Source organism: Saccharospirillum alexandrii (genome assembly GCF_043641555.1).
GTDB classification, from domain to species: domain Bacteria; phylum Pseudomonadota; class Gammaproteobacteria; order Pseudomonadales; family Natronospirillaceae; genus Saccharospirillum; species Saccharospirillum alexandrii_A.
Genome location: NZ_JBHZRJ010000003.1, coordinates 115,344 through 230,686, shown reverse-complemented (window position 1 = coordinate 230,686; position 115,343 = coordinate 115,344). Strand labels below are relative to the sequence as shown.

Sequence of the window (115,343 nt, the reverse complement as noted above, 5' to 3'; positions counted from 1 at the left end):
CGCTCGACCGATTCAGGGACATGCTGATAATGAATCCAGCGGTAACCGTGGGAGGCAATTTCCCAGTCGGCTTTGAGCATGGCTTCCACAGCCTCTGGGTTACGCTGCATGGCCATGGCCACGCCAAACACCGTCACCGGAATGTTTCGCTCGGTGAACAAACGATGCAGCCGCCAGAACCCGGCCCGGCTGCCGTATTCGTACAGGCTTTCCATGCTCAGGTGCCGGTCTGCGTAAGACTCGGCCCCAACGATTTCAGACAGGAACCGTTCGGACTCGCTGTCACCATGCAAAATGCACTGCTCACCTCCTTCCTCATAATTAATCACAAACTGTACCGCCACACGGGCGTTACCGGGCCAGTTTGCTTTCGGCGGGTGGGCGCCATACCCAATCAGGTCTCTGGGGTAGGAGGGATCAAAGGTCGGGTGATTCACACACATCTCCTGTATTTCTTGAGTCAGACGCAACCAGCATGCAAATATTTAGGCACGAATTACAACGCTAGACAATTTTTAACTCATTGCACGGGGAGCTTATTCGCAATGTTCAGCTTATCCGGACTTGGAGATCGCTCTCCCTTACTCGTGGTATGCACACCACACAGGCCCCCGGGTATTCAGTCGGATCGTTCAAAGGGGGTTCTGCCTCTGGTACGGAACCAGCTAGAACAGCTAACTCAAGCCGGCGGCAATCACTGGCGCAAGATATTCAATCTCTACGCTAAACTACTGCACGGCCTGACCCCGCTGGAACCCGACTGGCAAACCTGCCGCGAACAGCGCCTTCTGCAAACAGACTCGGCTTGTGCATTGGTGTTTGAACAAAAGTGGATACCCGAGCCCGGTCAGCTTTGCATCGTGATGGGCCAAACTTACGGGCGCTCCCTGGGCTGGATGGCAAATGACCAGGTGCTGCCCGCTGAGCATCCCTTTGTTCAACACCCGGAACAGGCGGTGATTGTGACGCCCTATTTCGACTACCGGCAGCTTTCAAATGCACGCCTGACATCACTTGTACAACTCATAGCAGGCGAGCATCCGCACTGGCTGACGGCGTTTTCTAAGCGATCGCACCAATTTAGTGCAGATAATTAGTACCCAGTGACCAAAGCTCACTTAGTAACTCAAGTTTTGGAGTTTCCCAGAGAGACTAGCGTTGGATGCCGGGCTTGCCTCTGTGGGGGAGTCCGCAGCAGGGATGCTGCGGCCTAGGCTCCATGGATGGATTCACGCCGACCCCACAGGGGCCAGCCCGGTGTCCGACGCGGGCCAATACCCCTCGGGTGATCTGAACTCCGAAACTTGAGTTAGTAAGTTGCTGGACAGCGCCAGCTAACCAGGGCTTTACCTTTCCTGACCAGTCGGTCATATTATGGCCTTGAACTTGCTATGAGTTTGGCCATAACAAGCGTTACATAATGAGCAGGCCATGCTCTCAGAAGCAATAATCGACATCACAACGAAGAGCGCCCGGATTATGCCGCCGGGTTGTCTTTGCGAGGCGCTATGACCGACTTTCTTTTAAATCGCCAGCCCGTGACTCTGGCCAAGACCGACCCCGACCTCACGGTCCTGGACTACCTGCGTGAGCAGGCGCATCTGACCGGTACCAAAGAAGGCTGTGCCTCCGGTGACTGTGGCGCCTGTACAGTGGTGGTTGGCGAACTGACCGATCAGGGCATGCGCTACCGCAGCCTGAACAGCTGCATAACCTTCGTGCACAGCCTCCATGGCAAGCAGTTACTCACTGTTGAACATCTGGAACAGGCAGGTGCCCTGCACCCGGTACAGCAGGCGTTGGTGGAGCACCATGGTTCCCAGTGCGGGTTCTGTACGCCGGGCTTTGTGATGAGCCTGTTTGCGCTCTATCACAGCGATGTGGCACCCAGCCGGGAGGCGGTCTTAACGGCCCTGTCGGGTAACCTCTGCCGCTGCACCGGTTACCGCCCAATTATCGATGCGGGCATGGCCTTGCTTGAACAGCGTCATGGCGATGCCTTCAGCGCTCAGATCGCCGACATTGAAGCTGAATTGAGAAGTCTGGAAACGCCCGTGTTACCGGAAGAAACAAAAACTGACCATGTGGTCGGCTTCTGGCAACCCAGGACCCGTCAGGATCTGGCCAAAGCCCGGGCGCAGGCACCGGACGCCCGATACAGTGCTGGCAGTACCGACCTGGCGCTGGAAAAGACCCAGCGTCTGGCCAACCTGAACGCTCTGATCGATCTGAGCCAGGTGGCTGAGTTGAACCACATCAGCGTTGACGACAAAGGCCTGCACATCGGCGCTGCCGTCAGCTACACCGATCTCGAACCGGCACTGCTGGCAGACTACCCCGAAGCTCGCGAATGGCTCGAGCGCCTCGGGTCGCGGCCAATCCGGAACCGGGGCACCCTGGGTGGCAACCTGGGCAATGCGTCGCCGATTGGCGACACGCCACCACTACTGATAGCCCTGGGGGCAACCGTCACCCTGAGCAACGGCCAGACCGAACGAACCCTGCCGGTCAGCGAGCTGATTACCGGCTACCGCAAGACTGTTCTGGCCGACGATGAATGGATCGACACCATTCACCTGCCCCGCCGCCAGCCTGGCAGCCAGATGCGAGCCTATAAGATATCGAAACGCTTCGAAGACGATATCTCAACCGTTTGCGTGGTGTTTTACCTTGAGACCGACTCGAACGACACCGTCACCTGCCTGCGCGCTGGCTTCGGTGGCCTGGCGGCGACGCCTCTGGTGCTGGCCGACTGGCAAGACCAGTTGATCGGGCAGCACTGGCCAACCGTCGCTGTTGACGCCATCAGCCGGACGCTCGCTGACGCCCTGGCCCCTATTGACGATGTTCGCGCCAGCGCCCGTTACCGGATTCAGGTTACCGCCAATCTGTTCAGGCGGTTTCATCTCGAAACGACCCAGCCAGATACCCGCACCCGGGTGCACACTCATGGAGGGTTAGACCATGCGTAAGCTGACTGAATCCCGTTTGCCGGAAGCCGTGTCACAGGGCCATCGCGGTGCCGCCGTCGCCCATGAAAGTGCCGCCCGCCAGGTCAGTGGCCAGGCTCGCTATGTGGACGACCTGCCAGAACCGGCCAACCTGCTGCACGCGGCAGTGGCGCTGTCGGATATTGCGGCCGGCACCCTAAACTCGCTCGACATCAATAACGTCGCCACTGCACCCGGAGTCGTCGCGACACTGACGCTGGCCGACGTGCCCGGCCACACCGACATTGGTGCCGTTTACCCGGGCGACCCCGTTCTGGCTGATGGCCAAATCCTGTTTCACGGGCAGCCACTTTTTGCCGTCGCCGCTGAAAACATCGAACAGGCGCGCCAGGCCACCCTGCTGGCCGAGTGGGACATCACGCCGGGTGACGCCATTCTAACGGTCGATCAGGCACGGGCCGCTGAAACCTATGTCGGCGATACCGTTCAATTTCGTCGCGGCGATGCGCTGGCGGGTCTGGCCAGTGCTACCCACACCACCAGTGGCGAGATCCACATCGGCGGGCAGGAGCATTTTTACCTAGAAGGCCAGGTGAGCCTGGTGATTCCCGAAGAAGACGGCGGCATGCTGGTGTACACCTCCAGCCAGCACCCGAGTGAAGTGCAAAAACTGGTGGCCGAGGTACTCGGCATTCCGTTCAGCCAGGTTACCGTTGATGTCCGTCGTATGGGCGGTGGTTTTGGTGGCAAGGAGACTCAGGCGGCGCAATGGGCCTGTATCGCGGCGCTGCTGGCCCGCAAGACCGGGCGTGCGGTCAAACTGCGTCTGCCACGCAGCCAGGACATGACCACCACCGGCAAGCGCCACCCCTTTGTTAACCGCTGGACGCTCGGCTATGACGATTCGGGCCGCATTCAGGCGGCCGATATCGAGGTTAACGGCCTGTGCGGCTTCTCTCCCGATCTGTCGAACGCCATTGTCGACCGGGCCATGTTTCATGCCGACAACGGCTACTTTCTGAATGACGCCCATATCACCGGTTACCGGTGTCGCACCAACACCGCATCCAACACCGCCTTTCGGGGTTTTGGCGGCCCCCAGGGCATGATGACCATTGAAGCGGCGATGGATGGGATCGCCCGTAACCTGGGTGAAGACCCGCTGACCATTCGCAAGCGCAATCTATACGGTGACGAAGGCCGCAACGTCACGCCCTATCACATGACGGTGACCGACAACATCTTGCCGGAGCTGATAGACCGGCTCGAACGCAGTGCCGACTACTGGGCGCGCCGCGACGCCATTCGCGACTTCAATGCTCACAGCCCCATCATCAAAAAAGGGCTGGCACTGACGCCAGTCAAATTCGGCATTTCCTTCACCGCCAAACACCTGAACCAGGCCGGCGCGCTGATTCATCTGTACACCGACGGCAGCATTTATCTGAACCACGGTGGCACCGAAATGGGCCAGGGTCTGTTTACCAAGGTGGCGCAAATTGTCGCCACTGAATTCTCGGTGCCGCTGGCCACGGTTCAATCGTCGGCCACCCGCACCGACAAGGTACCCAACACCTCGCCTACGGCGGCGTCGAGCGGCACCGACCTAAACGGTGCAGCAGCCCAGAATGCGGCCCGCACCATCAAGCAGCGGCTGGTCGAATTCGCGACAGACCATTACAAGGTGCGCCCGGATCAGATCGAATTTGATCACGGGCAGGTTCAGATTGGCGAACACCGACTGACCTTCGCCGACCTGGTGCAAACGGCCTATATGAACCGGATTTCATTGTCTGCGACTGGCTATTACCGCACCCCGAAACTGCACTGGGATGCCGAGACCGGCAAAGGTCGTCCGTTCCTGTATTTCGCCTATGGCGCCTCTTGCTCGGAAGTCACCATCGATACGCTGACCGGCGAATACGCCGTCGACCGGGTCGATATCCTGCACGACGTCGGCGACAGTTTGAATCCGGCTATCGACATCGGCCAGATTGAGGGCGGCTTCATTCAGGGCATGGGCTGGCTGACCACCGAAGAACTGAAGTGGAACGACGAAGGCCGTTTGTTGTCGAACAGCCCGGCGACCTACAAGATTCCGTCGATCGGCGATACGCCGCCGATCTTCAACGTCGATCTCTTTGACCAGCCGAACCGGGAAGACACCGTCTTCAAATCGAAGGCCGTGGGCGAACCGCCGCTGATGCTGCCAATCTCGGTCTGGTGTGCGCTGCGCGATGCCATCGCCAGCACCGCTGACTATCGCATCAACCCGGCACTCAACACCCCGGCCACGCCCGAGCAGGTTCTGTTCGCGCTGGAACAGCTGGCCGACCAGGCACGAGAGGCATCATGAGACACCATCATCGCTGGTACGACGCCTTGCACCAGGGCCAGCACAACCGCGAGCCACTGGTACTGCTTACCGTTCTGAGCACGGCCGGTTCCACGCCGCGCGACGCCGCTGCCAAAATGGTCGTTACCGCCGCTGAGCATTTCGACACCATCGGTGGTGGCCATCTTGAATTCAAAGCCATAGAACGGGCTCGCGAACTGCTCAAAGCGGGTAAAAACGCCACCGAAGTCGAAAGCATCAGCCTCGGCGCCAGCCTCGGCCAATGTTGTGGCGGTGCCACCCAATTGTTGTATGAAGTGCTGGTACCCGTCGGTCAGCCGCTGCTGGTGTTCGGTGCCGGTCATGTTGCCCAGCACCTGATGCCGATTCTGGCACCGCTCGATCTCAATCTGCACTGGGTTGACCCGCGACCGGACTGGCTGGCACAAAACTCCGACGCACGCATCCAGCGCGAGGCGCTGGAACACCCGGCAGACGCCATTGCCGACGCCCCTCAAAACGCCTGGGTGCTGATCATCACCCACAATCACCAACTGGACTTCGAGCTGGTGCAGGCCGCCCTGAAACGGCCAGACTTTGGCTACATCGGGTTGATCGGTTCCGACACCAAAGCCCGTCGTTTTCAGCAACGCCTGGCGCACCGGGGCTGGAGCGACAGTGATATCAAACGAGTCATCTGTCCTGTGGGTTTAAGTGCCGTACCTGGCAAGCAACCGGCTGAAGTGGCGATTTCCATCGCAGCGCAACTGCTGAATCGCTTGCACGCAGAGCGCCCGGCAGACTCTGGCAAGAAAACCACCGGACTGAACTGGAAAACCGGTCAGGCACTGGGCAGCCGGGACCAGAGAGCAAACACAGACCCGGCCATCGAGACAGCCAAAAAGGGACAGGACGCATGACATTGGATGACCTGAACAACGCCAGCAGCCAGGAACGGGCCGACTTCTTCCACAGCCAGTGCGCTGCCCAGCGCTGGGTGGAACGGATGACACAGAGCGCCCCGTTTGCCAGCAAAGCCGCCGTTCTGAGCGCCGCCAGAGACCACTGGGCTACCATGAACGAGCGCGACTGGCGGGAAGCCTTCGACGGTCACCCGATGATTGGCAATATGGATACCTTGCGTGCCAAATACCAAAGCAGCCGCGGCCATTCCAGCCAGGAACAGTCGGGCGTTGACGGCGCCAGCAATGAGACCTTGCAGGCGCTCGCCGACGAAAACCATGCCTACCTGGACCGGCACGGTTTCATTTTTATTGTCTTTGCCAGCGGCAAAAGTGCCGATCAGATGCTCGATCAGCTGCGCGCCCGCATCAATAACTCGACCGAACAGGAACTGAAACTGGCCGCCGCCCAACAACTGAAAATCACCTTGCTCAGGCTGGATACCCAGCTTACTGACGCCTAACAACAAGGAGCACAGCATGAGTCATACCCTCTCGACCCATGTACTGGATACAACACTCGGGCAACCCGCACAGGGCCTTAAGCTGACACTGAAAGACGACCAGGGCCAGATCATTGCCGAAGGTCTCACCAACGAGGACGGCCGCTTCAAAGACTGGCCTGGTGAGGGCTTTGCAAGCGGTGTCTACGAGCTGACCTTTCACACCGGCGACTACCTGATTCGCCAGCACGGCCAGGCCTTTTACCCCAGAGCCAGCATCTGTTTCGAACTGGCCGGGGCCGATGCGCATTTCCACGTGCCCTTACTGGTCAGCCCCTTCAGCTACTCAACCTATCGCGGGAGTTAATCGATGGATGTCTTTTTTGCCGACTGGGTCAGCCTGCTGTTGCGCTGGTTTCACGTCATCGCTGGCATCGCCTGGATCGGTGCGTCGTTCTATTTCATCTGGCTCGACAACCACCTGACCGACCCACCCCAGTGGAAAAAAGAAAAGGGCATCGGCGGCGACCTCTGGGCCATACATGGCGGCGGGTTCTACGAAGTTGCCAAGTACAAGGTCGGGCCCACGGCAATGCCCAAAGAGCTGCACTGGTTCAAATGGGAAGCCTACACCACCTGGATCACTGGCATGCTGCTACTGACCTGGGTGTATTATTTTGGCGCCCAGGCCTATCTGATCGACCCCGGTGTCCGGGAACTCAGCACCGGCGCGGCGGTTGGCCTGGGCCTGCTGTACACCGCAATAGGCTGGCTGATTTATGAAGGCCTGTGCCGCACTCCCCTGGTGGAACACAAGGCCTTTGGCGTCGTGTTGTTCATCCTCGGTACCGGCATGGCCTGGCTGATGACCGAGACCTTCTCAGGCCGCGGCGCCTACATTCACATGGGTGCGTTAATCGGCACCATCATGGCCGCCAACGTCTTTGTTAAAATCATTCCCGGTCAGAAGAAAATGGTCGCCGCCGTCGCCCGGGGCGAGCAGCCCGACAGCAAACCCGGTCTGGTCGGCAAGCAGCGCAGCGTTCACAACAACTACCTGACGCTGCCGGTTATCTTCATCATGATCAGCAACCACTACCCGATGACCTATCAGCACAGCCTGAACTGGCTGATTCTGATGGCGCTGATTCTGATCACCGTGGTCGTGCGCCACTACTTCAACCTGGCTCATCGGGGCATCCGCAAACCCCTGATCCTGGTCGTCGCCGGCCTGGCCTTTGTAGCGGTGGCGGGCGCCCTCTCATGGCCGGGCACACCCCAGCAATCCAGCGCTGACAGCAGCGATAACGCAGCACCGGTACTCAGCGACGACGAAGGCCTGGCCCTGGTCATGGAAAAATGCGCCACCTGCCACAGCCGGGAACCCTCAGACAGTATGTTTCCGACCGCGCCCTCAGGCGTTGTATTCAGCAACCTCAATGACGTTGAACGCTGGGCCAGCCGCATCCATGCCCGCAGCGTGGTCACCAGGGACATGCCGTTCATGAACCGCACGGAAATGACGGATGAACAACGTAAGGCGCTGGGCGACTGGTTAAATAGCCGGTTTTAAGTCAGAATCGGGGGGTTACAGGATCTGCATTGCCAGTTAAGGCAATGCAGGCCAACATTCACTGGCAACCCCAAGGTTTTGCTCACGCATCGCATGAACCCACAAGATCCATGGCTGGAACGCATTAAGGCGGTAACCCTACCGGCCTTGTTGCCACAAACCTCCTTACCCGGACCTTCCGCCCCCCTGATGGACTGGATCAAGGTGGTGAGCGAGGATCCGTTGCTGGCGATGCTGATTTTTCGCTACGCCAATCGCATGATGTCGAACCGGCAGGTACTGGTGCGCACGCTGGAACATGCCGTCGCCCTGATCGGCTCACAGCGGCTGATCAAGCTGACCGAAAGCATCCCACGGCTCGACCCGGGCAGCACTGCCTTCTCCGGCTTACAAAGCACCGTGGGCGACAGCCTGGTTGCCGCCAGTCTGATGCGGCAATGGTTCGAAATGCGGCAAATCCCCTGGACCGAAGCCGACTACTGGATGACCCTGTTTTACGACGTCGGGCTCTGGGCACTCTGGCTGCTCGAACCGCAAATGATGGACGGCTTTGAGTTCCGCGCCGAGCGCGGCGAAAACCGCAACAAGCTGATCGAAGGGATGATTGGGATGTCGGTCCGCGACTGGAACGATGAGCTGTGTCGCCATTTCCAGCTGCCTGCCATACCGGAAACCAATACCAACGAAGAAAATGAACACATTGAAAACCGCATACAGCCGCACAAACTGTCAGCGTTGAAGTTCTTTCTGCCATTTAGCCATGAGCTGGCGTACCAGGTTCGCCAGAACTGGGAATCCGAACAACTCGATACTCTGTTCCGCACTGGCGAGATCGCTCTCGGCCTGACGGAATTCCGGCCCATGCTGAAAACCTGGATCACCTCAGCCGCACGAGACTACCAGTTGCCCCAGGCGGCCACAGCCGCACGGCGCCTGCTGGCGCATCAGCCGCCGGTGAGCACTCAGGGCGCTGCCCAGCGGGAAGGCTTCAGCGAGGCTGACCGGGCCTGGGCTGAAGAAATCAGCAAGACCTACGCCACACCACACACCCGTAAAGAGGCCCCTGCAAAGCCTTCAACCAAGTCAGCCGCCGTTAAGCAACCGGCAAAAAACACCCGCCCGGAACCGGACAACAAAGCCTCGGGCGAGACCACCTATCGGCACAGCGTCAACCTGAACAGCCTACGCGAAGTGCGTCGGCAGTTTCGCAACCAGAAAACCTGGCATTCCCCGGTCGAGATACAGGAAAGCGCTCTGTTTTGCCTGCAACAAAGCCTTGGCCTGCACCGCATCGTCGTTATGGAGCAAACCAAAGGGCAATGGCAGGCCTTTGACCACGAAGGCTGCGATCATTATCTGCTGCTCAAGCACCTTAAACTGCCGATTACCGGCAGCAGCGCCCTGCAGGAGTTCAGCCGCCGGGTCACCGCCGCCTGGTTGCGCAAAGACAACCGCGCCAGAGCCAGAAAGCAACTGCCGGACGCCCTGTTCAAAGCCGCAGACGACCAGGACTTTTTTCTGCGTTCGTTCAGCATAGGCCGAGAGGTTACGATGATGATCTACGCCGATGCCAAAGGTGACCCCGAACCACTGGGCGAGTCCGATTACCGCCTGTTTCGCGAATTCTGTGCCGACTGGAACACCGCCCTGAACCGGATACGTCAATGACCTTAAGCTTGAAAGACCGCCTGTTTGTAGCCAGCCAGTACCTGGCCCCCCACCACGCCCTGTCGCGCCTGGTCGGAGCCTTGGCCGAATCGGAATGGGGCCCGCTGAAGCGGCGTTTTATCAGCACCTTCGCCAAACACTATCAGGTGAACATGGAGGAAGCAGAGCGCCCCAGCCTGGACGACTACCGCAACTTCAACGACTTTTTCACGCGTGCACTCACAGCAGAAGCGCGCACCTTTCCGGCCGACACCCGCGCCCTCTGTTCACCGGTGGACGGCAGTGTGAGCCAGGCGGGCGCCATCACCGACGGCCGCATCATCCAGGCCAAACAGCAGAGTTTTACCGTCACTGAATTGCTCGGCGGCGATGCCGAACAGGCTCGTCGCTACAAAGACGGCGAATTCGCCACCCTCTACCTGTCTCCAAAAGACTATCACCGCATCCACATGCCCTGCGACGGCACCCTGGTGCGCACAACGTTCGTTCCGGGCCGCCTGTTCAGTGTCAACGGCACCACAGCCGAGGCCGTCCCCCGCCTCTTCGCCCGCAACGAGCGCCTGGTTTGCGAATTTGACACCGAGCGGGGCCGCATGGTGATGGTACTGGTGGGCGCCATGATCGTGGCTAGCATTGAAACCACCTGGGCGGGCGTCGTCGCCCCAATGCGACGCCAGATCCAGCATTTGAACTACAACAACCCAAAGCTCAGTTTCAAACGCGGCGAAGAAATGGGGCGGTTCAGGCTCGGTAGCACGGTCGTCATGCTGCTTGAACCCAACTCCCTGACCTGGTCAGAATCAGTCGCTCCGGGAGAGCCGATTACACTGGGGCAGCCACTGGAATAAGTCTGTGGCTCAATTATCACAGTCAAGGCTGGCTTTTGCGCCATTACCCGTGCAGGACACCGGGTAGGCCTGTCCGGGGTCGGCGTTAACCCATCCATGGGGCCTAGACCGCAGCATCCATGCTGCGGACTTCCCCGGACAGGCCTACCCGGCATCCTGCACTGGCCGCGTTGCAAACGGTTAATCATTCGTAAACACGACACTTTGGTACCAAAACGAGCCCAAATCCGGGTTTTCAAAACCGGTTTAACGGGGTATCCTGCGCCGCTCAACGAATTTGCCGGATCCATAATGACCGAACAGAACGCGACAGACACCGAAGCAGCTCAGGCGCCGGCCAAACGCAAAACCGATGCCCAGCGCAAGAAAGAATTCGACGCAAACCGGAAGGCCATGGATGAGCTCTGCGAGCTGTATCCTGACGCGTTTAATCCACGCAAGCCCAAGCCGCTGAAAATTGGTATTCATGAAGCCCTGGCTGAAGACGGCAAGCTGTCGAAGACCCGCATTCGCCGGGCTTTGAATGTCTATGTTCGGTTACGCAGTTATTACGCCTGCATGCAGGAAGGGGTCGACCGCGTCACCATCGACGGTACGCCGGCCGGCCAGGTGAGCGCCGAAGACGCTGCCCACGCCAAGGAAAAGTTCGACGCCATTGAAAAGCGCCGGGCCGAACGGGCCAAACAACGGCCGCCCGCCGCGAACCGCAAACCCCGTGCCGACGGCGAAAAGCCTGAGACGGCCCGCAAGCCCCGTGGCGCGCGCCCGAACAAGCCACGCAAAGATAATCGCTCTGCACCGGCCAAGGCGCAAGCCGCTCCGGAAGCAGCCAAGCCAGAAGATTCTCTGCCGCCCGAAGACCGCATGAAGCGGAAACTGGAAATGCTGGTCAACAAAACCAAAAACTGAGGTCGGCTTCCGACCCAACTCCGGCCACCGGGCTCAGGCCCGGTCGGCATCAAACGGCAACACCTGCCGAATATGGGTTTTCCCCAGCACTACCATCAACAACCGATCCACACCGAGTGCCACGCCCGCGCATTCCGGCAAACCGGCCAGCATCGCCGCCAGCAAGCGCTCATCGACTCCGGGTTCAGGCAAGCCCTGAGACTGCCTCAGTAGCGCATCCTGCTCAAAACGCCGTCGTTGCTCTTTCGGATCCGTCAGCTCCCAATAGCCATTCGCCAATTCCATGCCCTGCCAGTACAGTTCAAACCGATGACCCAGTTCAACCCCTTCACGGGTATGCGTACGTGCCAGCGCTGCCTGACTGGCCGGGTAATCGGTAACAAAGGTTAATTGCTCAGGCGGCAAACCTGGCTCGACCACCAGAGCCATCAAGGCATCCAGACAGGCATCGCGATCCCAGTCTGCCGTATCGGCACTCAGCTTAAGAGCGGTTACTTGCTGTAACGCCTGCAGAGACGCCCGATGCGGGTCCGGTAGCCCGGCATCCACAAATGCGTCCTGGTAACTCAGTACCGTCGACACCAGGGAGCCTGAGCCTCCAGCTGCCCGGTGCACCCACTCGCACAAGGCCGCTACCTCTTGCATCAACTGATGGTGATCCCACCCCAGCCGATACCATTCCAGCAGCGTGAATTCCCGGTTGTGGCGCGCACCACTCTCGTCGGCCCGAAATGCATGGCCCAACTGATAACAGTCGCCCATGCCCGCAGCTAACAAACGTTTCATCGGGTACTCGGGAGACGTCAGCAAGAAACCGCCGTCCGCCGTGCGCAGATTGTGAACGTGCACGTCCGTCACACCCACGGCAGACAATACCGGCGTATCCACCTCCAGCATCTGGCGGTCAGCGAAAAACTGTCGAATAGCAGCCATCAACATGGCACGACGATGCAGGGTGTCGATATCCGCTGTTGGAGCCCAGTCAATCATTAGTTCACCTTTGAAACACGCTTTCTGTCTGCGCTAAAACCAAAAAACCGCCCATATAAGGCGGTTTAACGAACTCAAATGTTGCAGTTCGCCCAGGAGACTAGCGGCGGGTGTCGGTTGTACCCCTGTGGGGTAGTCCGCAGCAGGGATGCTGCGGCCTAGGCTCCAAGGACGGATTCACGCCGACCCCACAGGGGTACAACCGGTATCCGATGCGGACCAGAGCCACCCGCCCCGGTTACTGCTTGGCGCGGCTAATGTACTCGCGGGTCCGCGTGTCCACCCGGATGATCTCACCCTGGTTGATGAACAAAGGCACCTTCACGACTGCACCGGTTGCCAAAGTAGCGGGTTTGGAGCCGCCTGTAGCGGTATCGCCCTTGAGGCCCGGGTCGGTTTCGACGATTTCCAGCTCAATGTGATTCGGTGGTGATACCGAAATGGGCGTGCCGTTGAACAGGCAGACAACATACTGTTCCTGCTCTTTCAGCCAGTCTTTGGTGTCGCCAACCGCCGCTTCATCGGCTGGAAGTTGCTCAAAGGAACCATCGGTCTTCATGAAGTGCCAGAACTCGCCATCGCTGTAGAGGTACTCCATATCGATGTCCATGACATCTGCAGCCTCGATGGATTCGCCGGACTTGAACGTACGCTCCCAGACCCGGCCGGTCTTCAGGTTTTTCAAACGGACCCGACTAAAGGCCTGACCTTTACCGGGTTTAACGAATTCATTCTCAACAATCGCGCAAGGGTCGCCTTCAAGAAGAACCTTCAGACCGCTTTTGAATTCACTGGTAGAATATGTGGCCATTAACCTTTTCCTGCTAAGTGCACTGTTCAAAGAGGCGCTATGTTAACTGAGTTTAGCTCCGGTGTGGACTCCCCCCTGATCATTTCCAGCTCCGACCACTCCGAACCAGGGTCAACAAACTGGCAACAACAACTGAAAGCAGCGGTGCGTTCAGTGCCGGAGTTGCTGCAACTGCTGGATCTGACCGATCATCCCATCGCTGGCCGGGTCGATACCGAACCGCACTTCCCGCTGAGAGTACCGCTGTCTTACGTCCGCCGCATGACACCGGGTGACCCTAACGACCCCCTGCTGTTGCAGGTGCTGCCGCTGGGCATTGAGCGCCAACCGAGCCCCGGCTTTATCGACGACCCCCTGCAGGAGCAAGACCAAAACCCGGTACCCGGGCTGGTGCATAAATACCAGGGCCGGGCCTTGCTCATTACAACGCAAGCCTGTGCTGTTCATTGCCGTTATTGCTTCCGGCAACACTTCCCCTATGCGGATAACCGGCTCACCGCCCGGCAATGGCAACCAGCGCTCGACTATGTGCGCGAACGACCCGACATTCACGAGATCATTCTCAGCGGAGGCGACCCACTCAGCCTCGACAACAAAGCGCTGGCCGAGCTGATCGCTGCGCTTGAGCAGATCCCCCACCTGAGGACGCTGCGGCTTCACAGTCGCACGCCCATCGTGCTGCCTGCCCGCATTGATGCCGGACTGCTCGACCTTCTGGCAACGACCCGGCTGAACACGGTTCTGGTGCTACACGCCAATCATGCCCGGGAACTGAACGAGGAACTGCATCCGGCCCTGGCTGCCTTGCGTATCACTGGAACGGTACTGCTGAATCAGACGGTCCTGCTGAAAGGCATCAACGACCAGGTCGACACGCTGGTTGAACTCAGCCACGCCTTGTTTGGCCAGGGAGTGCTGCCTTATTACCTGCACGTGCTGGATCCAGTCGCCGGTGCGGCGCATTTTGATACAGCGGACGAAGATGCCCGGCAGCTGTGGCAGCAGATACAAGCCCAACTGCCAGGCTATCTGGTACCCCGACTGGTACGGGAGGTACCCGGCGATGACCACAAACGGTGGATAAACGAGGCTTGAGCGGTCAGTCAGACCCAAAAATGTGAGACCCATCACAGAATTAACTGTCATAAAAAGGGCGTAAATTGCCGTTTTTCTGCTAGCTACTGGTTCCCATAGGCGCCATAGGTCGTTAATCTAGCGTTACATCGGGTCTGAAACACTGGACGACACAAGGTGCGCCAGCCCGCACCAGACAGGCCAACAAGTACCGTGGCAGCATCAAATGACATTGACACCGCAGCAACACGACTATACTTCGGCAAGACACTGGGTAGAGCACTGAATGGATTACAGGCCGAAACACTATCTCAATATTCCGCAGCAGACCCTGACGACCCTGTCATTCTGTGAACCCAACGCCCGCCAGCTCAAAGCGTGGGTCACGGGCTTGCCGATGGCCAACATTGGGGAAACGTCGCGTCAGCTCTACCATGCTGTCATCGAATTCAATCAGTTACGTATCAGCGATGCCTCGCGCCTGGAACTGATGGATATGGTGCGCGAACCAATACATTACGTATGCAGCTCGCTGAACCAGAAATACCTGAACCAGGGCGTTGCGCTCGATGACCAGCAACGCAAGGTTGCCAACCTGGCCCAGGCGCTGCAAACCCACCTGGCCACCGGCTACAAGATCATTGTTCAGCATATGCTGGCGCAGGGCACCATCAAGCAAAAAGCACTGATGGCCAAGGCCGTTCATCGAACGCTGAGCGATCTGATCCCCAGCCTGCTGCGTTCCTACCAGCTGTATATCCCCACGCCAACCGGGTTGTGGCGCGAAATTCACCAGCTGTACCAGATCGCATCGGCATTCAACCTGCACACCACGCCAATCGAAGAAAACGAACAGGGCAAGCGCTCCAATATTCAGGAGGTGTACCTCAGAGCCGTGCTGCTCGGTACCAGCCAGCCCAACCAGTTGCTGCAGCGTGAACTGACCGATGTTTTCGCGGCCCTGCCCCGCTGGACGCCGCTGCTCGACATCGATGATGTGGCCGATGAAAAATCCGTTCTGGTGATCAACCCGGAAACCGACCAGCCACCCCAGTACAGCTACCTGATCAAGCAAGCCAATTTCTCGGAATACCTGGGCATCAATACCCTGCCCCTGGTGAGGCCCCTGCACGATGAACTGAAACGCGCTGAGGCCTCCGCGGGGGGCGAAGACAAAGCCCCCAGCCGCATTCTGCCCAAGGAATTCAATCAGGCCTTGCTCGAGCACCTGGTCCAGTCCTGGGGTGGCATGAAACAGCGTGCGTTTTCGCGCACCCAGTCCAGCGGCAAGGTATCCCTCACCGTCGGCCTGACCGGGACTCACTTTCACATGTCCGGTGGCGTAGGCTTCTACTCCCAGCTTTACGGGCAGTCTGCGAATGCCGAAAACCCGTTTATTGGCGCCGTAAGCTCACGCTTTGCGGCGTTTGAAACCCAGGCCGTACAATCCCAGAAAGACGTATGGGAAGATTCGTTCGATGCTGGCCAGCGACGCATGCCCGGCAGCGAAGAGGATGCCATCGACTTCCCTCAGGACGCTCAGGAAGATCACCCCAGCTACTCCGGCTTGCTGGTCAACGTCAGCCCGCGCGGCTATTGCATACAGTGGACCGACAAAGCCGCCAGCAACCTTAAAACCGGTGAAGTCGTTGCCGTCAAAGAAGAGAAACTGCAGCACTGGAACCTGGGTGTTGTGCGCTGGCTGCGCCAGAGCAAGGACAGCGGCACCCAAATGGGTGTTGAACTGATAGCACCGAACAGTCAGCCATGCGGCATACGCCAACTGCACAAGACCGGCGCACACGGCGATTACCTGCGCGGCCTGTTCATACCGGAAATCCGGGCGATCGGGCAGGATGCCTCCGTGCTGACACCGCGACTGCCGTTTCAGGTGGGCAACAAGGTCACCATTAATATCTCGGGCAATGAAGGCAAGTACCAGCTCACCAAACGCATTCTGAGCACCGGCATTCTCAGCCAGTTTCAGGTACGCAAGGTGGCGCACAAACCGGCCGAGCCTGAAAGAAACCAGGCCATTGGTGCCGACGACAGCTTCGAAAGCCTCTGGCGGCAACTCTGACCGCCGCTGCTGAACCTGGGCAACGGTCTGCGACCGAGCACTGTTTGTGCCACAAAGCGAGACGGTGCTCTCAGCCTGAGCCCGCCAATCCCAAAAAAACAGCGGTGTGGCTGTCAAGATCGACCGTTCGTCACTATACTCAGACCCCTAATCTAAAAACTTTGTCGCGACAGTTGATTTATGTCTGAAAGTAACGCAAGCGCCATCCGACTTCTGGTAATCCATGACACCCAAAGTGAGGCAGAACCGCTGCTCAGCAGCCTGCGCAACGCTGGTCAGGCCGTGCGCTCCCACTTTATTGCCAGCCTGAGTGAACTGGAAACCGTTCTGTCAGACCAGCATTGGGATATGTTACTGGTCAAGCTGGATACCCAGACTGTTGACCCGACAGCCGCTGTGGCCACCATTCAACGGGCCGGCAAAGACCTGCCCATCCTGGCGCTGATAGAAACTTACGATGCCGAGCGCATTGGCGAGGCTCTTGCTACCGGCCTGACCGACGTGTTGGTTGAAGGTGAAGAGCAACATCTGGTCAGCGCGGTTAAACGGGAAAAAGCAGCGCTGAAAGCCCGCCGTGAACTGCGCGAGACACGAGCCAGCCTGCAGGAAACCGAGAAACGCTGCCAGTTACTGCTCGACAGCTCTGTCGATGCCATTGCCTATGTTCATGAAGGCATGCACATCTACGCGAACGAAGCCTACCAGACCCTGTTCGGCTACGACGATCTCGAAGAACTGCAAAGCACCCCGATCATGGATCTGATCGCCCGCAAAGACCTCGACAAACTCAAAAGCTCGCTGAAGACCTATCGCGACGGGTCAACCGGTGAACTGACGTGCGTCGCAGAACACGTCAATGGTGAGACGTTCAACATTCGCATGACGCTGTCGGGGGCGAGCTATGAAGGTGAGCCCTGTACCCAGCTGGTCATACGACGCAACGATGCCGACAACGAAGAACTGCAGGCCAAAATCAAGGAAATCAGCTCACAGGATCTGGTGACCGGGCTCTATAACCGCCAGCATTTCACCGATGCGTTGAAAACAGCCTATCAGCAAGTTCTGAAGTCAAACACCAGCCAAATAGTGCTGCACATTGGTGTCGCCAACTTCAGTGACCTGAAAACCAAAGCCGGCATTGCCGGTACCGACGTTATTCTGAAAGAGCTGGCCGAGGTGTATGCCAAGTACCAGCCTGCCGACTCATTGCTGGCGCGCTACGGAGACGACAGCTTTGCGTTGCTGCTGGCCCAGGGCAATATCGACAACATCAAAGCCGACGCCCTCAAAGTGCGCAAGGAAATCGCCGATCATTTGTTTGAGGTCGATGGTCGCACGCTGCCGGTTGACGTGGCCTTTGGCATCGCACACATCGACGAGCGCTGCCAGAGTGGCCAGGAGGCGCTGAGCCATGCGCATCAGGCCTACACACGCGCCGTTCATGAAAAGACCGGGGTGCAATATTACGACAAATCCGACATCGCCAATCTGTCGGACGACAACCTGGCCGGCAAAGTCGACCACGCCCTTGAGAACGACGGTTTCCGCATTCTGTTCCAGCCGATCATCAGCCTCAGAGGCGACAGCCGGGAACATTACGATGTATTGCTGCGCCTGGTCGACAAAGACGGTACCGATGTCCTGCCGGAAGAGTTTCTGCCGCTGATCGAAGCGCGGGACCTGGGCGCAAAACTCGACCGCTGGGTGGTGCTGAACACCATCAAGACGCTGGCCGAGCATCGCAAGCGCGGCCACAACACCCAGGTTTTCATTCATCTGACACCCAGCTCAATCCAGGACCCGACCTTTCTGCCCTGGGTAAACAGCGCACTGAAGGCCTCCAAGCTCCCCGGCGATGCATTGACCTTCCAGGTCACCGAAGAACAAGCCCAAAGCTACCTGAAAGTCGCCAAGGCCTTCAGCAAGGGCCTGGCACTGCTCAAATGCAAGCTGGCTCTTACCCACTTCGGTCTGATTGAAAGCGGCCTGTCGGTGACACGTCACCTCGACATCGACTACATTCGCGTCGATGGCAGTTTTATTGAAGCGCTGACGTCGGACGACAAAGCCATGGCCCCGCTGGAAACCCTGGTCAATGCCATCCACAAGCAGGACATCAACTCCATTGTTCCGCAAATCGAAAGCGCGGAAGTCCTCGCCTCGCTGTGGGAGCTGGGTGTCAATTACATTCAGGGTTACTACGTTCAGGCACCGCTGACCGGCATGGACTACGAGTTCGATGCCAACGATGAAGAAGAGGCGGTCTGACTGCCACTACGTAATTAACCCAAATACCGGGGTTCAAGTCGACTGAGAGGTGTTAGCCCGCGCCGGGTACCGGATATGCCCCTGTGGGGTCGGCGTGGATCCATCCATGGAGCCTAGACCGCAGCATCCCTGCTGCGGACTCCCCCACAGAGGCACACCCGGCATCCGTCGCTTAACTCCTAGGCAAAACCCTAAACTTAAGTAAATAACCATCAGCCAGCATAAGGTATGGTTTTAATTCAGTGTATGTCCTGATCCCGAAATCCAAGCAGATACAACACCGCATCCAGCCCCAGAGTAGAAATCGCATGTCGCGCGCTTTCCCGCACGATGGGTTTAGCGCGAAAGGCAATGCCGAGGCCAGCCTGGCTGAGCATCGGTAGATCGTTGGCACCATCACCCACGGCGATGGTTTGTTCCAGTTGAATACCTTCCCGTTGCGCCAGTTCGTGCAGCAGCTCAGCCTTGCGGGCACCGTCTACAATAACGCCTTTCACTTCGCCGGTTACCCGGCCATCGGCAATTTCGAGTTCGTTGGCGTACACATAGTCGATGCCGAGACGCTGCTGCAGATAGTGACCAAAATAGGTAAAACCGCCCGACAGAATCGCGGTTTTGAAGCCATAGGCCCGCAACGTCCGAATCAGCCGCTCGGCGCCCTCGGTAATCGGCAATTTTGCTGCAATGCCGGCCAGCACCGATTCATCCAGCCCTTTCAACAACGCCATGCGCTGCCGGAAACTTTGCTGAAAATCGAGCTCGCCGGACATCGCCCGTTCAGTAATGGCCGCTACTTGCTCGCCTACCCCGGCCGCACGGGCAAGTTCGTCAATCACTTCGGTTTCGATCAGCGTTGAATCCATATCGAAGCACACCAGGCGGCGGTTGCGCCGGTAGACGGTGTCTTGCTGAAAGGCGACGTCGATGTCGAGCTGGCTGCTGATGTCCAGAAACGCCAGACGCAGGGCATCCGGATTGCTCGGTTGCCCGCGCAGTGTCAGTTCTATGCAGGCTTTGCCACTGTCTGCCGGTGCATCCAGCGGGATTCGACCGGTCAGACGGGTAATGTCCTGAATGTTCAGTCCCTGCTCACTGACCACGGTAGATACCCGGGCCAGCTGCTCGGCAGTGATGCGCCGCGCCAGCAAGGTGAGCACATAACGGTCTTTGCCCTGCTGGCCAACCCAGTCGGTGTAGGCGGGTTCTTCGACCGGGGTGAAACGGGCATGAATGCCCAGCTCGTGGGCCTTGAACAGTATTTCCTTGAGCACGCCCGACGTGTCGGCGCCCTCGGGCAATTGCAGCAACATGCCCAGGGAGACCTGGTCGTGAATGACCGACTGGCCCATGTCGAGGAGGATGACGCCGAATTCAGCCAGCGTTGTGGTGAGCTCTGCGGTCAGACCCATGCGGTCGTGACCACTCACCTTTAACATTAAAATGGAACTCACCAGGCACGGCTCCGGTCGGTGGAATTACTCGCTCTTCAGATTGGCCAGTTCAGCCAGCGCCTGGTCGGTAACGGTTTGCAACTCAACGATCAGGTCTTCCGTCTCGTGGGTGGACATGGCGCGAACCCGGTCCGGACCCATCATAAACAGGCCCTTCTTGATCTGACTCAGTTGGGCGTGCAACTGCTCTACCGAATTACTCATGCTGTTTCCTCATTGATTGGGACAGGGTGTGGACTGTGCGGATTCACTGAACCGCGGGTTCTTTATAGCCCGAAATACCGCTACCATAGCCGCCTTGAGCACGGCAGGCGCTCCCCACAGGCAAACAGGGGCTCAGCTGACCGGGCTGCGGCTGCCACCATGGTGACAGGCCGCGGTATTGTATCGACTGGGACGCCGCGGAACAATTAAGGAAGTTCCGAACACCGGGCCCGGACTTATTTCACCACCAGAGCAACCCGACACCCAGTATGACGGCAGACACGCGCACTCCCCAGACACAACCAGACGCCCGCCACGCGGCCAAAGGCCTGTTGTCCCAACACTGGCTACGCTGGCTGTGGCAACCGCTAACCGGCTTTACGCTGGCGCTGTTGGTCATGGTGAATCTGATGCTCTGGCTGTTCTGGTATCAGCCGGCCAGCGATGCTCTGACGCAGGCTGGCCAGCGCCTCGGCGAGAGCCTGGCCCGCACTCTAGCGTTCGACATTGCCGCGCCCCTGCAACGCGGCGACCGGCTGGCCATCAGCCTGCTACTGAATCGCACCGCTGAAGAACCACTGGTGTTCAATGCCAGCCTGAACTCAACCAGCCAGGACATAACACTGACGTCGCGTCCCGGTGGCCGCAACCCCGATGCCATCGACCGGTTCAGCCATCCGGTCTATTTTGAGTCCGATTTGCTTGGCAACGTTGAAATACAACTCGATGACCAGCCCCTGCGTTCCTGGCAGGAACGCGCTTACCGCGCCTGGTTTCTATTCAACCTGCTGGCCCTGGCCTTGGCGGCGGGTCTGATTGGCTGGCGGACCCGCCTGCAGGATCAGGCGACCCAGAAGCTCGCCACCCAACTGAGTGAGCAGATACCCGAGTGGCGCGATGCGTTCAGCGGCCCGCCCGAACACCAGATCCGCATGCTGGTGCAACGCCTGAGCAATTCGCTGGATCGCAACGCCCAGGTGCTGCGCACCCTGGCCACCTCAACCGATTCCGCCGAGGCAGAACGCCTGCTTGAGCAGACCCATCTGGTGGGTGAAAAAGGGGCTTACTGCGATGTTGCTCTGCTCAATGTGCAATGCCACAACTGGGATGCCCTGACCCGCCATTACGATGCTCACCAGTTGCAGGGGCTTTGGGCACGGTATGAACACCTGATCACCCAGGTGGGTGAGCTTTATGGAGGCGTGCTGCTGCCCGAAGGCTTCACCCTGGTCTTTGGCCTAAGCGACGAAGACCATTACGCCATGAACGCCGTCTGCGCGGCCCGGGTACTGCAAATGGCCGCCGAGCAGTTGCACCAGCAATCGCACCGGCAGCAGCCCAGTTTTGGCTATTCGCTAAGCGCAGGCCCAGCCTTTGTTTCCAGAACCACCAAGCACGGCATCCCCCTGCCTCTGGTTGCTGGCGATGCCTCCCAGTGGTTGCAACAGGTCAGCGCCCTGCAGCCCCGCGATACGCTCTACTTGGCCGAACCCATGTTGCAGGATGCTGAGCTGAACCGCAGCATCGAGGTATCACTGGTGCGCGATGTCACCCTGTCTGACGGTTCCCGGCTGGAAGTGTGGGAACTCGATGCCATCAGCGGCAACCAGGATCAATTGCTGCGCTCGCAGGCACGCACGCTGCTGGAGGCGCAATGAAGCAATTGCCCGCAGCCTGGCTGTGGGCTGGGCTGCTCGGGGTGTTCGCGGTCACGCTGCTTGCCAGTCTGGCGACCGGCCCCACGCATCTGCCCTGGTCCGCTCTGTTGAAACACCTCTTTACCGGCCCTGGCGACGATTTACAGGGGCTGATTCTCTGGCAAATCCGCATTCCCAGAACCCTGCTGGCACTCTGTGTGGGCGCGCTGCTGGCGGTCTGCGGTGTTCTGATTCAGGGGCTGTTTCGCAACCCCCTGGCCGAGCCCGGTTTAATGGGGGTATCCAGCGGCGCTACGCTGATGGTCGTCGTTGTTCTGGTTCTGGCCAGTAACCTGCCCAATGCCCTGCCCGCTGCTTTGCGACCCTTTCTGCTACCCCTGGTCGCTTTTGGCGGTGGCCTGGCCGCGACACGGCTGGTCATGCTGATTGGGCAAAGCAGCCATTACTCACCTCTGCGGCTGATTCTCGCGGGCGTTGCCTTCAATATGGTGGCCGCCGCCGGCATTGGTCTCTGCGCCTATCTGGCCACCAATGAGCAATTGCGCACCCTGACGTTCTGGAGCCTGGGCAGCTTTGCGGCGGCCAGCTGGTCGGGCGTGGCGATCACCGCAGCGGTGCTGGCCATCATCGCCCCGCTCGCTTACCGGCTATGGCGACCGCTTAACGCCCTGTTACTGGGTGAATCCGAATGTCGCCACCTGGGCTTTGATGTGCCAGTGCTGAAACGACGCATTGTCTATCTCAGCGCTGCCGGGGTGGGTGCCGCCGTTGCCTTTACCGGCATCATCGGTTTCATTGGCCTGGTCGTGCCGCACATCGTGCGCATGCTGACCGGTGCCGACCACCGTCGGTTGCTACCACTCAGCCTGGCACTGGGTGCCCTGCTCACCCTGTGGGCCGACTGGCTGGCCCGCTCCGTCTTGAGCCCGGCTGAACTGCCGGTGGGTATCATTACCTCCTTGCTCGGCGGACCGTTTTTCATCTATTTAATCCATCGCCAGCGGGGCCGGTTGTCATGACGTTGCGCGCCGATCAGCTGACGCTGAGCCTGATTCCGGGCCAGCCCGTACTCACGGATGTTTCGATTAGGGTAGCGCCGGGCAAGATCACCGCCCTGATCGGGCAAAACGGCGCTGGCAAGAGCACCTTGCTAAAAGCCCTGAGCGGCGAACTCACGCCAGAGCAGGGCACGGTTACCCTCCATGACAAACCAATCCACGACTGGGAGGGGCAGGACAGAGCCCGTTTGCTCTCTGTCCTGCCGCAGCAGCATGCACTGAATTTCGAATTTCGGGTCGAAGAAGTGGTCACACTCGGCCGTTACCCCCATGGCACCGGTCATCAGCGAGATAGCCAGATCGTGCAGGAGGCGCTGGCGCTGTGTGACCTGAGCCAGTTCAGCAAACGCAGCATCGATGACATCAGCGGCGGCGAACGACAGCGCGTTCACCTGGCCCGGGTGCTGGCCCAAATCTGGGAAACCCAGCCGGAAGGCCCCTGTTTCCTGCTGCTCGACGAGCCCACTACCGGGCTGGACCTGAGCCATCAACAGGCTCTGTTCAAAGCCGTGCAACACTTTGCCCGGCGCGAGGTGGGGATTCTCTTGGTGGTACACGACCTCAACCTGGCGGCCCGTTACGCCGATCAAGTGGTGCTGATGCATCAGGGGCATATTGTTGAGCAGGGCACGCCCGACCAGGCTTTCCAAACCGATACACTTCAGCGATATTTCGATCTGGCGGTCACCGTGCAACGCCACCCGCGTCACGATTGCCCGCTGATCATTCCGGATTAACCCATGAGCCATTTTGAACCAGGAGTCTCAATGATCGAACTTTGCTCTGTTCACGACCTGAACGAAGGCGAGTCACTCGGCTTCAACATCACCGACAAACCGGTATTCGCGGTGCGCAAGGACGGGGACATTTTCGTCTACCACAATGAATGCCCGCATCTGAGCGTTGAGCTGGAATTTCAGGAAAACGATTTTCTGGATCTCGACGGCGCCCTGATCCAGTGCTCCACCCACGGTGCTCTGTTTGAAATAGAAACGGGCCATTGTTTGTCTGGCCCTTGCCAGGGGGACTATTTGAAGCCGGCTGAATTTACTGTACGGGATGAGGTTTTATATCTGGTTCCTGAAAAAGAAATTAGCACTTGATCGAAATTTGGAATTGACCTGCACACCAAGTGTCGGTCACCCGGTGGCCGACACGACTTACTGGCACCTGAGCTGGAACAACCTCTGAACTCTGGCACTCAGCGACCTCGTGCCAGATAAGGATGCCGCGCCAGAAAGTCTCCGATTCGACTAACTGCTTCTTCCAGGCGAGATATCGAAACGGTGTAAGCAATACGCACCGCACTGTGCTCAGTAACCCCACCAAAATCCAGCCCCGGGGCGATTGCCACGCCGGTCTCTTCCAGCAACTGCTGGCACCAGTCCTTGGCATCGTCACAAACCGATGACACATCCACATAGAGGTAAAAAGCACCATCCGGTTGAGCCAACAGCGGTAATCCCAGCGCTTCAATGGCCGGTGCCAGTGTATCCCGACGTGCCTTGAGTTCGGCAGCGCGGGCGAAACATTCTTTCTCTACTTCGGGGGTAAAAGCGGTCAATGCAGCTTGTTGGGCCATCGCAGGGGCCGACAGAAACAGGTTTTGCGCCAGGCGTTCTGCAGCGTCAACTGCGTAGTCCGGTACAACGACCCAACCCAGTCGCCAGCCCGTCATGCCATAGAATTTCGAGAAGCTTTGGGTGACCCAGGCATCGTCGTTCACTGCCAGTGCGGTCGGCGGCAATGCCTCGGTAAAGGTCAGACCGTGATAGATTTCGTCGGCAAACAAAGACAGATCGTGACGGCGGGCAAAGTTTGAAGCAGCGGTCCACTCTTCGCGGGATAATACCTGACCTGTCGGGTTGCAGGGCGACGCCAGCAGCAGACCGGTGGTGTCTTCAGTCACAGCGGCTTCGAGGGCATCAATATCCAGTCGCAAGCCATCGCTCGACAGCGGCACCGAAACACCCTGACCATTGAGCACCTGCAGAAAATGCCGGTTACAGGGATAGCCCGGTTCCGGCAGCAACACCCTCTTGCCCGGGTCGATGGTGGCCGCAAATGCCAGTAACAAAGCGCTGGAACCGCCCGGGGTTACCGCGATACGTGCCGGATCGACGGTAATGCCGTGCCAGCGCTGGTAGCGTTCGGCAATGGCGGCACGCAGTGCGGGTATGCCCATGGCCGCGGTATAGCCAGTGTGCCCGTCCGCCAATGCTTGCTGGCCCGCCTTTATGATAGCCTCGGGCGTTCCAAAATCCGGCTCACCAACGAACAGGCTTATCACGGAACGCCCTTCGGCTTCCATGGCCCGGGCTTTGGCGAGCACGCCCATAACGTGAAAGGGTGCGATGTGTCGGGTACGATCGGCAAGCCGGTTGGCGGACATAACTGCTACCTGCAAAGACTGAAAACCGTGGGCATAATGCAGAATCGGTAACGTCCAGTCCAATACCAGCGCGCTATTCACTGTCTTTAATGGAGAACCTGGCCAGCATGACGGCTCAGCCATCACACTATCGCGGGCGTTTCGCCCCCTCGCCCACCGGGCCATTGCACCTTGGCTCTTTGCTGGCGGCGCTGGTCAGCTACCTCGAGGCCCGGCGCCAAGGCGGTGAATGGTGGGTACGCATTGAGGATCTGGACCCGCCGCGAACCCAGCCGGGTGCCAGCGATGCCATTCTGCGTAGTCTGGAGGCTCATGGCCTGGTGTGGGATTCGTCGGTGATGCACCAGAGCCAGCGCGATGATGCCTATCAAAACGCCATTGAGGTTTTGGCTGACCGGGATAAGCTGTTCTGGTGCCGCTGCAGCCGCAAGCAGCTGGCCGGGCATGCGGTTTATCCGGGCACATGCCGCGCCTGTCGCCAGCCCCGGGCCGATGCCGCCATCCGCTTTCAGGCACCCGACATCGACGATGACTTTATCGACCTGTTTCAGGGGCCGCAGCGAACGGCACTGGCGAGCGACTACGGCGATGTCGTGATTCGCCGGCGCGACGGTCTGTTTGCCTACCAGCTGGCCGTGGTGGTGGACGACGCCGACCAGGGTATGACCGATATCGTGCGCGGCATCGATTTGCTCAGCTCTACCTTCTGGCAGCGGGCACTGTATAGGGCACTGGGTCATGAGTGCCCGAGCCATGCACATTTTCCGGTGTTGGTTCATGCCGGGCAAAAGCTCAGCAAACAGAACTTTGCGCCGGCTCTGAACAACAACCAGGCCACGGCCAACCTGATGCAACTCTGGCCCTGGCTCGGTCTTGATGTTCAGGCCGACACACCCGAGCGCATGCTTGCCGAGGCGCTCGGGCAATGGTCTCCCACTTACCTGCATGGGCTGGGTGAGATTTCCCTCGAAACCAAACCCGACAATTTTAACCCGGATAAAAAGTAGTCATTGATTCGTTCCTCGCCTGTTTGCTGGCGCGAACCTGAATGCGGGTTTACGCTAAGTAGACTTTGCTTCTGGATTGCACTGTTTCATGACTGTAAACGCTTCACTGGCGCGCCGTCTGCTGCTTTACATCACGCTTGGGGTGGCCATCGCCATTCTGGTGACCATTTTGATGCAATACTCCGCGCTCAACCGGACCATGGAGGGATTGCGTAATCAGAACGTGGACGCCTCACTCGACAATATGCTGCCCATTATTCAGGAATCGATGTGGGCCTTTGACGATAGCGGCGTCACCCGCGCCGCCAACGCCCTGCTGCGCGATCCTTATATCTCGGGCGTAGCCGTTCGCAGCGCCGAGGGTGAGATCAGCCTGAACCTTGGCGACCTGAACAACATGTCGTTCACCGACCTGCCTCCGGGAGGTGACCGTACCGAATGGAATGACGCCAACAGCCTGTTTATCAGCACACCCGTCGTGCATGAATTTAATAATTCTGAGTCTGTCATTGGCTGGATCTATCTGCGCAGTGACGATGGTCTGATCGATAATCAGGTTCGACTGGTGCTCGGTGGTGTCATCATTTCCGCGGTGCTGGCCATCGTTCTGTTGCTGATTGGACTCTATGCCCTGGTTGACCGCATCGTCGCGGTTCCGATCAAGGCGTTTACCGATTTTGTCGAACGCACCTCCAAGGGTGACGTCTCCACCTGGGTCGTGCAGCGCGAACCATCCCTCGAAGCCCGGTCGGATGAAATCGGTCGCTTGTATCAGTCGTTCAATGATCAACGCGACCGCCTGATCGAGCACGAGAAAGAACTGCTGGAATACCGAACTGAGCTTGAGGCAACCGTAAGCGAGCGCACCGAGGCGCTGCAACGCAGCAACACCGAGTTAAGCGAGTCGCTCGAAAAACTCCAGATCGCCCAGGATGAGCTGTTGCAAAGTGAGAAGCTGGCCTCGCTGGGTAATCTGGTCAGCGGCGTCGCCCATGAAGTCAACACGCCACTGGGTGTCTCCATTACCGCTGCCAGCCACCTGACCTCAGAGGCTCGCCAGACGCAACGGGATCTGGAGAACGAAACGCTCACCAAGTCGGATCTCGAACGGTTCTTTCATGAGTGCCTGGAAACCGGCACGCTGCTGTCGAGCAACCTGGATCGGGCGGCGCAACTGATTCGATCGTTCAAGCAAGTGGCTGTGGATCAGACCAGCGATGAACAGCGCGACATTAATCTGCAGGTTTATGTCGATGAAATTCTGGCCAGTCTGAAACCAAAATACAAAAACACCCCGATTACGGTCGTGAATGACATCGACCCCGATATTGCCCTGCAACTGACACCGGGGGCACTGGCACAAATCATCACCAACCTGATCATCAATTCGTTGCTTCATGGGTTCGACGACAGCACCCGCCCGGGTCAGATCCGTCTGTACAACCGCGTACAGAAAAAGACGCTGGAGCTGATTTATGAAGACGACGGAGAGGGCATGGGCCCCGATACCCAGAAACGCATGTTCGATCCGTTTTTTACGACCCGCCGGTCCAGTGGTGGCAGTGGCCTGGGCATGAATATCGTTTTTAATCTGGTCACCGGTAAGCTGAACGGAAAAATACGGCTCGACAGTCCGCCACATAAGGGTTGCCGACTGATCATCACCATCCCCTATTCACCGGCAGACGCCACGCCGGAACCAACACCACCCCCGGACACCGCATCATGAACGAGAAACTGACCTTTGCGAGCGAACGCACCACCTCAGACCCGGAGCACCTGCAGCCGTGGAAGGTTCTGATCGTTGACGACGACGAAGAAGTGCACGCCATCACTACCCTGGCGCTGCGCAACTTCCGGTTCGATGGCCGACCGCTGGCCTTCCTGCACAGCCACAGCGGCGTCGAAGGCGAAGCGATGATGAGAGACAACCCGGATACAGCCCTGTGCCTGCTCGATGTGGTCATGGAAACCGACCACGCCGGACTGGATCTGGCCGAAACCATTCGCACCCAACTGAACAATACCTTTACCCGAATCGTGTTGCGCACCGGCCAGCCAGGCCAGGCACCGGAAGAAACCATCATTGCCGACTACGACATCAACGACTACAAGGAAAAGACCGAACTCACACGCAGCAAACTGCACACCTTGCTGTACTCCTGTTTGCGCAGCTACCGCGACATCCTGGCGCTCGACCGCAGTCGGCAGGGCCTGGAACGCATTCTCAGCGCCTCCATTCACTTGCAGCAAAAAACCTTCCTCACTGACTTTGCCCTGGGCATTCTCGAACAGATTTCCGCGATACTATCGCCCGACGAAGATGCGCTCTACGCTCAGTGCGAGGGCATCGCCGCCCATGAACAGGCCGGCAAACTGACTGTCGTCGCCGGGACGGGGGCCTATCACAACAAAGTAGGCGTCCCGGTTACCCAGTTGCTTCCAGACAGCGTTCGCACCTTCATAGACAGCACCAAACTCGGGTATCACTCGCATTACATGGACAATGGCTATCTGTGCCTTTACCGGTCCAACGAACTGCATCTAAGCATGTTGTTCCTCAAGGGCCTGACGCCCCAGAGCCCCATTGAACGTCATCTGTTGGAAGTTTTTTGCCAGAACGCCCTGACCGCTTTTGAAAATCTCTCCCTACGCACCGAACTCGAAGACAGCCAGCGCGAAATCGTTTTTATTCTGGGCGATGCGGTAGAGCATCGATCCCGGGAGACCGGCCAGCACTTGCGGAGGGTGTCGCACATCAGTGAACTGATCGCACTGAAAGCCGGGTTGGGCGAACAACAGGCGCAGTTAATCCGGGAGGCAGCGCCCCTGCACGATCTGGGCAAAATAGGCATACCCGACCAGGTACTGAACAAGCCAGGCCCCCTGGACGCCGAGGAATGGGAGATCATGAAAACCCACTCGCAGATCGGTTACGACTTGCTGCACCAGTCGGAAAAATCCATTCTCAGAGTCGGTGCACTGATCGCTCTGGACCACCACGAACGCTGGGATGGTACCGGCTACCCCCATGGCAAACAGGGTGACTCAATCAGCATTGAAGGCCGCATAACGGCCCTGGCGGATGTGTTCGATGCGCTCACCAGCGCTCGCTGCTACAAGAACCCCTGGTCCTACGAGGAGACCCGGGCCCTGATTGAACGAGAACGTGGCCAGCAGTTCGACCCGGCCCTGACCGACATTGTACTGGCTCATTTTGATGACCTCATTGCCATTAAAAACACCTACCCCGACTGATGCCCGACCGCGCACGGGCGGGAATTCTTCAGTCGCTGCTTAAATTCTGGCCGCTGTAAGGGTAGGATAACGCCCGCATTCACGGGCGGGCGACCCATGTCACTGTCGTTATTACTCAAGCTGTTCATTTTACCCTTCTACCTCTTGTTGCCGTTCTCGCTGGATGGCTCCGGGACGGTGCAACTGTGGTATTTGCCCTTCCTGATCTGGACAGGCCTGATTGCGGTCAATGCACTGGCTGAATACCTGCGGAGTCGGCGCTGATGGGCTTTAGCTGGCAACTCCTGATCAGTGTCACTCTCAGTTACCTGCTGCTGCTGTTTCTGGCAGCTTACTGCGCAGAGCGCGGCTGGATCCCGCAAAACCTGGCCAGGCACCCGCTGGTCTACTTGCTGGCACTGGGCGTGTACTGCAGCGCCTTTGCCTACTATGGCAGTGTCGGCCTGGCCTACCATCTGGGTTACGGTTACCTCGCCCTGTATCTGGGCCTCGCCATTGCCCTGGTGTTTTCGGCCATCATATTGCGGCCCATTCATGATCTGTCGCGCAGCTATCAGTTGGCCTCCCTGGCCGACCTGTTCGCCTTTCGCTACCGCAGCCGCTGGGTCGGGTTTCTGACCACGCTGGGCGTGGTGCTGGCCATGCTGCCCATGCTGGCGCTGCAGATTCAGGCCATTACCGACACTATTACTCTGCTCGACCCGAACACCATGGCCTGGCCACTGGCGCTGCTGATCTGTCTGATTCTGCTGGCGTTTTCCATTCTGTTTGGTGCCCGCGACATCGCCCCAACCGAGAAGCACCGGGGGCTGATGTTCGCGCTGGCGTTTGAGTCGCTGTTCAAACTGGTCGCGTTTCTGGTGATTGGCGGCGTTGCTGCACTGGAAGTGTTCGGCAGTTGGCCAGGCATTACCCGATGGTCGCAGATTGCGCTCGAACCCCAATTTCAAACGCCTCCCTTGCAACCGGTGCAGTGGTTCTCCCTGTTACTGATGTTCGTTTCCGCGCCGCTGGTGTTACCGCATTTGTTCCAGCTTTTATTCCGGGAAACCACCAATCTGTCTCGGTTACGCATGGCCAGTTGGGCGATGCCCATTTACCTGCTGCTGATGGCGCTGCCGGTGATGCCCATTCTCTGGGCCGGTCAGTCACTCGGCTCGACCGCCAGCCCGGAATACTTTTCCCTGTCCATTGGGCTGCTGCTCGACAAACCCTGGGTGACCTGGCTGGCCTACCTGGGTGGATTGTCGGCCGCCGCTGGCATCACGGTGCTGGCGTCGATCTCCATGGCCAGCATGGCGATGAACCATCTGGTCTTGCCGTTTTACAAGCCGAGCTTCAGTGCCGATGTGTACCGCTGGCTGCTGTGGGTGCGGCGACTGCTTATCGGCGTGGTCATCGGTCTGTCCTACGCGCTCTATCTGTTGCTCAACCAGGTGCAGAATCTCACCTCCCTGGGTATTACTGCCTTTACCGGACTGCTGCAGTTATTGCCTGGCATTCTTGGTCTGCTGTTCTGGGCCGGAGCCAACCGCCAGGGGTTTGTCAGTGGTTTAACACTGGGCTTGCTGGTCTGGGCTGCCAGTCTGGCCGTACCCATGCTTGCCGAGAGCCTGTCGCTTGGCACCCAGCTGCGCATGGGCTTTGCTCTGGAGGCTGATCACTGGTCGCTGACCACTCTGGTCTCGCTGGGCATCAATACGCTGACCTTTGTGCTGGTCTCGCTGCTCACCCGCACCAGCAAGGAAGAGAAAGATGCCGCCCAAACCTGCGTCATCACTTCTGTCGACCGGCGTCATCGTCTACCGCTGAAAGCGCGCAATGTTACCGAATTCATCGATACGCTGAGTCGCCCGCTGGGGCGCATCATGGCGGAACGTGAAGTTAAGCGAGCACTGAAAACACTGGGTTTTCCGCTCGGCGAATACCGACCCTACGCCCTGCGCCGCCTGCGCGACACCATTGAGGCCAACTTATCGGGGTTGATGGGCCCGAGTGTCGCCCAGGCACTGGTCGCCCGCTACCTGCCATACGAGCAAGGCGGTCTTGCCGAACGGGACGACATCTACTTTTTCGAGCAACGGCTCGATGGCTACCACCATCAGCTAACCGGCATGGCCGCCGAGCTCGACCGGCTGCGCCGGCACCACCGTGAAACACTCTATAACCTGCCGATCGGCGTCTGCTCACTGGCCAGTGACGGCGAAATACTGCTGTGGAACCGGGTCATGGCTGACATGACCGGCATCAGTGAGGCCGAAGCCATTGGCGCCCGTCTCGATTCATTGCCCGCCAACTGGTACGACCTGCTCGACAGCTTTCTCAAGGGCCAGTCCAACAAGCTCACGGTAGAACAGCCCAATGCCGATGGCCGGGGCAAACGCTGGTTCAGCTTGCATCGCAGCGCCCAGATACAACGCCGCGACGAGCCGCTCGAAGGCACCGTCATTCTGCTTGAAGACGAAACCGAGCATAAGCTGCTGGAATCGGAACTGGTGCATTCCGAGCGCCTGGCGTCCATTGGTCGCCTGGCCGCCGGCGTGGCCCATGAAATTGGCAACCCCATCACCGGCATCGACTGCCTGGCTCAGGATCTCAAATACGTGACCGACCCGGCCGAGCAACAGGTGATTGCCGATCAGATTCGGGAACAGGCTGGCCGGGTGACCAAAATTGTACGCTCGCTGGTCAACTTCGCGCATGCCGGCCAGGGGGATGGCAAGGCCGACCATCAACCTTATCCGTTACGCCAGGTGGTGCAGGACGCCATCGACCTGCTATCCCTGTCGCGTGATGCGCAGCGGGTGATCTTTGTGAATGAGGTCGCCGACGACCTGACCGTACTGTGTGAGGCCCAGCGCCTGAGCCAGGTATTCATCAACCTGCTCGGCAACGCGCGGGATGCCAGCCCGGATGGCGAGGTGATCCGGGTGCGGGCCGAAGCCGAAGTAGAGAGTGCCGTGGTCGAAGTCATCGACCGGGGAACCGGCATTGCGGCCGAGGTTGTCGATCACATTTTCGACCCCTTCTTCACCACCAAGGAGGTCGGCAAAGGCACGGGGCTCGGCCTGTTTCTGGCCTATACCATTGTCGAAGAACACTACGGCCATATGGCCGTGGACAGCCCGGCGTTTGCTGCCGAGGGCATTGGCACTCGGTTCACAATTCGGTTACCCTTACATCGGCTGTTACCTCAGGTAACACCCTGAACACAGCGTACCACGGCTTGAATGCCTGCCCATGTCGACTTCAGGGCAATGATCAGGCCTGGGGCGACGGGATCGACGGCACATCGCGGTCAATCCGGCACACAACGCAGTACGACACATTCCATGGCCCGGGTAACAGTCCGGGCCGTGACGGAGGTCAGACATGAGTGACATTCTGGTAGTTGAAGATGAGAGCATTATCCGCTCAGCCCTGAAACGACTGTTGGAACGTCATCAATACCAGGTCATAGAAGCCGAATCGGTCACCGAAGCCAGTCAGCACGACCTGGGACGGTTCGACCTGATCATCACCGATTTGCGACTGCCCGGTGCACCGGGTACCGACCTGATCGATATGGCCGGCGATGTGCCAGTCCTGATCATGACCAGCTATGCCAGCATGCGCTCCGCCGTCGATGCGATGAAAATGGGCGCGGTCGATTACATCGCCAAGCCGTTTGATCACGAAGAAATGGTGCGTACCGTCGGGCGCATTGTCAGCACCCACCGACAGCAGCGGGTGCAGCATGAATCGGGCGACAGCCAACCTGAAGCCAGCCACCACCAGCCCCACAGTACTCTGGGCGACCTGGTCGGCAGCTGCGACTCAATGCAACGTCTTTACCATCGAATTCGCCGCGTCGCACCGGCCGATATCACCGTTCTGATTCACGGTGAGTCCGGTACCGGTAAAGAACTGGCCGCACGTGCCATCCACCAGCACAGCCCCCGCCACGACCAGCCGATGATCAGCGTCAACTGCGCAGCCATTCCCGAAAGCCTGATCGAGTCGGAGCTTTTTGGTCACGAGAAAGGGGCATTCACCGGCGCAACGGCCGCACGCCAGGGCCTGGTTGAAGCCGCCGAGGGGGGTTCCCTGTTTCTGGACGAGATTGGTGAGTTGCCAATGGAAGCCCAGGCACGGCTGCTGCGAGTGATTCAGGAAAGCGAAGTGCGCCGGGTTGGCTCGGTGAATTCGCGCACCGTCGATGTCCGGCTGATTGCGGCCACCCACCGCAATCTCAAGCAACTGGTCAAGGAAGGCCGGTTCCGGGAAGACTTGTATTACCGGCTGCAAGTCATTGAAGTAACGTTGCCGCCGCTGCGCGAGCGCGGACAGGATGTCGTTGAAATTGCCGAACACCTCATTGCCAAGCACGCACGCCGGCTCAAACTCGACGGGCCCGTGCTGCTGTCGAAAGACGCCCGCGATGCCATGTTGCACTACGACTGGCCCGGCAACGTGCGCGAACTGGAAAACGCCATACAACGCTCCCTTATTCTCAGTGAAGGCGGCGAGATCACCCTCGATGAAATGGGCTTAGACCAGGAAGACTGGAAAATACCAGACACGCTGGTCAGCGAAGAAGCCCCCACCGCTTCATCCGGCATTAACAGCCACTCACAGGACGTAGACGATTTGTCACTGGAAGACTATTTCCAGCATTTCGTGCTCGAACACCAGGAAGGCATGTCGGAAACCGAGCTGGCGCAAAAGCTCGGCATTAGCCGCAAGTGCCTGTGGGAGCGTCGCCAGCGTCTGGGCATCCCCCGCCCCAAGAAAGGCAGTACCGCCTCTTCTGCCAGCACGACCACCCAGTAACACTCCGCCAATCCGCCAGTAACCTGGCTTTCGAGCATCAGCGTTGTTACATGGCCTTACGCACGTAACAACTCTGACACTTACGGTAACAAACAACGCTGACGGGCCACTGACAAATTGCTTACATTTTGATCAGTATTTTTTAACTCATTGTTTTATAACAATTTTTTAAAGCTGGCACAGCACCTGCAATATCTAAGGGGCAAGAGAAGACCGGCCCATCAACAAAAACAACAACGGGCCAACCACAAGCAACCCCCACCCAAAAACAACAACAAGGGGGTAGCATTAACAAACGGGCAAACACCATTGTCAGCTGCTAACAACAAAAACAATAAACGACACTAATAATAAGAAAACAAATGACAGTGTAAGGTCATGGGGGCATCAAGATCCCCAGACATCAAGAATAATAAGCCCCACTCACCTGTTTCAGTATGCAGGTTCAGATCGTGATGCTTCATCACGCTGCTAGAGCCGGCCTCGAGCCGGCCGCTCGTAGTTACATCCATCTTCACATGATTCCTCTTATCCGTTACGCCGACGCTGCTGCCCCGGGTGCAATTCATTGCCATCGCACCTCCGTAACGTGCTTACTATGAGACATTTCGCGCCATCAGGCCGATTTTAGCCATCAAATGGACATATTGACGGGCGCAAGGCATAGAGAATGATGGCTGCTTCCGCTAAACTGCGCGCTCTTTGAACAATGCGAGATCATGTGCAAACCATGGTAGTGGACTGGATCAAACGCTGGTTACCGCAAAAAACGAACAGCATCGAGTTGAATACAATTCCGAGAGACGAGCACCGCGTGTCCCGGAAAGACATCAACCATACCGCTTTGAAAGTGCTGTATCGCCTGCAAAATGCCGGTTACGAAGGGTACCTGGTCGGCGGTTGCGTGCGCGACCTGCAACTCGGCCTGAAACCCAAGGATTTCGACGTCGCCACCGACGCCACGCCCGAACAGGTGCGCAAGCTGTTCAGCAATTCCCGCCTGATTGGCCGTCGCTTCCGCATTGTCCACGTTACCTTTGGTCGCGAAATCATCGAAGTGACCACCTTTCGTGGGCGCACCGACGACAACAACGACAACCATCTGCAGAAACAGTCCGACGAAGGCCTGTTGCTGCGCGATAACGTCTACGGCTCACTCGAAGAAGACGCCGAACGTCGCGACTTTACCGTCAACGCTCTGTACTACACCCCCAAAGATTTCACCCTGAAAGCCTACGGCTCGGGCATGAATGACCTGGAAAACAAAGTGTTGCGCATTATCGGCGACCCGGAAACCCGCTACCGTGAAGACCCGGTACGGATGATGCGCGCGGTTCGTTTTGCCGCCAAACTTGGCTTCAGCATAGAACCACGCACCGGCGACCTGATTCCCGAGCTGGCACCGCTGCTCAGCAACGTAGCCGCGGCGCGTCTGTTCGACGAAGTGATCAAAATGCTGATGTCCGGCCACGGCCTGTCCACTTGGCGCCTGATGCGTGAATACAACCTGGTTGAGCCCTTGTTACCGGCGACACACGCTGCACTCAAAGCCTCCACCGACGGCTATTACGATGCCTTCATAGAACAGGCTCTGGTTAATACCGACGATCGCATCAATCGTGGCAAGCCCGTTACTCCCGCCTTTCTGTATGCGGCTCTGCTGTGGCCTCCGGTTCGTGAAGAAGCCGAGCACAGCATCAACATGGGCACACCGGAACAACCCGCCTGGTTGCAGGCCATGGGTAAAATAGTCGCGCATCAGATTTCATCCATCGCTATTCCAAAGCGGTTCTCGATCCCGATGAAAGAGATCTGGGAACTCCAGTTGCGCTTGCCCAAACGCACGCCGAAACGCGCTGAGCAAGTCGCCAGCCACCCCCGGTTCCGTGCAGCCTACGACTTCCTGCTGCTGCGAGAAAGTGCCGGCGAGAAAACGGGCAATCTGGGCCAGTGGTGGACCGACTATCAGACTGAAAACCCGGACATTCGACGCGATATGGCCAGCGAAGCGGCCAGTGACCGTCCGCGTCGCCGCCGGCGCCGTCGACCACCGCAAAACCGTGGCGAGTCAGCCTCCTGAACGACACCCCAAGGCTCTGACGAATGTCTGCTGCATCACTGGAACATCGAGCGTACATTGCGCTAGGCAGTAACCTGGGCGTGAGCGCCGAGGCACTTGATGGCGCACTGGAGAAGCTCAGTGCCCTGCCTGGAACCCGGGTGCTTCAGGTCTCGCCCTGGTACCGCAGCGCTGCCATCGGTGGCCCGGCCGACCAGCCGGATTACCTGAATGCCGTCTGTGAAATTACCACCGGGCTCGACCCCCGCCCACTGCTCGATGCGCTGCATCAGATCGAACATCACTTCGGCCGTGAACGCCAGGTGCGATGGGGGCCACGTACGCTCGATCTCGACATCATCTGGTATCAGAACGTTACATCCGAAGACCCCGAACTGACACTGCCGCATCCCAGAGCGCATGAACGGGCGTTTGTTATCCGCCCGCTGGCCGACATTGCGCCTGAACTGGTTCTCGGGAATCAGCCACTGAACCACTGGCTGGAACACACCCGGGACCAGGCGATAAGCCGCCTGTAAGCGCATTGCCAACCACCATTCAACAATGGCACCACGAAACCCCGAATAGCCGGTAAACCGTGGCGGCAAAACCGCTGAACAGCACCGAAACACGGCATACCATCACACCGGCTTGACTTAGCCCCCCCAAATCGCAACCATTCGCCCCCACCTAACCGATCGAGAGAGCCCCGATGGTGAAGAATCACACGGTAGCCACCCTGAAACAGCTCGTCGCCGACGGCCAGAAATTCAGCATGCTCACCGCCTATGACGCTTCTTTTGCGCAGATGTTCTCTACCCTGGGTGTCGAATCCCTGCTGGTGGGTGATTCACTGGGCATGGTGGTTCAGGGCCACACGTCTACCCTGCCGGTCACCCTGGAGCAGATGGTGTACCACACCACTGCCGTTGCCCGAGGCAACCAGGGGGCCCTGGTCATCGCCGATCTGCCGTTCAACAGCTACTCAAGTGTTGACCAATGCCAGGCCAATGCGGGCCAGCTCATGCAGGCCGGTGCACACATGGTCAAACTCGAGGGCGGTGCCTGGCTTGCCGACAGCATTGTGTCGCTCAGCCGCGCCGGCATTCCAACCTGCGTGCACCTTGGCTTAACGCCCCAGTCGGTTAACAAATTCGGGGGCTACAAGGTTCAGGGGCGCGACGAAGCAGCCGCCCAGACCATGATCAACGATGCCATTGCCCTGGTAGAGGCCGGTGCCGATTTTGTGTTGTTGGAATGCGTACCGACTGACCTGGCCCGCGCCATTACCGACGCCGTGCCGGTGCCGGTAATCGGCATTGGTGCCGGTAACGTGACCGATGCTCAGGTGCTGGTCAGCTACGACATGCTGGGCTTCACCCAGCACCGCCTGCCAAAGTTTGTGAAGAACTATATGGCCGAACCCAACACCCTGGCAGATGCGGTGACCCGCTACATTGACGACGTGAAATCCGGCGCTTTCCCAGGTCCGGAACACGCGTTCGACTAAGCGCCTGTCGCCCGACACCCCACTGCCCGGCTCTGTAACTGACCCTGAGTGACTCTGTTATGAAAATTGTTGCTACTCTCGACGACCTTCGCACTGCCCTCGCCGATCTGCGGGCAGACGGCAAGCGCGTGGCGCTGGTGCCCACCATGGGCAACCTGCACGAAGGCCACATGCGGCTCATCAAGAGTGCCCGGGAGCACGCCGACATCGTTGTTGCGTCCATCTTCATCAACCCGACACAGTTTGGCGAAAACGAAGATCTCTCCGGCTACCCGCGCACCCTGGAAGAAGACACAAAGAAGCTGATCGCCGAAGGCTGCCATCTACTGTACACCCCAAACAAGGCAGTCATGTACCCGGAGCCAGATCTGACCCGGGTCAGTGTCGACAAGATCACCACACTGCACTGTGGCGCCAGCCGCCCGGGGCATTTCGTTGGTGTGGCGACCATCGTGCTGAAGTTTTTCAATCAGGTACAACCAGACTGCGCCGTCTTCGGCCTTAAGGATTTTCAGCAGTTCACCGTACTGAAAACCATGGTCAGCAATCTCTTCCTGCCCATTAAGATGATCGGCGTCGATACCGGCCGTGCCGATGACGGTCTGGCCCACAGCTCACGCAACAACTACCTTACCGCCGGCGAACGGGAACAGGCACCCGCTCTGTACCGCATTCTGTGCAACGCCAAGGCGGCCATTGAGCAGGGCGAGCATGACTTGGCCAAAGTGACCCGAACGGCCAAGGAAGCCCTGCACAATGCCGGCTTCACACCTGATTATTTCAATATAAGCCGCCGCATCGATCTGGAACCGGCCACAGACGACGACCATGAACTGGTCATCCTGGCGGCGGCCTTCCTAGGCAAGGCACGACTGATCGACAACGTTCAGGTGGATCGTTAGGCAGGTTGCCTCCAATCACAGTTTCCGATAAAACCCCGCTTCCGGATCACGCCTGATGCTGACCGGGGGTGCAATATGAGGTGCGTAATGGAATTAATCATGCTCAAGGCCAAATTGCATAAGGCCAAGGTCACACATGCGGTACTGAACTACGAAGGCTCCTGCGCCATTGGCGGCGACTTGCTCGATATGGCCGGCATCCGCGAATTCGAGCAGATTCAGATTTACAACGTGACCAACGGCGAGCGCTTCACCACCTATGCCATTCGCGGTGAAGACAACAGCGGCATGATCTCGGTCAACGGCGCCGCCGCGCACAAAGCCAGCGTCGGCGATACCGTCATCATCTGCGCCTACGCCAACTTCTCCGAAGCCGAACTCGAAACCTTCAAACCCCGCATGCTCTACATGAACGACGACAACACCGTCAGCCACACCAGTAACGCCCTGCCTGTTCAGTTGGCCTAAGGGGACGAGTCAGGCCGGCTGCCGGGTAGACCTGTCCGGGGTCGGCGTGAATCCGTCCTTGGAGCCTAGGCCGCAGCATCCCTGCTGCGGACTTCCCCGGACAGGTCTACCCGGCAGCCTTCCGTGGTTACCTAATCACCGTCTGATGTCACAAAATTTCACCAATCGGTGGTTTTTCCCGTAATTTTGTAATTAAATTACATAATTATTTTACGGTTTGGTTGGTATCGTTTCACTACAGCCCAACCTATCCTCCATGCATTCTTCTTAATCCAAACCCACAAAAACAATCGGGAACCGACTTATGGCTTACGATCCGACCCAACTGGCAACCTGGAAAAAACTCGAAGAACACAAAGCCACCCTCGCCGATGTGCACATGCGCGACCTCTTTGCCGAAGACCCGCACCGCGGCCCCCGCATGACAGAGCATGCCGCCGGTATCGAGCTCGACTATTCCAAAAACCGGGTAACCGACGAGACCATGAACCAGTTGATGGCGCTGGCCCGGCTGGCCAAGTTGCCGGAAGCCATAGACGCCATGTTCAACGGTGAGGTGATCAACCGCAGCGAAAACCGCCCCGCCTTGCACATCGCGTTGCGGAATCGCAGCCAGCGGCCTATCAACGTGAACGGCGAAGACATTAATGAGACGGTCAACGCTACCCAGGACAAAATGAAGGCCTTTGCCGAATCGGTTCACAGCGGTGCTTTTGCCGGCCACACCGGTAAAAAACTGCGCACCATTGTCAACATCGGCATCGGTGGCTCCTACCTGGGTCCGAAAGTGGTGTCCGATGCGTTGAAGCCCTACTGGCAAGACGGCTATGACCTAAAATACATTGCCAACATCGACGGTACCGACGTCACCAGCGTCTGCCGGGATCTTGATCCGGAAACAACGCTCTTTGTCGTGGCTTCAAAAAGTTTCAACACCCTTGAGACCCTTAAAAACGCTGAAGCGGCGCGTGAATGGTTCTTCCAACAGGGTGGTAAGCCGGAACAGGTTAAGCACCACTTTGTTGCCGTTTCCACCAACATCAAAGCCGCGACTGAATTCGGCATCGACGAGGCTAATATGTTTCCGATGTGGGATTGGGTCGGCGGTCGCTACTCGCTCTGGTCGGCCATTGGGCTGGCCCAGGCGATTGTGATCGGGTTCGATAATTTTGAACAAATGCTCAGCGGCGCCCATGAAATGGACGAGCATTTCCGCACCACCGGCCTCGAGCACAACATACCGGTTATCCTCGGCATGTTGGGTGTCTGGTATAACAACTTTATGGGCGCCGAATCCCATGCTGTGCTCAGTTATGACGAGAGCCTGAAAGACCTGCCGGCGCACCTGCAGCAAGTCGATATGGAATCCAACGGCAAGGCTGTGACGCAGGATGGCCGCCCGGTTGGGTGGAGCACCGGGCCAGTGATCTGGGGTGGTACCGGCACCAATGGCCAGCACGCCTACCACCAGCTGTTGCATCAGGGCACCCGTCTGATTCCCGCCGACTTTCTAATGCCACTGAAAAGCCACAACCCCGTGGCCGACCACCACCCCTGGCTGTTCGCCAACTATCTGGGTCAGCAACAGGCACTGCTGGAGGGCAAGACCGAAGCCGAGGTTACGGCTGAGCTGAAGGCAAAAGGCCTTGATGCGGCCGCCATTGCCGAGCTGGTACCGCACAAGGTGGTACCCGGCAACCGCCCCTGCAACAGCCTGGTGTTCGAACAGGTTACGCCACAGGTAGTGGGCGCACTGATCGCCCTGTACGAACACAAGGTGTATGTGCAAGGCGTTATCTGGGGCGTCAACAGCTTCGACCAGTGGGGCGTTGAGCTTGGCAAGGTACTGGGCAACAGCGTGTTTGAAGCGCTGGAAACCGGCAACACCGAAGGCTACGACAGCTCAACCGCCCAGTTGATTGAACGGTTCAGACAAGCAAACCGCTGAATGGCAGCAGACCTCATCCATCTCCGCGGTGAGGTCTGCTTCAACTGGCCTGCACACTCGAAAGAAGTGCCACGCTTAGCTCAAATGACACCTCGCCAGAGTATTTTCTGTCTTCTCCACCCCGCCATGACAACCTTGCTGCTCTTGCAAAGCTGACGCCATGCGTCACTTTTAAACACTGCAACACCCACCTCGTTCTTTTTTTCTTGTAAATCGTCAATCCTTTGTCATTAGAATGCCCCAAATACGACCTACTCCCTTGCAACGCCAAAAAAACCGCATAAACTCGCCGATATTGAGAGCCAAGTCTCATTCTGGACCCCGTGAAATGGCCATATGGGTAGAAATACGATCCGGAATTAATTCGTTGGCACGGTTCTGGCTTATACCTAACGAAAGAAGGGTAGAAGTAAGACAGGCATATTTACTGATATTGGGAGATTGACTATGAAACAACAAAAAGGTTTTACGCTGATTGAACTGATCATGGTGATCGTGATTCTGGGCATCTTGTCTGCTTTTGCCTTGCCACGATTTGTTGATTTTTCTACCCAGGCTACGGCCGCCACTGAAGCTGGCCTTACTGGTGCCGTGAAAAGCACATGGGGAATATTAGTTGCGGAAAATCGCGTAAATGGAAACGCCGCTTTTCCAACGGTAACTGAGTTAGCGGCAGGCGTTGATGGTGAAGGGATATCAGCAGTTGCGACTGGGGTTCAAGTGACGATCAGTGGTGGCACACAAGTAGTACCAACATTTACAGACGATAGCTGTGCTACTGCGACAACAGCTGTTGGCGACTCAGTATTGTGTGTAGGCAGTTTGTAAGAGTAACGATAAGAACAAAAAGTGCCTTGCTATTTAGTCTGTGCAAATATCTACGATTTTGCAGGGCACTTTTTTAGATTCAATAAAAACCTACATTGGCTCGATTTCACTTACCTTTCTCATAGAAGTGCAATTGAATAGGTACATCTGAATGGGGAAAGCTTATTTTGGGTTCAGTCTAGTCGAATTAGTTCTGGTACTGCTACTACTATCCATTATATCCGCTGTTGCTGCTCCTAGATTTTTCAACTCAACTCCTTTTTTGAACAACAGTGTAAGAAGCAACCTTCAGTCCACTCTGACTTACACACACAATCGTGCCACAACTTCTCAATGCACCCTAGAAATTCGCCTCACCACCACCGGCTGGTCCGTATGGCAAGATGACGACTGCCAGAGTACTGGTTCCAGTGGTGCTGGCTGCAGTGCCCCACTGAATTTAATAACGCCCGTCACCGCACCTGGTGAATCGACCCAATTAACAGGCACACTCACCAGCAACTCACTGCAACGTTTGTTTTTCACCCCAACAGGTCGTCTGTACCGAAGCACCACAGCAAGTGATTGCACCAATTTACCCGCAAACCCGGTGTCCAGTGGCACTCAGATTGTTGGCTTGACACCCACTACGACCTTGCGCCTGGATGGAGTCACCGGCTATGTGGCGATTCAGTAGCATGCGCACTCATGCCTCAGCTCACGAACGTCAGCACGACTCGCAGCGCGGCGTGACGCTGATCGAGCTGGTCATTGCCATTGTGATCATTGGCATTGCTGCCGCTGCCATCCTGCAGAGCCTGGGGTTTTTGACGATCAATAATATTGACCCCATGTTGCGCAGTCAGGCTAACCTGGTGGCCCAGAGCACACTGAGTGAAGTCATGAGCCAGTCATTCTTCGACGGTGACGACGATCCGCGCATTGACGATACGGTGACCAGCCCGAACGTCTGCCCTTCAGCCGAATCTGACGGCAGTTACGACCGCAGGCTTTGGGATAACCTCTGCGACTATAACGGCTTCGATTCCAACAGCGACGACGGGCTCGCCCCCGGTATTCGCGACCGGCTGGGGAACGCCCTGCCCGGTTTGTCGAGCTACCGGGTTCAGGTTACTGTGGATACCAGCACAGGCCTGGCGCTGGGCACGCTGTCGAATACGGCGGGCTGTACGCCCCGCATCGCCAGAATCACCGTTACCGCCTCAGACCCTCGCGGCCAAACGGTTCAGCTCACTGGGTATCGAACCAGCTACTGGGATGAGGGCTGTTGATGTGATGACGTCCAAACACCCGAAACACTTTCGCCAACCCGGTTTTACCCTGGTTGAACTGATCGTCGTGATCGTAATCATCGGCATTCTGGTGGCGGTCGTCGGTCCGCTGATCGGCAATCGCTATGCCGCCATTGTCGATACCCAACAACGCGCGGCCTGGGTGCAACAGGGCGAAGCCGCCTTCTTTCAGCTGCGGCAAGATCTGGACAGGTCGGTTCCCAATTCGGTGCGCACCTCAGAGGCAACCGCTGGCAATGATCAGGTTGTGGAGTTTTTCACGCTGTCTCCGGATCAGGCACAACCGGCCTTGCGATATAGGGATCGGAACTACCCACCCGCCTATGATCGACTGAACATCAATAACGACGGGTCTTTTGATGTTTTCGGGGCTCTTTCCAGCTTGCCGGCAGGCACGTCAACCTATGTATCAATCGCCTCACCCGGTTTCAGCCAGCTCTACAGCGACTGGGCCGATGAATTGGCAGGCAACGAGGAAGGTTACCTTGCCGAGGTCGATTCGATTGTTAACCGAACCACCTGCGACTGTGGCGATTGCTCTCAGTGCCCGGTGACCCAGATAACACTCGACAACAGCAACCACCGCTTCCCCAATGACAGTCCCTTTTTCAGGGCCTACTTTACCAACGGGCCCGTCGCTTACCGTTGCGACAGCGGGCGGCTAGAGCGCATTACCGGCTATACTGACCTGAGCAACACGGCCCTGGCCAGCCGCATAGGCGCAGCCACACCGGCTCGCATTACCGACGATGTCACGCAATGCCGTTTCAGCTGGACACCGGGCTTTCTGTATCGCCCCCCTACCCTAACGATTACGCTGGCCCTGGGGGATGGCTCGGAAGGCATTCAACTCACCGATACCTTTGTGCTGGGGAATGGCCTATGAACCGCAAACCTCAGCAGGGCGTCGCACTGGTAGCGGTTATTTTTCTGATTGTTGTCATCGGCGCTGCGCTTGTGGTCATCTCCCGGCTGTCGATATCATCCAGTGCACAGGTCACGCAAAACCTGCTGCAAAGCCGGGCACGACAGGCCGCATCTGCAGGGCTTGAGTGGGCCACACAACGGCTGGTAGAAGAGGGTTCTGGCGCCTGTGCAGCCGATACAACCGTCACCGTCCCTGCCTACTCTGATTACACCGTCACTGTGAGCTGCACCGAAGGGGCATACAACCGCCCTAACCCGGCCTCACAGCGTGTTTTCTTGTATCGTCTGACGGCTGAGGCCGCCTTTGGCAATATGAACGATGCCAACTATGTCTGGACCCAACGCAATGCCACTGTTGAACTCTAAGTTACGTCTAAGCATAACCCAGGTGCTGGTAGCCGGTGCTGCGCTGAGTGTCAGCCTACCTACTCTGGCTGATGTCTTTAATTTGTCGCTGGGCCAGTTTCCCGGCTGCTCGACAAGCTGGAATGTTTCCGGCACAACCTATACCTGCACAGGTAACGGCCGCATCACATTGATTAATGGCGACGACATCGTTGCCAATACCAACGCAACCCTGGTTGCCAATAATGGTTTCAGATTGGGAGACGGTAGTGTCGGGTCCAATACCAATCGCATTGACCTGGTCGATAGCTACGGTCAAATCATTGCCGATGGAACCTCCGTATTCGGTGATCTGACTTCGAACAGCAGCGGCATCGAATTAACCGACAGCATTGTCAATGGCACCCTGACGGCCAATGGTGACATAGATCTCGAAGGCGGTACCGTTACCGGTAAAGTGACCAGCCTCAATAATCGCGTTGAAGCCCAAGACACCAACCTGCTCGGGGGCGCCCAGGCTCAATCCGGTATGACGTTTGACGGTGGCACGCTCAGTGGCGACTTTGTCATGACTGCAAACAACCCCGGTGATTTTGAGGACGTTACCTTTATCGCTGGCAGTGTCAGCGGTGCCAGTACCGTCAGCATAGAGGACAGCACATTTGGCAGTCCTTCTGATCCAGTAACCGTCACCAGTACATCGGGCGAAATTGAGGTAGACAATTCAACGGTGTACGGAGATCTGGTCGCACCCGGATATTCCCAAATCGATGTTTCCGACAACAGCAACGTCTACGGCACCTGTACTCCTGCCAACCCCAATTGCCAGCCAGCAGCACCCGAACCTCCGGAAAACTGTGCACTTAACCCGGGCCTGCAAGGCGAGTATTTCAACAATCGCTTTTTAACGGGCACGCCTGCCTATGAAGACAACGTGCCGACCATCGATTTCGAGTGGGGCAGCGGCTCACCCAGCACCGCTGCGGTAGGCAACGACAATTTCTCAATTCGCTGGACCGGCTATCTCAATGCGCCCACAACCGGAACCTACACCCTGGCTACAAACTCGGATGACGGGGCGCGGTTGTACGTCGATGGCAATCTGATCATCGATGATTGGTCTGATCACGCCCCCCGGGTTCGAACCGGGTCCGTGTTTTTGCAGGCGGGTGAACTGGTTCCTGTGATATTGGAATACTATGAGAACGGCGGTGGCGCGACCATTCAGCTGGGCTGGGAGCCTCCGGGTGAAACTGGCCTGACAATCATTCCGGCCTCTGCACTTTACTACTGCACGTCACTGACGCCTGTCGCTTATTACCCACTCAACGAAAGCAGTTACTCCGGTGCGGCAGGTGAAATACTGGATTACAGTGGCAATAACAATCACGCCACAACCACAGGCAATATTACCCCGGCAGCGGGATACACTTGCGAAGGTGCCTCGGTGCCGGCGAACAACAGCAGTGCATTGCGTTCTGCTGTCGATACCGGTTTAAACCCGGGTGACCTGACGCCAACCCGCGGGACACTCAGTTTCTGGTATAAAAGCAACCTCGACTGGGATGGCGATAATCAGGACCGGGTTCTATTTTCTGCCAACAGTGATCAGTACGGCAACAATGGGGACAACCGCTATTTTTACCTCGTGCTCCGCAACAATGGGCGGCTGCGATTCGAGCTTGAGGATTCCAATGACAGTGATTACAACTTTCAAACCAGCAACAGTACAAGAAACTTTAACGCAAACGAATGGGTGCATGTAGCCGTCACCTGGGACATGATCGACGGCGATTTCGGTATCTATGCTAACGGTACAGCCGTGGGCACGCTAAACAACCAGAATACAACCGGACTACTCAGCCAGCTCAACAGCCTGTACATCGGCGACAACCGTTCCAATTATGTCGAGCCCGGCCGTTCCGCCAACGGTGTGTTCGACGAAGTGCGACTCTACGACTACGCCCAATCCAGTAGTCAGATTCTGGCCGACATGGGCAACACCGTTGCCTGCTCAACACCGGGCACCTGCATCACCGATACCTTCAGCGGCAGCCTGAACGACGACTGGCAAACCCTGCGCAGCAGTGGCACTTTTACACCACAGGTTGTGGGCGGACGGCTGCGCCTGACCCCCGATAGCACCAACATTGCAACGGCCACCACTTTTCTGCGCCAGTTCCCGAGTGAAAACAACCGCGTCGTCGTCGAATTTGATTTCTACGCATACAAGAATAACGGCGCCACCAATGCCGCCGATGGCGTCACGGTCACTTTTTCTGACCGCGACATTACCCCCTTTCCGGGCAGTTTTGGTGGCTCCCTGGGCTACGCGCAACGAAACAATGGCGACCCGGGCTTCAACGGCGGCTGGCTGGGCATTGGTCTGGACGAGTTTGGCAATTTCTCGAACCCGACTGAAGGTCGGGTCGGGGGCCCCGGAGCCCGGCGCAATGCCATTGCCATTCGCGGCTACGGGTCTGGCACAACCGGGTACCGCTACTTGCGAGGTACGTCAGCCGACATATCCCCAGCGGTACTAACATCCAGCACAACGCCACACCGGTATCGCATCACCATTGATAACAGCAACGGCACTCAGGCACTGGTAAAGATCGAGCGCAACGCAGGCTCGGGGTACGTAACACTGGTGAGTGAATTCGATGCACTCAACGAAGCCGGCCAGCCCGCTATTCCGGAAAAGCTTGTCCTGACCCTAACGGGCTCAACCGGGGGCAGCAGTGCCAATCACGAAATCGATAACCTTCAGGTCTGTGCCGACATCATCGAGCCCTACGATGCCCCCATTCACCACTTTGAGCTGGTTCGAAACCAGGCCGTCGGACTCACCTGCGAACCCCTTGATGTGACCATTCGCGCTTGCGCCAATGAAGCCTGCACCCTGGAATACACCGATCCGTTCAGCGCCACTCTGAGCCCTGCTGACGGCTGGGAGGGTAGCAATGAGGTGACCGATATCGTGTCCGGAGAGTCGATCGGCTTCTTACCTGATGCAGCCGGCACTTATACCCTGGGCATTCCAAACAGCACCCCCTCGACAGTGCCGCTTACCCAGAATCTGTGCTTTGTCGGTGGCTCAACGACCGCTGAAGCAAATTGCCAGGTGACCTTTAACGATGTCGGTCTGCGTTTCTTCCCGAGCGAGAACACCACCAGCAGCACGGCATTTTTTGATCTGATCGCCGGTGCCACCGAAGGGCCTTTTTCGGTACAGGCAGTGCGCACCAATACCACCACCGGTGTTTGTGAAGGTCTGTTCAGCGACGGTGGCACACTGGATTTTACGGCAGGCACTGAATGCAGCGACCCGACCAGTTGCAGCCCCTCCCAGCAGGTCGGTCTGACCAACGCAGGCACCACGACTGAATTGCCTAATCCGCAGAACCAGATTGCGGGTGAAGACACGACCACATTGCCCCTGACATTTTCCGCAGACTCAACGGCCGAGTTTTCGCTGCAATCACCCGATGTGGGAGTACAACCGCTCACATTGGAGTACACCCTGCCGGATGTTGACGGCAATCCCTCGTCAATCACACTGAGTCAAAGTGTCAATCTGCGTGTTAAACCCGCCGAGCTTCGCCTGTTAAGGGTTCGCAACAGCGACGGTGACGAGCTCGCAACCGACGGTTTGGTAACCGCCAGCGCCAATGCCCCGGTATTTACCCGTGCCAGCGAGCCCTTCCGGTTAGAGGTGCAAGCCCTCAATGCTCTTGGAAGCCCCACACCCAACTTTGCCCGCACGACAACGTTACCAGACATCAACTGGGGCGCTTTGACCACCATTGCCGCTCCGGGTGATGCGGAAGCAAAGGGCGAGCTGAATGGCGGAGTTGGCAGCTCGACACCCGGCAGTGCCTGGGCAGCTTACGAACAGCCCGATGGCACCCTTGATACCAGTACACTGACCCTGGCCACGGGACTTGGGTTGAGCTTTTCCGACCTGGGAGTCATTGACCTCAGGGGGAGAATTGACAGCTACCTCGCCAGACCGGGTTCGCCGGACCTGGAGGTCGAATCCAATACCGTTCGGGTAGGTCGCTTCATTCCCGCCTATTTGCGCATTACTCAGGATAACCCGGCCAACTGGGGGTCGACGTCTTACCGTTATCAGGGTCAGTCTGCGACGCTGTCGTCGATTCCCTTACGAGTTGAAGCATTTGATGTTAACGATGACCCGGTTTTCAACTACGACGGCGACTTTTTCAAGCTGGCTCTAAATACAGTCAATCTGTATCAAAAACCCCCGAGCCTGGAAGACACGGGCGATGATCTGCTCTACGACTCGGTCACATGGGCCCTGTCAGACAACAATGATTACAACGGCGAGGTGACTCTGACCCTCAGCCAAACCGGTTTGACCTGGCCACGCGCAGCAGCGGGGCCGACTGTTAGTGATACGCCCCAGATACTGAATCAACTTATTATCGGATCCAGCAAACTCAACGACAGTGAAGCCTGTCACGGCGATTTAACCCAATGCGAAGACCTGGCCCTAAACCTGGGTGCCGTTTCGCTGTATTACGCCCGGCTGAATGCCGAACGCCAGGTCAGTACCCAGGAAACGGCCGAACTGCCAGTATGGGTTGAATTACTCGACGATGTAGATAGCAGCATAACCCCCAACGCTGTCAGTTTTGCTCCCTTTACGAGCGACAACGAAACCGGCACTGGCGAGATTCCCGGCCTCACCTTCCAGGGTGTTTGCGAACCAGGCGCTCTGAATTGCGCTGGCGTAGCCAACTCGGCCGATGGCACTCTGGTTGGTTTGAACGCGGGTGCCGGCACCCTGGTGGCTGAATCGACCACACCGGGTATCGTGGGTGTTCTGGTCAACGTGCCGGAATGGCTGGAATGGGATTGGGAAGCCGGGCTGGGTATGACCGGGCCACCCAGCACCCTGTACTTCGGCCTGTACCAGGGTCGCTCGCCCTTATTGTTCCAGCAGGATGGCTTCCGCTAACGCTCCGTGCTGACTGTCAGGGGCCATAATTGCCTGTGCCCCTGCGACTGCCCCTCACTGACAAAGCGCACCAGACCATCGTAATCAAACCCGCGCCACTGGCTAAGATACTGGCGAATCAGCGATTCGCCCGGAACATCAACCGGTACGATGGCTTCCGTGCAGCCCTTGCCTTCAATGTGCCAGAAACACTGGCCACTGGCGTCGGCGAACACCGATACCCGGGTCAAATCCGCCAGGTCCAATTCGGTTCGGGCACCACTGGCACGGCGGTAGACCAGCTGATCATCGGTCAGTACCACGGCCGGTCCTGAACCGGCGTCGCTGCGGTGTTGGCGTCGGAAGGGAGACATCATCGGGCATCAAAATCCGGCAGGCCGTTCAGGGGGTCGTCTGCATCGCCGGAATCGCGAACCACCAAAATGGTGGTGCGCCGGTTGGCAGAGCGGCCAGCGGCCGTGTTGTTATCGGCAATGGGGTATCGGTCACCCTGGTAGTCGGTCAGGATAATCGACGAGTCGACACCCTGTTCCACCAGGTAATCAGTTACGCGGTTGGCCCTGCGCTCGGACAGCCGGCGGTTATCGTAGCGCGTGCCTACATTATCGCTGTGGCCGACCACTTCCAGCGCCAGAATGCGCTCATCGGCTGCAACGTAGGCAACCAGATCATCCAATACAGACTGCGCCGTGTTATCGAGCAGCTCGCCACCACTCGGGTAATTCACCACTGTACGTTCGACCTGGCTGAAATTGACCGGCAACAGCCCGGCCGAACAGGCCAGGTAGTCGTTGTAATAGCTTTTGAATTCAACCGGCGAAACCTGCACGCGAATCGACTCGGAGCCATAACGCGCCTGGCGCGTAAAGGTCGGTGCCATGCCATTGGCCAGCTCGCCCATAATGCGCCGGGCCCGGTCGGGTTCAACTCGCAGCGGAATGTCCCGGTCTTGCACCCGCACATAGCCCAGCTCGTGGGTCAGGGCGCTGGAGCGCCAGTCTGGCGCCTCTACGGTCAGCGCCGCCTGGCCCAGGGCCATCTGGTTGCGGGTGGCCTGCAAATAGAATTCAAGCTCTTCACCTGCCTCATGAAAGAACACGGCCAGGCCGTATTGCGGAATCGGCTGATAAAACTTGCAGTAATACTCGTTGGCCTCCAGTTGCCAGGTGGTATCGGACAGGCCGGTACCGTAGTCCGCCGCCCAGGCCACCGGCAGGCAACACCCCAGCACCAGGGCGATCAGGCCATCGCGGCCAAAAATCACCGCTGCCCGGGGTGCCTGGGCGAATCGTTGCCGAACGGTCATCTGTGTATCTCCCGTGTTTTGCCGGTTATCGGCCAAATATTGGCCGAAAAGAGGCCTGTTTACGCCCTATTTATAAAACCACAGCAAACGCCTTGCCATAACTGACCAGTTCATTAAGATGATCGTCAAATTCATGGTCTGGAGCGCGCGTGTCGCACCCCGAAGCTCACTGGCTGTTATCGCAGCGTTTTCGTGGTTATTACCCGGTTGTCATCGACGTCGAAACAGCAGGTTTCAATGCCCGCACCGATGCCCTGCTCGAAATTGCCGCCGTTACTCTGAAAATGGATTCAGAAGGCTGGCTGTCACCGGATAAAACCCTGTTTTTCAATGTTCAGCCGTTTGAAGGCGCCAATATGGAAAAGGCGGCGCTCGAATTCACCGGGATCGACCCGCATAACCCCCTGCGCGACGCCGTCGATGAAGCCGACGCGCTGAAGAGTATCTTCAAAATGGTACGCCACGGCGTCAAGGATGAAGAGTGCAAGCGGGCCATTCTGGTCGGCCACAACGCGACCTTCGACCATTCGTTTCTGATGGCCGCGGTCGAACGCGCCGACATCAAGCGCAACCCCTTTCATCCGTTCTCAACCTTCGATACCTCAGCTCTGGGCGGCCTGGTTTATGGCCAAACCGTACTCAAGAAAGCCTGCGAAGCTGCCGGTATTGAATTCAACGACCGCGAAGCCCACAGTGCCGAGTACGACACTCGCAAAACCGCCGAGCTGTTTTGCGACATGGTTAACCGCTGGAAGCAGCTCGGTGGCTGGCCACTGGTGCCAGAAGTCGGAGAGTTTGAAACCCAGCAGGAATTTATGGACCGACAGGAGCAGAGCTGATGAAATGCATGGCTGACCTGTGTGTTATCCCTATTGGCGAGGGCGTCTCGGTTGCTGACGAGATTGCCCGGTGCCAACGCATTCTGCAACGTTTCCCGATTGAAATCCGCCTGCACGCCTATGGCACCAACCTCTATGGCGACTGGGACGACGTCTTCGCCGCCATCAAGGCCTGCCACGCCGAGTTGCACGAAGGCGGCGTCACCCGCCTGTCATCCACCATTAAGGTCGGCACCCGAACCGACAAAGACCAGACCTTCGATGACAAAATCGGCGCGGTAGAAGACCGGCTGTCTTAAGCCACTGGCCGGGCATCCAAACCCGGCCAGGGTTCCTCCCTACTCGTCTGTAGCCGCCTCAGTTTTCTTCGGAGCCGCCTTGCGCTTGGCCTTGGGCCGCCCGTTGTGCCAAACAATCTTGCTCTTGTTACGTGCCAGCTCATCGAAAGCAAAGTCATCAACGGTCAGCATATCGAGCACATCGGCTTCATAAGCCACCATGAAGGTGTAGTCCGCTTCACTGATCAATTCTGCCTTTAACGCTTCTTCAGCACGCTGCTCCGGGTGCAATGCCGTTGCTGGCAACTGCCCCTTGGCATACGCCTTGTTGACCACCTTGTACAATTCGGTTGCACGGTCATTGTCTTTCAGCAGGGCGTTGTAGCGCGCCAGCGGGTTCTCCTGCTGGCCTTCTTCGTGCGTCTGCCAGGTGTCTTCAATCAGATGGCTGCGCAAGGGCGTATCGGTTGACACATCCCGGGCGATGCGGGCCACCAGCTTATCGGACGGCATTGGCCAGCGCTTACCCAGCGGCAGCACTACGGGACGCACAGCGATGGCGACCGGACGGTTCGGCAGGTTGTCGAGAATTTCGTCGATGGCAATTTCAGCACGGTGCAGCAGGAACTCACAGCTGTAGCGCATCAGCGCTTCCTCACCGGCGACCTTGGTGCCCTCGTGCCATTCTTTAAGCACCATTGACGTCATATACAGGTTCGACAGCACATCCCCCAGCCGCGCCGAGAGCATTTCCCGCTGTTTTAGCCCGCCACCGAGCGTGCCCATGGCCACATCGGCCAACAGACTGAACGAGGCGCTGAACCGGTTGACTGCCCGGGCATAGCGTCCGGCATCGCCGTAAAACGGCGTCTCGCCAGTGGGGATGCCCAGCGCCGCGGTCAGTGAGCGCGCCACGTTACCGGCGGCCATGCCAATATGCCCGAAAATGGCTTTATCGAAGGCGCTGATGTCGTTGTTGTCTTTCGCTTCCAACTCTTTCAGCACCCAGGGGTGGCAGCGAATCGCACCCTGACCAAAGATCATCAGGCTGCGGGTCATGATGTTCGCGCCCTCAACGGTGATTGACACCGCCGTCGACGAATAGCCAATGCCCAGATAGTTTCGCGGCCCCAGGGTTACGGTTTTACCACCATGTACGTCCATGGCGTCCGTCACCATTTGACGCTGGAACTCGGTCAGCTGGCTTTTCAGAATGGCAGAAGGTACGGCCGGTTTTTCACCGCTGTCGATCATATTGGCTGTGTGCCGCACCGTGGCCCGCGCGATATACGCCATGGAGGCAATTCGCGCCAGTGGCACCTGCACACCTTCCATGTCCGCCACCGGTACATTGAACTGACGGCGAATGCGCGTAAAACCACCGGCCAGCCCAACCATGTATCGGCCCGAGCCGCTGGCACCGGAAGGCAGCGTAATGCAGCGCCCTACCGAGAGGCACTCCACCAGCATTCGCCAGCCCTGACCGGCCATCTCAGTGCCGCCAATCAGCCAGTCCATCGGAATGAACACATCTTTACCGATGATCGGGCCGTTCATAAAGGGGCTGCCGATGGGCGCATGACGACGACCAATTTCCATACCCTCGGTATCCCGCGGGATCAGTGCACAGGTAATGCCAATGTCGTCGGTATCGCCCAGCAGTTTATCGGGGTCGAACATCCGGAACGCCAGGCCGACCACGGTGGCGATGGGCGCCAGGGTGATCCAGCGTTTCTCGAAGTTCAGCCGTACCCCCAGAACTTCCTTACCCTCGTGCATGCCTTTGCAGACAATGCCGGTATCGGGAATCGAGGTCGCATCTGACCCGGCGCGTGGGCCGGTCAGACCAAAACAGGGAATTTCACGGCCATCGGCCAGGCGCGGCAGGTAATGGTCTTTCTGCTCCTGAGTACCGTATTTCAACAGCAACTCGCCCGGGCCTAAGGAATTGGGCACCCCAACCACGACCATCAGCGACTCATTGACCGACAACTTCTGCAATACGGCCGATTGCGCCTTGGCTGAAAACCCAAGCCCGCCGTATTCCTTAGGGATGATCATCCCGAAAAACCCTTCTTTCTTCAGGTAATTCCAGGCTTCGGCCGGTAAATCGGCGCGTTCGTTGGCGATGTCCCAGGCATTGCACATGCCAGAGACCACACCACACTGATCATCAACAAAGGCCTGTTCTTCATCGGTGAGGCCGTTGTTGCGGTTGTCCATCAGCACTCGCCAGTCGGGACGACCGGAAAACAATTCACCATCCCAGCCGACGGTACCGGCTTCCAGCGCCACTCGCTCGGTATCCGATACCTTGGGTGCCACCTGCTTGAAAATCGAAAACAGTTTTGGCGTCAGCCAGCTGCTGCGCAGCGCCGGCAACCCGCCAACAACCGTGCCCGCGGCCGCCAGAATCAACAGGGCGCCCAACCAGGGGCTACTCCACATGAAGCCAAGGATGCCCACGATGGTAAAGCCGACCACAAGGGCCATGGCGCCCATTTCGCGGCGTAAAATCACAAGTTTGACGACCACCGCCAACGCCAGAATCAATAAATGGTTCATAATGACCTCCCGATCGGTAAAAAATACCCATGCGCTCACCCCAGACTCTACACCTTAAACCGTCTGGACGAGCCGATAATAAAACACATGTTTGAAACTTAGCGACTTGTTGATCAAGTTGCCAATCGAAAGCACCGCTTTCCGGGCTTTTTTGCCAGAGGGGAACGAATCTTTCATATAAGGGGCGGGAAATGAAAAAACCGGGCAGAGCCCGGTAAAAAGGAGAGTATTGGGTAAAACAAGATCGATTAAGCGGAATGCTCACCGATAAAGGCTTTCAGTGCACTGGCAGGCTGAGCGCCAACACGGGTACCCACTGGCTTGCCATTTTCAAACATCATCAGGGTGGGCAGGCCGCGAACACCGTATTTGGACAATACGTCCGGGTGGGCATCGGCATCCAGCTTCACAACATTGACCTTGCCTTCGTATTCGCTGGCCAGGTCTTCCAGTACCGGCGCAATCATCTTACAGGGGCCGCACCAGTCGGCGTAGAAGTCCACCAGCGTCAGACCCTGGCCGCCTTCAACATTGGCATTAAATTCGTCTGCATTCAGCAATTTCACATTCGACATTCTGCTTTCCTCTTCAGGACAATGACTTTGATGCCCCCCATCATAAGTGCTTTAATTTTCGATACTAGACAGTATTTTTGAGCATCTTTATGCCATATTTGGAACAATCACCCTGGTAAGAGTACCCCGATTATGGAATTGGATGGCCTGTCCCTCTTTGTCGATACCGTCAACGCGGGCAGCATCACCGCTGCAGCAGCCCGGCGCGGCATGCCCAAATCGACCCTCAGCCGCCAGTTGCGGCAGTTTGAAGAAAAGCTGGGCGTCACCCTGCTGGAGCGTTCCACCCGACGCATGGACCTGACCGAGGCCGGCCAGAGCCTTTACAACAACGCCGCCCCCTTTCTCGATGAACTGGCCGAGATTCAATCGTCCGTACTGGCCTACCAGCGCCAACCCAAGGGCACCCTATCGATCCAGATGCCCCAGGAACTGTTCACCACCCAGATGGGCGAACTGATCAGCGAATTCCTGCAACGCTACCCGGACATCAGCCTCAGCTGCACCCAATACAGCGGCCAATACCCCTCACCCTCGCCCGACCACGATCTCCAGTTCATCCTGCACGATGCCCCTCTGCCTGACAGCGACTGGATAGCACGCTCCCTGATGAGCATTCCCCAGGGTCTTTATATCGCCCCTCACTGCGCCGAAAAACGGCCAGCTACCCTGTCTGAACTCGGCGAATGCCGCTGCATCCTGCAAACCGGTGAGACCCAGTGGGCATTTCGAACCGGCCAAACGCTCACCGTTCAACCCGTATTTGGCCGACTCGTGCTGAACAGCCCGGACATGCAACTGCAGGCTGCCGTTCGCGGCTTGGGCATCGCCCGCCTGGCCCGCTACCAGGCCGAACCCGCCGTTCGGCGTGGCGCATTGATGGAGGTAACACTGGAAGGAAAGCCGGTCGCTCAGCAACTGACGGTCGTTTACCGCAGCCGCCAGCTCCCGCTGAAAACCCAGCTGTTTCTGGACCACTTTCAGAATCACATTGGTCGGCTTTACAGTCTTTTGTGAGAACTAGTACTCGCTTCAAGAGCTTCTTTCTAACTCAAGTTTCGGAGTTCAGGTTTGCGTTGGTGCCAGGAATTCGTGTCAGGAACCGGGTAACCCTATCTGGGGGCGGCGTGAACCCGTCCATGGGGCCTAGACTTCGGCATCCATGCCTCAGACTTCCCCAGATAGGGTTACCCGGCACCTGACACTCAGTTGGTTGCGAACTCCGAAACTTGAGTTTCTATAATTAGCTAAGGAAACGAGCAGCGGGTGCCAGGGGTGTCCTTGTGGGGAAGTCCGCAGCAGGGATGCTGCGGCCTAGGCTCCACGGATGGATCTACGCCGACCTCACAAGGGCGCCCCTGGTATCCGCTGCGGACCATTGGCACCCAAGCCAAAACAACTACTTGCCACTGAACAAGCCAAAAAAAACCCGGCGAATGCCGGGTTTCGAAGACAAATCCAGAGATCAGAGCTTGTCAGAGTTGGTACCCAGGTAGTTAGCAACGCCGTCAGGCGTGTTAACCATGCCTTCGTCGCCTTTCTGCCAGCCGGCCGGGCAAACGTGACCGTTCTCTTCAAAGAACTGCAGCGCCTCAACTACGCGAACCAGTTCGTCGATGTTGCGGCCAATAGGCTCATCGTTCATGTGCTGGGCACGAACCACGCCCTTCTTGTCGATCACGAACGACGCGCGGAAAGCTACACCCGGCGGGTAATAGCTGTCGCCGCCTTCAGACTCAACGCCATAGGCCTTGGTGATGCTGTGGTCCATATCGCCGACCATGGTGTAACGCACCGGGCCAATACCGCCCTCATTGACCGGCGTGTTACGCCAGGCGTTGTGGGTGAAGTGCGAATCGATCGATACAGAGATCACTTCAACGCCCATGTCTTTCAGCTTTTCAACACGTTTGTCCAGCGCAATCAGCTCAGACGGGCATACAAAGGTGAAGTCCAGCGGGTAAAAGAAAACCAGCGCATAGCGTCCTTCGATGGACTGGCTCAAGCTGAAGTTGTCAACGATTTCGCCGTTGCCTTTAACCGCCGGTGCGGTGAAATCAGGGGCCTTGCGACCCAGTAATACGCTCATGAAATCTCCTTGAGAAGGTTGATGGATACAGGGGTTATTAAAAACAGGCGCCACTGCCCTGAGCCCGGACCGCCGGTAACAACAAGTCGCGGCGCCACAGTCTACCAAGTTAATGGTTATGGATTACAGTTCAGGGAGTGTTCGATTTGCGACACCAGCACACAGACCCGGCCGCTCAACAATTGCCTTTGCGGGTATGATTAGGGCACAGCGGGCCATTTCAATGGCCCGCTGTGCGCAAGAACCAAACTTAAACGCTTCTGAGCACGACCATGGGCGGCACTTTGATCACCCGCCGGGTCGAGACAACGCCGATCACACCGATGACAAGGCCTCCGAGCACCGGGCCTGTTACCCAAAGCAACGGGTGCGGCGTCCAGCTCAGGTTCAGCATTTCCGTCTGGAAATAGGCCAGAGCAAGCTCCGCACCGAGCGCACCCAGCAAGCCCGCCAAAGCGCCAAGCGAGGCAAACTCGATCCAGAGCCCGCCCCGCACCAGCGCCGCCCGGGCACCCAGAGTCCGCAGAATGGCGCTTTCGACCAGGCGCACATCAAGCGTCGCCTGAACACTGGCCAACAGAACAATAAAACCGGCCACCAGCACCAGCCCCAGAATAAACTCAACCGCCACCGTCACCTGGCCAACAATGTCCTGAATCTGCTTGATGATGGCATCGACCTCTATCACGCTGACAGTCGGGTGCTGGCGCAGCAACTCGGCCAACAAAGGCTTCTGATCGGCATCCAGATAGAAGCTGGTAATGTAGGCCGCGCCGGCGCCATCCAGAATGGGGCCGCTGAAGATCACATAGAAATTCGGTGCCAGGCTGTCCCACTGCACGGTGCGAATGCTTTTCACCGTCACGTCCACCCGTTGGCCACCGATGGTAAAGGTCAGCTCATCGCCCAGACCAATCTCCAGTTGCTCGGCAAAATCCTGCTCTACCGAGATCAGGCTGCGCTCGGCATCGCCCGGCGCCCACCAGTCTCCATCGACCACGGCATTGTCGTCTGCCAGGGTGTCGGACCAGGTAAGATTCAGCTCGCGCCGGAAATCGTCACCACTCGGTTGCAGACGGTCAAGCCGGTCAGACAGGGCTTCATCATTCACCTCGGTCAGCCGCCCCCGAATCATCGGATAGAGTGGCTCCCGCTGCACGTCATTGGCATCCAGAATGCCCTGAAACCCGTCAATCTCGTCTTCAAAGATGTTGAACGCAAAATGGTTGGGGGCGCCTTCCGGCAACTGCTGCTGCCACTCACCGATCAGTGAGGAACGCAGCAAGGTCAGAATGAACAACAGCATCAGCGCGATGGAAAACACCATGATCTGAAACGCATTCTGCCGGCTGTGGCGCTGCAGGTTGGAAAGGCCAAGTCGCCAGGTCGTGCCCAGCCGACTGCCATAACGCCGCACCACCCGAATCAGCACGGCGGCCATCAGCGAAACGCCTGCCAGGGCTATCAGTCCGCCGCCCAGCAGGGCCGCGGTTAGCAGCATGTCACCACTGTAAAACCAAACCAGGCCAACCACCGCCACTGCGCCAATCGCCACCACCACACGCTGGCTCAGGGTTCCACCTTCGAGTTCCGAGCGCAGCACCTTGGCCGGAGGGACCTGGCGCAACACCCAAACCGGCGGAAACGCAAAGGCCATCAGACACACCAGACCGGTCAGCAGACCGATCCAGAGCGGGCGCCAGCCCGCTGGCTCCAGCTCTCGTGGGAGCAGGCCAGAGGCCAGCTCAAGGAAGGCCCAGTGCAGCACCCAGCCCAGCACCAGGCCGGCGAACACGGTAATAACACCCAGAATCAGCAGATTACCGGCATACAACCGGGCAATGACATTGGGCGTCAGCCCCAGGGTTTTAAGCAGGGCGACATGGCTCAACTGACGACTGGCGTAGCGCCGTGAAGCAAGCGCCAGGGCTACCCCGGCCAGCATCACGCCGAGCGAGCCGGCCAGCAACAGAAAACTTTCCGCCCGGTCCAGCGCCGAGGTCACCCCTTCGTTGGCATCCCGCACATCGGCCCAGCGGTAATCCGGGCGTAAGCTTTCCTCAACCTGAGCCTTAAATGGCTCGACATCCCCGCCGAGCAACAACCGGTAACGGGCACGACTGCCCAGCTGCACGGCACCGGTTTGTTCCACATCGGCCGTGTTGATCATCACCCGGGGGTTAAAGTCGAAAAAGGAGCCAGCTTCATCCGGCTCGGTAATCAGCGCAGCCGTTACCCGTAAATTGGCATCACCGACGCCAATGGTGTCACCAATGTCGACACCCAAAGACAGAAACAAACGCGAAATAATCCAGGCCTCGCCGGGCGGCGGACCTGTCTGCACCGAACGCCCTTCACCGAAGGGTTGGTCAGCGATCACTAACTCGCCCTTCAACGGATACTCAGGCGATACGGCCTTAACGGCGCTCAGCTGCAAGGCATTGTTGTTGCCAAACGACATGGCCTGAAAGGTGACAATATCTGCAGTCTCGAGCCCCGCAGACTCGGCTTGCTGCCGTAATTCTGCAGAAATGGGAATGGTACTGCGGCTGCGAATCTGAGCATCAGCCGCCAGCAATGAACCCGCTTCGTCCTGAATGGAGTTGCGAATACGGTCAGAAAACAAGCCAATACTGGTGACCGTTGTGACCGCCACCATCAAGGCAGCGATCAGAATGTTCAGCTCGCCACTGCGCCAGTCACGCCATAACAGCTTGAGCGCCAGTGATCGCGCCGATCGGCCCTGGTTCGCACCCGATTCGAGTGCGTCGGATTTCACAGATAACGTCATGCCAGCGCCACCTCGCGCAGCGTGCCGTCCTCCATCTCCAACTGGCGGTCACAACGGGCTGCCAGTTTCGGATCGTGGGTGACCAGCACGAGAGTGGTGCCGCTTTCGCGGTTCAGGGAAAACAACAGATCAGCTACTTTTTCCCCGGTGCGGCTGTCGAGGTTGCCGGTGGGTTCGTCGGCAAACAGGATGGGCGCCTCGCTGGCAAAGGCTCGCGCTACCGCCACCCGTTGCTGTTCACCACCACTGAGTTGCAGCGGGTAATGCGTTGCCCGGCCCGCCAGGCCGACCCGTTCCAGCCACTGTGCGGCCCGAACCTGAGGTTCTTTCGCGCCCTTTACCTCCAGTGGCAGCATGACGTTTTCGAGTGCGGTCAAACTTGGCAACAGCTGAAAATTCTGGAACACAAATCCCACTTGCTTGCCACGCAACAGGGCTCTCTGTTCTTCGTCCAGCGCCGTGATCTCGGTGCCTGCGAGGAAAACTTCGCCGCTGCTGGGCCGGTCGAGACCCGCCAGCATGCCGAGCAAGGTAGACTTGCCGGAACCCGATACACCGACAATGGCAACGCTCTCGCCCGCGTGAATCGCCATGTCGATCCCCTTCAGGATGACCAGCGCCCCTTCCCCACTGGTGACTTCCTGTTTAAGCTTTCGGGTCTCAATCATTATCGTGGACGTATCATTCATGCTGTTTGAGTCTCTTCTGAGTATTCAATGGTTACGCCATAAGGCGACTCGACTGCTGGCTCTAGCGGCGGTCAGTGTTCTGGCTACGGTTCAGGCAAATACCCTGCTGGTCATGGGAGACAGCCTCAGCGCCGGCTATGGGATGCCACCGGAAGCCACCTGGGTGACCCTGCTGGAGCAACAACTCAATCAGGGCGACGCAGACTATAGCGTCATCAATGCCAGTATCAGTGGTGAAACCTCCCGAGGCGGCCTGGAACGCCTGCCCGCCCTGCTGGACCAGTATGAGCCGGACATCATGATTTTGGAGCTCGGCGCCAATGATGGCCTGCGTGGCTTCCAGATTCCGCAAATCAGCCGCAACCTGAGCGACATGATCGACATGGCCCAGCAGTCCGGCGCCACGGTTATCCTCTTAGGGATACGCTTGCCACCCAACTTCGGTTCTCGCTACACCGAGCCATTTTTTGAACAGTACGCCACCCTGGCTGACGAACACGAGGTGCTTTACCTGCCCTTTATGCTGGAAGGCGTGGCCCAGTTCCGCGAATTAATGCAAGAAGACGGCTTGCACCCTACCGATGAAGCGCAACCACTCATTCTGGATAATGTATGGCCGCTGGTGCAGGAAGCCCTGGGCCAGACGTCATCTTGACTTAAAGATTACAACTCAAGTTTCGGAGTTCGGCTCAGCTCTGAGGTGTTGGCCCGCACCGGTTACCGGGTATACCTCTGTGGGGTCGGCGTAAATCCGTCCATGGAGCCTAGGCCGCAGCATCCCTGCTGCGGACTTCCCCACAGAGGTATACCCGGCACCCGGTGCTAGTTTCCCGTGCGAACTCCGAAACTTGAGTTACGAATGCAGTTCAAGTAGGGATGGTTCGGGAGGGCTACTTCGGTGTAATTAGTCAGGACAACACTCGACCCCGCCACTCAAACGGCACAGCCCAGAGCTTTTGCTTCTCTTTCGGGTAATTCGCCCACAATTGCGCGTAGGTTAGGTCAGAGCCCGGCATCCGGGTATCCGGCAGGATATCGGCCATGGGTTTCAGCACGAACGCATTACGCGCCGTCTCACGGCGTGGCAGCTCAATGCCGTGGTGCTCTCCGACCAAATCGCCGTAGGTCAGCACGTCAATATCGAGGGTTCTCGGGCCGAACTTGGGGCCGTTTCGATCGCGACCATTGTCGTCTTCGATCTGTTTGAGAATCGGCCCAATGTCATCCAGCCCCAGTGTCGTTGTTATCAACACCACCGAATTAAGGAAATTACTGCCATCAAAACCAACCGACTCACTTTCGTAGACCGGGGAACACACCAGCGCCCCGAAGGCATCGCTCAGGGCATCAAGTGCATGGGTGATGTGCTGATAGCGGTTGATGTTGCTGCCGAGGCTCAGGGCAACTGGTACGGGCGAGGCGCTGCTTGGGCTTGAGGAGAGAGTCACGTTAAAAGGTCCGTCTGATATGAATGCCTACTCCGGCACAGTCTGCCACGGCACCGCGTTTATTGATGCGCACCTGGATGTCCCGGATGCCGGCGAATTCGTAAATCAGAGTGCACAACTGCTCTGCAAAGGTCTCAATCAACTCAAAGGATTGCTCCGCAGCCCAGCTGCGGATGTGCTTGCTCAGGGCGTCGTAGTCTAGCGCTTTGGCCAGGTCGTCGCTGGCACCGGCAGGCCGGCAATCGAACGCCAGCGTCAGGTCGAGCCAGAGCGTCTGGCGTATGGTGCGCTCCCAATCATAGGCGCCAATCACTGTTTCAACCTGCAAGCCTTCCAGAAACACGGTGTCCGATACCGGGTTTGCAACCGTCTTATTCTCAGCCATGCACCGCCTCCAGCTCATCCAGTGACCAGCGCGCCCGGATATCCAATGCCAGCGGGCTGGTTTCTCCGGCTTTTAGCCGCTGCCAGCCCGCATAGGCGATCATGGCGCCGTTATCAGTGCAAAACTCAAGGCGTGGGTAGTAAAGCTTGCACCGGCGTTCGGTCGCCATCGCTTCCAGCTTTTCACGCAGACGCCGGTTGGCGCTGACGCCCCCGGCGATAACCAGCGACCGGTGACCGGTCTCCTTCAAAGCCCGGCGGCATTTAATGGACAGCGTATCAACCACGGCCTCCTGAAAGCCGGCGGCTATATCGGCCATTATCTGGGGTGGCACGGCTTCTTCAACCGCATGAGTCGCCACGGTGTTACGCACCGCCGTTTTCAGACCCGAAAAACTGAAATCCATACCCGGCCGGTCGACCATAGGGCGAGGGAACTCGAATACGCCCGGCGTGCCACTGTCGGCCAGCTTGCTGAGCAAGGGCCCGCCCGGGTATGGCAGGCCCATCATCTTGGCCGTCTTGTCGAAAGCTTCGCCGGCGGCATCGTCCAGGGTTTCGCCCAGAATGCGGTATTCGCCCACACCCCGCACATCCACCAGCAAGGTATGGCCACCGCTGACCAGCAGGGCAACAAACGGAAACGGCGGAGCGTTGGGTTCCAGCATCGGCGCCAGCAAATGTCCTTCCATGTGGTGCACACCCAATGCGGGCACCTCCCAGGTCCATGCCAGCGACCGCGCGAGGGCGGCACCCACCATCAAAGCACCCACCAGACCAGGCCCGGAGGTATAGGCAACGCCGTCAACTGCCCCCAAAGGCAAACCCGCCTGATCAAAGGTATGCCGAATCAGCGGCACCAGCTTGCGAATATGGTCCCGCGAGGCCAGTTCAGGCACCACACCGCCAAATTCAGCGTGCATTTTCACCTGGCTGAATAGCGTATGAGCCAGCAAACCCTGTTCAGAATCGTATAGGGCGACGCCGGTCTCATCGCAAGAGGTTTCAATTCCCAGAACGCGCATTCAGACTCCCGATGGGCAAAACCGGCCCGCAGGCTGCAGCGTAACCGGTCCGGAGGTGGTAGAAGAGGCGAGAGTTTAAAGAAAGCCGTGCCATAAAGGAAATCACCCGGACCGCTTCGGGCCAACCAGGGCTTTACAGCAACGACCGCAGGCCGTAAAATCACGCGCCTCGAATTTGGGGGTTCTGCGACCGGAACCCGCTGCGAGATGTCAAACCCACACTGAAAAGGTCTTTTTAATGCCAGCAGTTAAAGTAAGAGAAAACGAGCCGTTCGACGTCGCTCTGCGCCGTTTCAAGCGTTCCTGTGAAAAAGCCGGTGTTTTGTCTGAAGTGCGTCGTCGTGAGCACTACGAAAAGCCGACCTGGGTTCGCAAGCGTAAAGCTGCCGCCGCGGTTAAGCGTCACGCCAAGAAACTGCAGCGTGAAAACAAGCGTCTGGTACGGTTGTACTAAGATTTCTGCACAGGGTTAACGAGCAAATAACACAATTTGCCCGTTCTGATGTTGCCGAAAATCGCTTTAAAAGTGGGTTGACCTGACATGTCTGAGCTCAAGCAACAGATCACCGAAGCCATGAAAGACGCCATGCGTGCCAGAGACAAGGTACGGCTGGGCACGGTACGGCTGATTCTGTCTGAGCTCAAACGCGTAGAGGTTGACGAGCGAGTAGACGTCGATGACGCCCGGGTTTTGGCGATCCTCGATAAGATGAACAAACAACGTCGTGATTCCATTGCGCAGTACGAGACTGCCGGACGCGATGATCTGGCCGCAATCGAGCGAGAAGAAATGGAGGTGATTGCCACGTTTCTCCCGGCGGCGCTCTCGGAAGATGAAATTAATGCCCTTATTGATACCGCCATCGCCGATACCGGCGCTGAGGGTATGCAAGACATGGGCAAGGTAATGGGGGTTTTGAAGCCTCAATTACAAGGCCGCGCCGATATGGCTGCGGTAAGCAAGCTGATCAAAGCCCGGCTGGGCTGATCCCGGGGTTTCCCGACCCTGACTGGCGTCGACTGATCATCAAAGGACCCGCCCAAAGCGGCTTCTTACCATGATTAGCAAGCAATACGACCGAAACAGACGGTTGCATGCTACGCCAAGGCTGGACCTTAACCGGATCCACCGCGCCTTCTGCTCGACTGGCAATGCCCGTTAGAATTGCCCGATACGCCGCATGCACATCCCTTTGAGGAACCTATGGCTGGCCTGATTCCCAACGATTTCATCGATGACCTGCTCGAACGCACCGACATCGTCGAGATCATCGGTCATCGCGTGCCGCTGAAGAAGAAAGGCAAGGACCACTGGGCCTGCTGCCCCTTCCATAACGAAAAATCACCCTCTTTCTCGGTTAACCCGGTAAAACAGTTTTACTACTGTTTTGGCTGTGGTGCCTCCGGCACGGCGCTGCGCTTTTTGCAGGAATACGAACGCCTCAGCTTTCCCGAAGCCGTTGAAGAACTGGCCCGCGCCGCTGGCGTCGAGGTGCCTCGCGAAGAACAGAACGCGGCTCAGCAAGCCCAGCAACGCAAACGCCGCACGCTCTACGATTTGATGGGCAGCAGCGCCGACTATTTCGCGCATCAGCTGTTCAATCATCCGGAAGCAAGTATCGCCCAGCAATACGTTCTTGGGCGTGGCCTGAGCGAAGAGGTCATTCAGCGCTACCAGATTGGCTACGCGCCGCCCGGCTGGCAAAACCTGATGCAGCATTTCGCCGGCACCGAACAAAGTGCCGAACAGCTGTTCGCCACCGGCATGATGGTGCGCAACGACAAGGGACGCGAATACGACCGCTTCCGTCAGCGGCTTATGTTCCCGATCCGCGATATTCGTGGCCGCACCATCGCCTTCGGTGGCCGGGTATTAACGCCAGACGACAAACCTAAATACCTGAACAGCCCGGAAACGCCCATCTTCCATAAGGGCAACGAGCTCTATGGCCTTTATGAAGCCCGCCAGGCGCTGCGTAACTTCGACAACATCATTATCGTCGAAGGCTATATGGATGTGGTCGCCCTGGCTCAGTTCGGGGTTAAAAACGCCGTCGCGACCCTGGGTACGGCAACGAGTTCCACCCACATTCAACGGCTGTTCAAGCTGACCCCAGAAATTATTTTCTGTTTCGATGGCGACGAAGCCGGGCGCCGGGCCGCATTGCGCGCACTGGAAAACGCTCTGCCGGAAGTGCGAGACGGCCAGCAAGCCAAGTTCCTGTTTCTGCCCGAAGGCGAAGACCCGGATACCCTGGTGCGCAATGAAGGCTTTGAAGGCTTTCAACGACGCGTCAAGCAATCACAAAGCCTGGCCGACTTTCTGTTTCAGCACCTGCAAACCCAGACCGACATGACCACTCTGGAAGGCAAGGCCCGTCTGGCCAGCCTGGCCCGGGGCTGGATAGAACCGATGCCCGAGGGCATTTTACGTCAACTGCTGATGCAGCAATTGTCGAACCTGGTTGGTTTGTCTGTTGAACAGATTCTGACAACACATGCCCCGGTCAAACCGGTGATACCGGAACCGGCAAAACCCCGTTCCGAGCCAGCAGTCCACAACCCTGATCTGGCGATGCCGGATGACTGGATGCCCAGTTATGACGGGCCAATGGACGATTATGAGTCTGAGTATGGCTCTGGTGACTACTCTGGTGGCCAAACAGGCTCCAGCCGAAACAAACCGGCCAGCCGGGCCAACCTGGGCGTTCAGTTCAGTCTGGTGCATCGCTGCCTGGCCTGGCTGATTCGCCACCCGCATCTGGCCAATGAACTGAACCTGGAGCAACTGGAGCATCTGCCCGAACAGGAAGGCAAGGCGCTGCTCAGCCGCGTGGTACGACTGCTGCAGGAAGCGCCCAGGGCCGATATCTATCATGCCTTCGACTACCTGTGTCAGCACGGCTTGCGCGACACGCTGGCGCCCATTGCGGCATCCGACTATCTTTGGCTGGAGGAACACACATCCGACACCGACCCGATGACATTAGCCCGCGCAGAGCTTGAAAAACTGGTAACCGCCCTAACCAAGAGAGCACCTGATGCCGAGTACGAAACACTCAAGCGGCGCATCATCATCGAAAGAGACCCTTCCATCACCCCGGAAGACAAGCGGCGCTTTTTAGAGCTGCAGAAGAAACGCAAACTGTGACAGGGCAAATCTGTGACCATAAACTGACTTCGGCCAGGGTACACAGCCCATTGTCCTGCTGGCGCTCCCTGGTGGGCGTACGAACCCGACCTGACTCAGGTCTTTCAATGCAACCAATGACAGGCCGCATTGATCAAAAATTGGCTAACCCTTTGATTTACGGTAAACTAAAGGGCTATTTGCCTTCGCATGATCCACTACTGAACTTACAGGGTTTCTATGGCTGAAAAATCTCAGCAACAGTCGCGCCTCAAGGAATTGATCGCCCGCGGTAAAGAGCAGGGCTATCTGACCTACGCCGAGGTGAACGACCATCTTCCGGAAGAGATTAACTCGCCGGACCAGGTGGAAGACATCATTGCGATGATCAACGACATCGGCATCAAGGTGTTTGAATCGGCCCCGGACGCCGAACAACTGATGATGACCGATGAAAGCAGCACCGACGACGACGACGCCACCGAGGAAGCCGCGGCGGCACTGGCGGCGGTCGAAACCGACACGGGCCGCACCACCGACCCGGTGCGCATGTACATGCGTGAAATGGGCACGGTCGAACTGCTGACCCGCGAAGGCGAGATCGTTATCGCCAAGCGCATCGAGGAAGGCACCCGTGAAGTCATGCAGGCCATGGCCTATTTCCCGGGTGTTGTCGAAAACATTCTGGCGGCCTATGCGCATACTCAGACTGAAGACGGCGGTCGCCTGTCCGACATCCTGACCAGCTTTCAGGATCCGGACGAAGCCGACCCGTCTCCCGCGGCCGACTCTCCGGACGCCATCATTGAAGCGAAAGCCGACGATGACGACAGTTCCGACGACGATGACGACGATTCCGACGACGATGAGAATGAAGGCGGACCTGATCCGGAACTCGCCCGTGAGCGCTTTACACTGCTGGCCGAGCAACTCGAAACCGCTACCAAGGTGATTGAGAAGAAAGGTCGCTACAGCAAAGAAGCAACCGACGCACTCGACGCCATGGGCATGACGTTCTCCTGCTTCAAGCTGGCTCCGCGTCAGTTTGAAGAGTCGCTGGTGATCATCAAGAAGACCGTCGATGAGATTCGTGACCAGGAACGCAAGCTGCTGAACATCTGTGTGCGCCACTTGAACATGCCGCGCAAAGAGTTCATCAAGATGTTCGTCGGTCACGAGACCGAAGAAGAGTGGCTGAATAATCTGCTTGAAGACAGCCGGTTCGCCGAAGAAGCCTTCCGCTTCGACGTCGAATTGCGCCGTGCTCAGCGCAAGCTGCGCAATGTGCAGAAAAACAGCCAGATCGCTCTGAGTGAGATCAAGGACATTCACCGCCGCATTTCCATCGGTGAAGCCCGGGCACGTCGAGCCAAGAAAGAAATGGTCGAAGCCAACCTGCGTCTGGTGATCTCGATCGCCAAGAAGTACACCAACCGTGGTCTGCAGTTCCTCGATCTGATTCAGGAAGGCAACATTGGCCTGATGAAGGCGGTCGACAAGTTCGAGTACCGTCGTGGCTACAAGTTCTCGACCTACGCGACCTGGTGGATTCGTCAGGCGATTACCCGGTCGATTGCCGACCAGGCTCGCACGATCCGGATTCCGGTGCACATGATAGAGACCATCAACAAGCTCAACCGCATTTCCCGCCAGATGTTGCAGGAAATGGGGCGCGAGCCGACGCCGGAAGAACTGGCGGAACGGATGGACATGCCGGAAGACAAGATCCGCAAGGTGTTGAAGATCTCCAAAGAGCCGATTTCGCTGGAAACGCCCATTGGCGACGACGAAGACAGCTCGCTGGGCGATTTCATCGAAGACAACACCATGGAAATGCCGATCGATTCGGCCACCGTCACCGGCCTGCGCGAATCGACCCGTGAAGTTCTGGCGGGGCTGACCGCGCGCGAAGCCAAAGTGCTGCGCATGCGTTTCGGCATCGACATGAACACCGACCACACCCTTGAAGAGGTCGGCAAGCAGTTCGACGTGACCCGCGAGCGGATTCGTCAAATAGAGGCCAAGGCGTTGCGCAAATTGCGCCACCCGACGCGTAGCGATCACCTGCGCAGCTTCCTTGACGACTGATCGACCACTGTCGACTGAAAAACCGCGCCCTGGCGCGGTTTTTTTATGCCTGCCGCTGTCTACACCAGTATCGGAGTTCGGAAGTGGTTGGGTGCCATGGGTCCGCAGCGGCTACCGGGGTTGGCCCTGTGGGGTCGGCGTAAATCTGTCCATGGAGCCTAGATCGCAGCATCCCTGCTGCGAACTACCCCACAGGACCAACCCCGGCAGCCGCTGCTCACATCCCCGCGAACTCCAAAACTAGAGCTAACTCTTAAGACTCAAGCTTCGGAGCTCGCAACCAGCTGAGTGTCAGGTGCCGGGTATGCCTATCTGGGGAAGTCTGAGGCATGGACTAAAACGCCGGGAGCGTTTTAGCACGAGCGAAGCGAGCCCGTAGGGTGAATCCCATGGAGGGGATTCATATCCCGAAGTCTAGGCCCCATGGATGGGTTCACGCCGACCCCAGATAGGCATACCCGGTGCCTGACACGGATTCTTGGCACCAACGCAAACCCAAACTCCAAACCTTAAGTTAAAAGCAGCTTCAAACCAGAAGGTTCGCGCCCTTTCAGCATTGCGGTACACTTGGGCTTCAGGCACAACAACGATAAAACCCATGCCGCTTACTGCATCTCTTCAGGCGTTACGAAAACGCGGACAACCCGGTCGCTGGGTCAGGTCGCTGCCGTTTTGGTTGATTGTGGGGCTGGGCCTGGTTCTGGTCGTACTGATATTGGCTCAGCGCAGCCTGATGCAACTGGACATCGCCCAGGCGTCTGAACGCGCTCAACAACGGCTTGGCGCCTTTGAGACCTCGTTGTCGGCGTCTATCGACCGGCATCTGTACCTGCCTCATATTCTGGCCAACGACCCGCGTATCGTTACCGCCCTGGCACAACGGGACCCGCAGCAACCGGCTATCGAGAATTCAACGCAAACCTCAATTTTACTGCGCACCATCAAGCGCCAGGCTGGTGCCGATGAGATCTTTCTGATGGACCCCGATGGCATGACTCAGTGGTCCAGTAATTTCGAGACTGAATTCAGCTTTGTAGGCTCCAACTATGCCTTCAGACCCTATTTTCGCGATGCGATTAACGGCAAACCGGGCTTCTATTTCGCGGTAGGCGCCACCTCGGGCATTCCGGGTCTGTTTTTATCGGCTCCGGTGCGAGCCAGCGACGATTCGATCCTGGGCGTCATCGTGGTCAAGATCAATCTGCAACCGCTGGAGCAAAGCTGGCAGGCCTCCGGCGACAGCGTTTGGGTGACCGATCAGGAAGGCATTATTTTTCTGTCATCGGCGCCGCGCTGGCATTACTACGCTACCCGACCGCTGAGCGAGGTCCATCAGGATCAACTCGCCCGAACCCGGCAATTCGGGCAGGACCCGGTGAAGCAGTTGCAACCGGTTACGGAATGGCAGTCAGAGCGCTGGTCTACGTTTGATTTGGAAACCGATGGAACCCAGCTGGTTTTTGCCTCAAATATCGATGATTACCCCTGGCAAATGCACCTGCGCGAGCCACTGGCCGAGGCCCAGGCGCGGGTTCGCGCCCGCCAAAGCCTGGTGCTGATCGGCTACGCTACCTTAGCAGGTGCCCTGCTCTACTACCGGGAGCGCCGGCGCCGCACCGAGGCTCAGCGCGCCATCAGCCGGCTGACGGCCGAGCGCGAACACCACCAGCGCGCCATTATTCAGAACACCGATGCTGGACTGCTGAATCTGGACGATCAGTTCCGCCCCTTGTTCATCAATGAGCAGGCACGTCGCCTGTTCGCGTTGTCGGAAAACGATTTGAATCACCGGCCCGGCCAGTTATTGACACCCTGGCAACCCGGCCAATACGGTCAGGCTCCCGTGCGGGCGGAGGGCCTGCGTACCGATGGCAGCCGCTTTCCGGTGCTCTACACCCTGAACCCGATTCGAGTTGGCTCGGCGCGGGAATACATCGTCACGGTGCAGGACATCACGGAGCTGACGGCCACCCAGCAAGCCCTGGAAGAGGCCAACATGGCGCTGGAGCAGCGCGTGGAAGAACGCACCCGGGATTTGCAACAGGCTCAGGCAGCGCTCGCCCAGAACCAGAAGTTGGCGGCCCTGGGTCGTATGTCATCAGCCATTGCCCATGAGCTGAACCAACCGATTACGGCGCTGTCGAACTACGCCGCCAGCAGCCATTTATTGCTGCAACGCGGCAAACTCGACGCTGTTGGCACCAACCTCGGCAAAATTGAAGACCTGGTCACCCGGTTATCGAATCTGTCGCGCCAGTTACGCATCTTTTCCGGCAAGCGCAACACCGGGGCTACACCGGTCACCCTGGAAGGGCCGATACGCTACGCGCTGGAACTGCTCAGGCCGCGACTGGTAGCCGCCGGAATTGACTGCCAGCTCACTATTCATTCAGACCGACTGGTACAGGCCAATACCATGATGCTGGAGCAGATTGTGGTTAACCTGATCAGCAACGCGATCGACGCGCTGGCTGAGGCCAGGCAACGACGCATTGCCATTACTCTGGAGCACGCCACCTCGGCTTCACCGCAATCGGGTGACGACACGCCACTCACGCTGTCAATTCGCGATACCGGCCCCGGTATCCCTGCCGACAAGCTGGTGCATATCTTTGAACCTTTCTACACCACCAAAGCCGTTGGCGATGGCATGGGGCTTGGCCTCGCGATCAGTTACAATCTGGCGAGCGATCTGGGTGCGGAGCTGACGGTCGACAGTCAGCAAGGGCACGGTACCGTCTTTCATCTGAGCTTTGCGCACTCCATTAGCCCCGCAGTATTGCAAACCGAGGCAACGAAATGATTTCCGACACTACGGCCGTCATCATCGACGATGACCCTGAGGTTCTTGCCTCGCTGGAACAATGGCTGGATCTGGCTGACGTGCAGGTTCATACCTTTGCCAGTGCCGATGCTGCCCTGCCGCTGCTGACTCCCGATTTCGGCGGAGTCGTGGTCAGCGACATCCGTATGCCGGGCATGGACGGCATGAGCCTGCTCAAGGCAGTCGACCCGTCGATCCCGGTGATACTGATTACCGGCCATGGTGGCATCGCCCAAGCGGTGGAAGCGATGAAACTCGGCGCCTTCGACTTTATTGAAAAACCCTACAAGCCTGACCGCCTGATCGACATGATCCAGCGAGCCAGTGAGCAACGCCGGGTGCACCTGGCGACCCAGCCGCATCATACCCAGGCCGACAGCGACGAACTGGCCGACACCATCATTGGTGATTCCGACCCGATACGCACCCTGCGTCAGCACATTCAGGCGCTGGCCCGGGTCAACGCCGATGTGATCATCTCCGGCGAAACCGGCACCGGCAAGGAACTGGTCGCGCGCAGCCTGCACCGGCTCAGCATTCGCCAGCAAGCACCCTTCGTCGCCATCAACGTTGCCGCCATTCCCGAAAACCTGCTCGAAAGTGAACTCTTTGGCCACGAAGCCGGCGCCTTCACCGGTGCCCAGAAACAACGCAAGGGCATATTCGAAGCCGCCCACAAGGGCACGCTGTTTCTGGATGAAATAGAAAGCATGCCGATGGCGTTTCAGATCAAGCTGTTACGCGTACTGCAGGAACGCGAAGTCGTGCGGGTTGGCTCACACACACCGATCCCATTCAATGTGCGCATCCTCAGCGCCACCAAGGAAGACCTGCGCCAAGCTGCCAACGAAGGCCGCTTTCGAGAAGATCTGTATTACCGGCTGATGGTCGCCGAGATTCAACTGCCCCCCTTGCGCGAGCGCCCGCGCGACATTCCCGTGTTGTTCAGCCACTTCATGCAAGAAGCCAGCGAACAGAACCAAATACCAGTGCCGGAGCTCAGCTACGATGACCTGATCGCCCTGGAACTGCACGACTGGCCCGGCAACGTGCGTGAACTGAGGCACACGGCCGAACGCTATCTGCTGACGCGCAGTTTTAATCAGGTCTCGGTATCCGAGCTGCTGCAACTGGGCTCCAGTAACCGGGGCAATGCGCACAGCGGCGAAGGGTCACTCTCGGCCCGGCTCGAACAGGTCGAAAAAGCGCTGATCAGCGCCGAACTGAGCCACCACCAGGGCAACATCAAGGCGGTGATGGAGGTGCTCGACCTGCCGCGCCGCACCCTGAACCAGAAAATGCAGAAATACGGGCTCAAACGCGAAGCCTTCACCCACTGAATTTAACAAAGCCGACCCGATATGACTGCCCTGTTCGATGCCCTGCAAAACCGCCGCTCCACTCGCCGCTTCCTCGACAAACCCGTCGAAAAAGCGACCCTGGAGCGTATTCTGACCAGCGCCCGGCGTGCACCCAGCGGCGCCAACCTGCAACCGGGCTTCGCCTATTTGCTCGTTGGCGAGCCACTGACCCAGCTCAGTGACCGCCTCTGCGAGGCTTTCGAACAGTCCGACACCCGACCGGAAGAATACGACTACTTCCCCCAACCCATGCCCTCCTACCTGAAGGCCCGTCAGCGGGAAGTCGGTTACGCCCTCTACAACAGCCTGGGCATCGCCCGCCGCGACATCCCCGGCCGCCTGGCCCAACACCGGCGCAACTTCCACTTCTTCGACGCCCCGGTCGGCCTGGTCATCACCATCGAGCGCGCCATGGGCAAAGGCTGCTACATGGATCTCGGCATGTTCATCCAGTCCATCTTCCTCGCCGCCAAAGGCGAAGGCGTCGACAGCTGCGGCATCGGTGCCCTGGCCAGCTACCCACACATCATTCGCGAACAACTCGCCCTCCCCGACAACGAAGTCGTTGTCTGCGGCATGGCCCTCGGCTACGGCGACCCGTCAGCACCTGAGAACCAATTCGAAACGCCTCGCGCTCCGCTTGACGAATATGCGCGGTTTCTTGGGTTCTGAGGGTGTTCTTTGGGACTGTGGTTGAATTTATTGGTGGCAGTCGCTTGGAGCTGTGGTTGAATTTACAGGTGCCATGAGTTCGGGGTACAGGGCGGTTCCCTGCTGCCACCGCTCAGAGGCACATCCCTGTGCCACTTCACGGGACGCGGGCGTCCTGCCCGCTGCTGCAGGGAACCGCCCCGCACCCCTTTTATAATCAATCACATCCAACACCTAGACTTCGGTGTAGTTCTGAGTGGTTGTCTTTGGAGCATCGAATTGTTACCAAACCAAGTGTTGGCTGCCGGGTAGGCCTATCTGGGGTAGTCCGCAGCATGGATGCTGCGGTCTAGGCTCCATGGACGGATCCACGCCGAGCGAGTGTCGCACCACCCAAATAAGCCTACCCGGTGGCCAACACGAGCGACTGCCACAAACCCAAACTAAGCCTCCAGGACAACCGCACTGGCCAACCCACCCGCAGCGGCAATAGCCGCCAGGGCGAGGCTTCCTTTGGGGGCCTGCATCATCTCGTGGTAGGCCCTGACCGCCAGAATGGCTCCTGAGGCACCAATGGGGTGGCCCCGGGCCAGGGCACCGCCGCCCTGGTTTAGTTTGTCGAGTGGCAAACCCAGCTGGTGGGCATTGACGAGGGCTTGTACGGCGTAGGCTTCCATCAGTTCGATGCAGTGGAATTGGTCGGCGCTAAGACCGTTGCGTTCAAACAGCCGTTGTACGACGGGCACAATGGCCCAGGGTGGCGAGTCTGCGGGGCCGCCGCCGCTGATGTCGGTTACCCAGCGCATGGCGCGGGTGCCGGCGGGCAGTTTTGCCAACATGCGTTCGCTGACCAGCAGGCATAGGGCGGCTGCATCGGCCTGCAAGGCTGTGCCTGCGACGTTGACAGAGCATGTTTGCCATTGGGCCACCTTGGGCGTGCGGTTGGCCAGTCGCTCCGACAGCGGCCGGGTGGCGGCATCTACGTTCAAACCAGCCAGCGGTATGCATTCGTTGGTTAGCCGGTCTTGCGCGGCCAGCGCCTTGGTGTGGCTGTCGATGGCCCAGGCGTTTTGCTGGTCGAGGCTGATACCCTGTTCGTGCGCCAGGCGGGCGGCGCTGTCGGCCATGTCCGGGTCGCGGTCTGACCAGGGGGTGAAGGCCGGGCGTTCATAGAAATCGGGCGAATCGTCTTTGTTGAGCGGGCGATGGGCGCGCATTGCCCGGCGACTGGTGCTTTCCACGCCCCCGGCTAATACCACATCTGCCTGGCCGCGGGCGATGGCCTGGGCGCCCAGACGCAGACTGTCGAGACCCGAGCAGCACTGGGTATCGATGGTCAGGGCCGGAACCGATTCCGGCAGGCCAGCGGCCAGCGCAATCAACCGGGCCGGGTTGCCGCCACCGTATAGCGCATTACCAAGCATCACCTGATCGACCTGCTGCGGGCTCAGCCCCGTTTGCGCCAACAGTGCCTGAATAACCGGCACGGCCAAGTCGCTGACACCCAGCGTTTTGAACGCCCCGTTGACCGGGGCGACAGGCGTTCGGCGGGCGGCAACCAGATACACCGGGTTCATGATGGTATTGCCTTATCAGGGCCGGTACCTGCCTGTACCACCGTTAGCCAGCGCTCCAGCGCGACAAAGTCCGTCTTGCCACTTTGGGTCATCGGCCACTGCTCCAGAAAATACCAGGCCTTCGGTATCTGAGAGATGGGAAAACGCTGCCGACAATGCTGGCGCAACGACTCCGCCGACGCTTTGGCATCATCAGCCTGAACCACCGCCGCGATCTTGTGGCCGCGCAAGGCATCGGGCAGCCCAAGCAGGGCGGCCTGGGTCACCTCAGGGTGCTGCAAAAGCCAGGCTTCTACCTCTTCCGGATAGAGGTTCAGGCCACTGCTGACGATCATGCGTTTCTCGCGGCCAACCAGATAGAGATACCCCTGCTCATCCAGATAGCCATGATCGCCGACCGTTAACCAGTCGCCTTCGCGGGCAATTTCATCGCCGCCACCGCACTCATAGCCATCAAACACCAGTGCACTGCGCACCCAGATACGACCGCGCTCTCCGGTTGCCAGCGGGGTTTGGGCCGAAGGGCCAACGCGTACCTCAACACCGGGCACCGGGCGGCCAACCGAGCCCTCGGGAGCTCTGGTCTCATCGTTATGCAGGGCGATAAAGCTCATTTCTGAGGTGCCGTAAAATTCCGTTAGCCCGGCATTCGGAAACGGCTGACGCAGGGCCTGGCGAGTATCGTCGGGCCACTTTGCCCCGCTGATGATCAGATGACGCAGTTCCGGCAAGGGCGGCAGCGCATCTCGCTGAGCCGTTTGCAGCAGCAATTTGATCTGCGTCGGCGTGCCATAGAGTGCCGTAACACCCTGTTCGCCGAGCGCCTGAAGCACGCTTCGTGGCCGGAAGCGAGGCACCAGAACGACCCCAATACCGGCCTGCAATGCCTGAATAACGCCATACAGATGCAGCGACGTAGCCAGACTGCCCGGTGCCATTACCCGATCTCCCGGTTGCAAGTCGAACAGCCTCTTGCTCAGCTCGAAACTGGCCAGCCAGGAAGCGTGGCCGCGGCGGTATCCCTTGGGGATGCCCGTCGAACCCGAGGTGAAGCCCACGTAAAAGGCCTGGTCCGGCGTGGGTTCGGGGATGGGAGCGAGTTCAACGTCGGGATTTTCCAGCCACAGCGTCAGGTGGGCATTGTCCAGAACCCGGTCTGGCCGAGTCTGTCGATCGATTTCCGCACGTTGCGCATCGGGCCAGCCGGTATCCAGCACCAGGGCCCGGTTGCCCGAGCAGCTTATGGCCAGAAAGGCCAGAATGAGCAGCAGCGGGTCCGACACATCCAGTGCAATGGCCCGGTTGATGCCCAACTCAGTGTGCAGGCGGCCAGCGAGCTGTTCTACCTGACGGTGCAAATCCGACCAGCACAGACACTGAGCCTGGCATTGCAGTGCCACGGCGGTGGGTTGCTCAACCGCCCAGCGTGCCAGCGTCGCCCCGACAAAACGCTCGTCAGCAGTGGCCGCCGTATCATCCCGCATGGTGTTCACCCCACCGCGTTTCAGCCATGCAGCGCATTAATCCTTCCTTCCCGTTTAAAAATCACACCCGCTACTTTACCAGAATAATCCAGCTGTCTGAGCGTCCCGAGTTTGACCGGCATCCCACCCTGACTCTTTGGAGGTTGTCCGCTTGCCTAGCCCCCCTATACTGACCTCGCGGTCAGTTTATGGCTCAACTGTCATTAAACCGCCGTGTTACAACAATACAGTGATGATGCTCGATTTTACTGTCGAACCTGCAAAAAAGGACTCATGCCATGAATAAACTGCTACTGGGCCTCGGAACCGTTGGCCTGGGCGCCACGGCGCTGGCCGCGGCCACAGCCTCAGCCGCCACCGTTGAGTTGCGCCTGATGGAAACCACCGACCTCCACATGCACATCGTCGATTACGATTACTACACCGACAACCAGAACGTTACCGTCGGGCTTGCCCGAACCGCCGCCCTTATCAACGCCGCCCGCAACGAACGTGGCAACAGCGTACTGGTCGATAACGGCGACCTGATTCAAGGCAACCCACTGGGTGACTTCGTCGCCAAAGGCGACGTGCTTCGTTTCGGCGAAACCCACCCCGCATACAAAGCCATGAACCTGTTGGATTACGATGTCGGCAACATCGGCAACCACGAATTCAATTTTGGGTTGGATTTCCTGATCAAGGCGTTAAACGGCGCCAATTTCCCGTACATTTCATCCAACGTCATGGTCGACCTGAGTGATGGTAGTGATCAGCCCTACTTCCAACCCTATCTGATTCAGGAAAAAACCGTCATCGACAACGCTGGCCAGCCGCACGAACTGAGCATTGGCTACATCGGTTTCGTACCTCCGCAAATCATGAACTGGGATAAAGACAACCTCGAAGGCCTGGTCGTCGCCCACGACATGGTCGAAACGGCTGAACGCTTTGTACCGCAGATGAAGGCCGAGGGTGCCGATATCATCGTCGCCATCCCCCACAGTGGCTTGTCGGATGCGGCTCGCCAGGGTATGGACGAAAACGCCACCTGGCACCTGGCCCAGGTAGAGGGTATTGATGCCATCTTATTCGGCCACACCCATGCGGTGTTTCCGGGCAGCCCGGCTTACGACACTATGGACAACGTCGACAACGAGTCTGGCACCATCTTTGGCGTGCCGGCCGTCATGCCCGGGTTCTGGGGCAGCCATCTGGGCATCATCGACCTGACGCTTGAGGGCGAAGCTGGCAACTGGCAAGTCGCTGGCAGCCGCAGTGAAGCACGGCCGATTTTCAGCCGTGAAGATGGGGAAACCGTTGCACTGGTCGAACCGGTTCAATCCATACTGGATGCGGTCGACAGCGACCACCAGGCCACGCTCGACTACATGGCCCAGCGCGTTGGCGAAACCACAGCCAGCATCAACAGCTACTTTGCCGTGGTACAGGATGACCCTTCGGTTCAGGTGGTGAACAACGCCCAGACCTGGTACGTCGAAAATATTGTTCGGGGAACCGAACTCGAAGAACTGCCAATTCTGTCAGCAGCGGCTCCTTTTAAAGCCGGTGGCCGGGGTGGCCCGGATTACTACACCGATGTGCCGGCCGGTGACATTGCGCTGAAAAACGTCGCGGACCTCTACATCTACCCGAATGACCTGAAAGTGGTGAAACTGACCGGAGAACAGGTCATCGAATGGCTGGAGCGGTCTGCTGGCCAGTTCAATACCATCGACCCGAATACCCGCGATGCACAACCGCTGGTTGACGACAGCTTCCCGACCTACAACTTTGATGTGATTGATGGCATCAGCTACCGCATTGACGTGACCGTGCCACCGCGATACAACAACGATGGCGAGGTGGTAAACGACCAGCACCGAATCTTTGATGTTCAGTTCGAGGGCGAGCCCATCGACCCGGATCAGGAGTTCCTGATCGCCACCAACAACTACCGCGCCGGAGGCGGTGGCAGCTTCCCGGGCCTGGATGGCAGCACCATCGTCATCGACGCACCGGATAAAAACCGCGATGTAGTCGCCAACTATTTATTGTCGCAGGGTACCTTCAACCCCTCAGCCGATGACAACTGGCAGTTTGCCAACTGGGGCGACGCGGAGGTGATGTTCAAAACCTCTCCCAAAGCCGAAGCACTGGCGGGTGACAACATGGAAACCGGAGAACTTGATGACGCCGGCTTCCAGGTGTTTACCTTTAACTGATCAGGCACCGGCCTGCAGGTTTCCGTTCCGGCTCCTGCAGGCCTGAAGGCACCCCATCGAAACCCCTCAACGGGGAAGGTGGGCCTTCACCCTTAAGGTTCAGGCCTTTCCCAGGGCGCCAACGGCTGAGTGGCAGCCTGCAACCACTTGATCGCCGCCTTGACCGCTGGGTTGTTTTGCCGGTTTTCAGGCACCAGCGCTTTGACCCAAAGGTCACTGACTGGGAAATCTTTCATAATCGCCTGCACACTGCCTGCTTCGAGGTATGGATTAACAATGTGCCGGGGCAAAATAGCCACACCCAAGTCCTCCTTCACCGCATCCAGCAATACCAGACTGTCATTCACGGTTAAGTCCGGGTGAACGTTAATGTTAATTGACCCGCTTGAGCCTTCAAAAAACCAACTATTACCTGTGGCCAGAAACGACAGACAATGATGACTTAATAAGTCTCTCGGGTGTGTTGGTTCCCCATATTTATCAAGATAACCGCGGGAAGCGACTGCTACACGCGGCATTCTGCACAATGGCAAGTCTGCAACATTGGTGTATGACGAGGGCAAAGCCCCTATGGCAATGTCAAACCCCTCCTCCACCGGGTTTACCGACCGGTCCATCAACACCAGATCCAGTTTTACCCCCGGAAACGACTTCTGGAAAGCGGTGAAAATCTTGCCAAAGTACATCACCGTCAGCGTCGTCGGGCACTTGATACGCAAGTGGTCTTCAATACGCGACCGGGTGCTGGCCACATCCCGGAAGGCTTCGTCTACTTCATTCACGATACTTAAAAATCGGGGATAGTAACGCTCACCGGTGTCCGTTAGTTCAAGTTTGCGAGTTGACCGGATAAAGAGCGTTGCTTTCAGTTGATGTTCAAGCTGATTGACTCGTTTGGTAACGACCGATGGCACTATGTCCAATTCCCGGCCAGCGGCCGAGAAGCTGCCGGTTCTGACAACAGACAGAAAGGTCTTGATGTTATCCAGCGTATCCATGGTTGCTCCTGATCGGCCTATCGGCCTTGATCTTAAAACAGTTTTCGTGAAACGCGAAAGGTGCTGTCTTGAATTCAGTGTTTTTCCGGGAGAAGGATCAGCCTAATCTCAATGCCATAGGGTTTCCCAATAACAATAAACCGGGTAACCACTCAGACTGAAACAGTCCGCCAACACTCATACAACGACTCCCCAGAGGAGAATCGACGGGCTGTTCAAAACACCATCAGAGGAGTACACGAATGGCAGGCACCCCCAGTACTGAGACACGCGTCGTACGGAAAAGCAGCAACGCACCGTTCCAGAAAATCACCGCTGATGTTTGCGTGGTCGGCGCAGGCATCGCTGGCATGTCTGCCGCACTGGAAGCCGCAAGGCTGGGCAAAAAAGTGGTAATGGTCGACAGTCAGCCTGCCTTGGGAGGCCAGGCGGTCAACTCCATCATAGCCACCTTTTGCGGCCTGTTTTCAAATGGTACGCATGGCTATCAGTTTACCTATGGTATCGCCGACGACATCATGAATTACCTCTCCGAACAGGACCAGGCCATCCACTTCCGCAACGGCCCTCGCACCACGGTGGTTTATTACGATGAAGTCGCTTTGGGTCGCTGGGTAGAAGAAAGCATATTGAAGGCAAACATCACCCCGGTAATGGGCGCGATGATTCTTGACTGTAAAGTCGAAGGGGCGCGCATCAAAAGCGTTGACTTCATGACCCGCTATGGCGCCATAACCGTTGAGGCAGACGGATTTGTGGATGCCAGTGGTGATGCAGCCCTGCTGTGGAACGCTGGGTTTGAATGCCGTGAACCGGAAAAGCAGACCGTTTTCGGGACTCAGATGGTAGTGTTGGAAAACATCGACGAGAGCCAGCAACCCACCCGGGATGTGATCGGCCAGCGTATGAAAGAAAAAGGCGATGAATACGGATTGCTACGCCGGGAGGGTCTGGGCTTTACCATTCCTGGGCGGGGTATTGCAGCGATGAACATGACCCACATTGAGACGCCACTTGAACCGGTCGCCGCTTCACAGAAAGCGCTTGAGGGCAAACACCAGGCATCCATCGCCGTCGAATTCCTGAAGAAAGAGTTTCCGGCGTGTTTTGGTCAGGCGCGGATACGTTCATTCGGATTGCCCGGCATTCGACAGACTCGCTGGATCGTCGGTCAACATCACCTGACGGTGGATGAATTGAAAACCGGAAAGAAATTCGATGACGCCATCGCACGCACCGCCTGGCCCATTGAATTGCACGATCATGGAGATGGCCATCACTGGATCACCTTTGATGAAGACCACGTTCACTACGTGCCACTGGGCAGTTTGATTCCGAAGACCTGTGAAAATGTGGTTGCCGCTGGCCGCTGCATCGATGCCGACTCGGCTGCTTTATCGAGTGTCAGGGTAATGGGCCCTTGCATTGCCATGGGAATGGCTGCAGCACATGCTCTGGATCTGGCTGAAAACGGCAATGTACATAACGTTGACCACGCCGCGCTGCGGGAACGGATCGGTGACAACGTAGAAAAACAACACTACCGCTGGACAAAAGAACAACTGGCCAACCCCGTACTGGCATCCTGATTCCGGAGACCCACTGATGCATTTAACGGATTTTGAAAAAGCCATGCTCGACGGTGTAAACGGCCGGGCAAAAGCCGCTGCCATGGACTTGCTGGTCCGTTACGGGGAGGCGGTGGGAGCCGAACGTCTGGTGGAAACCAATAACGTCGCCGGTGCTTTTAACGCCTCAACACCCTCAGTCAGGCACATCGTCGACCAGGGGTTCGATGCCGTTTACTCCGAGCTGAATCTCGACAGTGATGAAGTGGTTGAAATTCCTCATATGGCAGTGAATACCTGGCAACTGATTACCGGCATCGACAATGACAACTGGGCGATCCAGGGTGCCGACGAAAGCCTTGTGCAAATGCAGCGTAATTCAGAAGCCTATCTTGGCGAACGGGGTGTCAATATGTGTGCAACCTGCACGCCCTACCAGGTCGGTAATGTTCCAATCAAAGGCGAGCACTGCGCCTGGATGGAATCATCCGCCGTCATCTACTGCAATTCAGTGCTGGGCGCCAGAACCAACGTGGAAGGTAAGGAAAGCACCGGTGCCGCTGCACTGACCGGGCGCATTCCTTACTGGGGCTATCATCTGCCGGAGAATCGATTTGGTACTCATCTGATCGAAGTCGACATTGCTGTCGATGACATGATGGACTGGGGTCTATTGGGTTACTTTGTCGGCGAGCAGGTTGAAGAGAACAAGCCCGTTCTGAATAACATTGCGCATCATCCCAACATGGTCAAGCTCAAGCACTTTGGTGCGGCGGCAGCCTCCTCCGGTGGTGTTGAGCTATATCACATCCCGGGCATTACCGCCGAGGCCAACACCCTGGCGGAGGCCTTTGGTCCACACAAAGCGGTTGAAACCATTCACTACGGCCGGAAAGAGCGTGATGCGATGTACATGAAGTTGCAAAGCGCAACCGATCGTAACGTTGATTTCATCATGCTCGGCTGCCCGCATAACTCCATCGAACAAATGGCCCTAATAGCCGAGTTACTGCGCGGCAAGCGCGTTCACTCGGATACAGCACTCTGGGTACACACCCCCCGTGCCATTAAGCAAGTGGCTGAACGCAACGGTTACCTTCGTGCCATTGAAGAAGCCGGAGGCGTGGTGATGAGTGACACCTGCCCGGCTATCTCCCGACGCTTGCCCAAAGGTGTTCGGGTGATTGCGACCGATTCCGCCAAACAAGCCCACTACTTACCCGCAATTGCCAATGTTCAGGGCTGGTTTGGTTCGGTAACCGACTGCGTCAAGGCCGCCATCACCGGACAATGGCAAGGGAGCGTGTAATGAGTGAAAAATCCGTCAATACCGAATCCCGGCCTACCCTCGTGATAAAAGGCAGGGGGGTGGTAAAAGGCAAAGTCTCCGGTGAGGCCCTGGTAACCCGGGAAACTATTTCAGGTTGGGGTGGGATCAATGAACGCGAAGGCACCGTCATTGAACGGCGCCATGAGCTGGTTGGCCAGTCATTTTCCGGGAAGGTATTGCTCTTCCCCGGGGCAAAGGGGTCATCCGGATGGTCAGCGTTCTTTCACATGACCCGCCTGAACGGTGTCTCGCCTGCGGCCATGCTATTTACGCGTATGACCACCAAAATAGCACTGGGGGCAGTCGTCACCCGTGTACCGGCCATGACCGATTTTGACCAGGACCCGTTTGAACACATTGAAACCGGCGACTGGGTCGAAGTCGATGCCGATGCCGGCGAAATTCGAATTACCAAACGCAGGCCAGCGGCCTGAACGCATCACGATTGGAGTGAACAGGAACGGAATCGATACGTACGCAAGCCAACCCGTTTATCGGGGTTAAAACAACAACCACAAGAGGGGAAACCCATGTTCCGGAAAACAATAAGAAGTCTCGGAGTCATCAGCAGTAGTGCACTGGTTGCCGGTACTTTGCTTTTTGGTGCAAGTCAGACAGCAGCCGCCGAAGACAATTACGAATGGCCAAGATTCTTCAACGTCATTACACCCATAGTCGGTACCGCCAACCACTCCCTGGCCGTTGCCTGGACCTCTGAGTTTTCAGCCCAAACGAGCTCGCGGTCTCGGGTACTGCCAGGGCCCAATGGTTTCTCCCGCTCTAGCTGGCTGGAAACCGGTGAAGGCCGGATTGCCATGTTGCAAGCCTCCGACTACTTCGACCAGATGGATGGCGTTGAAGGCTTTGCCGCCAAGAACGCAGGCCCCGCCGATACCCGTGTCATGAACGTCAACATGGTTACGCCCTGGGGTTACATGGTTCGCGGTGATTCAGACATTGAGACCATTCACGACATTGGACCCGGCACACGTATTGCGTACGCTGCCAGTTCGTCATTTCTACTGGTTGGCGTCGATGCGCTGCTGGCGTACCTCGATCTCGACCACGACGACGTGACCCTGGTTGAAGTGGGTAACTACGGTGCCAACACCGCCATTGTGGCTGAAGGCCGCGCCGATGTTGCCTTTACGTCTCCACTTTCGGGTCCTAGCTATGAAGCAGAAGCTGGACCCAACGGCATTCGCTGGCTGGAACTGCCCGAAGCGTCTGCCGACCCTGAAGCCTACGCTCGCTATCGCGCTCTGCATACCGGTTATGTACCGGCAGAAACCGAAGCAGGTGTAACCTCGGCCAAAGGCATTCGCATGGACCATGCCTACCAAACCAACCATGTGCGGGCCGATGAAGATGAAGAATTCGTCTACCAGTTGTACAAGTGGATGGACGTTAACCACGACAGCTACAAAGACGACTTTACCCATGCGCACATGATGACCGTCGACAATATGGTTAACTTTCTGAACGAAGGGCATCTGCAGCCATTGCATGAAGGCGCCATTCGTTATCTGGAAGAAAAAGGCCTCTGGACGGATGCCTACCAGACGCGTCAGGACACACTGGTCGACCTGGCGGTTGAGCGAGAGCAACTGTTTCATGACGCCATTACCGCTGCAGAGGCCGAAGGCATCAAGGTTGCCGCAGGCGAAGATGAATGGGTGCAATTCTGGGGCGACTACCGCGCTGCACGCGGTCACGACAAGTCTTACGGCACCATGGTGTCGCAAATCAAATAAGGCTGTTGTTGAGGCCTTCTCCGGATCGGGGAAGGTCTGATTGATTCTGTCAGCCTGATCATTCGGATCCGGCTGTCGACTCCTTTCCGTTAGGTGGAGGCCAGAAGGCCATGACTTCCCAATACAATGATCCGTCCATTGCGGCGAAGATTCCGGAAGAATACGTCGACCGGACTCAGGAACGCTATGAGTCGATGCCGGCGTTTGTCCGCTTCTTGTTGCTGGCCATGTCCGGTGCCGGGGCGTTACTCGCTGTTGTTTATATTTTTGGCATCATCCCGCTGCTGGATGTGACCTATTACTTTTTATTGATGGCCATGTACCTGCCCGTGGCGTTTCTGCTGTTGCCTGCACACAAGCGAGAATTCCGAGCAGGCTGGCTGAGCTATTTGCCCGCCATGGCCATTTTTGGTCTGACTCTACTGATGGCTTATCAGGGCCGAAATCTGGTGTTTCAAACCTGGGTACCCGTCGGTGAACCCTGGCAACTTTGGGTCGCCGCTGCCATTTTCGTGTTGATTCTGGACACCGCACGTCGCTCCGGTGGCATGATCTTCTTGACCATTGTACTCATACTTGGTCTATATCCGATTTATGCCGAATACATGCCGGGCATGCTTTGGGGGCCGCCAACTACACTGGCTCGTACCATTGCTTTCAACGTTTATTCCGGGGATGCCATGCTGGGTATTGTTACCCGGGTTGTCGCTGAAACCATCATCGGCTTTCTCATTCTCGCCGCACTATTGGTAGCAACCGGTGCGGCCGATTTCTTCCTGAAACTCGCCATGGCGATGATGGGCCGTGCCCGTGGTGGCCCGGCCAAGGTATCTGTACTGGCCAGTGGCTTTTTCGGTAGCCTCAGTGGCAGCATTTTCGGTAACGTTGTGAGCACCGGGTCAGTAACCATTCCAAGCATGAAGAAAGCAGGCTTCCCGGGCCACTATGCGGGCGCTCTTGAGGCCTGTGCCTCGACCGGAGGTATGTTAATGCCCCCGGTAATGGGGGCCGTTGCGTTTATTATGGCTGACTTCACCAACACCGAATACGGGGTCATTGTAATTGCCGCGATCATCCCGAGTGCCCTGTATTTCTTTGGCTTGTATGTGCATGTTCATGGCTATGCGTCGCGCAACAACATTCAGGGCATGGATCAGGAAGACCTGCCCAAGCTGCGCGATACCTTACTGGAAGGCTGGCCCTTTATTATTGTGCTCGGCTTTCTAGTTTACGCTCTAGTGGTGTTGCGCCTGGAGCGGCTCGCACCCTTTTATGCCTCTGCGCTATTGATGATTCTCACTACCTTCAAGAAAGAATTGCGTATCAGCCCGAGAAAAGTCCCTGGCGTTATTTTCCAGATCGGCAAAATGCTGAGTCAGACCATGGGCTTGCTATTGCCTACTGCCTTTATTCTGGGTGGCCTGATGGCGACCGGTGTAGCCCCGGTCATCGCCTCGGAACTGGTTCGTATGGGAGGTGGCAGTGTGGTTATTGTGCTCGCTATTGGCGTCGGTGTGTGCATTATCTTCGGCATGCTGGGCATGATTGTCGCTGCTTACCTGATGCTGGCCCTGACACTCGCTCCGGCACTGGAGCAGATGGCAGGTTTAAATACCCTGGCCATTCATTTGTTCATTGCCTACTACGCCACCCTCGCGGCCATCACCCCACCGGTGGCACTGGCGGCGTTTCTGGCGTCGCGCATCAGTGATTCAGACCCGATACGAACCAGTATGCATGCTGCCCGACTGGGTATCGTGCTGTACTTTATCCCGATTTTCTTCCTGTTCGAACCGGCTTTGATCTTCCAGGGGCCGCTGCACCTGACAGCTATCTGGCTAACGATGAACATCATCGCCATTGTGTTGATCGCCGGGGGGTCAGAGGGTTATCTGTTCAAATACGGACGGGTTCGTGCCTGGGCTCGCACCGTTTTGATTATCGGTGGCCTGCTTATCGGCTTTCCGGAAGCCATCACTACGCTGATTGGCTTTGCCATGGTCACCCTGACGCTGCTGCTAAAGCCTTGGGCACAATTGCCGGAAACCTACCTGTCAAGAACCGGATCTGAAACCCAATCAGCCAAACCACAGGTTCAAGTTAACCACGGTTAAGAATGAGGAACGCACAATGACACTGACCATAAAACCATTGACCACACACCTCGGTGGCGAAGCCAGTGGTGTCGATCTTAGCCAGCCACTCTCGCAAGGCATGATCAACGCCATTAATGCCGGGATGGACCAGTACGGCGTGCTGGTGTTTCGTAACCAGCCGCTGTCGCAAACCGAGCAGTTAAACCTAGCAAAATCATTCGGCCCACTGGATATGGGTCTGAAAAAACTCAAGGTCCGCAAAGACCGGCTGGAGCACCCGGAACTGGCCGATCTGTCCAACGTAAACGACGATGCCAGCGGTGTGGTTGAGCCCACCCACAAAAAAATTGTCGGCAACATTGCCAACCAGCTCTGGCACAGCGATTCATCGTTTCAGCGACCGGCCGCCCGCTATTCCATGTTGGCGGCTGTGCGTATACCCAGCGATGGAGGCGACACCGAATACACCGATCTGCGAGCTGCCTATGATGCTTTACCGGAACAGATGAAGGCTGAACTGGCTGAATTGAAAGCTGAACATTACGTGCTGCATTCGCGCTTTTTACTGGGTGATACCGACTACACCGAGGCGCAAAAGGCCACCATACCGCCGGTGCTTTGGCCCATAGTCCGGGTGCACCCGGGTTCCGGGCGCAAGGTGCTGTTTGTAAGCTCTCATGCCCGTGCAGTTGAAGGTATGTCACTGGCCGAAGGACGCATGTTGTTGTTCGACTTGCTTGAACATGCAACCCAGCCTGAATTTCGTTATCGCCACAAATGGCAACCCAACGACCTGGTTATATGGGACAACCGGTGCACTTTACACCGCGGACGTCGTTTCAATTTAAACCAGGTGCGAGAACTGCGCCGGGCGACCACGCTGGACATCGACGCACCGGAACTCACCGCCGAAGAACGCGAGGCAGCCCATGCTTGATATTAAACGACTGGGTATCGATGACGCCGGTCAACTGATTGAAGGAGCACGTCAGCACGCCAACGACATCGGCGTGCCCATGTGCATCGCCGTGGTCGATGAATCCGGCAACCTGATCGCCTTCGAACGGATGAATGGAGGGAAAATATCCAGTATTGGCGTTGCCCAAAACAAAGCTTATACCGCCGGAGCGGCCCGCAAGGCTACTCATGAGTACAATGCCGCCTGCGTGCCCGGAAACCTAGTATTTGGTATCCATACTCAACTCAGCGTAGTGGGCGGTGGCCTGCCCGTCTGGGTGGGTGGTGACTGTGTGGGCGGTATCGGTCTGAGTTCGGGGACACCCGAACAGGATTTGGCCTGCGCCCAGGCAGGAATAGACTGGTGGCGCGAGCGCACTTCCTGACCTCAACATCCTGGCACAACGGCGTAGCCGTTGCGCCAGGATACCCCTGAGCCTACCTGAATATTCCAGAGTCACTGTCCGAACCATGCCTAGTCACCAGCCAGTCTGAATACTTTGATTGACGTCGCTCATTAATTAGACGTCGGTCACAAATCTCGTATTCACCCCCGCAAAAGACGCTTAATTCACCCGCCAAGCATTCTCAATGCGCCTCAGGTTGGCTACCCTCGCCCTCCTTGGTCACTGTGGTCGATGGTTTGTACAACGGGAGCATTTGTACGTCAGCCATCACAAAACCAGACCCATCATTCGGCCAACAGATTCAGTCAACAGGGAGCTACTATGACTGCACCTCGTTCCATTGCACCGACTTTGCACACCGGGCACTCTGCGCGAGTCGTAGACCGGCTTGAAGCCATCGTACTGGAAACCCATGAAAGCCGGTGTACACAGCTGTCCATCAACGGGCAAACGGTAGCGGTTCCACCCGAGAAAGCCGGTCGTAACCTGGTGCGTGTTGATGACCTCGTCATGGCCGACCTGATGGACGACGGCACAGCCAGAGTCGCTTACGTCGTCTCAACCGGTGACAACGAATTCATTCCTCATATCAGTACCCTGGGTGATGTGGCCCAGTGGGTACTGCCCGAACACATTGCCCGTTTACTGACTGAAGTTGGCGGCAGCGCAGTGGAAATTGGCCAGCAAGGGGTTGATGTGAAAGCCCCGCGAGCCACGGTTACCGCAGAGACCCAGCTGGAGCTGAACGGCAAGAACATCCGTACCGAAGCAGAAGAACTCTGTGTATTCCAGGGAAGAGAAATTCATCTTAACTAAACCGTCAGGGATACGACTTCATGGACACTGCGCACCTCGCCTGGGCACAAGCACAGCTTAAAACCCGAGAGTTGTGGTTAACGCAGAGAAAACACTGCGAATACGACTTGCTGCTTGGCATTGAGCAAAAACTCTATGGCCACCTCTGTTACCTTCAGGAAGCCATCACCGAGCCAGACCTGAGCGACGAGGAGAACCGGGCACTCAATCTCTGCATTTTTGCGTTCCGCCCCGATTTCCGTGAAGCCCCTGATCACCTGGCCGCTCAATTGCTGGAAACCGGCGTGGAACCCTGGCTGGAAGACTTGCAAACCGCCATCGACATTACCGGTGCTCAGAACTGGCAACCCCTGTTGCACACGCTGATCGAGCAGACCGACCTTACCGACCCCACGCACTGGTGGCTAAAAAGCAGACTGCACGACGTGCCGCCGGCCGTCGATTCCGACGTTTCTCATGTCTCCTGGTCACAGGCCATACCGGGGCAAATACCCTGCCTGGTCAAAAGTCGAGCCTGGAAGTCCGACACCGTATTCGATACCTGGATCTCCGAAGCCCGGGACAGCGTTCAGAACGACGACCGGCAGGAAGACTTGCACTGGCTGGCGCTCGGGTTACTGGCCACCGACAAGCAGCCGGCAGCCATCGATTTGATTCAACGGTGGATCACGGCCAGTCCGGATTCCCGGTACGCCTGGCGCACCGCCGCAGCCAGCGGAGCAAGCGAATTTATCCAGCCCTTGCAACAAGCTGTGCTGGACGAACACATCCCCCCGTTCTGGCTGGTGGTTCACGGCGATGCCGCCCACCTCGACTTCTGCGTTGACCTGCTTTCCAAACCCCACACCAACCCCCTGGCCGAACGGGCTTGGTACGGGTTCACGGGCGAACGGTTACCCCGGGTGCCCGTCATTAAGCTGGGTACCAAAGAAAAAGGCGACCGCCTGGCCGATGCCACCACAGCCCGCCAATGGCTGGACGTGAACCAGCCCACGGGCCGACTGTGCCTGGGCCATGACCATTCAGACCGACCCTTCAGACCACAGCTGGGGCGCTTTTTCGGTGCCGATACCGAACCCGTTACCTCCGCAATTTGGCTGGATACCCAGGGGGGCACCCTGCTTAGCCCCACCGAATGTCACTGGCAACGTGCTCAGCGCCTGCAAGAGGCCCGGGCATGATCCAGCTTCAACCCCACCCCTACTACCAACAGGAACTGACGTCCGGCTGGACAGCCCAGGGCGAGCCAGCCACCATCTTCATTGCCAAGGCCAGTTACCAGTACGACCTGGACGGGAAGGTTGAACCACTGCCAGAAAGCGAGCCACTGTCTCAGTCGTACGACTATCCGGAGGACGACCCGGACCAGCACGGGCCCTCGTGTTGTCGGGAGACCGTGCCCTTCAAGCAAGGCTCGGAAATCCTGCTGTTTGCCACCGCCCACTGCGGCACTGCGCGAGCTGGCTTCAATGTCGAAGCCAGTCTGAGCACTGAAAACGGCATTCACTGGCGAAAAAAGCTTTCCGTCGTGGGCCCAAGAACCTGGAAAAGCACCTTGTTCAGCACGGCATTCACCGAACCGACCCCCATCACCGAACTGCCCATTCGCTACGAATACGCCTATGGCGGCCGCAATGCAAAGCAAGAAAACGATGCCTATAAGGCCAACCCGGTAGGACTCGGCTACCTGGGAGAAGGCCTGAAAAAAAATGACATAGACGGTGCCCCACTTCCCCAGATTGAACACCCCCGGCACCCCATGAAAAAACCGTCGGAAAGAAAAGAGCCCCAGGGGTATGGCCCGGTCCCCTCACACTGGCACCCCCGAAGCGAGGCGTTTAAATCGCTGGACGAAGACAAGGCCACCGCCCGTCAATACCCGTTCAGCGGCCCGCTGCCCGATACCGCTTACCACAGTTCCCCCCGGGACCAGTGGTTCGACAGACCCCTGCACGGCAAGGCACAACTGACCTTAACCGGCCTGACCAAAGACCTGCCCGAGCACCACCCGCTGTCGATTCACTGGACAATACCCGGCCTCGCGCTGCGCTGGAAAACGCGAACGGCCGAAGAGCCCATCACCCTGCAGGCCGACACCTTGCTCATCGACACCCAAAAGCGGCACCTGCACCTGTTGTATCGCAAGGCCTTCACCCAGTTGCCCAAACGCTTAATGGCGGAAATTCACCTTGCTGAACCCTCTGCCATCCCGGAGGCCACCCATGGATGAACTGCAATGGACGGTAAAAGCAGCCAGCGCCTACACCCAGGGCGGTAAAACACCGGCCACCATTTACGGGACGGTGGTAACCCGTCAGGGCGATATTAACCAGCCTGGCCTGAGTGAAAGCGAGAGCCTGACAGTTCGGGTAGACGACCTCGACCTGCCCTGTTACACCCTCCCGGCCGACGGTGACTACGATATCGACAGTCGCGCACGTAGCGCCCGTTTAGCCGCCAAAGCCCTGGCGGAGCTTTGGAACCGGCACGGCCCCATTCCTCCAACAACGGCCATGGTGTGCAGCCTCAACCGGGAAGACTGGGGTTCACACCCGGCCGACGTTTTTCAGGATCTGCTGGTCAATAATTTTATGGCGTTGGGCGACCCGGCCCTCGTCGACTGGTGCAGCCTATGCACCGTCTATCAAATGGACGAACCGAAAGACAGGGCGCAGATAGCGGCAGAGACTTCACTGGTCTGGCTCAGTACCGATTCGCTCATTAACCAGGCCACCCTCGACCGGCTCGGCGACCGGGTGGCCATAAAACACTTTTCAGATGGCCTGATACTGGGCGAAGCCGCCACCGCCCTATGGTTGACCAGTGATACTTCCAGCGGCACCGCCCGCCTGACCCTGTACCCGGAACCGCTGGCCAATCTGACCGCGAGCGACACCAGGCTGGCCGCCGTTCAACCTTATTGCCACGGGCTGGTCACTCACCTCGACCAAAGCCTCGATCAACAGGCGAACTGGCATCAGTGGCTGGGCGATTTTGAACCGGCCAGCGAATTCGACGCACTGCAACATATCTCACTATCCAGTGGGTTTGGTTATGTCGGTGCCGCAGGCCCGGGCCTGGCCGTGGTGTGTGCTCTGGGGCGCCGGCAAATGCCCTGCCCACCCGTTGATACTCAATGGCTGTTTCACCAGTCACCGGACCAGCAATATACACTGCTGAAGCTCGACTCCACTCCTCGCAACCCAACACCCGCCGCCCAACCGAAGCAAGGAGGTCTCAGTGGCTAACAACGTATTGATTAATGGACGAAGTGCGGTTCACGCCGGCTCCCAGGGAACGCTCAACACCGTCGACGTCTGCCTGACCCCCAGCGGGAATTCCGTGGTACCGATCCCCTACCCAAACGTTGCGCGTTCGGCCGATGCGGACAAAACCGCTGGCAGCGTGTATGTAAACGGCAACCCCATGTGCCATATCAAATCCGTCTTTAAAAAAAGCACCGGTGATCAGCCCGGCCGACGCAAGGGTGTAGTTTCCGGGAAAATCAAAGGTGAAGCGTCTTTCGTTTCTGCCTCGGCCAATGTTTTTGCCGAAGGCCAGGCCGTTACCCGAGCCCTGGACATGATGGTCTCCAACAACAAAAACACCCCACCCTCCCCGCTGATGCAGCCGGTGGGCATGCCGCCGCTGCCAACCCGCCCCACGGCACCTCATGAACTGGAACCCGAAGGACCAGACCGCATCAACGCCATCATTCAGGGCGACCCCGGCGAAGGCATGGGCGTTCTGATCGGGGAAAGCGACGACTAATCGGCCAAAGGCCATTGAACCGAACCACTCAGTAAGGAGTGACCCCTGGCAAAAAGCCGGGGGCATCGCACGCAAGGAGTTACCACATGACTGCAGCCAGCATCGCCCTACCCGGCCACCCCGACGGCCCGAATAATGCCGAACGCCAACGGGAGCTGATTCTTGAGAACTTTACCCCCGGGCGAAAGCGGCTGTCGCTCATGCTGACCGACGACCATCACGACTACTACAAAATTCCGCTCGGCTACGACGACACCACCGCCTTTAACGAAGACATGAGTAATCCCGCCCTCAAACTGGTACCTGTGACTTTCCTGAGGAACATACCCGAAGAAGGCTTGGGCCCCCTACGCGAAGGCTGGGTATATATCTACGTTAACGGCTACCTATGGCGGGAAGCCCGGTACGATACTGACTGCCACATGTTAATTGACGTAAACCTGAGCTATGAGAAAGGCCTGGATCGCCGTCGCGCCACCGTGCAAAAAGACAGCACCCTGGTGCTCCCCTGGAATATGAACGGCAGCGAAAGCATCGTCGAAATCGCCTTCTCCGAAGAACAATGGAGCTGGGAGCGAATCGACCAGCTCGGTGGGGTAGACCCGGAAGACCCACGCCAATGGCTGGGCGAACGCGTAGAATCGGCCTACAGCACAGACTACACAGCCAAGGCCCGCGCCGCACGGCTAATGCCCGTTGATCTCAGCGCGGCCGAATCCAACTTTGAAGACATGCCAGAAGACAGCAACATCCGCCTGGTAACCAACGAAGAACTCGCCCCGAGGCGCCGACACTACAACACCAAATTCGACAAAGGCATTGCCAGCGTGATTCTGCAAGATGTGATTGGTGATGCGCGGTATTTGGCCAAGTGCCAGGCTGATTACATGACACTGCTCGACACCACCGTCAATTCCCTACTGAATGCAGACCAGCCTTACCCCGAAGGGTGGACCATTAACCGTATCGCCGCCGCCCACACAGAGCGCATCCAGTCTGTGGCCGACAGCCGCCTGGCCATGCTATTGAACAGCCAATTTTTCGCACCCATCGACCAGCAGCTGAAAAAAAATAACTTGGCCGAAGCCCAACGTGAAGTGCTGGAACAGCGCCGGGAAGATAGAGAGTTGTTAGACCCGGAAGCCATGGAAGCACAACTTGAAAAAACCGCCTGCGATAAGATGATTCGCCAGGCACTGGACGACCGCAGAGACCTAATTCACCTAATGGATACCCCGGCCTTCGTTGCCGCCATGAGCGACTTCCATTGCCTGGAACATGCACACTGGTTTTTACTACCTGAGCTGATGGGCCAACTAATCGGCCGCTTCAATCAGCCGGTAGCTATGGCCTACAAAGACTTCTTTCTCAACCTTGACGACTACGAATTATACCTTGACCGTGACCAGGGGGCCGACTTCCTGCTACGCCTTACCGGAGCCCACCCCTCCGAAATACCACACCCGCTAGCAGACATATTCTTCCCTCGCAGCGGCCCGGAAGCTGACAATCCACTAAGCATAGACGACGCAGAACCCAGCATTGAAGAACAACTACTGAACCCCGTAAAGGTACGGCGTATTATCGATGGCCTGAACGGAACTGACTATCTAAACTGGCCACCACTGAACGTGGATGGTACCAGCGTCGATATGCAAGACTTCGCTGCCCATGCGATAAAGAACTTTACCCTCTCACTAACCCTTATGCCCGCGCCAGGTGGCACTGACGATGCTGGCAATGCGGATGCGAAAACCCAGGCGTGGCGCTTCGCCGGCCACACCGTTCACGCCTTCGGTGCCGTACTCAGTGGACGAAACTTTGAGGACGTAAAAGCGGCACAGAGTAATGAGCAGACTTGGGGAAGCGAGCAACACATTAGGAGGGAAGACCAGTCAAAACTACAGTCTGATATAAACTCAGCAAAATCCCGCCAACAAGAATTGCAAGAACAGGAACGACACTACACTTCAGCGATTGCTGAAGAAGAGCAACGTATTGCCGATAATGAAAATCGTCAACGAAATCTCACGCAAGAAAAACAGCTATTATTAGGAAACCGTAGCGAAGCCGAAGTTCTTCAGGAAAGCTCCGGACTGTCAGCTCGTATTAATCAGATCGATAGGGAACTGATTTACATAAATCAACAATTGATAACCGAAAGAACGCGGTTGGCCGACACTAAAGTGAAACGCCTACAGGTGACCGATGCGTTAAACAACATTACCGACCGTGTGCAGGCCATGGAAAGCAGCTCCGGCAAAGTACTCGGCAACTTCACGCTGAAGCATAACACCCGAGTAGTAAACCTTTATGCCCTGCTGGCCGGCGAACACCTGAAAACACTTAAAATTACTCACGATGATTTGCTCAACAATCGTTTACCGCAAGGCTACACACCCTTCACTGCCGCAGGTCGTGTTCAGCGGCTGAAAAACCGACTGAATACTGCCCAACACATTGCCGACTACCAAGGCCCCTGGGTTAACTTCGAACTTGCGCCAAACCACTCTATAAGAGTACCGGCCGACCTCACCTTCGAAAACGTTAGCCAACTGCAACAATATATGGCCGACTTCATGCACGATTCCATAATGACCGCCGAAAACGTCACCACTGAGCGAATCAACCTGCTAGTAGCTTCTAAGGAAAAACTGACGGAAACACGCGCCCAGGCTTCGGCCACTATTGTGGATAACGAACAGGCCTTGAGCGAAGCCAGGGCAGCTTTTCAGGAAAAGATAAAAGCCGCTAACGACAATATAGCAAGGCTCGAAAACGGTAAATTCCGATACAAAAACCTTCTGTCTGAAACGAAAGAAGAAGCCGAAGAACTGGTTCGCATGGTCGTTGGCAATGAACGCAAGATCGCCCAGTTACAAGCGCAAATCGATGACTACGAAGTACTGCTGGACAACAGCCGACCGAAATTGAGTTTTGCCAACCGAATGGACAAGCTGTTTTTGTTCAGCGGTGGCATGGTAGTGTTTGAAGCATGGAACTTGAGTCAGGTCACTGACAAGCTATTAAGTAACTCAGAAAATACAAGATCGAAAATTGATTTTTTCAGTGCCATGGTAGACTTCGCCGCAACGATCTCAGGTTCTGCGCAGTACATCCTAGAAAGTAAATACGGCAACCGGGCTGTAATAAAGAGTCGATTGGAGCATCTCACAAGGGAGCAATTTATAAGGACCTACCCTCTTACAAGAAGCTCGGCGACCTGGCTTCTACGAACTTATAGCATTTCGATAGGGCTCAACATTCTCTCTGGCATTGTAGGTTCGGTAATTTCATTATTAGACGCATACAACCGGTGGGTGCTAGGCGACCGGGATGCTGCAGCTGCCTATGGTGTCGTCGCAGTCGGTTTTGCCCTGACAGCAGCTGCTGTAATCCCCTCGCTGGCCAGTGCCTCTGCAATGCTGGGTATAGTCGGGTTTGGCCTGATTGCAGTGGGCTTTACCCTGGTCTATTTTCTAACCGACACCCCCCTTGAAACCCTGCTGAAGAACAGCCCCTTTGGCAAAGACGTGGAATCACGTTTTAGTGGTGGAGGTTTCTGGCAGGAAGAAAGCTATCAGCATTGGGAGAGTCGTCGTGATCTTGCTTACCATGATATAGTGAGTTTTCTATTCCAGCCTCAAGTGATATTCCATAAACACTGGGTTAGCCACGAAGAATATTGTGAGTTGATCGTTCAAACACCTGCTCTTATGGCTGAAGGCTGCTACAAAATTGACATCCAGGCTGGCCGAATAGAAGACAACGAATGGGAAACACTTTCTCTTGTTACTAACGACCCAACGTCACCAGTTTCAACGAATCCCGGGAGTGTACAGGTGGAAACCAATGGGGTAAGGCACCACATTCGGATACATCGTGACCTGATAAGGTCGTTTGGAACCCATAGGGGAACGAGTTACATGCCTTTCTTTGGGGCTATAAACACCGTGGAAACAGACCTTCGACTGAGGGTGAAAACCTACCCCAAAGGCGAAGGCGTGCCTATATTCCCTGGGTCGTTAACCCCCTACTCATTGCCAGCACCCAAGCGCGATAGTGAGGGCCGCTCCGTGATTGACGGTGTGGTCGTGAACGAACAGAGCGCTATGGAAAACAGCTGGTTAATAGCGCAAGGACCCATTACTCATGGCGGATACTAGAGTAAAAGATAACGAGCAGAATGGGGTGATGGCTTAGTGGAACGTTATATTAAATTACTAAATTCCGTATTCTTTATTGTCATAGGGCGATTTAGATATTTGTGGCCCGACTGGCATTGCACCCAATCGGTGACCCAGAAAACCCAACCCAGCCGCAAGCACAAGAAACTGCGGGGCCGTCTAGTCGCCCCTCAGGAGCGCTACCAGCTCCATACACCCTTCTATACAGATACGGATGGGAGACAATGGGTCGTGCAGTGTAACTCAAACTACATTCAACACCAATCCATCGCAGTGATTGCTGTATTCTTTGGGTTGATCTGGATTACTCTCTTCTTTCCGGATTTTTCGAGCATTACTTCCATTGCGATAGCTTTTACCCCTGTCGTTCCAGCGTTCTACTTCGTCTACCTTTCCAGAACCGGCGGTGAAGACACCTGGGTTGTCTTCGACCGAACCACTGGCAACGTTTGCTTCTGGAAGCGGGATGCCGAACACTCCCTGACAGTCCCGTTCGAGAAAGTCAACTGTTACTGGATAGAGGTCTTCCGCCGGGGCGTCAGCCATAGCTTGTATTTTATGCCAACTGAAAATCTGCCAAACGAGCGCCACCGCTGGTGGCAAGTGATGTTCGGTACGGCAACCACTTATGAACAGGCTCAATATTTCTGGCGAGTATTGACGGATTTTATGGATCCGAGCAAACCCATCCCCTCGGTTCCGGGTTTATCGCACCAACTCTACTTTGTGAATAAGCACGGTTATACCATCGAAGACTTAACCGAAGGGAAGAAGGAGATTACCTTCGAGGACTTCGAGGAAGCTGAAGCACAGTTAAGTCGTACTAAGGAAAATTTGGAAAACGAAATGAGGCGAATGCTAGAACCAGAGTGTTTCGATGTGCAAGCCATAATAGATTTCTATAACAATGCGCCTTGGTATGCACAAAATGGGATTTTATCAACAGCCGTAGCGCGCTTGGACATGTATGTTACTGGACTTGAAGATGAAAAGCCCTTTATGTGCCCTCTTTTCCCTGAATTTAAGAAGCTATTTACCTTCGATGAATACAAAACTAGGGTAGAAGCACTAGCAGACTACTTTTTTAAAATTCACAAAGAGCTAAATCCATCCTATTCATATGTCGATCGAAGCGACTAAAACTGAAGAAATTCAGTGGCGGAATAGTACTGGACTCGACTTAGCCTATCACGAACACACCATTTTTTTGGAAACCTGGGTAGAGCATGAAGAGCACTGTGTACTTTACATTAGAACTCCTGGTCTGATGACCGACGGAGTCTATCAAATCGACATTCAGGCATGGCACAGCAAGGAAGACCGATGGGAGACCATCACGCTATTAAGCGACGACCCGAGTGCTAAGGTTTCTGCAAACTCCGGAAATGTACAAATAGCCGCGAACGGATCCACGTATAAAATTCGAATTCACCGAGACCTAATCAAGACTTTTGGTGCCCCGCTCAGTGGTGGGTTTGGCTATATATCAACAGAGACTAATATTCGGGTTCGGGTTCAAACTTACCCCAAAGGTGAGACCGCAAGAATTTTCCCCGGCGCACTTACCCCTTATGTTCTTCCTGCTCCTAAGCGAGATGAACTAGGAAGAGCCACTATCGATGGAGAGGTGGTAGACGAGAAAACAGCGGCAGAAAATTCTTGGCTTATAGCAGAAGGAGCTGTCGTACATAGTTTCAAAATTATTGCCTCTCCAACCTGAGGAATAGACGAATGCTAATGTGGTATGCAGATTTATTAATGGGTAAAACTAAATACCGTTACCCAGACTGGAGCTGCACAAATGAAAGTACTCAGTTAACCCGTGCTAGCCGAAAAGCCAAAAGACTGAGAGGAGAACAGGTCACTCCTCAGCCGGTATACAGTTTCCATACACCCTTTCATGTAAAGACCGATGGAAAGCAATGGGCAATACAAGCTGACTCGTCACATGGAGTCTGGCAAGCAACAGGGATTATATCGTCTTTCTTCTTCCTGCTATTCTTGTTCTTTAGCTTGGTACCTTTCCCAAACGAAGGAACAATATTTTTCTCAATCTTGACTGGCATGGTATTTTTACCTCTATCAATTTCTATGTATAAAACACGGGCTGGGGGAGAAGACACCTGGGTAGTTTTCGACAGAACCACTGGAAATGTCTGCTTCTGGAAAAAGAACCAGAAAAACTCCCTGACAGTTCCTTTTGAAAAAGCTAACTGCTACTGGATTCGGGTTTTTCGACGTGGCGGCATTACTCACAGCCTTCATTTCATGCCAACCGAGAACTTATCTAATGAACGACACCGCTGGTGGCAGGTACATTTTGGATTTGCACCTCAGTACGAGCAGGCCCAGTTCTTTTGGCGTGTACTGACAGACTTTATGGACAAGAGCCGCCCTATACCCGAGGTACCGGGACTAATCCATCAGATTCGTTTTGTCGAGAAGAACGGCTATACCATAGAAGATTTGACAGAGGGTGGTATCGAAATAACCGAGGCAGACTTCAATGAAGTAGCCGAGGAAATACAGAATGACATGGCCGCATTGGACGCAAGACTAAGACGAATGATAAAACCAGATCAGTTCAGTGCCGATAGACTGATTGAGTTCTATGAAGCCTGTCCAATTTATGCCAAAGAAGACGTGTTGCGGACTATCGTTGTAAAGCTAAAGCGCTGGGTTAAGTTTCTTAAAGGCGAAGACCGTATGATGGACCCTGCTTATAGAGATTTCTTCACCTTGAAAGAGTACGAGGCGGAAATGGATAAACTTTCAGATTTCTTTTTTAAGATCGACGAGGAACGTCGGGCAGCATTGAGGTGAGTACCACATTTCTGAACAACCTTGAAAACAGACATTCGTCTAAAGATTCAAGCCTCTCCAAAGGTGAGGCAGCACGGTTGTTCCCCGGTGCTCCCACGACCTATGTGCTGCCCGCACCCGAGCGCAATAGCGATGGCTATCCCCTCGTGAACGGCGAAGTTGTCGACGAAAGAACCGCGACCGAACATGCTTGGCTGGTGGCAGAGGGTGAAGTAACACATGTAGTGCATCTAAACTCGGGATATTCCTCTAATTGGGGGATAACACCGGAAGACCTACAAAACGTATGGCCCCGGGGTCAATGACCATGGAATGGTTGCTTTTCCCCTTTTTTACGGCCAGTAAAGTGGTGGCTCAATGAAATACATCCTAAAGATACTCGGCTTTATCAACTGGCTTATCGTGGGGCCGAGCAGGGACTTGTGGCCCGATTGGCGTTGTACAGAAACAGTAACTCGGGTAACCAAGCCGAGCCGAAAGCGTGAAAAATGGCGGGGAAACATGGTGACCCCAAAAGAGCGATACCTGCGCCAATTATCGCTCCACACCCGGACAGATGGCAAGCAATGGCTGGTTCGGTGTAACTCCAATTACATCAGTCATCAAGTCAATGCTGTTATGTGGTTACTATTCGGTGCGTTATGGTTCTTCATTTTTTACGACTTCCACATGGGCATCGCACTTCTCCCTCTCATTCCAGCGCTTTATTACAATTACCGAGCGAGAGCCAGCGGAGAAGACACCTGGATCGTCTTTGACCGAACCACCGGCAATGTCTGCTTCTGGAAGCGAGATGCCAAGCATTCGCTCACGGTGCCGTTCGAGAAAGTCAACTGCTACTGGATCGAAGTCTTTCGCCGTGGTGTTAGCCACAGTCTCTACTTCATGCCTACGGAGAACCTGCCGAACGAACGCCATCGTTGGTGGCAAGTGATGTTTGGTGCCGCGACACGCTACGACGAGGCGCAATACTTATGGCGGGTTCTGACGGATTTCATGGACCAGAGCAAACCTATACCTGCCGTACCCGGCCTATCACATCAGCTTTATTTTGTAGAAAAGCACGGTTACACCATTAAAGACCTTACGGAAGGAGAAAAGGAAATCACCTTGGAAGATTTCGAAGAAGCTGAAGATGAATTTAAGCGTATTACTTCGGACCTGGATGAAGAGTTTGGACGCATGCTTGAACCTGAATGTTTCGATGTGGATACCATTATAGCTTTCTATAATAGCGTGCCCCGGTATGCACAGCAGTCGCTGCTGTCAACAGCTGCTGCCCGATTAGAAATATACGTCATAGGACTTGAAGCAGAAAACCCCTATATGTGCCCTCTTTTTCCTGAATTTAAGAAGCTATTTACCTTCGATGAATACAAAACTAGGGTAGAAGCACTAGCAGACTACTTTTTTAAAATTCACAAAGAGCTAAACCCATCCTATTCATATGTTGATCGAAGCGACTAAGACTGAAAACATTTAGTGGTAAAATAGTACTAGACTCGAATTAGCCTATCACGAACACACCATTTTTTGGAAACCTGAGCAGAGCATGAAGAGCACTGTGAACTTCACATTAAAACTCCTGGAATGATGACAAATGGATTTTACCCCATCGACATCCAGGCTTGGCATAGCAAAGAACGTCAGTGGAAAACCATCACAATGCTTAGCAACGATACAAGAGCACCGGCTGTCGCTCACCCAGAAAATGTGCAAATCTCAGCCAATGGTTCTGTACATAAAATTCGAATTCACCGTGACCTAATCAAATCTTTTGGTGCACCACTCAAAGGTGGATTTGGCTACGTATCTACTGAGACTAATATCCGGATACGGGTTAAGTCATATCCTAGAGACGAGCCCGCCCGAATCTTTCCTGGCGCACTAACCCCCTACGTCCTTCCTGCGCCTAAACGGAATGAACATGGGCAAGCAGTTGTAAACGAAGAGGTCGTAGACGAAAAAACGGCTTCCGAAAACTCCTGGCTAGTGGCAGAAGGGTCGGTTGTGCATAGTTTTAGAATGATCATCACTCCAACTTAATGGATCAAGAAATGTTAATGTGGTACGCAGAACTATTAATGGGTAAAACAAAATACCTTTACCCAGATTGGTACTCAACCAAGCAAACAACTCAGGAAACTCGTGCCAGCCGTAAGCCAAATAGACTGAGAGGTAAACTAGTAACTCCTCAGTCGGCATATAGCTTCCATACACCATTCGGAGTACTTACTGATGGTAAACAATGGGCAGTGCAAGCTAACTCATCACATAGCGCATGGCAAGCAACGGGAATAATTTTTCCTCTAATTTTTCTGTATTGTTTTATCGCTGCGATAATCCAGTACCAACCTGATGAACTCAGTCTCTTTGACTACTTGTCAGCAACCTTTCTCATTGTCCTCGTTTACGCAATGTATATAACAAGAACAGGTGGAGAAGATACCTGGGTAGTGTTCGACAGAACCACAGGAAATGTCTGCTTCTGGAAAAAGAACCAGAAAAACTCCCTGACAGTTCCTTTTGAAAAAGTTAACTGCTACTGGATTCGGGTTTCTCGACGTGGCGGCATTACTCACAGCCTCCACTTCATGCCAACCGAGAACTTACCTAATGAACGACACCGCTGGTGGCAGGTACTTTTTGGATTTGCACCTCAGTACGAGCAGGCCCAGTTCTTTTGGCGCGTACCCACAGACTTTATGGACAAAAGTCGACCGATACCCGAATTACCAGGACTAATCCATCAGGTTCGTTTTGTCGAAAAGAACGGCTATACCATAGAAGATTTGACAGAGGGTGGTATCGAAATAACCGAGGCAGATTTCAATGAAGTAGCCGAGGAAAAACAGAATGACATGGCCGCATTGGACGCAAGACTAAGACGAATGATAAAACCAGATCAGTTCAGTGCCAATAGACTGATCGAGTTCTATGAAGCCTGCCCAATTTATGCCAAAGAAGACGTGTTGCGGACTATCGTTGTAAAGCTAAAGCGCTGGGTTAAGTTTCTAAAAGGCGAAGACCGTATGATGGACCCTGCTTATAGGGATTTCTTCACTTTGAAGGAGTACGAGGCGAAAATAGATAAGCTTGCAGATTTCTTTTTCAAAGTAGATAAAGAACGTCGGTCAGCTATGCGATAAGTTAATCGAATCACTAAAGGACCAAATAGTTAAGTTGGAGAATTTTTATTGTAAGAATATTTTTGCAAAAAGGAGTTAGTTTAAGTTTTCCAAATAACGAGAATGAATGGGTAGGCACTTAGTAGCCATATGCATCGACAGAACTATATTTTTTATAAAGTTGTAATCTCGAACTATTCAGATTGATAGAATTACTACGTTTTAATAATTTAATGCTTGAGGTAAATGTAGACCATCATGATCAACAAGAGAATTTCATATCCAGTAATGGCTGTAGCAACCACACTGCTCTTTCCGCTATTTTTATTCGCTTTAATACAGGTCATAAACAGATACAGCTTGGGTGACAAAGATGCTTCATTCGGATGGAGTCTGGTTTCCTTAGGTGTTTTCTTCATTGGCGCCGGCGTACTAAAACGGCTGTCAAGCAGTTATAAGTCCGTGACCGCATGGCTTTCCGTCACTTCTGCGCTCTATGCTATTGCTTGTTTCTATAGAGTTACGTACCTGATAGCGTTCTCTGGCATCGGCATCGCCCTACTCGTCTATTTCTTAGAAAAGCGAACAAAATGTCTCGAGAAACCATCAATATTTAAAGTTATGTGGCCAGCAACCGCTCCAGTTGTAGCAGGGCTTGTCGTGGCTGCATTGTATTACCTGGTAGTTCAGGTACCAAACAGGCCGGACCAGCTTTCTATCGAGGAGTGGTTAGAGACGGGTACTAGAGAGGCACCCTCGTATATTAGTTATGATGAATTGCATGAGTTTGCCAGAAAGCAGGATGTGCTCTATGAAAGCACAGGGGATGCCGAATCCAGAGAACGTGCGTTCAAAGCCTATGAAGCAGCTTATGAAGCAAGGGTTGACGCTCTCGAGACAGGGGAAGATGAATACTCAGATGAAATTGCCACAGAGCTGATGGTCATCGTTTCTAACCGTTATTTCAATGGTGACGGCGTGGAGCAAAATTACCCGGATGCTCACTATTTCTATTCCAAACTGGCTTGGAACAACGACACTGACATAGCTGCCGAGTACTCAAAAAAGCTCGCGGACATGTGGGCGAATGGTATTGGAGTTGAAAAAGACATTGAAATGGCCCTTCAATACTATCGTTTTGGCGATGAACCGCATTACTTTGAAATAGCAGAAATGTACCGAAAGAGCGAAGATTACAGAAATGCGTCTATTCACTACTCCCGCATCCCTGATGATCCGCGAGCCAGTTACTGGCGTGCTGAAATCTCATTCCGCGGGCTGGGGCGAAGAGATGTCGATGGACGACTTGATTTCGACTATAACGATGCCTTTAGATTTATGGATTTCGCAGCAAGAAACGGCCACAAGCTTGCCCAGGCAAAGTTGGCTGAGTACTACCTGCTGGGAATCGGCGTTGAAAAAGACCCAGCTCAGGCTTCGTATTGGATAAACCAAGCTTCCTCCAATAATGATGCAACTGGGTACGTTAATTATGTCCTTGGGTTAGCCTATCTGGCAGCCCCTCAGAATAACGATGGATACGATAGTAGCAAAGCAATCCCATTACTCGAGTCCGCCTCAGATGACGGGGTAATAGAAGCTACTATAAAGCTTGGAGAACTCTATGCATTTGAACCAGACAGTGACGCACAGCTGGTAACTGGCCGCACTACCCTTTTGGAACAGGCAAATGCTGGTAACCCAAGGGCAAGCTATTTGGTTGGTTTGTTGTTTAAAAACGGGCAAGGCTTCGAGCAGAGTTATCAGGAGGCATTCGAACGTATTCAATACGCCGCCAGCAATGGGATTCCCGAGGCGGCTTGGGAGATGAGCGACTTTTACAAGCATGGCTATTATGTCGAACAGTCCCAATTAAGGTCTGATCGCTGGAACGCCTACTGGCGAGCTAATCGATAGTCTATGGCACCGTAAACCAGGCACGAAGAAGCCAGTGCAGGCAGTACACAGTCTCTTAACTTTGCCTCACTGGCTCAACTTCACCGCAATCCCGCCCATACACACTCATAACCAGCACCAGACTGATGGCCGCTGCGCCAAAAAAGGCCAGCGCCAAGGGGTACACCGTCTGGTTGTAGAGCGGGCCAACGGCAAAAGATACCCCCACGGCTACCAGACTGGAGAATGAGGCGATAATCGAGGAGCCAAGGCCGGCGACCTGCCCCAGTGACTGCATGGCGAGCGCGTTGATGTTGCCAAACAGCAGGCCGACGCCAAAGAATAACCAGAACCCCAGCAATAAAAACACCGGCAATGAGGGTTTGCCCTCTCCCAGCCATGCCAGAATAGCCAGTAATGCGCTGACCCCCATCATACCGATCAGCGCCGTCAGGGTTTGGCGATACATTCCCAGGCGCATGACCAGTGCGCCGTTGGTCAGTGATGCCAGGCCAATGCCAGCGGCCAGTATCGCAAAGTAGAGTGGAAAGCGGGCACCTGCCTGGTACAGGTCTTCAAACAGCGAATGGGCAATGCTGTAATAGACCACCTGGCACCCAAACACCAAGCCAGCGACGATGGTGTAGGCCATCACTTGTGGGTGTTTCAGAATGCGCAGGGTGGTTTTTGCAAGGGGCAGCGGCCGAATCGGAAGGCGACGTTCGGTTGTCAGTGTTTCGGGTTGGCGCACAACCAGCCAGGCTCCGGCAATCAGGGCCAGCACCAGCAACATCAGAAAAATGGCACGCCAGCCTGCTATCCACAGCACCAACTGCCCCAGTGCCGGGGCCAGCATGGGCACCAGTATCAGAATCATCATCACGAAGGACATAATGCGCGCCATCGCTTCGCCCTGAAACCGGTCGCGAATCAGCGCCCGGGTGCCAATTTTGGAGCCGGCCACGCCCATGCCCTGAACCAGCCTGCCCAGTAACAGCATCGTCATTGACTGGGCAAAGAGGGCGATCAGTGTCCCTGTGCCAAATACCAGCAAGCCTGTCACTATGGCCCATTTGCGGCCGTAAGCGTCGGCCAGTGGGCCAAACGCCACCTCGCCAAACACCATGCCCAGCACCATCAGGCTGATGGTCAGTTGAAGGTCGGTTGAATCGGCTACCGAGAAGCTGGCAGCCATGGCCGGAAAGGCCGGTAGTATGGCGTCGATGGTGAGCGCCGTTAGCGAGGTCAGCAGCGCAAACAGGGTGATGAATTCGATAAGCCGAAACGACGGTGGCGATGGGTCTGGCGCGGTAACCGGAGGCGTGGCAGAAGCGGCCGGGTTCGACATTTGGTTAGGGTTCCCTGTCGTTTGTTTACCCGGCCATTAAACCACAAAAAAGCGCCAAAAACTGGTGTTCAGGGGGTCTCGAGACCCGCCTGATCCAGTACCCGCATGGTGAACTGGTTAGGGTACAGCAGCACTTCAATGCGACGGTTCGCGCGGCGGCTCTGCTCATCTGTTTCGTCTACCAGCGGCCGCGTATCGGCGTACCCGACCGCCTGCATACGGTCCGATTCAATACCCGACTGGCTCAACACCTGCACCGCCGAGGCAGCGCGGGCCGTTGAAAGCTCCCAGTTGGAGGGGTACTTTTCCTGCAACGATGGCGAAATTGGCCGGCCATCACTGTGGCCCTGAATGCTGATCAGGTGATCCGGAAAGCTCACCAGGGCGTCAGCCAGCAGTTGCAGGGTTTCCCGCCCCGCTTCGCCGATGCTGGCAGAACCCGACGCGAAGACGATGTTTTCCGGCAGCTTAATCACCGTAGTGCCGTCTTCCAGTCGCGACACCAGGGTTTGACGTTCATTGCTCAACGACTGTAGCTGGCCCTGCAGTTCATCCATGGCTTGTGTTTCGCGGTTCAGGCGAGCCTCGAGCTCTGCGATGGTTTCACTGTAGTTTTCACTGCGCGTCTGCTGCAAGGCCAGTTCTTCCCGAGCCTGCCGATACTCATCGACCACGGTTTCCCGCTCGGCCACTGCTTCATCGAGGTTGGCTTCGCGCCGCATCAGCTCCACTTCGGCAATGTTCAATTCGGCCAGGGTTTCATCCAACTGTTGTTGCAAACGGTCGTTGGCAGCCTGTTGCTGGCGGCCTTCCTGCTCCATACGCTGGGTACTGGCCAGCAACGCCGTGCGCTCGTTCAACAACCGTTGCACATGCGCCTGGCTGGCTTCCAACTGTCGGTTGAGATCAGCTGCGCCTGCTCTTTCTGCTTCAAGTTCTGCTGTGACAGTGACCAGTTCGTTTGTGATTGTGGCCAGTTCGTCTGTGGTGTCGGCCAGTTGCGCCTCAGCCGCAACCAGCTCTGCTTCAACGGCAGCCAATGTTTCAATGGTTTCCTGAAGTTCAGCCTCCAGGTTCGCTTGCTGCTCGGCCTGCCTGGCAATCAGGCCATCGGCTTCGGCCAGGGTTTGCTGGAGTTCGTCGCGGTCCTGACGTGCCTGTTCCAGATCGGACTGCAGGTCACCCACGCTCGATTGCGAATCCTGTCGCAGGTTATCGTACTGGGCCTGCAACGCCGCCAGATGCTCACTGGTCGCTTCGGCGTCACTCAGCAGCCGGCTGCGCTCGGTTTCCAGTTCCCGAACCCGGCTGTTGGCGTCGCTCAGTCGGCTCTGTACGCTACTCAATTCTGATTGTGTGCGCTCCTGTGCTTGTTCGAGTGCACTCATACTTTCCTGAGCCTGGGCCAATTGCGACCGGTATTGCTGATAAAAGTAGGCCACAACGGCAAGAACGATGACAAGAATCACAGCCAGCGTCACAGCGACCCAGCCTTGTTGATTGCTCTTAGTGGTACTCACCCGGACTTCTCCCCTAATGCGTTTTTATTGTATGAGTTGTAAAGCGGTGTAAAAAACAGTCAATCGTCTGAGTCTAGTGCAAGCGTGTGGAGATTTCATGTCAGCCTGCAAGCAGCGCTGCGTCGACTATACTGGGGAGTATCCGCTGCATGGTTGATTACGGCATTGTTTCGCAGCGTGAGGAGTACAGCGTGCGACAATACATTCGCCACCCGGCCGCCGTGCCGTTGAAGTATCAGTGCCAGCAACCCACCGAGCCCAACCCGACAGAGTTGCTGGACATCAGCCAGGGCGGGCTCAGCTTCATAACAGAAGAGGCGCTCGAGCCCGGGCAGATTGTGCAAGTCAGTATCGGGGTTGGTGATCCGCCGTTTGAAACCAAAGGCCAGGTCGTCTGGTGCCACCCGCAGGACGACCACTTCGTGATCGGGCTGCGCTTCGACAATCTGGAAAACGCCTTTGCCGTGCGCATGGTTGAGCAGATCTGCCACATCGAACAGTACCGGCAACAATGGGAGCGCCAGGGGCGGGATCTGACCCCCGAAGAAGCCGCCCGGGAGTGGATAGACCTGCACGCCCGGGATTTTCCGGCCTGGCTTGGAGAACCCAATCCCAAATAAGCCCGGTTCAGGGCACCAGCGACACGGCAACCAGCACCATGACGCTGCCAACGGTCGCGTCGAACCAGCGCCAGGCCGTTGGAGACCTTAGCTTTGGCCCGAGGTAACGCCCAAACCCGGTCAAGCCGAAAAACCAGGTAGTTGATGCCGCAGCCGCCCCGACAACAAAATAACCCGGGTAGCTCTGCTGAGCGCCCACACTGCCCACCAGCACGACGGTATCGAGGTACACATGCGGGTTCAGCAGTGAGATCGCCATGGCCTGGCCGGCCACTTGCCATTTGGTCACAGCAGCCCCTGCCACGGCCACTCTCAACCCTTCAGACCCCTGCCACACCCGCCAGAACGCCTGAGCGGCCAACCAGCACAGCAAGCTGATGCCAAGCCAGGTTAGCACCGGAACCATCGCCGGGATGCGTTGCTGCACCCAATCGACACTGTAAACGCCCAACGTAATCAGCAGTGCATCGATGCTGCAACACACCAGCGCGACAACGGCAGGGTGCTCGCCGCGCATGCTCTTGTTCAGTACCCAGGCATTCTGCGCGCCAATGGCCACGATCAAACCAATGGAAATGCCAAAACCCGTTAAAAAAGACCCGACCATATCTGCTCCCGTTGTTGGTGAATGTCGTGAAGGCTAAGGATCAAACGATCATTAATCCAACGAATGTTTTTAATCCTTCATAAGTATTTCTAATTAACGTAGATTAACGTTTTCCACGTTCACCGGGGGTTAACATGCTCGACTACCGACTGCTCGATGCACTGGCGGCCGTCATCGAAACCGGCGGGTTTGAGCGGGCAGCGCAGAAACTGCATCTGACGCAATCGGCCATCAGCCAGCGCATTCGACAGCTGGAACAGCGGCTCGGGCAGCCCGTGTTACTGCGAACCACCCCGCCCCGGGCGACGGCACTGGGCTGGCGGCTGAACAATCACTTGCAGCAGGTAAGACAACTGGAAATGGATCTGGTCGACACTCGCGATGCCTTGCCACTTAAACTCAGGCTCACCGTTAATGCCGATTCCATGGCCACCTGGCTCGCCCCCGCGCTAGCGCGGTGCGAGCTGAGCCCGGAAATGGATTTTGATCTGGTGGTCGAAGACCAGGAAGTGGGGCTGAAGCGCATGCGTCAGGGTGAAGTGATGGCGTGCATCTGTGCTGAGTCGCGCCCGGTCAATGGCGGGGCGGTGATGGCGTTGGGGAGGTTGCGCTATCGGGCTCTGGCGAGCCCCGCCTTTGTCGAGCGATACCAGACGCTTCAATTCCCGGAGAACCTCAGCCAGATTCCCTGCCTTATTTTCAACCACGATGACCAGCTGCAGCATCAATTCCTGAAAAGCCTCGGGCTACCGCCGCCGCAGCGCATCCATCGCTGCCCCTCTTCTGAGGGGTTTGTGCAAATGGCCTTGTCCGGTTTGGGCTTTGGCATGCTGCCGGAACTGCAGGTACAGCCGTATCTGAACCGTGGTGATCTGGTCGATGTCAGCCCCTTCTACCATCTGGATGTGCCCCTGTACTGGCACTACTGGCAAACAGAAAGCAATGCGATGTCACATCTTCGTGAAGCCGTTAGCGCCCATGCAACGACGGTGTTACTGCCCAGCGCAGGCACCGAGTAAACCCGGAAAGCCCGGCTAAACCGAGCTCTCTGCTGCGGTGTTTCACCTGGAACTGCCTTCGGCCCTAGCGCTTAAAGATACTCTTCAGCCACTGCGCTCTGGCGTTGCGGGCATCCAGATCAACCCGATCACTGCGAATACGATCTCCGGCATCACGATACCGCTCGGGAATGCTTGAGGGCTCCGAAAGTCGGGCAGAGGATGTCCCGAGTAAAAAAGCGCTGCGATAGGCCTGAAAAAGCGTGCCTTTATCAAAATGTATCTGGCTCATGAGGGGAACCTCCTATTGCCGGTGAATTAACGGCCCAACTGAATGAACAGAGTGGCCTTCTCTGACGATATGAATATGGTACGCTGAGACTATTCGCAAAGTAATTCCAAAAAAAGCCAAATGGAGTTTGCAAAATCGCACAATCTAAAACGCAAATAAAACGCCAGGGCGGGCCCTACCAGATCCACTGGGACGATTTTGAAACGGTTCTGGCCATTGCCGAAAGCGGCTCGCTGTCGGGAGCGGCGCGCCGGATGCAGGTGAACCACGCGACCGTCTTCCGACGCCTGGGAGAGATCGAAAAGCGGCTGGGTGTCATGTTGTTTGAACGGTCGCGCTCTGGTTACTTCCCAACTCCGTCAGGCGAGGAGCTGGCTGAAACGGCCCGGCAGATGGAAGGGTTTGTATTGCAGGCGGAACGCCGTATCGTCGGCCGGGACCTGCAACCGACCGGCGCCGTCTGGGTAACCACCACAGACTCCATGATGGCAGGCCTCCTCGCCCCGCTGTTTGGTGAGTTCCGGCGACACTACCCGGGTGTCACTCTGGACATCGCCGTGTCCAATCAGTTGTTCAACCTCACCAAACGCGAAGCCGACGTTGCCATTCGCCCCTCCAACGCACCGCCGGAGCATTTGATCGGCCGCAAACTGGCCGATATCGGCATGGCTGTCTATGGTCACAAGAGCCAAATTGACATCAACGCCCTCGATTTACATCAGCTGCCCTGGGTCGGCCCCGGGTCGCGCCTGTTTGACGAGCCCATGCGTCAATGGATGGCCGAACAAGGCTATGATGAGCAATGCGCCTTTCGGGTCGATACGTTAATCGGGATGCTCAGCAGCGTAAAAGCGGGAGTTGGGGTGTCGGTATTGCCCTGTTATCTGGCCGATGGTGAGCCCGAACTGATTCAATTATCGGACCCGATCCCACAGCTGAGCTACGGGCTCTGGTTTCTGATGCATCCGGACTTACGCGGCGTCTCGCGCATTCAATCGCTGATGGATTTCATGACCGGAGCGGTACGCGAGCAGACCGCCCGACTGGCGGGCTACCCGGCACTCAAAAAACAACACTGACCAGACGACGGAGTTGCTGCCTGGTCAGCTCCGTTTTATTTCACAAACAGCTTGCGCGGGAAATCGCACAGCATCTCCACACCGGTTTCGGTGATCAGAATACTTTCGGTGATCTCGATGCCCCAGTCGTCCTGCCAGATACCGGGCATGAAGTGAAAGGTCATGCCGGGCTGCAATACGGTCTCATCCGAGGCGCGCAAGCTGGAGGTGCGCTCACCCCAGTCCGGTGGATAGCTGACGCCGACGGGGTAGCCACAGCGGGACCCCTGACGATCAATCCCGTACTTCATCATGGTGGCATTCACCGCATTAGCGATGTCGCACGTCCGATTACCGGGTTTGGCCTGCTCTAGCCCCGCATCAATAGCTTCCAGCAGGGCTTTTTCGGCGTTCAGAAAACGGGCGCTGGGCTTGCCCATATAGAGCGTGCGCGACATGGGCGCATGGTAGCGCTTGTAGCAGCCTGAGATTTCGAAGAAGGTCCCTTCATTGGCACGAAACGGCCGTTCATCCCAGGTGATATGAGACGCCGAAGCCTCTTTGCCAGAGGGCAGCAACGGCACAATAGAGGGGTAATCGCCGCTGTAACCGTCGACACCGGCAATCGCCGTCTCGTAAATTTGCGACACAACATGACTCTTCGGCACCCCCACCCGCGCCACATCCAGAATACGCTGATGAATTTTCGAGGTGATCTTGCCAGCGATCTTCATGAACTCAATTTCTTTGGCCGACTTGATGGCCCGGCACCAGTTCACCAGATTATGGCTGTCGACAAAGCGGGCTTCCGGCAACGCCAGACGCAGAGAGCGATGGGCATCGGCGGTGTAGTAGTAATTATCCATCTCGGTGGCGATGGTAGCCCCACTCCAGCCGTTTTCAATAAACAGGTGCTCGGCCAGCCAGGTCATCGGGTGTTTTTCGAGGTTCTGAACGTACTCTTCCGGGTAACTGGTCAGGTTTTCTTTCTTCATGAAACAGCGCAACAGAGCCGCGCTCTCGTCCATGCGGCGCCCAAACCAGATGGGTTCTTCCTGGTCGACATGAATCACCACGCCCTGGTGCACGTAGAACGACCAGCCGTCATACCCGGTTAGCCAATTCATATTGCCGGGGTCAGTCGCAATCAGAATATCGACCTTACGTGTTCGCATTTCCCGCCGCACTTTCTTGACGCGCTGCAGGTATTCCTTTTTGGTAAATGCCAGCTTCACTCAGCCACCTCCGATTCAAGCCATCTGTGCTATGCACACCTCGTTGTCACAACCATTCACTTGTGTACCCCTTGCAAGCAGTTACCAGCCTTTAGCAAGCGCAGAACAGGGTCTTCTGGATTGTGCCAGTCAATGCCTGCCAAATGCCAGTAACATCATCAACGATTAATGTTCACTTTAAGGGGAGGACAGGGCTGAGTTGCCCGGGAGGGCACCATAAAGCCCGGTATTCGGGCAGGAGAGAGGCTTCGCTTCAAACGACCGCTGGCACCCGGTATCGATTTTCAACCACCGGCAGGCCACAATCGGAAGAGGATACCAGTACAATTCCGCCGGGCGACAGGGTGTACTGCAGCGCGTCCTTCACAGCATCCTCACCGATGACGGTGCCTCTGGGAATAACGCAGCGTTGATCAACAATGACTCTGCTCAAATGACAGTCGCTGCCTATATAAGCCCCTGGCAATATCAGCGAATCACTGACGCGGGCTCCGGCATTGATCGTTACATCATTGAAAATGATACTGTTTTCGACCGTTGCGCCGTCTATCAGGCACCCGTTACCAACCACAGAGTTGGTGGCTTGGCCGTGCGAGCCCCGTTCAGAGTTGAACACAAAACGGGAGGGCGGCAACTGCTCCTGCGCAGTCCAGATGGGCCAGTGCCGGTCAAACAAATCCATGGCCGGACAATCACCGAGCAACTCCATATTGGCTTGCCAGAACTGATCCAGGGTGCCGACGTCCCGCCAATAAGCGGGCTCGCCTTTTTTACTCACAAAGGGGTAAGCGTTGACTGGCCACTGATCAATGAGGCTGGGAATAATGTCTTTACCGAAGTCATGGCTCGACACTGGGTCATTGGCATCCTGGCGGAGCTGTTCGATCAAGAAGGCTGTATTGAACACATAGATTCCCATAGACGCCAGCGCACGTTCAGGTTTACCAGGCAAGGTTCTGGGATCACGGGGTTTTTCATCGAATGCAAACACCCGGTTGTTCCAATCGATGGCCATCACCCCAAACCCCTGAGCTGCCTGCACGTCTACTTCAATGCAGGCCACCGTCATCGGGGCACCTGATGACTGGTGATGCAACAGGAGGTCGCCGTAATCCATTTTATAAACGTGGTCACCGGCGAGAATAACCACATAGGTGGGAGCGTATTCTTCAATAATATCCAGGTTCTGATAAACCGCATCCGCCGTTCCCTGATACCAGCCATCACCTAAACGTTGCTGGGCTGGCAGCAAATCGACGAAATCGCCCATGCCGTTATTAAGAAAGTTCCAGCCACGCTGGATATGACAATTGAGCGAGTAAGACTTGTACTGGGTGAGAATACCAATGCGCTTCAGACCTGAATGCAAACAGTTGGACAATGCAAAATCAATGGTCCGGAACTGCCCTCCAAAGGGAACCGCCGGCTTGGCATGCCAGCGAGTCAGATTCTTTAGCCGGGTGCCATGCCCTCCGGCCAGAATCAGTGCCAGGCTTTCCTCTGCCAAGGCTCTTCCCTGCTGGTTGGATCGTCTTGCTTGCATACCACACTGCCCCAAACTCGTTGTTGATAAAGTGCGTAAGCGCCTACCACCGGTCACAGATGCAGCAGTTACCTACCAGACCCAGGCAATGTTCAGTCGTTAAACATAGCGGCTTTAATGAACCTCTTATTGATACTTATCAAGCTTTAAATTCGTTACGTAACTAAAACATTGTTCAATATTACGTCTGGATTCGAATGGCTGCTTTCAGGGTAAACCTCACCCATAAAATTGACACAGATCATCGCCTGGCACTGTGTTAAGACTAGACTGAACAGGCTCTTTCCATTCGCCTTCCTGCCATCAGGTTGTAGACAGGATCCAACGGAGCGTCAACCATGACCTATCCGATCGTGTCCAAGCAAACAGCCAGCGATAGCATTCAGCCAAACCTGCGCAACTATGAAGCTGTTCGAGATTCATTCCAGTGGCAGCAGGCCAGCGACGCATTGAACGTGTCCGCTGCGACCGGGCACCTCAACATTGCCAGCATCGCCCTGGACCGGCATCAGCTAACTGCCACGAAAGATCAGGTTGCGCTGCGTTTTCTCAGTAAAGAACCCCACAGCGAACCCGAAGAGATCACTTACTCAGCTCTGTGGGAACGGGCCAACCGCTTTGCCAGTGCCCTGACATCTCTGGGCCTGCAAACCGGCGACCGGGTATTCTGTCTCAGTGGTCGCACACCCGACCTCTACATGGCCGCTCTTGGCACGCTAAAGGCCGGATGTGTCTTTTCACCCCTGTTCTCCGCCTTCGGCCCGGAACCCATTCAGGCGAGAATGGACATTGGCAATGCCACCGCCATTGTGACCACGGCAAGGCTGTACCGGAAAAAGCTGGCAAGCTGGGTATCCCAGTCGCCATCGTTACGCTATATCCTTCTGCTCGACGCTCCGGATACTCTGGATTCGCCAGACAATACCCAGCTGGAAATCGTCTTTCTGCAACCTTTGCTGGCGCACAGCAGCCCGCAATTCGAAACCGTTGCGACCCGCCCGGAAGACATGGCATTGCTGCACTTCACCAGCGGTACCACGGGCAAGCCCAAAGGGGCTATCCATGTCC

At 56.6% G+C, this 115,343-nt stretch carries 94 protein-coding genes (2 of these 94 cut by a window edge); 69 read left to right on the top strand and 25 right to left on the bottom strand.

What is annotated here, in order from left to right; translation table 11 throughout:
• Positions 1 to 437, bottom strand: the beginning of a protein-coding gene (gene puuE / locus ACHUE7_RS11370; RefSeq protein WP_394170066.1) for an allantoinase PuuE. 484 nt of this gene lie to the left of the window's left edge; only the first 437 of its 921 coding nucleotides appear in the window; its start codon is at positions 435 to 437; its stop codon lies beyond the left edge, outside the window.
• 108 nt (positions 438 to 545) lie between these two features.
• On the opposite strand from puuE, the gene ACHUE7_RS11365 reads away from it, so the two are divergent.
• The 10 genes from ACHUE7_RS11365 to ACHUE7_RS11320 all read left to right on the top strand — a co-directional run bounded on the left by ACHUE7_RS11365 (position 546) and on the right by ACHUE7_RS11320 (position 11,689).
• The gene (locus tag ACHUE7_RS11365; RefSeq protein WP_394170065.1) at positions 546 to 1,097 is read left to right on the top strand and encodes a DUF6942 family protein; all 552 of its coding nucleotides are present in this window, start codon (positions 546 to 548) and stop codon (positions 1,095 to 1,097) included.
• Positions 1,098 to 1,508: 411 nt separating this feature from the next.
• Positions 1,509 to 2,972, top strand: a complete 1,464-nt coding sequence (gene xdhA, locus ACHUE7_RS11360; protein ID WP_394170064.1) for a xanthine dehydrogenase small subunit — start codon at positions 1,509 to 1,511, stop codon at positions 2,970 to 2,972.
• Positions 2,965 to 5,307 (top strand): xanthine dehydrogenase molybdopterin binding subunit, encoded by a 2,343-nt coding sequence (xdhB, locus tag ACHUE7_RS11355; RefSeq protein ID WP_394170063.1) that lies wholly within the window; start codon positions 2,965 to 2,967, stop codon positions 5,305 to 5,307. Before xdhA ends, xdhB begins: the two co-directional genes overlap by 8 nt.
• Positions 5,304 to 6,206: a xanthine dehydrogenase accessory protein XdhC gene (gene xdhC / locus ACHUE7_RS11350; RefSeq protein WP_394170062.1), complete on the top strand. Its 903-nt coding sequence runs from the start codon at positions 5,304 to 5,306 to the stop codon at positions 6,204 to 6,206. The genes xdhB and xdhC overlap by 4 nt, the downstream gene beginning before the upstream one ends.
• On the top strand, positions 6,203 to 6,712 hold the full coding sequence (gene uraD, locus ACHUE7_RS11345; RefSeq protein ID WP_394170061.1) for a 2-oxo-4-hydroxy-4-carboxy-5-ureidoimidazoline decarboxylase: 510 nt from the start codon (positions 6,203 to 6,205) through the stop codon (positions 6,710 to 6,712). Before xdhC ends, uraD begins: the two co-directional genes overlap by 4 nt.
• Before the next feature lie 16 nt (positions 6,713 to 6,728).
• Positions 6,729 to 7,058, top strand: coding sequence for a hydroxyisourate hydrolase (uraH, locus tag ACHUE7_RS11340; protein ID WP_394170060.1), 330 nt, complete (start codon positions 6,729 to 6,731; stop codon positions 7,056 to 7,058).
• A 3-nt stretch (positions 7,059 to 7,061) separates the two neighbouring features.
• Positions 7,062 to 8,264, top strand: a complete 1,203-nt coding sequence (locus tag ACHUE7_RS11335) for a urate hydroxylase PuuD (protein WP_394170059.1) — start codon at positions 7,062 to 7,064, stop codon at positions 8,262 to 8,264.
• A 93-nt stretch (positions 8,265 to 8,357) separates the two neighbouring features.
• On the top strand, positions 8,358 to 9,932 hold the full coding sequence (locus tag ACHUE7_RS11330) for an HDOD domain-containing protein (RefSeq protein ID WP_394170058.1): 1,575 nt from the start codon (positions 8,358 to 8,360) through the stop codon (positions 9,930 to 9,932).
• Complete coding sequence (gene asd / locus ACHUE7_RS11325) at positions 9,929 to 10,780, top strand: archaetidylserine decarboxylase (RefSeq protein WP_394170057.1); 852 nt, start codon at positions 9,929 to 9,931, stop codon at positions 10,778 to 10,780. The genes ACHUE7_RS11330 and asd overlap by 4 nt, the downstream gene beginning before the upstream one ends.
• A gap of 291 nt (positions 10,781 to 11,071) precedes the next feature.
• Entirely contained in the window at positions 11,072 to 11,689 is a 618-nt protein-coding gene (locus tag ACHUE7_RS11320) for a ProQ/FINO family protein (protein WP_394170056.1), read from the top strand.
• 33 nt (positions 11,690 to 11,722) lie between these two features.
• Here the strand turns inward: ACHUE7_RS11320 and epmA are convergent, their stop codons facing one another.
• The gene (epmA, locus tag ACHUE7_RS11315; protein WP_394170055.1) at positions 11,723 to 12,679 is read right to left on the bottom strand and encodes an EF-P lysine aminoacylase EpmA; all 957 of its coding nucleotides are present in this window, start codon (positions 12,677 to 12,679) and stop codon (positions 11,723 to 11,725) included.
• Positions 12,680 to 12,917: 238 nt separating this feature from the next.
• Complete coding sequence (efp, locus tag ACHUE7_RS11310) at positions 12,918 to 13,490, bottom strand: elongation factor P (protein WP_213677135.1); 573 nt, start codon at positions 13,488 to 13,490, stop codon at positions 12,918 to 12,920.
• A gap of 39 nt (positions 13,491 to 13,529) precedes the next feature.
• On the opposite strand from efp, the gene epmB reads away from it, so the two are divergent.
• The 3 genes from epmB (at position 13,530) to ACHUE7_RS11295 (ending at position 18,912) form a co-directional block, all read left to right on the top strand.
• Positions 13,530 to 14,585 carry an EF-P beta-lysylation protein EpmB gene (epmB, locus tag ACHUE7_RS11305; protein WP_394170054.1) on the top strand — a complete coding sequence of 352 codons (1,056 nt, stop codon included), beginning with the start codon at positions 13,530 to 13,532 and terminating at the stop codon, positions 14,583 to 14,585.
• 265 nt (positions 14,586 to 14,850) lie between these two features.
• Positions 14,851 to 16,644 carry a hypothetical protein gene (locus ACHUE7_RS11300; RefSeq protein WP_394170053.1) on the top strand — a complete coding sequence of 598 codons (1,794 nt, stop codon included), beginning with the start codon at positions 14,851 to 14,853 and terminating at the stop codon, positions 16,642 to 16,644.
• Positions 16,645 to 16,824: 180 nt separating this feature from the next.
• On the top strand, positions 16,825 to 18,912 hold the full coding sequence (locus ACHUE7_RS11295; RefSeq protein WP_394170052.1) for an EAL domain-containing protein: 2,088 nt from the start codon (positions 16,825 to 16,827) through the stop codon (positions 18,910 to 18,912).
• 239 nt (positions 18,913 to 19,151) lie between these two features.
• On the opposite strand, the gene serB is transcribed toward ACHUE7_RS11295, so the two are convergent.
• Both serB and ACHUE7_RS11285 read right to left on the bottom strand, forming a co-directional pair.
• The gene (serB, locus tag ACHUE7_RS11290; RefSeq protein ID WP_394170051.1) at positions 19,152 to 20,363 is read right to left on the bottom strand and encodes a phosphoserine phosphatase SerB; all 1,212 of its coding nucleotides are present in this window, start codon (positions 20,361 to 20,363) and stop codon (positions 19,152 to 19,154) included.
• Positions 20,364 to 20,387: 24 nt separating this feature from the next.
• Positions 20,388 to 20,567, bottom strand: coding sequence for a hypothetical protein (locus ACHUE7_RS11285; RefSeq protein WP_127556143.1), 180 nt, complete (start codon positions 20,565 to 20,567; stop codon positions 20,388 to 20,390).
• A gap of 269 nt (positions 20,568 to 20,836) precedes the next feature.
• On the opposite strand from ACHUE7_RS11285, the gene ACHUE7_RS11280 reads away from it, so the two are divergent.
• Genes ACHUE7_RS11280 through ACHUE7_RS11265 form a run of 4 tightly spaced genes read left to right on the top strand, consistent with a single transcriptional unit; the run spans position 20,837 to position 24,386 of the window.
• Positions 20,837 to 22,225 carry a hypothetical protein gene (locus ACHUE7_RS11280; protein ID WP_394170050.1) on the top strand — a complete coding sequence of 463 codons (1,389 nt, stop codon included), beginning with the start codon at positions 20,837 to 20,839 and terminating at the stop codon, positions 22,223 to 22,225.
• Positions 22,222 to 23,244: a FecCD family ABC transporter permease gene (locus ACHUE7_RS11275; RefSeq protein ID WP_394170049.1), complete on the top strand. Its 1,023-nt coding sequence runs from the start codon at positions 22,222 to 22,224 to the stop codon at positions 23,242 to 23,244. The genes ACHUE7_RS11280 and ACHUE7_RS11275 overlap by 4 nt, the downstream gene beginning before the upstream one ends.
• Positions 23,241 to 24,020: a heme ABC transporter ATP-binding protein gene (locus ACHUE7_RS11270; protein WP_394170048.1), complete on the top strand. Its 780-nt coding sequence runs from the start codon at positions 23,241 to 23,243 to the stop codon at positions 24,018 to 24,020. Before ACHUE7_RS11275 ends, ACHUE7_RS11270 begins: the two co-directional genes overlap by 4 nt.
• Positions 24,021 to 24,050: 30 nt before the next feature.
• Positions 24,051 to 24,386: a Rieske (2Fe-2S) protein gene (locus tag ACHUE7_RS11265; RefSeq protein WP_394170047.1), complete on the top strand. Its 336-nt coding sequence runs from the start codon at positions 24,051 to 24,053 to the stop codon at positions 24,384 to 24,386.
• Positions 24,387 to 24,484: 98 nt separating this feature from the next.
• Here ACHUE7_RS11265 and ACHUE7_RS11260 read toward each other — a convergent pair whose 3' ends face one another.
• On the bottom strand, positions 24,485 to 25,675 hold the full coding sequence (locus tag ACHUE7_RS11260) for an aminotransferase class I/II-fold pyridoxal phosphate-dependent enzyme (RefSeq protein WP_394170046.1): 1,191 nt from the start codon (positions 25,673 to 25,675) through the stop codon (positions 24,485 to 24,487).
• 107 nt (positions 25,676 to 25,782) lie between these two features.
• On the opposite strand from ACHUE7_RS11260, the gene gluQRS reads away from it, so the two are divergent.
• From gluQRS to ACHUE7_RS11175, 17 genes are all read left to right on the top strand, one after another.
• Positions 25,783 to 26,682 carry a tRNA glutamyl-Q(34) synthetase GluQRS gene (gene gluQRS, locus ACHUE7_RS11255; protein ID WP_394170045.1) on the top strand — a complete coding sequence of 300 codons (900 nt, stop codon included), beginning with the start codon at positions 25,783 to 25,785 and terminating at the stop codon, positions 26,680 to 26,682.
• Positions 26,683 to 26,770: 88 nt separating this feature from the next.
• Positions 26,771 to 28,411: a sensor histidine kinase gene (locus ACHUE7_RS11250; RefSeq protein WP_394170044.1), complete on the top strand. Its 1,641-nt coding sequence runs from the start codon at positions 26,771 to 26,773 to the stop codon at positions 28,409 to 28,411.
• Positions 28,408 to 29,940: a DUF3369 domain-containing protein gene (locus ACHUE7_RS11245; RefSeq protein WP_394170043.1), complete on the top strand. Its 1,533-nt coding sequence runs from the start codon at positions 28,408 to 28,410 to the stop codon at positions 29,938 to 29,940. The genes ACHUE7_RS11250 and ACHUE7_RS11245 overlap by 4 nt, the downstream gene beginning before the upstream one ends.
• 96 nt (positions 29,941 to 30,036) lie before the next feature.
• The gene (locus ACHUE7_RS11240) at positions 30,037 to 30,204 is read left to right on the top strand and encodes a hypothetical protein (RefSeq protein ID WP_164743850.1); all 168 of its coding nucleotides are present in this window, start codon (positions 30,037 to 30,039) and stop codon (positions 30,202 to 30,204) included.
• On the top strand, positions 30,204 to 33,149 hold the full coding sequence (locus tag ACHUE7_RS11235) for an ATP-binding protein (protein WP_394170042.1): 2,946 nt from the start codon (positions 30,204 to 30,206) through the stop codon (positions 33,147 to 33,149). The genes ACHUE7_RS11240 and ACHUE7_RS11235 overlap by 1 nt, the downstream gene beginning before the upstream one ends.
• Before the next feature lie 163 nt (positions 33,150 to 33,312).
• Positions 33,313 to 34,752 carry a sigma-54-dependent transcriptional regulator gene (locus ACHUE7_RS11230; protein ID WP_394170041.1) on the top strand — a complete coding sequence of 480 codons (1,440 nt, stop codon included), beginning with the start codon at positions 33,313 to 33,315 and terminating at the stop codon, positions 34,750 to 34,752.
• A gap of 709 nt (positions 34,753 to 35,461) precedes the next feature.
• Positions 35,462 to 36,832 carry a polynucleotide adenylyltransferase PcnB gene (gene pcnB / locus ACHUE7_RS11225; protein ID WP_394170040.1) on the top strand — a complete coding sequence of 457 codons (1,371 nt, stop codon included), beginning with the start codon at positions 35,462 to 35,464 and terminating at the stop codon, positions 36,830 to 36,832.
• Between the two features lie 23 nt (positions 36,833 to 36,855).
• On the top strand, positions 36,856 to 37,350 hold the full coding sequence (gene folK / locus ACHUE7_RS11220) for a 2-amino-4-hydroxy-6-hydroxymethyldihydropteridine diphosphokinase (protein ID WP_394170039.1): 495 nt from the start codon (positions 36,856 to 36,858) through the stop codon (positions 37,348 to 37,350).
• 173 nt (positions 37,351 to 37,523) lie between these two features.
• A complete protein-coding gene (gene panB, locus ACHUE7_RS11215; RefSeq protein ID WP_348477585.1) occupies positions 37,524 to 38,321 on the top strand; it encodes a 3-methyl-2-oxobutanoate hydroxymethyltransferase in 798 nt (265 codons plus the stop codon).
• A gap of 59 nt (positions 38,322 to 38,380) precedes the next feature.
• On the top strand, positions 38,381 to 39,223 hold the full coding sequence (panC, locus tag ACHUE7_RS11210) for a pantoate--beta-alanine ligase (protein ID WP_394170037.1): 843 nt from the start codon (positions 38,381 to 38,383) through the stop codon (positions 39,221 to 39,223).
• Positions 39,224 to 39,310: 87 nt separating this feature from the next.
• Complete coding sequence (gene panD / locus ACHUE7_RS11205) at positions 39,311 to 39,691, top strand: aspartate 1-decarboxylase (RefSeq protein ID WP_127556156.1); 381 nt, start codon at positions 39,311 to 39,313, stop codon at positions 39,689 to 39,691.
• A gap of 304 nt (positions 39,692 to 39,995) precedes the next feature.
• Positions 39,996 to 41,639, top strand: coding sequence for a glucose-6-phosphate isomerase (pgi, locus tag ACHUE7_RS11200; RefSeq protein ID WP_394170036.1), 1,644 nt, complete (start codon positions 39,996 to 39,998; stop codon positions 41,637 to 41,639).
• 447 nt (positions 41,640 to 42,086) lie between these two features.
• Entirely contained in the window at positions 42,087 to 42,467 is a 381-nt protein-coding gene (locus ACHUE7_RS11195; RefSeq protein ID WP_394170035.1) for a type II secretion system protein, read from the top strand.
• 659 nt (positions 42,468 to 43,126) lie between these two features.
• On the top strand, positions 43,127 to 43,738 hold the full coding sequence (locus ACHUE7_RS11190) for a prepilin-type N-terminal cleavage/methylation domain-containing protein (RefSeq protein WP_394170034.1): 612 nt from the start codon (positions 43,127 to 43,129) through the stop codon (positions 43,736 to 43,738).
• A gap of 4 nt (positions 43,739 to 43,742) precedes the next feature.
• Complete coding sequence (locus ACHUE7_RS11185; RefSeq protein WP_394170591.1) at positions 43,743 to 44,645, top strand: prepilin-type N-terminal cleavage/methylation domain-containing protein; 903 nt, start codon at positions 43,743 to 43,745, stop codon at positions 44,643 to 44,645.
• Complete coding sequence (locus ACHUE7_RS11180; protein WP_394170033.1) at positions 44,642 to 45,052, top strand: hypothetical protein; 411 nt, start codon at positions 44,642 to 44,644, stop codon at positions 45,050 to 45,052. The genes ACHUE7_RS11185 and ACHUE7_RS11180 overlap by 4 nt, the downstream gene beginning before the upstream one ends.
• A complete protein-coding gene (locus tag ACHUE7_RS11175) occupies positions 45,033 to 50,015 on the top strand; it encodes a DUF6701 domain-containing protein (RefSeq protein ID WP_394170032.1) in 4,983 nt (1,660 codons plus the stop codon). The genes ACHUE7_RS11180 and ACHUE7_RS11175 overlap by 20 nt, the downstream gene beginning before the upstream one ends.
• On the opposite strand, the gene ACHUE7_RS11170 is transcribed toward ACHUE7_RS11175, so the two are convergent.
• Both ACHUE7_RS11170 and ACHUE7_RS11165 read right to left on the bottom strand, forming a co-directional pair.
• Positions 50,012 to 50,371, bottom strand: coding sequence for a hypothetical protein (locus ACHUE7_RS11170; RefSeq protein WP_394170031.1), 360 nt, complete (start codon positions 50,369 to 50,371; stop codon positions 50,012 to 50,014). The two genes, ACHUE7_RS11175 and ACHUE7_RS11170, sit on opposite strands and share 4 nt — an antisense overlap.
• Positions 50,368 to 51,321, bottom strand: coding sequence for a flagellar protein MotY (locus ACHUE7_RS11165; RefSeq protein WP_394170030.1), 954 nt, complete (start codon positions 51,319 to 51,321; stop codon positions 50,368 to 50,370). Before ACHUE7_RS11165 ends, ACHUE7_RS11170 begins: the two co-directional genes overlap by 4 nt.
• A gap of 149 nt (positions 51,322 to 51,470) precedes the next feature.
• On the opposite strand from ACHUE7_RS11165, the gene rnt reads away from it, so the two are divergent.
• Complete coding sequence (gene rnt / locus ACHUE7_RS11160) at positions 51,471 to 52,160, top strand: ribonuclease T (RefSeq protein ID WP_394170029.1); 690 nt, start codon at positions 51,471 to 51,473, stop codon at positions 52,158 to 52,160.
• Positions 52,160 to 52,459, top strand: coding sequence for an MTH1187 family thiamine-binding protein (locus tag ACHUE7_RS11155; RefSeq protein WP_394170028.1), 300 nt, complete (start codon positions 52,160 to 52,162; stop codon positions 52,457 to 52,459). Before rnt ends, ACHUE7_RS11155 begins: the two co-directional genes overlap by 1 nt.
• 39 nt (positions 52,460 to 52,498) lie before the next feature.
• On the opposite strand, the gene ACHUE7_RS11150 is transcribed toward ACHUE7_RS11155, so the two are convergent.
• Both ACHUE7_RS11150 and trxA read right to left on the bottom strand, forming a co-directional pair.
• Positions 52,499 to 55,003 carry an acyl-CoA dehydrogenase gene (locus ACHUE7_RS11150; RefSeq protein WP_394170027.1) on the bottom strand — a complete coding sequence of 835 codons (2,505 nt, stop codon included), beginning with the start codon at positions 55,001 to 55,003 and terminating at the stop codon, positions 52,499 to 52,501.
• Positions 55,004 to 55,251: 248 nt separating this feature from the next.
• Positions 55,252 to 55,578 carry a thioredoxin gene (gene trxA / locus ACHUE7_RS11145; RefSeq protein ID WP_127556171.1) on the bottom strand — a complete coding sequence of 109 codons (327 nt, stop codon included), beginning with the start codon at positions 55,576 to 55,578 and terminating at the stop codon, positions 55,252 to 55,254.
• 132 nt (positions 55,579 to 55,710) lie between these two features.
• Between trxA and ACHUE7_RS11140 the strand changes: the two genes are divergently transcribed.
• Entirely contained in the window at positions 55,711 to 56,595 is an 885-nt protein-coding gene (locus tag ACHUE7_RS11140) for a LysR family transcriptional regulator (protein WP_394170026.1), read from the top strand.
• Positions 56,596 to 57,043: 448 nt separating this feature from the next.
• Here ACHUE7_RS11140 and ACHUE7_RS11135 read toward each other — a convergent pair whose 3' ends face one another.
• From ACHUE7_RS11135 to ACHUE7_RS11125, 3 genes are all read right to left on the bottom strand, one after another.
• Positions 57,044 to 57,667 (bottom strand): peroxiredoxin, encoded by a 624-nt coding sequence (locus ACHUE7_RS11135; protein WP_213677103.1) that lies wholly within the window; start codon positions 57,665 to 57,667, stop codon positions 57,044 to 57,046.
• 250 nt (positions 57,668 to 57,917) lie between these two features.
• Positions 57,918 to 60,458, bottom strand: coding sequence for an ABC transporter permease (locus tag ACHUE7_RS11130; protein ID WP_394170025.1), 2,541 nt, complete (start codon positions 60,456 to 60,458; stop codon positions 57,918 to 57,920).
• Entirely contained in the window at positions 60,455 to 61,147 is a 693-nt protein-coding gene (locus ACHUE7_RS11125; RefSeq protein WP_394170024.1) for an ABC transporter ATP-binding protein, read from the bottom strand. Before ACHUE7_RS11125 ends, ACHUE7_RS11130 begins: the two co-directional genes overlap by 4 nt.
• On the opposite strand from ACHUE7_RS11125, the gene ACHUE7_RS11120 reads away from it, so the two are divergent.
• Complete coding sequence (locus ACHUE7_RS11120; RefSeq protein ID WP_394170023.1) at positions 61,146 to 61,802, top strand: arylesterase; 657 nt, start codon at positions 61,146 to 61,148, stop codon at positions 61,800 to 61,802. The genes ACHUE7_RS11125 and ACHUE7_RS11120 overlap by 2 nt on opposite strands.
• A 253-nt stretch (positions 61,803 to 62,055) precedes the next feature.
• Here the strand turns inward: ACHUE7_RS11120 and folK (ACHUE7_RS11115) are convergent, their stop codons facing one another.
• Genes folK (ACHUE7_RS11115) through tsaD form a run of 3 tightly spaced genes read right to left on the bottom strand, consistent with a single transcriptional unit; the run spans position 62,056 to position 64,004 of the window.
• Positions 62,056 to 62,595: a 2-amino-4-hydroxy-6-hydroxymethyldihydropteridine diphosphokinase gene (gene folK, locus ACHUE7_RS11115; RefSeq protein WP_394170022.1), complete on the bottom strand. Its 540-nt coding sequence runs from the start codon at positions 62,593 to 62,595 to the stop codon at positions 62,056 to 62,058.
• A gap of 1 nt (position 62,596) precedes the next feature.
• The gene (folB, locus tag ACHUE7_RS11110) at positions 62,597 to 62,980 is read right to left on the bottom strand and encodes a dihydroneopterin aldolase (RefSeq protein WP_394170021.1); all 384 of its coding nucleotides are present in this window, start codon (positions 62,978 to 62,980) and stop codon (positions 62,597 to 62,599) included.
• Entirely contained in the window at positions 62,973 to 64,004 is a 1,032-nt protein-coding gene (gene tsaD, locus ACHUE7_RS11105; RefSeq protein ID WP_394170020.1) for a tRNA (adenosine(37)-N6)-threonylcarbamoyltransferase complex transferase subunit TsaD, read from the bottom strand. The genes folB and tsaD overlap by 8 nt, the downstream gene beginning before the upstream one ends.
• A 238-nt stretch (positions 64,005 to 64,242) precedes the next feature.
• Here tsaD and rpsU point away from each other — a divergent pair, with 238 nt between their 5' ends.
• From rpsU to ACHUE7_RS11070, 7 genes are all read left to right on the top strand, one after another.
• Positions 64,243 to 64,458 carry a 30S ribosomal protein S21 gene (gene rpsU, locus ACHUE7_RS11100; protein ID WP_028669284.1) on the top strand — a complete coding sequence of 72 codons (216 nt, stop codon included), beginning with the start codon at positions 64,243 to 64,245 and terminating at the stop codon, positions 64,456 to 64,458.
• An 87-nt stretch (positions 64,459 to 64,545) separates the two neighbouring features.
• Positions 64,546 to 64,992, top strand: coding sequence for a GatB/YqeY domain-containing protein (locus ACHUE7_RS11095; protein ID WP_348477612.1), 447 nt, complete (start codon positions 64,546 to 64,548; stop codon positions 64,990 to 64,992).
• 216 nt (positions 64,993 to 65,208) lie between these two features.
• Positions 65,209 to 67,155 (top strand): DNA primase, encoded by a 1,947-nt coding sequence (dnaG, locus tag ACHUE7_RS11090; RefSeq protein ID WP_394170019.1) that lies wholly within the window; start codon positions 65,209 to 65,211, stop codon positions 67,153 to 67,155.
• A 219-nt stretch (positions 67,156 to 67,374) separates the two neighbouring features.
• Positions 67,375 to 69,222, top strand: a complete 1,848-nt coding sequence (rpoD, locus tag ACHUE7_RS11085) for an RNA polymerase sigma factor RpoD (protein ID WP_394170018.1) — start codon at positions 67,375 to 67,377, stop codon at positions 69,220 to 69,222.
• A gap of 598 nt (positions 69,223 to 69,820) precedes the next feature.
• Complete coding sequence (locus ACHUE7_RS11080) at positions 69,821 to 72,025, top strand: sensor histidine kinase (protein WP_394170017.1); 2,205 nt, start codon at positions 69,821 to 69,823, stop codon at positions 72,023 to 72,025.
• A complete protein-coding gene (locus ACHUE7_RS11075; RefSeq protein ID WP_394170016.1) occupies positions 72,022 to 73,386 on the top strand; it encodes a sigma-54-dependent transcriptional regulator in 1,365 nt (454 codons plus the stop codon). The genes ACHUE7_RS11080 and ACHUE7_RS11075 overlap by 4 nt, the downstream gene beginning before the upstream one ends.
• A gap of 21 nt (positions 73,387 to 73,407) precedes the next feature.
• Entirely contained in the window at positions 73,408 to 74,079 is a 672-nt protein-coding gene (locus ACHUE7_RS11070; protein WP_394170015.1) for a nitroreductase, read from the top strand.
• 422 nt (positions 74,080 to 74,501) lie between these two features.
• On the opposite strand, the gene ACHUE7_RS11065 is transcribed toward ACHUE7_RS11070, so the two are convergent.
• Both ACHUE7_RS11065 and ACHUE7_RS11060 read right to left on the bottom strand, forming a co-directional pair.
• Positions 74,502 to 75,635: a thiolase family protein gene (locus ACHUE7_RS11065; protein WP_394170014.1), complete on the bottom strand. Its 1,134-nt coding sequence runs from the start codon at positions 75,633 to 75,635 to the stop codon at positions 74,502 to 74,504.
• A complete protein-coding gene (locus ACHUE7_RS11060; protein ID WP_394170013.1) occupies positions 75,632 to 77,119 on the bottom strand; it encodes an AMP-binding protein in 1,488 nt (495 codons plus the stop codon). The genes ACHUE7_RS11065 and ACHUE7_RS11060 overlap by 4 nt, the downstream gene beginning before the upstream one ends.
• A gap of 278 nt (positions 77,120 to 77,397) precedes the next feature.
• Between ACHUE7_RS11060 and ACHUE7_RS11055 the strand changes: the two genes are divergently transcribed.
• Positions 77,398 to 79,323: a bifunctional 2',3'-cyclic-nucleotide 2'-phosphodiesterase/3'-nucleotidase gene (locus tag ACHUE7_RS11055; RefSeq protein ID WP_394170012.1), complete on the top strand. Its 1,926-nt coding sequence runs from the start codon at positions 77,398 to 77,400 to the stop codon at positions 79,321 to 79,323.
• 92 nt (positions 79,324 to 79,415) lie between these two features.
• Here the strand turns inward: ACHUE7_RS11055 and ACHUE7_RS11050 are convergent, their stop codons facing one another.
• Positions 79,416 to 80,321 carry a LysR family transcriptional regulator gene (locus ACHUE7_RS11050; protein ID WP_394170011.1) on the bottom strand — a complete coding sequence of 302 codons (906 nt, stop codon included), beginning with the start codon at positions 80,319 to 80,321 and terminating at the stop codon, positions 79,416 to 79,418.
• A gap of 242 nt (positions 80,322 to 80,563) precedes the next feature.
• On the opposite strand from ACHUE7_RS11050, the gene ACHUE7_RS11045 reads away from it, so the two are divergent.
• The 19 genes from ACHUE7_RS11045 to ACHUE7_RS10955 all read left to right on the top strand — a co-directional run bounded on the left by ACHUE7_RS11045 (position 80,564) and on the right by ACHUE7_RS10955 (position 105,075).
• Entirely contained in the window at positions 80,564 to 81,910 is a 1,347-nt protein-coding gene (locus tag ACHUE7_RS11045; protein WP_394170010.1) for an FAD-dependent oxidoreductase, read from the top strand.
• Between the two features lie 16 nt (positions 81,911 to 81,926).
• Positions 81,927 to 83,198, top strand: a complete 1,272-nt coding sequence (locus ACHUE7_RS11040; protein ID WP_394170009.1) for an aconitase X — start codon at positions 81,927 to 81,929, stop codon at positions 83,196 to 83,198.
• Complete coding sequence (locus ACHUE7_RS11035; protein ID WP_394170008.1) at positions 83,198 to 83,653, top strand: aconitase X swivel domain-containing protein; 456 nt, start codon at positions 83,198 to 83,200, stop codon at positions 83,651 to 83,653. Before ACHUE7_RS11040 ends, ACHUE7_RS11035 begins: the two co-directional genes overlap by 1 nt.
• 96 nt (positions 83,654 to 83,749) lie before the next feature.
• Complete coding sequence (locus ACHUE7_RS11030) at positions 83,750 to 84,973, top strand: TAXI family TRAP transporter solute-binding subunit (protein WP_394170007.1); 1,224 nt, start codon at positions 83,750 to 83,752, stop codon at positions 84,971 to 84,973.
• A 110-nt stretch (positions 84,974 to 85,083) separates the two neighbouring features.
• Complete coding sequence (locus tag ACHUE7_RS11025; protein ID WP_394170006.1) at positions 85,084 to 87,087, top strand: TRAP transporter permease; 2,004 nt, start codon at positions 85,084 to 85,086, stop codon at positions 87,085 to 87,087.
• 16 nt (positions 87,088 to 87,103) lie between these two features.
• On the top strand, positions 87,104 to 88,006 hold the full coding sequence (locus tag ACHUE7_RS11020; protein WP_394170005.1) for a TauD/TfdA dioxygenase family protein: 903 nt from the start codon (positions 87,104 to 87,106) through the stop codon (positions 88,004 to 88,006).
• Entirely contained in the window at positions 87,999 to 88,412 is a 414-nt protein-coding gene (locus tag ACHUE7_RS11015; RefSeq protein WP_394170004.1) for a GlcG/HbpS family heme-binding protein, read from the top strand. Before ACHUE7_RS11020 ends, ACHUE7_RS11015 begins: the two co-directional genes overlap by 8 nt.
• Before the next feature lie 342 nt (positions 88,413 to 88,754).
• Positions 88,755 to 89,249 (top strand): hypothetical protein, encoded by a 495-nt coding sequence (locus tag ACHUE7_RS11010; protein WP_394170003.1) that lies wholly within the window; start codon positions 88,755 to 88,757, stop codon positions 89,247 to 89,249.
• Positions 89,250 to 89,269: 20 nt separating this feature from the next.
• Positions 89,270 to 90,430, top strand: a complete 1,161-nt coding sequence (locus ACHUE7_RS11005; protein ID WP_394170002.1) for a hypothetical protein — start codon at positions 89,270 to 89,272, stop codon at positions 90,428 to 90,430.
• Entirely contained in the window at positions 90,427 to 91,479 is a 1,053-nt protein-coding gene (locus ACHUE7_RS11000) for a DUF2169 family type VI secretion system accessory protein (RefSeq protein ID WP_394170001.1), read from the top strand. Before ACHUE7_RS11005 ends, ACHUE7_RS11000 begins: the two co-directional genes overlap by 4 nt.
• Positions 91,472 to 92,497, top strand: coding sequence for a hypothetical protein (locus ACHUE7_RS10995; RefSeq protein WP_394170000.1), 1,026 nt, complete (start codon positions 91,472 to 91,474; stop codon positions 92,495 to 92,497). The genes ACHUE7_RS11000 and ACHUE7_RS10995 overlap by 8 nt, the downstream gene beginning before the upstream one ends.
• Positions 92,490 to 93,020 carry a DUF4150 domain-containing protein gene (locus ACHUE7_RS10990; RefSeq protein WP_127556192.1) on the top strand — a complete coding sequence of 177 codons (531 nt, stop codon included), beginning with the start codon at positions 92,490 to 92,492 and terminating at the stop codon, positions 93,018 to 93,020. The genes ACHUE7_RS10995 and ACHUE7_RS10990 overlap by 8 nt, the downstream gene beginning before the upstream one ends.
• A gap of 86 nt (positions 93,021 to 93,106) precedes the next feature.
• Positions 93,107 to 97,186, top strand: a complete 4,080-nt coding sequence (locus tag ACHUE7_RS10985; RefSeq protein WP_394169999.1) for a hypothetical protein — start codon at positions 93,107 to 93,109, stop codon at positions 97,184 to 97,186.
• 36 nt (positions 97,187 to 97,222) lie between these two features.
• A complete protein-coding gene (locus tag ACHUE7_RS10980) occupies positions 97,223 to 98,347 on the top strand; it encodes a hypothetical protein (RefSeq protein ID WP_394169998.1) in 1,125 nt (374 codons plus the stop codon).
• Entirely contained in the window at positions 98,328 to 98,927 is a 600-nt protein-coding gene (locus ACHUE7_RS10975) for a hypothetical protein (RefSeq protein ID WP_394169997.1), read from the top strand. The genes ACHUE7_RS10980 and ACHUE7_RS10975 overlap by 20 nt, the downstream gene beginning before the upstream one ends.
• A gap of 11 nt (positions 98,928 to 98,938) precedes the next feature.
• Positions 98,939 to 100,030, top strand: coding sequence for a hypothetical protein (locus ACHUE7_RS10970; RefSeq protein ID WP_394169996.1), 1,092 nt, complete (start codon positions 98,939 to 98,941; stop codon positions 100,028 to 100,030).
• Positions 100,031 to 100,387: 357 nt separating this feature from the next.
• Positions 100,388 to 101,497: a hypothetical protein gene (locus tag ACHUE7_RS10965; protein WP_394169995.1), complete on the top strand. Its 1,110-nt coding sequence runs from the start codon at positions 100,388 to 100,390 to the stop codon at positions 101,495 to 101,497.
• A gap of 596 nt (positions 101,498 to 102,093) precedes the next feature.
• Positions 102,094 to 103,179 (top strand): hypothetical protein, encoded by a 1,086-nt coding sequence (locus ACHUE7_RS10960; RefSeq protein ID WP_394169994.1) that lies wholly within the window; start codon positions 102,094 to 102,096, stop codon positions 103,177 to 103,179.
• 237 nt (positions 103,180 to 103,416) lie between these two features.
• A complete protein-coding gene (locus tag ACHUE7_RS10955) occupies positions 103,417 to 105,075 on the top strand; it encodes a tetratricopeptide repeat protein (protein ID WP_394169993.1) in 1,659 nt (552 codons plus the stop codon).
• Between the two features lie 55 nt (positions 105,076 to 105,130).
• On the opposite strand, the gene ACHUE7_RS10950 is transcribed toward ACHUE7_RS10955, so the two are convergent.
• Together ACHUE7_RS10950 and ACHUE7_RS10945 are read right to left on the bottom strand one after the other, a co-directional pair.
• Entirely contained in the window at positions 105,131 to 106,402 is a 1,272-nt protein-coding gene (locus tag ACHUE7_RS10950) for a multidrug effflux MFS transporter (protein WP_394169992.1), read from the bottom strand.
• 68 nt (positions 106,403 to 106,470) lie between these two features.
• The gene (locus ACHUE7_RS10945; RefSeq protein WP_394169991.1) at positions 106,471 to 107,922 is read right to left on the bottom strand and encodes an OmpA family protein; all 1,452 of its coding nucleotides are present in this window, start codon (positions 107,920 to 107,922) and stop codon (positions 106,471 to 106,473) included.
• A 149-nt stretch (positions 107,923 to 108,071) separates the two neighbouring features.
• Between ACHUE7_RS10945 and ACHUE7_RS10940 the strand changes: the two genes are divergently transcribed.
• A complete protein-coding gene (locus ACHUE7_RS10940; RefSeq protein WP_394169990.1) occupies positions 108,072 to 108,542 on the top strand; it encodes a PilZ domain-containing protein in 471 nt (156 codons plus the stop codon).
• A gap of 7 nt (positions 108,543 to 108,549) precedes the next feature.
• Here the strand turns inward: ACHUE7_RS10940 and ACHUE7_RS10935 are convergent, their stop codons facing one another.
• A complete protein-coding gene (locus ACHUE7_RS10935) occupies positions 108,550 to 109,149 on the bottom strand; it encodes a LysE/ArgO family amino acid transporter (protein ID WP_394169989.1) in 600 nt (199 codons plus the stop codon).
• Positions 109,150 to 109,283: 134 nt separating this feature from the next.
• On the opposite strand from ACHUE7_RS10935, the gene ACHUE7_RS10930 reads away from it, so the two are divergent.
• Positions 109,284 to 110,168 (top strand): LysR family transcriptional regulator ArgP, encoded by an 885-nt coding sequence (locus tag ACHUE7_RS10930; protein ID WP_394169988.1) that lies wholly within the window; start codon positions 109,284 to 109,286, stop codon positions 110,166 to 110,168.
• A 64-nt stretch (positions 110,169 to 110,232) separates the two neighbouring features.
• Here ACHUE7_RS10930 and ACHUE7_RS10925 read toward each other — a convergent pair whose 3' ends face one another.
• Entirely contained in the window at positions 110,233 to 110,439 is a 207-nt protein-coding gene (locus ACHUE7_RS10925) for a hypothetical protein (RefSeq protein WP_394169987.1), read from the bottom strand.
• Between the two features lie 134 nt (positions 110,440 to 110,573).
• Between ACHUE7_RS10925 and ACHUE7_RS10920 the strand changes: the two genes are divergently transcribed.
• Positions 110,574 to 111,518, top strand: a complete 945-nt coding sequence (locus ACHUE7_RS10920; RefSeq protein WP_394170590.1) for a LysR family transcriptional regulator — start codon at positions 110,574 to 110,576, stop codon at positions 111,516 to 111,518.
• A 35-nt stretch (positions 111,519 to 111,553) separates the two neighbouring features.
• On the opposite strand, the gene ACHUE7_RS10915 is transcribed toward ACHUE7_RS10920, so the two are convergent.
• Both ACHUE7_RS10915 and glgC read right to left on the bottom strand, forming a co-directional pair.
• Positions 111,554 to 112,732 (bottom strand): M24 family metallopeptidase, encoded by a 1,179-nt coding sequence (locus ACHUE7_RS10915; protein WP_394169986.1) that lies wholly within the window; start codon positions 112,730 to 112,732, stop codon positions 111,554 to 111,556.
• A 253-nt stretch (positions 112,733 to 112,985) separates the two neighbouring features.
• Positions 112,986 to 114,275 (bottom strand): glucose-1-phosphate adenylyltransferase, encoded by a 1,290-nt coding sequence (gene glgC / locus ACHUE7_RS10910; RefSeq protein WP_394169985.1) that lies wholly within the window; start codon positions 114,273 to 114,275, stop codon positions 112,986 to 112,988.
• A gap of 338 nt (positions 114,276 to 114,613) precedes the next feature.
• On the opposite strand from glgC, the gene acsA reads away from it, so the two are divergent.
• Positions 114,614 to 115,343, top strand: partial view of an acetate--CoA ligase gene (gene acsA, locus ACHUE7_RS10905; protein WP_394169984.1) — the start only. The gene runs 1,055 nt beyond the window's last position; the window shows 730 of its 1,785 coding nt (coding positions 1–730); it begins with the start codon at positions 114,614 to 114,616; its stop codon lies beyond the right edge, outside the window.

What these genes read in the sequence shown, in the direction of transcription:
- ACHUE7_RS10965 (WP_394169995.1), top strand. Translation starts at nt 100,388, where the DNA reads ATGAAATACATCCTAAAGATACTCGGCTTTATCAACTGGCTTATCGTG.
- ACHUE7_RS10940 (WP_394169990.1), top strand. Translation starts at nt 108,072, where the DNA reads ATGGTTGATTACGGCATTGTTTCGCAGCGTGAGGAGTACAGCGTGCGA.
- ACHUE7_RS11055 (WP_394170012.1), top strand. Translation starts at nt 77,398, where the DNA reads ATGAATAAACTGCTACTGGGCCTCGGAACCGTTGGCCTGGGCGCCACG.
- rpoD (WP_394170018.1), top strand. Translation starts at nt 67,375, where the DNA reads ATGGCTGAAAAATCTCAGCAACAGTCGCGCCTCAAGGAATTGATCGCC.
- ACHUE7_RS11265 (WP_394170047.1), top strand. Translation starts at nt 24,051, where the DNA reads ATGATCGAACTTTGCTCTGTTCACGACCTGAACGAAGGCGAGTCACTC.
- ACHUE7_RS11275 (WP_394170049.1), top strand. Translation starts at nt 22,222, where the DNA reads ATGAAGCAATTGCCCGCAGCCTGGCTGTGGGCTGGGCTGCTCGGGGTG.
- ACHUE7_RS11245 (WP_394170043.1), top strand. Translation starts at nt 28,408, where the DNA reads ATGAACGAGAAACTGACCTTTGCGAGCGAACGCACCACCTCAGACCCG.
- ACHUE7_RS11180 (WP_394170033.1), top strand. Translation starts at nt 44,642, where the DNA reads ATGAACCGCAAACCTCAGCAGGGCGTCGCACTGGTAGCGGTTATTTTT.
- dnaG (WP_394170019.1), top strand. Translation starts at nt 65,209, where the DNA reads ATGGCTGGCCTGATTCCCAACGATTTCATCGATGACCTGCTCGAACGC.
- ACHUE7_RS11000 (WP_394170001.1), top strand. Translation starts at nt 90,427, where the DNA reads ATGATCCAGCTTCAACCCCACCCCTACTACCAACAGGAACTGACGTCC.
- uraD (WP_394170061.1), top strand. Translation starts at nt 6,203, where the DNA reads ATGACATTGGATGACCTGAACAACGCCAGCAGCCAGGAACGGGCCGAC.
- ACHUE7_RS11035 (WP_394170008.1), top strand. Translation starts at nt 83,198, where the DNA reads ATGAGTGAAAAATCCGTCAATACCGAATCCCGGCCTACCCTCGTGATA.
- ACHUE7_RS11285 (WP_127556143.1), bottom strand. Translation starts at nt 20,567, where the DNA reads ATGAGTAATTCGGTAGAGCAGTTGCACGCCCAACTGAGTCAGATCAAG.
- ACHUE7_RS11080 (WP_394170017.1), top strand. Translation starts at nt 69,821, where the DNA reads ATGCCGCTTACTGCATCTCTTCAGGCGTTACGAAAACGCGGACAACCC.
- ACHUE7_RS11270 (WP_394170048.1), top strand. Translation starts at nt 23,241, where the DNA reads ATGACGTTGCGCGCCGATCAGCTGACGCTGAGCCTGATTCCGGGCCAG.
- tsaD (WP_394170020.1), bottom strand. Translation starts at nt 64,004, where the DNA reads ATGCGCGTTCTGGGAATTGAAACCTCTTGCGATGAGACCGGCGTCGCC.
- ACHUE7_RS11235 (WP_394170042.1), top strand. Translation starts at nt 30,204, where the DNA reads ATGGGCTTTAGCTGGCAACTCCTGATCAGTGTCACTCTCAGTTACCTG.
- pcnB (WP_394170040.1), top strand. Translation starts at nt 35,462, where the DNA reads ATGCGAGATCATGTGCAAACCATGGTAGTGGACTGGATCAAACGCTGG.
- ACHUE7_RS11170 (WP_394170031.1), bottom strand. Translation starts at nt 50,371, where the DNA reads ATGATGTCTCCCTTCCGACGCCAACACCGCAGCGACGCCGGTTCAGGA.
- ACHUE7_RS11125 (WP_394170024.1), bottom strand. Translation starts at nt 61,147, where the DNA reads ATGAATGATACGTCCACGATAATGATTGAGACCCGAAAGCTTAAACAG.
- uraH (WP_394170060.1), top strand. Translation starts at nt 6,729, where the DNA reads ATGAGTCATACCCTCTCGACCCATGTACTGGATACAACACTCGGGCAA.
- folK (WP_394170039.1), top strand. Translation starts at nt 36,856, where the DNA reads ATGTCTGCTGCATCACTGGAACATCGAGCGTACATTGCGCTAGGCAGT.
- ACHUE7_RS11050 (WP_394170011.1), bottom strand. Translation starts at nt 80,321, where the DNA reads ATGGATACGCTGGATAACATCAAGACCTTTCTGTCTGTTGTCAGAACC.
- ACHUE7_RS11250 (WP_394170044.1), top strand. Translation starts at nt 26,771, where the DNA reads ATGACTGTAAACGCTTCACTGGCGCGCCGTCTGCTGCTTTACATCACG.
- folB (WP_394170021.1), bottom strand. Translation starts at nt 62,980, where the DNA reads ATGGCTGAGAATAAGACGGTTGCAAACCCGGTATCGGACACCGTGTTT.
- ACHUE7_RS11185 (WP_394170591.1), top strand. Translation starts at nt 43,743, where the DNA reads ATGACGTCCAAACACCCGAAACACTTTCGCCAACCCGGTTTTACCCTG.
- xdhB (WP_394170063.1), top strand. Translation starts at nt 2,965, where the DNA reads ATGCGTAAGCTGACTGAATCCCGTTTGCCGGAAGCCGTGTCACAGGGC.
- ACHUE7_RS10975 (WP_394169997.1), top strand. Translation starts at nt 98,328, where the DNA reads ATGTCGATCGAAGCGACTAAAACTGAAGAAATTCAGTGGCGGAATAGT.
- ACHUE7_RS10995 (WP_394170000.1), top strand. Translation starts at nt 91,472, where the DNA reads ATGGATGAACTGCAATGGACGGTAAAAGCAGCCAGCGCCTACACCCAG.
- ACHUE7_RS11175 (WP_394170032.1), top strand. Translation starts at nt 45,033, where the DNA reads ATGCCACTGTTGAACTCTAAGTTACGTCTAAGCATAACCCAGGTGCTG.
- ACHUE7_RS10930 (WP_394169988.1), top strand. Translation starts at nt 109,284, where the DNA reads ATGCTCGACTACCGACTGCTCGATGCACTGGCGGCCGTCATCGAAACC.
- ACHUE7_RS11330 (WP_394170058.1), top strand. Translation starts at nt 8,358, where the DNA reads ATGAACCCACAAGATCCATGGCTGGAACGCATTAAGGCGGTAACCCTA.
- ACHUE7_RS11280 (WP_394170050.1), top strand. Translation starts at nt 20,837, where the DNA reads ATGACGGCAGACACGCGCACTCCCCAGACACAACCAGACGCCCGCCAC.
- epmA (WP_394170055.1), bottom strand. Translation starts at nt 12,679, where the DNA reads ATGATTGACTGGGCTCCAACAGCGGATATCGACACCCTGCATCGTCGT.
- ACHUE7_RS11005 (WP_394170002.1), top strand. Translation starts at nt 89,270, where the DNA reads ATGGACACTGCGCACCTCGCCTGGGCACAAGCACAGCTTAAAACCCGA.
- pgi (WP_394170036.1), top strand. Translation starts at nt 39,996, where the DNA reads ATGGCTTACGATCCGACCCAACTGGCAACCTGGAAAAAACTCGAAGAA.
- ACHUE7_RS11010 (WP_394170003.1), top strand. Translation starts at nt 88,755, where the DNA reads ATGACTGCACCTCGTTCCATTGCACCGACTTTGCACACCGGGCACTCT.
- ACHUE7_RS11155 (WP_394170028.1), top strand. Translation starts at nt 52,160, where the DNA reads ATGAAATGCATGGCTGACCTGTGTGTTATCCCTATTGGCGAGGGCGTC.
- glgC (WP_394169985.1), bottom strand. Translation starts at nt 114,275, where the DNA reads ATGCAAGCAAGACGATCCAACCAGCAGGGAAGAGCCTTGGCAGAGGAA.
- ACHUE7_RS10970 (WP_394169996.1), top strand. Translation starts at nt 98,939, where the DNA reads ATGCTAATGTGGTATGCAGATTTATTAATGGGTAAAACTAAATACCGT.
- ACHUE7_RS11295 (WP_394170052.1), top strand. Translation starts at nt 16,825, where the DNA reads ATGTCTGAAAGTAACGCAAGCGCCATCCGACTTCTGGTAATCCATGAC.
- ACHUE7_RS10925 (WP_394169987.1), bottom strand. Translation starts at nt 110,439, where the DNA reads ATGAGCCAGATACATTTTGATAAAGGCACGCTTTTTCAGGCCTATCGC.
- ACHUE7_RS11130 (WP_394170025.1), bottom strand. Translation starts at nt 60,458, where the DNA reads ATGACGTTATCTGTGAAATCCGACGCACTCGAATCGGGTGCGAACCAG.
- panD (WP_127556156.1), top strand. Translation starts at nt 39,311, where the DNA reads ATGGAATTAATCATGCTCAAGGCCAAATTGCATAAGGCCAAGGTCACA.
- ACHUE7_RS10950 (WP_394169992.1), bottom strand. Translation starts at nt 106,402, where the DNA reads ATGTCGAACCCGGCCGCTTCTGCCACGCCTCCGGTTACCGCGCCAGAC.
- rpsU (WP_028669284.1), top strand. Translation starts at nt 64,243, where the DNA reads ATGCCAGCAGTTAAAGTAAGAGAAAACGAGCCGTTCGACGTCGCTCTG.
- xdhA (WP_394170064.1), top strand. Translation starts at nt 1,509, where the DNA reads ATGACCGACTTTCTTTTAAATCGCCAGCCCGTGACTCTGGCCAAGACC.
- ACHUE7_RS11365 (WP_394170065.1), top strand. Translation starts at nt 546, where the DNA reads ATGTTCAGCTTATCCGGACTTGGAGATCGCTCTCCCTTACTCGTGGTA.
- ACHUE7_RS11030 (WP_394170007.1), top strand. Translation starts at nt 83,750, where the DNA reads ATGTTCCGGAAAACAATAAGAAGTCTCGGAGTCATCAGCAGTAGTGCA.
- efp (WP_213677135.1), bottom strand. Translation starts at nt 13,490, where the DNA reads ATGGCCACATATTCTACCAGTGAATTCAAAAGCGGTCTGAAGGTTCTT.
- trxA (WP_127556171.1), bottom strand. Translation starts at nt 55,578, where the DNA reads ATGTCGAATGTGAAATTGCTGAATGCAGACGAATTTAATGCCAATGTT.
- ACHUE7_RS11025 (WP_394170006.1), top strand. Translation starts at nt 85,084, where the DNA reads ATGACTTCCCAATACAATGATCCGTCCATTGCGGCGAAGATTCCGGAA.
- ACHUE7_RS11135 (WP_213677103.1), bottom strand. Translation starts at nt 57,667, where the DNA reads ATGAGCGTATTACTGGGTCGCAAGGCCCCTGATTTCACCGCACCGGCG.
- ACHUE7_RS10985 (WP_394169999.1), top strand. Translation starts at nt 93,107, where the DNA reads ATGACTGCAGCCAGCATCGCCCTACCCGGCCACCCCGACGGCCCGAAT.
- panB (WP_348477585.1), top strand. Translation starts at nt 37,524, where the DNA reads ATGGTGAAGAATCACACGGTAGCCACCCTGAAACAGCTCGTCGCCGAC.
- xdhC (WP_394170062.1), top strand. Translation starts at nt 5,304, where the DNA reads ATGAGACACCATCATCGCTGGTACGACGCCTTGCACCAGGGCCAGCAC.
- ACHUE7_RS10960 (WP_394169994.1), top strand. Translation starts at nt 102,094, where the DNA reads ATGTGGTACGCAGAACTATTAATGGGTAAAACAAAATACCTTTACCCA.
- ACHUE7_RS11120 (WP_394170023.1), top strand. Translation starts at nt 61,146, where the DNA reads ATGCTGTTTGAGTCTCTTCTGAGTATTCAATGGTTACGCCATAAGGCG.
- asd (WP_394170057.1), top strand. Translation starts at nt 9,929, where the DNA reads ATGACCTTAAGCTTGAAAGACCGCCTGTTTGTAGCCAGCCAGTACCTG.
- ACHUE7_RS10955 (WP_394169993.1), top strand. Translation starts at nt 103,417, where the DNA reads ATGATCAACAAGAGAATTTCATATCCAGTAATGGCTGTAGCAACCACA.
- epmB (WP_394170054.1), top strand. Translation starts at nt 13,530, where the DNA reads ATGTTAACTGAGTTTAGCTCCGGTGTGGACTCCCCCCTGATCATTTCC.
- ACHUE7_RS11165 (WP_394170030.1), bottom strand. Translation starts at nt 51,321, where the DNA reads ATGACCGTTCGGCAACGATTCGCCCAGGCACCCCGGGCAGCGGTGATT.
- ACHUE7_RS11300 (WP_394170053.1), top strand. Translation starts at nt 14,851, where the DNA reads ATGGATTACAGGCCGAAACACTATCTCAATATTCCGCAGCAGACCCTG.
- ACHUE7_RS11060 (WP_394170013.1), bottom strand. Translation starts at nt 77,119, where the DNA reads ATGCGGGATGATACGGCGGCCACTGCTGACGAGCGTTTTGTCGGGGCG.
- ACHUE7_RS11075 (WP_394170016.1), top strand. Translation starts at nt 72,022, where the DNA reads ATGATTTCCGACACTACGGCCGTCATCATCGACGATGACCCTGAGGTT.
- ACHUE7_RS11260 (WP_394170046.1), bottom strand. Translation starts at nt 25,675, where the DNA reads ATGTCCGCCAACCGGCTTGCCGATCGTACCCGACACATCGCACCCTTT.
- ACHUE7_RS10935 (WP_394169989.1), bottom strand. Translation starts at nt 109,149, where the DNA reads ATGGTCGGGTCTTTTTTAACGGGTTTTGGCATTTCCATTGGTTTGATC.
- ACHUE7_RS11045 (WP_394170010.1), top strand. Translation starts at nt 80,564, where the DNA reads ATGGCAGGCACCCCCAGTACTGAGACACGCGTCGTACGGAAAAGCAGC.
- ACHUE7_RS11140 (WP_394170026.1), top strand. Translation starts at nt 55,711, where the DNA reads ATGGAATTGGATGGCCTGTCCCTCTTTGTCGATACCGTCAACGCGGGC.
- ACHUE7_RS11150 (WP_394170027.1), bottom strand. Translation starts at nt 55,003, where the DNA reads ATGAACCATTTATTGATTCTGGCGTTGGCGGTGGTCGTCAAACTTGTG.
- ACHUE7_RS11190 (WP_394170034.1), top strand. Translation starts at nt 43,127, where the DNA reads ATGTGGCGATTCAGTAGCATGCGCACTCATGCCTCAGCTCACGAACGT.
- ACHUE7_RS11015 (WP_394170004.1), top strand. Translation starts at nt 87,999, where the DNA reads ATGCTTGATATTAAACGACTGGGTATCGATGACGCCGGTCAACTGATT.
- ACHUE7_RS11230 (WP_394170041.1), top strand. Translation starts at nt 33,313, where the DNA reads ATGAGTGACATTCTGGTAGTTGAAGATGAGAGCATTATCCGCTCAGCC.
- ACHUE7_RS11335 (WP_394170059.1), top strand. Translation starts at nt 7,062, where the DNA reads ATGGATGTCTTTTTTGCCGACTGGGTCAGCCTGCTGTTGCGCTGGTTT.
- ACHUE7_RS11020 (WP_394170005.1), top strand. Translation starts at nt 87,104, where the DNA reads ATGACACTGACCATAAAACCATTGACCACACACCTCGGTGGCGAAGCC.
- ACHUE7_RS11065 (WP_394170014.1), bottom strand. Translation starts at nt 75,635, where the DNA reads ATGAACCCGGTGTATCTGGTTGCCGCCCGCCGAACGCCTGTCGCCCCG.
- ACHUE7_RS11195 (WP_394170035.1), top strand. Translation starts at nt 42,087, where the DNA reads ATGAAACAACAAAAAGGTTTTACGCTGATTGAACTGATCATGGTGATC.
- gluQRS (WP_394170045.1), top strand. Translation starts at nt 25,783, where the DNA reads ATGACGGCTCAGCCATCACACTATCGCGGGCGTTTCGCCCCCTCGCCC.
- panC (WP_394170037.1), top strand. Translation starts at nt 38,381, where the DNA reads ATGAAAATTGTTGCTACTCTCGACGACCTTCGCACTGCCCTCGCCGAT.
- ACHUE7_RS11070 (WP_394170015.1), top strand. Translation starts at nt 73,408, where the DNA reads ATGACTGCCCTGTTCGATGCCCTGCAAAACCGCCGCTCCACTCGCCGC.
- ACHUE7_RS11240 (WP_164743850.1), top strand. Translation starts at nt 30,037, where the DNA reads ATGTCACTGTCGTTATTACTCAAGCTGTTCATTTTACCCTTCTACCTC.
- ACHUE7_RS11040 (WP_394170009.1), top strand. Translation starts at nt 81,927, where the DNA reads ATGCATTTAACGGATTTTGAAAAAGCCATGCTCGACGGTGTAAACGGC.
- ACHUE7_RS11320 (WP_394170056.1), top strand. Translation starts at nt 11,072, where the DNA reads ATGACCGAACAGAACGCGACAGACACCGAAGCAGCTCAGGCGCCGGCC.
- ACHUE7_RS11095 (WP_348477612.1), top strand. Translation starts at nt 64,546, where the DNA reads ATGTCTGAGCTCAAGCAACAGATCACCGAAGCCATGAAAGACGCCATG.